This is a genomic window from Brachybacterium vulturis, from assembly GCF_043641765.1.
GTDB classification, from domain to species: Bacteria; Actinomycetota; Actinomycetes; order Actinomycetales; family Dermabacteraceae; genus Brachybacterium; species Brachybacterium vulturis_A.
Genome location: NZ_JBHZRO010000010.1, coordinates 1 through 115,343, shown reverse-complemented (window position 1 = coordinate 115,343; position 115,343 = coordinate 1). Strand labels below are relative to the sequence as shown.

Below are 115,343 nucleotides of genomic sequence, written 5' to 3'. Positions count from 1 at the left end.
CTTCGTACCCGCTCTCGGCGAGGAAGCGGGCCTCGATGCCGCGCCCGCACCCCAGGTCGATCGCAGTGCGTCGCGAGACCTCGCCGGCCCGGCCCGCGGCGTCGACCGCGGCAATGGCCAGCGGCCGCACGGACCGCTCCGCCTGCGCGGCGTTGTATCCGGAGAAGTCACGCTCGGCGCTGCTGTGCTGCATGGCACCGAGCCTACGGGGACGTGGTGCCGGGGCACGGGTGCGGGTCCGCTGTCGCGGCCGTCCTGCCGAATCGGTGCGCGCCGGTCTCAGCCGGCGGTGGCGACGCGCGCCCCGATCAGCTCCTCGGAGAGGTCGCCGGTGACGCCGGCGCGGTGGACCTGACGGCCGCGGCCCAGCATGAACACCAGGAACGCGAGCCATGCGGCGGTGCCGATCGCGATCCGCACCGCCGGCGGCAGGGAGCTGGGCGTCACGAAAGCCTCGATGAACCCGGAGAGCAACAGCACGGGCACGAGCCCGATCGCAACCGTGACCAGGGCTCGGGCCGCCGCGGACAGCGCCCACAGGCGGGGCGGCGGGCCGGGTCGCACCCAGGCCCAGAAGGTGCGCAGGCCCGCACCCGCGCCCACCAGCACCACGGTGATCTCGAGCAGACCGTGCGGGAGGATGAAGACGAAGAACGTCCCGAGGCCGTCGTGGGCACCCATCACCCCGGCGGACAGACCGACGTTCAGCCCGTTCTGCACCAGCATCACCACCGGCCAGAACCCGGTGACGCCGAAGACCACCGCCTGCACCGTGATCCAGGCGTTGTTGGTCCACACCTGGGCGGCGAAGCCCGAGGCCTCACCCTGGAAGTAGTAGCTGACGAAGTCGCGCTGGACCAGCATACGCTGCTGCGCCTCGGGGATCACCAGCTCCCGCGCGGTCGTATCCAGTCCGAAGTACAGCCCGCTCGCCACGGCGGAGAGCAGGAAGATGCCGGCCGCGAGCACCACCGCCCAGCGTGCCTGGTACAGCGCCGCGGGCAGGTCCTCCCAGAAGAAGGTGCGGGCGTGCTTCCACAGCGGGGTCCGGGCGCCGGTGATCCGCAGCCGAGCCCGGTGCACGAGCAGCGAGAGCCGGGAGACCAGCGCCGGATCCGGGTTGGTGGAGCGGACGGTGGACAGGTGGGTGGAGGTCTCCTGGTAGAGGGAGAGCAGCTCGTCGACGCCGGCCGCGTCGAGGGTGCGGCTGCGGGTCAGGTCCCGGAGGCGGTCCCACTGCGGTCGGTGCACGGCGATGAAGGCGTCGGTGTCCACGTCCTCAGCGTAGGGTCCGCCGCGGTCCCGGACCGCCGACGAAAGTCGCACCCGGCGGCGTCGGAAGCCGACGCTCGACGCTGACGGGAGGGCCGCCGCGGTGCCAGGATGGGGTCATGGCACCCCCGAGCACCACCGCGGCGGCCCCCGCGGCCTCCTCCCCCGGCGCTCGTGACGCGCTGATCACCGGGGACGCGGTGATGCTGGACCTGCGTGCCGCCTCCTTCGCCGTCCGCATGCTCTCCGCCCTGATCGACGGCGTGCTCCAGCTGGTGCTGCTGGTCGGGGGCACGATCGGGATGGTGTGGGCCGCCGCCCGGGCGGAGCTGGACGACGGCTTGATCGCCGCGGGGATCCTGACCATGTCGGTTCTCGCCTACGTCGGCTATCCGGTGCTGTGCGAGCTGCTGCTGCGCGGCCGGTCGGTGGGGCGGTGGGTGATGGGCACCCGGGTGGTGCGGGACGACGGCGGCCCGGTGCACGTGCGCCAGAGCCTGATCCGTGCGGTGATGGCGATGTTCGAGATCTGGTCGACCTCCGGCGCCGTGGCACTGACCTGCGCCGTGATCGATCGCCGGTCCCGCCGGATCGGCGACCTCCTGGCCGGGACCATGGTGATCCAGGAGCGCATGCGCGACCTGACCCCCCAGCGGGTCGAGGTCCCGGCCTCGCTGCGCGACTGGGTGCTGGACGCGGACGTCGGCCGCCTGCCGCTCACCCTGCTGCAGGACATCCGCTCCTTCCTGCCCCGTGCCGCGACCGTCAACGCCGAGTCCCGGCGCCAGCTGTCCCGTGACCTGCTGCGCCGCACCCTGCCGCACGTGGCCCCGGCTCCCCCGCCCGGCACCGATCCCGAGGAGTTCCTCGCCGCGGTGATCGCCGAGCGGTCACGACGGGACGAGGTGCGGCTGCGCCGCGAGCAGGAGCGGCAGCGGGAGCTGTCCGCCGAGGTCCGCGCGGTGCGGTTCACCGGCTGAGCCCGGCGGCGGCTCACTCCGCGGCCGGGACCTCCTGGCGGCCTGCGATGAGCACCGGGATGCCGCCCTCGACCGGGTGGACGCGGGCGCAGTGCACGCACTGCAGCGCCTGCTCGACGTCCCGCAGCTCGTCGCCGCAGTCCGGGCAGCGCAGGATCGATCGCACCCATCCGGGGACATCCGCGCCGCTGGCGCCGGCAGGCAGCTCGCGGACGGGGGTCGCGGCGGTCGCCGGCACCTCGGCGTGAGCGATCGCGAGGATCTCGTCGCGGATCCGGATCATCGTCGCCTCCTGCTCCGCCTCGACGTTCAGGCGCAGCAGCGGCTCGGTGTGCGAGGAGCGCAGGGAGAACCACCAGCGATCCGGGGCCGGGAGGTCCTCGCCCCAGTGCCGGGCGGTGAGTCCGTCCAGATCGTCGGTCTGCACGCCGGGCCACGCGCCGACGTGCGTGCGCACCCGTTCACGCGCGGCCCGGGCATCCGCCACCGTCAGGTTGAGCTCACCGCTGGCGACGTACGGGGAATGGGCCGCGACCAGCGCGGACACCGTGCCGTCGGACCCGGTGAGCGCGGCCAGCACGTGCAGTGCCGCGAGCATGCCGGAATCGGCGAAGAAGAAGTCGCGGAAGTAGAAGTGCGCGGAATGCTCCCCGCCGAACACGGCATCGTGCTCGGCCATGATCGCCTTGATGACGGCATGGCCGACGGGCGTGCGCACGTGCTCGCCGCCGGCCTCGTGGACGGTCTCGGCGACGTGGCGGGAGGAGACCAGGTTCGCGACCACCACCGGGCGCTCCTGGCCGGCGGCCCGGGCGCGCGCGATCTCCCGCTGGGCGATCAGGGCGGTGATCGCCGACGGCGGCACCGGCGTCCCGTGCTCGTCCAGGACCACGCACCGGTCGGCATCGCCGTCGAAGGCGATCCCGATGTCAGCCCCCTCCCGCACCACGGCCGCCTGCAGGTCCCGGAGGTTCTCCGGACGCAGCGGATCGGCCGGGTGGTGCGGGAAGCTGCCGTCGAGCGCGAAATGGAGGTCGATGAGGTCGACCTGTGCGAGCGCGCCGAGGACGGCGGGCGCGGTGTGCCCGGCCATGCCGTTGCCCGCGTCGACGACCACGCGCACCCTGCGCTGCGCGGGCAGCGATACCAGGGCGTGCAGCGCGGCGGCGTAGTCCGCCAGGGTGTCGATCCCCTCGGCCCGGCCCTCCCCGCTGGTCGGGATCTCGCCGGCGTCGAGATAGGCCTCGGCGGCGCGGCGGATCTCCTCGAGTCCGGAGTCACGGCCCACCGGGCGCGCTCCCGGCAGGCACAGCTTGAAGCCGTTGTCCCCGGGCGGATTGTGGGAGGCGGTGACCATGACGCCGGCGGCCTGGTGCTGGCCCGAGGCGCAGTAGAGCTGATCGGTCGAGGACAGGCCGGCATCGGCGACGATCGCGCCGCGGCGCACCGCCCCCTCGATCACGGCCCGGGACAGCTCCGGGGAGCTCAGGCGCATGTCATGGGCGACGATCAGCGCAGGGGCGTCCAACTGATCGGTGAAGGCCGCGCCGAAGGCTCGCGCGATCTCGGCCGTGAGCGTCTCCCCGGCTCGCCCGCGCACATCGTTGGCCAGGACGATGCCGGAGAGGTCGTGGCGTCCGCGCCCGGGCGCGGACTGCGACGGGCGCGGCTCAGTCATGGGGGCTCCTGAGGACGTGGAGGTGGCGGGCGGAGGTCTTCTCCTCCTGTGCAGGGGGCCGGGGATCGCCGGAGGACCGCGGGGTCCGGGACGGTGCGGACCGCGGGGCCGTCGCCTGCTCCGGCGCCGGGTGCCGGGTCACCGCATCGGCGATCGCGACCAGGTCGTCGCTGGCCTCGGCGCCCCCGGCGACGCGCAGCAGCTCCCAGCCGCGGGGCGCGGTCATCCGGGAGGCGTGCTCCCGGCAGAGGTCGTAGGCGTGCGGCTCGCTGAGGCGCGACAGGGGACCCAGCACCGCGGTGGAGTCCTCGTACACGAAGGTCAGCGAGCTGACAGCGGGCCTGGAGCAGGCGGTCCGGGAGCATTCTCGAGCAGGCACGCCCTGCAGTCTACGCAGCTGGCGCGGGAGCCGTCCGACGGGGCGCCCGGCGATCCCGGCCGGGAACGCCCGGATCGCGGTCCGGATCGCTGGAGGGGCAGGGGCCGATAGAGTGCGTCCATGGATGTCCAGCCGCTGCACCCCGGTGCACCCGGCCCCCGTCCGGGCCCCCGCCGCCGAGATCGTCGCGGACGGGGACGACGATTCGATCTGATCCCGCCCCATCTGCCCGGCTACCGCAGCCGCCGGGAGCGATTCGACGAGCTGGTGGCCGATGCCGGTGCCGCGCTCGCCGAACGGTTCCCCCGCCGTCTCGCGCATCTGCAGGTGCTGGTCGAGGAGGTGCCGTCGGCCGATCCTGCCCCCTGGGAGGAGCCGACGGTGCTGCTGGGGCGTGTGATCCCGCCCTCCCGGGAGCATCCCGCGCGGGTGATCGTCTTCCGGCGGCCGCTGCAGACCCGCTGCGAGGGCGAGGACGAGCTGGAAGCGCTGGTGCGACAGGTGCTGTCCGAGCAGATCGGATCGCTGCTCGGCATCGCCCCCGAGGACGTGGACCCCGAGGCGTGGTCGGTCTGACGGTCTGCCGCCCACCCGCCCTGCCGAACCGGTCACGGGTCAGTGGGACAACCGCACCGTGACGGGGTCCTGACCGCCGCGCGCCGGCAGCACGGGGAGGGAGGAGAGCAGCACGGCATCGGTGCCGTCGCTCTCTCGCTGGGACCAGCTCGCGTGCACGGCGCCGGGCACCTCGGGCACGACGGTGACCCCGGCAGCGCGCTCCTCGCCGATCTGCAGCTGCTCGGAGGTCAGCGAGACCGTCGCGTCCGCGGAGACGTCGAGGCTCAGCGGCTCGCCGGCGGAGCCGTCGGCCGCCATCGGGATCACGGTCACCGCGGAGTCCCGGGAACCGATCAGCGTCAGCTGCCCGGCCGAGGCCTGCGTGGGCAGACTGCTCAGGGCGTGGGAGCCGATCGCCGGCGCCGGGGAGACCAGGGCGAAGTCGACGGGTGCGCCGATGGTGTCCCCGGGCAGGTCCGCGCCGGTGAGCTCGCTGCGGGTGACGGCGGTGACCGGGGACTCGGACCGGGCGATCACGGCGTAGGTGCCGTCCGCCAGACCCTCCAGCGAAGTGCTCACCACCGTGCCGGCGGGCAGGTCGATCGTCTCCGGCGCTGCCGCCTCGACCGGCCCCTGCGGGCCGATCACCTCGACGGACGCCGTGGTGGCGCTGCCCTGGGGGTTCGCGAGCACCAGGGTGGGCGCGGTGTCGGCGACCTCCACCCCGGGCATCATCAGCTCGGTCCCGGCGGCGGGCAGCGGGGCGAGGATCTCGGCGCCGCCCGGGGTGAGGCCGTCCCGCTCGGTGCTCTGGACGTGCATGGACAGGGGAGCCCCGAGCACGGAGACGCCCACCCCGACCGCGGCCTGTCCCGGGGCCACGGACTCCAGCAGGATCCTCTGCTCCTGGCCGGGGGCGACGACCACCTGGCTGCGGCCCTCCATCGCGGCGGGGCCGTCCTGGGTCCACAGCTGCACCGAGGCGGTGGCCGCGCGCTCGGTCGGATTGCGCAGCACCAGCACGGCGCTGTCGCCCTCCTCGGTGGAGACTCCGAGGAAGGAGGCCTCGGTGACCGGCTCCCCGCAGCGGGTCAGCGCGAGGGAGCGGTAGTCTCCGGAGCCGGTCAGCGTGCTCTGGACGGTGTCGGCGACCGGGCGGCCGCCGTCGGAGGTCGCGGAGGTCACGTGCGGGGCATCCTGCACGCCCGTCACGCCCAGGACGGAGGCCCCCAGATCCTGGGAGGCGGGCTCATCGCCGAGCACGGTGCCGTCTGCCGCCTCCGCCACGATGGAGGGGGCGCGGACGGAGCCGTCGTCCTCCTGCAGGGTCCGCGAGGCGCTGACGCGGCCGAACAGCAGCGAGGACGCGGGTTCCACGGACACCGTGCGCAGCGAGACCGCAGGGTTGGGCGGGGTGAGGGCGAGGTCCTCGTCCGGTCCCGCGTCCAGCAGCTCTTCGGGCAGCTCCAGCGGGCCCTGGCACCAGCGGGTGCTCGCCCCCGGCTGCGACTGCGCGACGGCATGCTCCACGGTCTGCGGTGCCGGTGGCGGGGTGACGGCCACGGCGCCGACGGCGAGCGCGAGCGGTATCAGCGCGGCCAGGGCGAGCAGCGGTCGGCTCCCGCCACGGCGCGCCGACGGTTCCGCGAGAGGGTCGCGGGGCTCCTCGGGGGCGGTGCTCTCAGCCATACATCTCCTCCACCGAGCGTGAACGGACCCGCCACGGGATCGAGATCAGGGCGGTCAGGGCGACGACGGCGTAGAGGAGCAGCTGCCAGAGCAGCCGCAGCGGCTGCTCCCGGTGCACGTCCACCTCGCCCTCCGCTCCGGGCGGCAGCGCGAATCCCTGTGCCCAGCCGTCGACCTCGACGGGTTCCAGCTCGACCTCGTCGAGCGTCGCCCGCCACCGGGTGTCGAAGCGCTCGGCGAGGACCACGGTGCGTGCCGCCTCGTCGGCGGGGACCGCGCCCTCCGCGTCGATGGCCCCGCTGTCCAGAGGGGTCGGGGCCTCGCCGCCGCGGACGACCGCCCGGGGAGCGGCGCCGATGACGCGCCACATGCCGCCGCGGGACCCCTCGGTGACCTTCTCCAGCTCGGTGGAGCTGTCGAGGGTCCCCATCAGCTCCGCCTGCTCGTCGAGGTCGCCGCGCACCACCACGTAGGAGACGGCGAGCTGCGAGAGGGTCGCCCGTTCTCCGTCGTCCCCGCCCGCAGCCGCGGTGGAGAGCGCTCCCGCCACCGCCTCCCGCAGCGCCGCGGAGGCGGGATCGGCGTCCACCGGCCCGCCCGCGGTGACGGTGTCCACGTCCCGGGCGTCGGTGATCACCGCGTGCTGGATCACGGAGTCGCCGCCGTGGACGACCAGCCGCGCCTCGACCGAGCCGTCCGGCAGCTGGGCGAGCAGCAGCACCCGGGAGCGGGCGTCGGTGAGGCCCTGGTCCGCGGCGGCTGCGGGGACCGCGCCGCTCTCGGCCCGGTCCACCCGGAGCTGACCGGGCAGCAGCAGCGTCCAGCCGGTCACCGAGACCAGGCAGGCCGCGGCGACCAGGGTGCCGAGGGCGGCGGTGAGGATCCGGCGGAGACGCCGGTCGTGCTCCTCGCGTCGGGCGAGGGCGTCGAAGGTCGCGGCGGCCCCGACGGCCAGTGCCAGCAGGATGACGCTGAGCAGGGTGTGCGGCGACGGGGTGACGAGACGGCCGTCGCTCACGGCCACCCAGGTGCTGCGGGACACGAGCACGGCCAGCACGCCGAGAGCGGCCAGCAGCAGGCTGAAGCGACCCGCCCGCCCCGCAGCAGCGGGAAGCAGCGGGGCGATCAGCGCGGCGAGGACCACGGGCGCGACGGGCAGCAGCGGCAGGAGCATGGCGGCGGTCGCCCCCACCAGTGGAGTGAGCACCTCCTGCACGCCGGGGGCGACCGGCCACAGGGTGAGCAGGTCCGTGGTCGTCGCGGTGGCCGTCGTGGCGGGCACCCCGGCGACGGCGAGCACCGTCTCGGGGTGCCCGATGTAGGTCGGCAGGTACGGTCCGTGCAGGGCCAGGGAGGGAAGCAGCACCCAGAGCAGTCGGCGCCGGCGGCCCGGCACCGCCACGGCGATCAGCACCAGCGCCGCCGCTGTGAGCACGACCAGGACCGGCTGCACTGCACCGATCACCAGCAGCACCAGCCCGGCGGCCGCCGCCGCGGACACGCTGGCCTGGGAGACCTTGTGGGGCAGGCCGATCGCCCGACCGATCGCGAGCGCGAGCAGCGGGAGCAGCAGGTGGACCAGCAGCAGCGGCCAGGCGCCGCTGGTGAGAGCGGCCAGCACGGACGGCGCGAGCGCCCAGACGCTCGCGATCACCAGGCGCGGCCCCACCGCGCGGGTCAGCGCTCCGGAGGCCCACCAGGCCAGCAGTGCGCTGGCGGGCACGGCGGCGAACAGCAGGCTCTCGACGAGCAGGTTCCCACCGAGGGGCAGATGGCCGAGCAGCCGGACCAGGGCATCCGCAGGACCGCGCTCCCCCAGACCGCCGGGGATCCAGCTCGACCATGCCGCGTCCCAGAGGTCCCTGCGGCTCTCGGGGATCGGGAGCAGTCCGGGGCCGACGAGGTCCCCGCGGCCGAAGAGCCCGCGCAGGGTGAACAGGCCGACCACGGTCGCGGCCAGTGCCACGGCCACCGTCCAGACGATGTGGCGCCCGTAGTCGGCGTCGTCGAGGCCGTGGCGCGTCCCGGCGATCCCCCAGGTGGTACGGCGGATCTGCCGTCGCCGGTCGTCATCGGCGACGAGGCGGGTCCAGGTGTCCTCGACCCCGCGCCGCATCCCCTCCCCGCGCGGCAGATAGAGCGGGGCGAGGCGTCCGCGCGGCACCCGCGCACGGTGACGTTCGCGCAGGCCCCGGGACAGCACCCGTCGTGCCCGGGGCAGCACCGCCGCCGCGGCGCGCAGCTCCATCAGGGCGGTGCGGGGGGCGGAGGCGGCGGCCGCAGCGGCCATCCGCAGCGCGGTCGCCAGCGGGAGGAGCAGCAGGGACAGCAGGGCGTGCGGGAGGGAACGCTGCTTGAGCAGCGAGAGGTGCTGCCCTGTGCGCTGCTCCTGGAGGCGTTCGAGCAGAGGCCTGGAGGGGTACGGGTGCAGGACCCGGGCGGCGGACTGCACCGCCACCCGCTCCCCGGCGCGCCAGATGCGACGGCACAGGTCGATCTCGGCCCAGGGGGCGGGCAGGTCCGGGTCGAGGCCGCCGACCTCCCGCAGCGTCTGCTCTCGCACCAGCATTCCCGGCAGCGGGACCGCGAGCACGTCGTGGCGCCAGTCCGACTGTCCCTGGTCGATCTCGCCGGGCTCGACCCCGGTGATGATCCGTCCCCCGTGGGTGAGGGTGAGGCCGACGTCCACGAGCGCATCGGCGCCCTGGACGCTGAGCTGCTCCGCGCCCTCGGGATCTCCCGGAGCGGTGTGCCGCACCCGCTTGGTGCCCACCGCGGCGGTGTTCGGGGACACCTCGACGATCTCCAGCTGGTGCGCGAGGGCGTCGGGCGCCGGCGGGGCGCCGTCCACCACGAACCAGAGCCAGGACTCACCGGCGGTGCCGTCGGTCGTGCCGACCCGGCGGCCCGAGCGGTAGCGCTGCCGGCGCAGGCGCAGGGGCACCTTGGCGAGGTCCTCCGCCTGCTGGGTCCGTTCCCGTTCGACGGCGACGCTGTCGACCTCGCGCGCACGGCGTCCACCGGCGCTCGGCGCTGCGGCCGCTTCGCGCGCCTCGGTGTCCGACGTCGACGACGGGGCGGGGGTGTCCTCCGGGTCCTCGAGGGTCTCGAGGATCTCCCGGACCGCCCCGGCCCGGCTCACGGCGGCGGAGATCGGCAGGACCCGGTGCACGCTCCCGGCGGCGCGGTCCGCCTCGATCCCCTCGCGCACGTCCTCGGGGAGGTCGGAGGGGGCGACGACCATGACCCGGTCCGGCCGACGGGTCTGCGCCGTCAGCGCCGCGCGGAGCGCTTCATGGGTCGACGCCGTGGTCGTCCCGTCCAACAGGACGACCGCAGTGATGTGACGGTCGCTCACCGGGGAAGGATGTCAGACCACCCGGCGCTTGAGCTTGCGGCGCTCGCGCTCGGAGAGGCCGCCCCAGATCCCGAAGCGCTCGTCGTTCTCGAGGGCGTACTCCAGGCACTCGGCGCGCACCTCGCAGGAGACGCACACCTTCTTGGCCTCGCGGGTGGAGCCGCCCTTCTCGGGGAAGAACGCCTCCGGATCGGTCTGCGCGCACAGCGCGCGCTCCTGCCAGGTCAGCTCGGCGTCGTCGGAGTCCTGCCCGGTGACGTCGAGCAGGGACAGCTCTGCACGCGCATCATCGTCGACACGGTTCTCGTCCATCGCCACCGCTCCTTCCACTCCTGCATTGACCACCGATGCGTTGACCACCGAAGGCTCGTCGGGCCTAAAGTACACCGGTGTAGTTATGGTCCGTCAAGCGGCGTCGGCGCGTCGCCTTGCATCTCACCTTCGAGCCCACGCCCCGGGAGGCCCTCGTGCCCACTGCTCCGCCCCCTTCGCAGGTCGCCCCATCCTCCCCCGCACACCCCCCGCGGGACGAGCTCCAGGTGCTGCCCGTCACCGGTCTGGGCGAGACCCGCGAGGGGGACGACCTGGCCGCCCAGCTGGGCGCGGCGCTGCGGCCCCTCGCGCCGCAGGACGGCGATGTGCTGTGCCTGTCGACGAAGGTCGTCTCCAAGGCCCTCGGCCTGCGCATCGCCCCTGCACAGCGCGAGCAGGCCATCGCGGACGCCGCGGTGCGCACGGTCGCCCGCCGCCTGCACACCCAGGTGGTGACCTCGGTGGTGCAGATCCCCTCGGGCCCGGTGATGGCGGCCGCCGGCGTGGACTCCTCCAACGCCCCGGACGGGCCGCTGCTGCTGCCCGAGGATCCCGACGCCTGCGCGCAGGAGCTGCGTGCGGCCCTGGTCACCGCGCTCGGCGTGGATCTCGGAGTGCTGCTGACCGACACCTCCTCCCGGATCTGGCGGGTCGGGGTGGGAGATATCGCCCTCGGGGCGGCCGGGGTCGCCGCGCTGCAGGATCTGCGCGGCGGCGCGGATGCGGACGGCCGCCCCCTGACCGTCACGGTCCGGAACCTCGCCGACGAGCTGGCGGCCGCCGCGGACCTGGTCAAGGGCAAGGCCAGCGGGGTGCCCGCCGCGCTGGTGCGGGGAGTGCCCGGCGCCACGGCGCAGGACGTCCCGGCCCGTGACCTCTCACGGACGGGGGAGGACGACTGGTTCCGGCGCCCCAGCCTCGAGTCGGTGTGGGTCGCGCTCGGGCTGGCCCCCGCACAAGAGCCGATCGCCCGCATGTCCCCCGAACCGGCGGCGGAGCGGATCGAACGGGCGCTGGCGGTCGCTGCTGTGCCCCGTCGGGGTCAGGAGCCGTCGACCGCGTCCGTGCGAGCGCTCCGCCCGGACGGGTCGGCTCCGCATATCGTGGTGGAGGCCGCCGATGCCTCCGGGGCCGCACTGATCCACGCCGCGACCCTCGCCGAGCGGGTCCGCACCGCACTGGGGGCGGAGTCCCTCGGCACCCCGCTGCCGGAGATCACGGTCGAGATCTCCGTCCCCGACCACCTCCAGGAGCCCTCATGAGCACTTCCGCCGCCCCCTCACCGCAGACCGCTGCGCAGCTCCTGCGCGCCCTCGAGCAGACGGGCGCGCGCCCCGCGCTGGCCTGGTACGGAGAGGCCGCACGGATCGAGCTGTCCGGTCACGTGCTGGCGAACTGGATGATCAAGTCGATCGGGCACCTGCACGACGAGATCGACCTCGCCCCCGGGGACGAGGTGGTGCTCGACCTCCCGCCGCACTGGAAGCGGCTGGCACTGGCGCTGGCGTCCTGGGCGCTCGGCGCCGCGGTGACGGTGCTCGAGCGCGAGGCGGAGCCCTCCGGCGAGGTCCCGCCCGCTCCCGAGCAGCCGCGGGTGGTGGTCACGGACCGGCCGGATTCATCGCTGGCCGACTCCGCGGACGAGGTGCTCGCCCTCGACGCCGTCTCGCTGGCGCCCCGCTTCAGCGCGGAGCTGCCCCCGCTGGCCCACGACTGGCTGGCCGAGGTGCGCGGCAGCTCCGACCGGCTCGGCGTCGCCCTGCCGGCGTGGAGCGGCCCCGCCCCGCGGCCCGACGCCCCCGCATCGAGCGACCCCGCCGCTCCCCCTCGCCTGCTGGTGGACGGGGACGGGCTCCGCGCGCTCCCCCCGGTGCTGGCAGCGCTGATCGCCGGCGGCGGGATCGTCGGTCCCTCCGCCATGGTCACCGAGCGCCAGGCGCAGGAGGAGGCCGTCACCGCGCGCGGCTGAGCACGGCGCGCACGAGCCGCGGTGTCGGCGCCGTCGGGCCTCAGCCGGCGCGCAGGGTCGCGACGGCCTCGGTGGGGTCGCCGTCGAAGATCGCCCGACCCTTGCGCAGGACCACGATCCGGGTGCACAGCTTCTCGAGCATCTCCAGCTCGTGGGAGACCACGATCATGGTGCGCCCGGCCTGCTGGAGCTCCCGGATGCGCTCGAGGCACTTGCGCTGGAACGGCTCGTCGCCGACGGAGAGGATCTCGTCGACCAGGAAGATGTCCGGTTCGGTGTGCACGGCCACGGCGAAGGCCAGGCGCAGGAACATGCCTGAGCTGTAGTACTTCACGTCGGTGTCGATGAACTCCTCGATCTCGCTGAAGGCGACGATCTCGTCGAACCTCGCATCGATCTGCTCCCGGGTCATGCCGAGGATGGCCCCGTTGAGGTAGACGTTCTCGCGCCCGGAGAGGTCGGGGTGGAAGCCGGCACCCACCTCGATCAGCCCCGCGACGCGGCCGCGCAGCAGCACCCGTCCCCGGTCCGGATAGAGCACTCCGGAGACGGTCTTCAGCAGCGTCGACTTCCCCGAGCCGTTGAAGCCGATCAGTCCCACGGTCTCCCCCGCGTTCACGGTGAGGTGCACGTCCTCCAGCGCCAGGAAGCTGTCCGCGAGCTGCTTGCGCTGCAGCGCCGAGAACACCAGCTCCTTGAGCGAGTGATCGTGGCGCAGCGAGAACTGCTTGGTGACGTGCTCGATGCGGACCATCTCGCGGTCGGTGGGGACCGCGGCGGTCTCCGGGACGGATTCGATGTTCGGGCTCATGGCACGGCTCCTCTCACAGCTCCTGGGCGAAGCGTCGCTTGGAGCGCTCGAACAGGACGGTGCCGAGCAGGAAGGTGAGCCCGGCGATCAGCAGCCCGGCCCACCACAGGCCGAAGGGCTCGCCCGGGCCCGCGAGCGAGGGATCCGCGGCGACGCCCTGGACCACCGGCGGGGTATAGCGCCAGAACGCGACATGGAACAGCTCCACCACGATGGTCAGCGGGTTCAGCTGGTACAGCCACCACCAGATCGTCCCACCGATCACCTCCTCGACCATCGAGATCCGGTACAGCACCGGCGAGAGCCAGGTGGCGACCATGACGATGAGGTCCACGAAGTTCTCGACGTCGCGGAAGGCCGCATTCAGCGCCGCGGTGACCATGCCCAGCCCCATCGTGAACATCACCAGGATCACCAGGCCCATCCCGAAGGCGAGCGCCGAGGTCGCCGAGGGCAGCCAGCCGAACAGCAGCGCCCCCACCAGCAGCACCAGCAGCTGAGGCAGGAAGTGCACCAGCGCCACGATCATGCTCGCCCAGGGGAACAGCTCGCTGGGCAGGTAGATCTTGGAGACCAGCGCCTGGTTGCCGGTGATCGAGCGGGTGGCGTTGCCGAACACCTCGCCGAAGAGGTTCACCACCACGATGCCGCTGAACAGGTACACCGCGTAGGCAGGGGTGTCCCGGTTCAGCTGCAGGAACACGCCGAGGGCGATGTAGAAGACGAGGAACTGCACGGCCGGCTTCACATAGCTCCACAGCATGCCCAGGGCGCTGCCGCGATAGCGCACCCTCAGCTCCTTGCGCACCAGCAGACGCAGCAGGAAGCGTTCCCGGAGCGGATTCAGCCAGCCCGCATCCTGACCGGGGGCGCGCCAGCCCTCGGCCTGCTCCGCACGGCTGGGCAGCCGCGCCGAGGCTCCGCCGCCGTCGCTCACGCCGCGCTGCCTCCGCCGTCGGACGTCGGGGAGGCCTCCTGCTGCGGGGCCCGATCCGGTGCCGGGTTCTCGGCAAAGGTCTGCTCCCAGGCGTCGAAGGAGGTGATGCGCGCCGAGGCATCCCGGTAGCGCTCGCGCAGCGCGTTCCAGCCGCGGTGCAGCGCCACATGGGCCGAGAGCGCCTCGGCGAGCATCTCGCGCACCTGTCGCGGGTCACGCTTGTACCAGGAGACCTGGGTGCCCTCCGCGTTGGAGACCAGAGCACTGTCATAGGCGGACAGCCGCCACCACTTCGCGTCCAGGTGCGGGATCGCCGCCTGCGGGTTCTCCGCGGCCTGGGGTGCGGTGGGCTTCAGCAGCTGCTTGGCGAGGACCTTCACCGTCCATGCCGGGAGCATCAGGCGGCGCGGCTGGGTGAACGGGCGACCCTTCCGCGGCGGCTTGTCGATCTGGACCGGCGGGTACAGGTCCTGGTCCTTCCTGGAGACCGCGTCGTCGAACCCTGCGGCCATCGCCCGGATCTCGGGCAGCTTGGTGCCGATCGCGGGGTGCAGGGCGTCGGGACCCTCGAGCACATCCTTCTGGGCCAGCAACCGGCCCGCCTCGGTGAAGTACTGCATGGAGATCAGGTGCTTGACGTCCATGAACTGCGATTCCCTGACCACCCGGCCGCCGCGGGCGTACGGGGAATGCAGCAGAGCGGTGATGATCCGGTTGCGCTCGTGGAAATAGGCCTGCCAGCCCACCAGGTCGTCCTTGTCCACCCAGCTCATGTGCCACACGCCGGCGCCGGGCAGGGAGACCGTGGGGTAGCCGGCCTGCTTCGCCCGCAGGCCGTACTCGGCGTCATCCCACTTGATGAACACCGGCAGGCTCAGCCCGATGGCGCGCACCGTCTCCGTGGGGATCAGGCAGCTCCACCAGCCGTTGTAGTCGACATCCGCGCGGCGGTGCAGCCACGGGGTCGAGCGCAGCGGCTCGGCGGCGAAGTCGTGCCCCGTCCTCCCCTCCGGGACGGCGACCGCCGGTTGGATGCGCCACGGATCGACGACCTCGCCGAAGGTGTGCAGCACCGAGCGGTTGTTGAGGTCGAACATGTGGGCGCCGACGAGGGTCGGACGGCTCGCGAAGTCCGCGAAGGTCACCATCCGGATCAGGGACTCCGGCTCGATCACGATGTCGTCGTCGCAGTTGATGACGTAGGTGGAGGTGCCTGCGGTGGCGGCCTCGTACATGCCGCGGGAGAACCCGCCGGAGCCGCCGATGTTGCCCTGCTCGATGATCTGCAGCTGCGCATCGAGGGCCTTCTGCAGCGGGGCGAGCTCCTCGGCATGGTCGTGCAGGCGGTCCGCGCCCTGGTCGACGACGTACATGACGTCCAGGAGAGCACGCAGGTCCGGGTCCTCGGCGACGGTGCGGATGTTCTCCAGGCAGTACTCGACCTTGTTCATCGTGGTCATCGAGATGGAGAAGCTGCCCTCGGTGCGGGCGAGGTCGGCATCGGCGGTCCATTCGGCGCCGAGGACCGTGAGGTCCTCGTCGCCGGCATAGGCATCGAACCAGTACCACCCGCCGTCCCCGAACGCGGTCAGCGGGAGGTCGAAGACCTCCTCGGCCACGCCGGAGACGTTCCGGGACTCCTGTCGCTGCAGGGAGCCGCGGGCGGTGGAGCGCATCACGACCAGGTGACCGGCCCCGGAGGTGCGGACCGTCAGGCGCACGGCGCGCACCGGGGTCCAGCGGCGCCAGTAGCTCGCCGGGAAGGCGTTGAAGTAGGTGCCGAAGGAGCGCATGCTCCGCGCAGGGACGCCCACCGAGTGCCGCTCGTTGAGCTCGCTGACGTCGACCTGGGCCTGGGCCTGGGCGGAACGCTCAACGGCCCGTCCCTCCGGTTCGACCCGGCGGGCGGGCTCGGAACCGCCGCCGAGGCCGAGCGCGCTGCCGGTGGCGCCCGAGCGGGCATCGGCGGCCTCGATGTACAGCGGGACGACGTCCGGGGAGGACTCGTGGGGAAGGATCAGGCGCTGCAGCAGCCGCTGCGGAGCGCCCTCGGCCGGAGCCGCGGACTCACGGGGGGTCGCAGTGGCAGGGGTGGCGTTCATGAGGCTCCTCGTCGGCGATCAGCGGATGTCCCGCGGGCAGGGCGGGGCGCTCGGGTCACGCGCGCAGCAGATCGGGCAGCTTGTTGTCGGCCATGGTCAGGGCGGAGCCGATGGCCATGTGCATGTCCAGGTACTGATAGGTGCCGAGCCTGCCCCCGAACAGGGTGCGCGGCTCGGCGTCGGCCAGCTTCCGGTAGGCCAGCACCCGTTCGCGGTCGCGGCCGGAGTTGATCGGGTAGTACGGCTCGTCCCCGGGTTCGGCGAAGCGGGAGTACTCGCGCTGGATGACGGTGCGGTCGGCGGGGTAGTGAGTGCGCTCGGGGTGGAAGTGGCGGGGTTCGATGATGCGCGTGTACGGGATCTCGGCGTCGGCGTAGTTCATCACCGAGGTGCCCTGGAAGTCGCCGACCTCATGATGCTCGGTCTCCAGATCGATGGTGCGCCAGCCCAGCTCCCCGAGCTGGAAGTCGAAATAGCGGTCCATCGGTCCGGTGTAGACGACAGGGATGTTCCCCCGGACGGCGTGCTTGTTCAGCGGCTGCGAGGTGTCGAAGTAGTCGGTCTCCAGCTGCACGTCGATGTTCGGATGATCCGCCATCCGCTCGAGCCAGGCGGTGTAGCCGTCCTTCGGCAGTCCCTCGTAGGTGTCGTTGAAGTACCGGTTGTTGTACGTGTAGCGCACCGGCAGCCGCGAGATGATCGAGGCGGGCAGGTCCTTGGGATCGGTCTGCCACTGCTTGCCGGTGTAGTTCTTGATGAACGCCTCGTACAGCGGGCGGCCGATCAGCGAGATGCCCTTGTCGTTGAGGTTCTCGGGATCCTTGCCGGCGAACTCCCCGGCCTGCTCCGCGATCAGGGCGCGGGCCTGATCGGGGGTGTGCGCCGAGCGGAAGAACTGGTTGACGGTGCCGAGGTTGATCGGCATCGGGAACACCTCGCCCTGATGGGTCGTGAACACCTTGTGCTGGTAGCCGGTGAACTCGGTGAAGCGGTTCACGTACTCCCATACCCGGACGTTCGAGGTGTGGAAGAGATGCGCACCGTACTTGTGGACCTCGATGCCCGTCTGTTCATCGGCCTCGGAGTAGGCGTTGCCGCCCACGTGCGGCCGACGGTCGATGATGGTCACCTTCGCGCCGTGCTCGGCGACCGCGCGCTCGGCGATGGTCAGACCGAACAGGCCGGAGCCGACGATCAGGAGATCAGGAGTCGACACGAATGATCCTTTCGAAGCATGCGGACGGTCCACCGGGGACCTGGTCACAGTAACCGAACGGGAGGGACGCCCGGGCCGACGGACACGAGGCACGAGATGATGTGTCCGCCCTCATGCCGTCGCCGGGCCGGTCTCGCTGCGCTCCACGAAGCGGCGGTAGCCGAGCCGGCGGGCCCAGCCGGGGACGAAGCGATAGGTCGCGCGCAGCACGATGTTGCGCAGGAAGCCCCCGGGAGTGACGACCCGGTCCAGCAGCATCCGGCGCTGCAGCCGGACGTCGCTGGCGAACAGGCGCCACCCGCCGCGCCGGGCGAACAGCTCCTCGTCGACGCGGTAGTCCACCAGCACCTGAGGCAGATTCCCCATCCGGGCACCGCCGAGCATCATCCGCTCCCACAGCCAGTAGTCCTCGAGCAGCGCGAGATCCCGGTAGCCGCCCACCGCGAGCGCCACCGAGCGCCGCAGCACCACCGTGGGGTGATGGAAGGGGCTGTGGTGGGGCAGGTACCGCACGATCTGCTCGTGCTGCAGCGGCCGGGTGCGCAGGGGCCCCGTGCCGGGCGGCACCTGGTCGCTGAACTCCCGCATCGAGGAGCCCAGCAGGTCCAGGCCCTCCTCGTCCATCCGCGGGATCTGCAGCGCGAATCGCTCGGGGCGGCAGATGTCGTCCGCATCGGCCCGTGCCACGAGGTCGTGCGGGCTGGACTCGAGGCCGTCCTGGAGCGCGGCGGCGACGCCGCGATGGTCGTCGTGGCGCAGCACCAGCGCGGGACCGAACTCTGCCTGCTCGACCCTGTCGACCACCGCCTCGAGCACCGCCGGCAGCGGGCCGTCCACGGTGAGGATCAGCAGATCGGGACGGTGCTGCTGCTCCAGCGTGGCGGTGCGCAGCGCGAGCTCGAGGCGGTCGGGCAGGTCGCGCCGCCACAGCGGCATGAGCACGGTGAACGCAGGCAGCCGCGCCGCCGTCGTGGGCGAGGGGTCCGCGGAGGTCACCGTCCGGCCACCCGTTCGATCGCCCGGACGTCTGCGGCGGCCTCGCCGTCGGCGGCGAGGACGACGTCCGAGGGTCGCGGCCCGCGCCGCAGGGCCGCGAGCAGCCCGCGCAGACCGACGGAGACCAGGCCACCGCGATGCCGCAGCAGCAGCCGCAGCCAGCCGAGCCCCGTCGCGCCGCCGTGCACGAGCTTCTCGGCCGGGCTGAAGGAGGAGGTGCGCAGCAGGGCCCAGAGCCGGTTGCGCACGTCGTAGAAGAAGCGGGCCCCGGGCCCGGACTGGGCGTTGCCGAAGGCGACCGTGCGATGCTCGACGATCGACGCCGGCACCTGGAGTCCGCGCCCCTCGCGCAGCAGGCGACCGGTGTGCTCGAAGTCGTCCGACCAGATGAAGTAGTCCGCGTACGGCAGTCCCAGCCGGCGCACGTCCTGACCGTTCAGCAGCGCCGAGACGTAGCTGGCGGTGCGGATCGGTCGTCCCCCGGCCTGCGCGGCGTCGCGCTTCTCCTGGGAGCTCGCGCCCAGCCGTGTGCGCTGGGTGTTCATCGGGTGATCGCGGCCGTCGGTCCACACCGCCCGGGAGCTGAGCACGCTGAGCCGCACGGGAGAGGCTTCCAGGGCGCGCAGCAGCGCGCACAGCGCCCCCGGCCGCGGGACGGTGTCGTCGTCCATCACCCACACCCAGTCGGCGTCGTGGCGCACCAGGGCACGGGCGATGCCGGCCGCGAACCCGCCCGCCCCGCCGACGTTGCGCCGCAGATGGACGACGTCCGCCGCCAGGGGGTGCGCGTCCGCGACGGCGCCGCTGGCATCGGTGGAGGAGTTGTCGATCACCACCACCGCATCCGGTCGTCGCTCCTGTGCGGCGAGCCCGTCGAGGCACTGCTGCAGCAGCTCCTCACGGTTGTAGGTCACGACCACGGCCACCACGCGCTGCGCGAGCGCATCGGGGTGGGCGTCACCTCGGTCCGGCGTCCGATCGCCGGTGGGTGCGGAATGAGTCACTGCGCCTCCTGCTGCTGATCCGTGCCGCACGGGCGGCGCCTCCACAGTGTACGGAGCGGGGCGCGCTGGGGCCCTGCACCCCATGACCACGATGTGAAGGTTCTCAGGAGGTTCACCGATCGCCGCACGACATGCCGCCCTGCGCCGACGCGCCGAGCCGGGCGACGGCTACCCTGACGAGCGCGACCTGCACCCCCGGGGATCCCCGGAGCGCAGAGGTGCCGGAGGAGCCGGCACCGACCCCCAGGACCGTACGGCCCCGCGCCGGGAAGGAGACAGCAGTGAGCGCTCAGCCGCCGCCCCGCTCCCCGCGCGAAGGAGGCCCGCGCCGTCCCAGCGGCCACCGGGCCCGCGCCGGTGGCAGCGCCCGCCCCGTGCCGCGGACCCGCCCCACGGGCAGCACCCCACCGGCGGACCCGACCCCGACCCGCCCGCTGCCCCGCACCCCGGGCCCCTCCCCCGATCAGCCCGGGCCGGCATCCGGAGCCCGGCCCGATGCATACTCCCGGGGGACGTCACCCGCTCCCGGACGCCCTCCGCACCAGGGCATCGACGACGGGGGGCCGCCCCCCGGTGGTCCCGCACGGACACGCAGCTCCCGACGCCGCTCCCGCACCGCGCGCCCGCTCCGGCTGGGCGCGACCCTCGTGGCGCTGGCGCTGGTGATCGTGCTGGCCTGGGGCACCGGGCTGACGATCTGGTCGAACAGCCGCATCGACCATGTCCCGGCGCTCTCGGGTGCGGCGGACACCCCGGGGACCACCTACCTCATCGCCGGCTCCGATCGCCGCGACGGCGAGGCCGTGGACGAGGACGGGACCACCGGCGCCCGCGCCGACACGATGATGCTGCTGCACAAGGCGCCGGGCGGGAACAGTTACCTGATCTCCCTGCCCCGGGACACCCTCGTGGAGATTCCCGGCTACGGCGGGTACAAGCTCAACGCCGCCTACGCCTTCGGCGGCGCGCCGCTGCTGGTGGAGACCGTCGAGGAGTTCACCGGTCTGACCGTGGACCACTACGTCGAGATCGGCTTCGACGGGGTCTCGGACGTGGTGGGCTCGGTGGGCCACGTGAACCTGTGCATCGACCAGGACGTGGACGACGAGAAGTCCGGCCTGGTGATGACCGAGGGCTGTCACGACGTGGGAGGGGAGCAGGCGCTGGCGTTCGTGCGCGCCCGCTATTTCGATCCCACCGCCGACCTGGGTCGCCAGCAGCGTCAGCAGCAGTTCGTCGGGGCACTCATGGAACGCGCCACCTCCCCGTCGGTGATGCTGAACCCCGTCGCCCAGGTGCGCCTGGCAGGGGCCGGCTCAGGGGCGCTGACCACCAGTGAGGGCACCGGGATCATCGACGTCGGCAGGATGGCCCTGACCGCACGCGGCGCCATGAACGCGGGCAGCACGCCCACGATCCCGATCGAGGACCCGCAGTACCGCACCGAGCACTCCGGGGTCGCGATCCTCACCGATGACGAGGACATCGCCGCCTTCTTCGCCGCCGTGGGCGAGGGCTCCGCGGAGACCTCCGCGACGTGACCGTCTCCGACCGAGCCGAGCCGTAGGAAACGTGCCGCAAAAGGGCTCTATCGTTCCCTTTCCTACGCCTCGACGGCGTACGTAGCGGAGTTTTACGCCTCTGCGGCTGCGCGAGAGCGGTTCCTAGCGGAAGAGCATGTCGATGACGATGTTCACCGAGTTCAGGGCCGACTGACCCTTCGAGCGCGAGTAGTCGGTGTAGAGGATGTGCACGGGGTGCTCGGCCACCGTGAACTTGTGCCGCCCGATCTCCTCGACGATCTCGGAGGCGTGCGCCATCCGGTTCTGCTCGATCGAGATCTTCTCGCAGGCCTCCCGGCCCAGCACCCGCAGCCCGTTGTGGGCGTCGGTGAGCTTCACTCCGGAGGTGAGGTTCGTGTACCAGACGGCACCGCGCAGCACGAGACGCTTGAGCAGCCCGGGCTTGGTGCGGGTATCCAGGAAGCGGGAGCCGAGGACGATGTCCACGCCTTCCGCATGCAGCTTCTCGATCATGGCGGCGGCGTCGTCGACCTGATGCTGACCGTCGGAGTCGAAGGTGACGATCTGCTGCATCCGGGGGTCGCGCAGCGCGTAATCGATGCCGGTCTTCAGCGCGGCACCCTGGCCCATGTTGTAAGGGTGTCGCACGACGGCGGCGCCGGCCTCGGCGGCGATCCGTCCGGAGCCGTCCAGGCTGCCGTCGTCCACGCAGACGACCAGCGGGTATCGGGTGCGCAGGTCACGGATGACGTCACCGATGACCTCCGCCTCGTTGAACAGCGGGACCACGAACCAGGTGGTGTCGGCCCCTGGGGACGCGGGGGTGCCGTCCTCCTCGGGCGCTGCGTCGGACGTGCTCAAGGGCTCTCCTCCTGGACAGCTGGGTGGACGTGAGATCACCGACGGCGGGGGTCGCGGGATCCAGGTGCCCGAACGGCCGATGAGGATACCCTGTCACGGTGGACCGCCCCTGGTGGTCATCGACGCGCACGCGGCACCTGAGAGGTGCCCCACGAGGAGGATCACTGTGAAGACTGCTGTTGTCGCCCTGGGGAAGATCGGGCTGCCGCTGGCGGTGCAGTTCGCCGATGCCGGTCACGAGGTGATCGGGGTCGATGTCAATCCGCGCCAGGTGGAGCTGATCAACCAGGCCGTCGAGCCGTTTCCCGGGGAGGCGCATCTGCAGGAGAAGCTCTCGGAGCTGGTCCCCGCCGGGAAGCTCCGGGCGACCACGGACTACGCCGAGGCGATCCCGGGCGCGGACGCGGTGGTGATCGTGGTGCCGCTGTTCGTGGATGATGCGAGCTGGGAGCCGGACTTCGCGTGGATGGACGCCGCCACCAGGTCCCTGGCCGAGCACCTCACGCCGGGCACCCTGGTCTCCTACGAGACCACCCTGCCGGTGGGGACGCTGCGCACCCGGTTCGTGCCGATGATCGAGGAGCTCTCGGGGCTGCAGGAATCGACGGACTTCTTCGCCGTGTTCTCGCCCGAGCGGGTGCTGACCGGCCGCGTCTTCGAGGACCTGCGGAAGTATCCCAAGCTGATCGGTGCGCTGACCGAGGCCGGCGCGCAGCAGGCGCGCGAGTTCTACGAGTCCGCGCTCACCTTCGACGAGCGCCCGGACCTGCGCACGCCCAACGGAGTGTGGGACCTCGGTTCCCCCGAGGCCAGCGAGCTGGCGAAGCTGGCAGAGACCACCTACCGGGATGTGAACATCGCCCTGGCGAACGAGTTCGCGCTGTTCGCGCAGGACCATGGCATCGACGTGTACAAGGTGATCGAGGCCTCCAACTCCCAGCCGTACTCCCACATCCACCAGCCCGGGATCGCCGTGGGCGGGCACTGCATCCCGGTCTACCCGCGGCTGTACCTGTCCACCGACCGGCTCGCCGAGACGGTCCGCACCGCCCGCACCCTGAACGCCTCGGTCCCGGCGCGACTGGTCCAGCGGGCCGCGAACCTGCTCGGCTCGCTGCAGGGGCTCAAGGCCGTGGTGCTCGGGGCGTCCTACCGGGCCGGGGTGAAGGAGACCGCGTTCTCCGGGGTGTTCCCGGTGGTCGAGGCGCTGCGCGAGCACGGCGCGGAGGTCGCGGTCCACGACACGTTCTACGACGACGCCGAGCTGGCCGGCTTCGGCTGGACCCCGTACCAGGTGGGCGAGGCCGCGGACCTGGTGATCGTGCAGACCAACCATCCCGAGTACCGGGACCTGGGCAGCAAGGACGTGCCCGGGGTGAAGCTGCTCGTGGACGGCCGCAACATCACCACCGCCGAGAACTGGACCGGCACCCCCCGCCTCGTCCTCGGCGACGGCTCCGCCTCCACCCACCAGCAGACGCAGGAGGTCTGACCCGATGGACGAGCAGGAGCTGATCCTCGGGCTGGGGCCCACCCTGGTCGGGAACCGCACCTTCATCATCCAGCTGCTGCTGGTGCTGGGGATCGTGGTGATCGTCGCCTGGCTGTTCCTCAAGCGCGGCGCGAAGCAGCTCGCGGTGCGCCGCCTGCTGATCATCGCGTTCGCGGTGTTCGCCGTCCTCACCGTGCTGTTCCCGGGCATGCTCTCCCGGGTGGCGAACTTCGTCGGCGTCGGCCGTGGCGCCGATCTCCTGCTGTACGCCACCGTGCTGGTGCTGCTGGGGTTCCTCGCTCTGCAGGAGGCTCGCACCAAGGCCGCCGAGAAGCGCACCACCTATCTGGCGCGGCGGCTCGCGCTCGATGAGGCCATCCCGCCCGCCGAGTACCGTGCCGCGGCGCTCGGCCGTCAGGACGGATGACCGTCCTGGTCGCCCTCGTCCTCGCGTTCCTCCTCGTTCTCGCGGCGGCGTACCTCCCCGGGTATGTCGCCGCGAGAACATTGGGCGGCTCGCACCTGCTCTCCCTCGCGCTGGCTCCGGCGCTGGCCGCCGCGATCGCCGGGGGTGGCGCGATCCTGGCCGCCATCGTGGGGATCCGCTGGTCGCTGCTGCCCTTCCTGCTGACGGCCGCCCTGCTGGTCGCCGCCGCCGCGGGGCTGCGCCGAGCGGGAGTGTCGCTGCCGGCGACAGTGCTCGACGGTGCCCTGTCCCCACGGCGCGCGGTGCCCGGCGGCGCCGCGTGGATCGCCGGCGCCATGGCGGTCGCGCTCGTGCCGCTGGCGATCCAGGCCGGGCGCCCCGACGCCGTGCTGGAGCGCTGGGACACCCTCTACCATCTCTCGGCGCTGCAGCATGTGCGGGAGACCGGCATCGCCTCGAGCCTGCGGGTCGGCGTGATCTCCACTACGCAGGGGGATCCCAGCTACTACCCTGCCGCCTTCCACGCGCTGGCGGCCCTGGTCCCCGGCGTCCCCACTGCCACACTGCTCAATGCGACCGTGCTGGCACTGGCCGTGGTGCCCTGGATCCTCGGCATCGCGCTGCTGGCCCGCACCGTGTTCGCCGAGGTGGCGTGGGCGCCCTTCGCGGCCGCCGTCACCGCCATCCTGATCCCGGCCACCCCGCTGGACCTGTGGATCCACCTCTCTCCCATTCCCAACCTCTCCGGCTTCGCCGCGCTGCCCGGGGCGCTGGCCGCCGCGGCCGCGCTCTGGAACGCGCTGCTTCCGCGGATCTCCGCACGCCCCGCGCTGGCCGCCGCCGCGGCTGTCGGCAGCGCCGGAGCGGGCCTCGGGCTCATGCATCCGAACGTCGCGGTGACGGCGCTGATCCTGCTGGCGGTGCTGACCGTCGTGACGGCGGCGTCGCAGTGGCGACGCCGGCCGGCGCTGATCGCGGTGCCGGTGCTCGCCGTGCTGCCCGTCGTGCTGCTGTCCTTCACCCCGCTGGGCGCTCACGTGACGGGATTCGACGGCGGCCTGGAGGTCTCCTGGTGGCTGGCTCTCGGCGAGGTCCTGCTGGGGCTGCTCACGGTGTGGCCGATGGCGCTCGGCGTGGTGATCGCCGTGGTGTGGTGGCCGGGGCTGGTGACCGCGCTGGCCGCCCCGGCGCGTCGCTGGCTCCCGATCGCCTGGATCGTGATCGCGGTGATCTACCTCGATGCGGCACTGGACTCCCCCGTGAACCTCTCCGCGCTCTTCTACCGGGGGCAGGACCGTCTCTCGATGCCGCTCGCGATGCTGTCCGCCGTGCTGGTGGTGCCGGGTCTGCAGTGCTGGTCGCGGGTGCTGGGGCGGTGGCCGGCCCAGCGTGCTGCCTCCCGCAGACCCCGTGCGGTGACGGCGGGGCTGGCCGTCGCCGCCGTCCTGCTGACCCTCACCTCGGTCCCCGCCCGGAGTGACGACGCCGCCAAGAACCTTGCGGCCGACTATCCGGGCAGAGGTCGGTTCCTGCAGGCCGACGAGCGCCTGCTCTTCGAGCAGCACGTACCGCAGATGGACCCGGAGGGCACCGTCCTGGCCAGCCCCTTCTCGGGCGCGGCACACCTGTATGCCCTGTTCGGCCAGGACGTGCGGCTGCCGGTGGCCGGCATGGCCTACACCGATCTGGACCGCGACCTGATCTACGCCACCGAGGACGCCGCGACGGATCCGGCCGCCTGTCGCCTGCTGGAGGAGAACGGGATCGCCTACGTGTATCAGGAGCTGCGGCCCTACAACCGCCACAAGACCTCCGATTCGGTCAACCTCGCCGGGCCCGACCTGGGCACACTGCTGTTCAGCACGGACCATTCGCGCATGATCGAGATCGACTGCGATCCCGGGGACGGCAGCTATGACCCCGTCTGATCACCTCCCCGACGGCCCGGGGGAGGTCCGCGCCGAGACGTCTTCCGCAGTCCGCGGGAGGCGTTACGCCCCGCTGCTGGATGTGGTGCGGATCGTCGCGGTGCTCGGGGTGATCACGGTGCATGTCATCGCCGATCATCTCGACTCCGGATCGACGGTTCTGATGCACGTGCTGCGCTCGCTGCTGTCCACCGCGGTACCGGCCTTCATCATGATCTCCGGAGCGCTGAACCTGGCGCCCGCGGCGATGCGACATGGTTCGGCTCGATTCCTGGATCGGCGGCTCCGACGCCTGGTCCCGGCCACCGTGGTGTGGACCGTCTTCTACGCCGGGGTGATGGGGATCCTGCTGGCGGGCCAGCCAGTGGACTGGCGTCAGGAGGTGCAGGACCTGCTGACGGCCTCGTCGTACCCGCACCTGTACTTCCTGCCGCTGATCCTCGGTCTGACCGTGGTCACCCCGGTGATCGCCGCCTACGTGGGCGACTCAGGTCGGAGAGCGTGGATCTGCGGGGCGGTGGCGGCCGGTTGGGCGCTGATCGTGATGGCGGTGCCACAGCTCACGGCAGGGCTGCTCGAGAAGCCGCTGATGCCGCTGCAGATGGGGGTGTTCACCTATTTCCTGCCGTTCATCGGGTACTACGTGCTGGGCCGCGCCGCGTGGACGGCACCGGTGGGGCGGGTCGGCGGGCGGTGGCTGCTGCTGGCGGCGGTCCCGGTCACCACGGCGGCGACCGTATGGGCCTACATCTCCCGCGTCACGGCGGCGCCCCCGGGGAAGTTCCTGCTGCCCACCTACGTGGCGCCGACCGTGATGCTGCTGTCCCTGGCGCTGGTGATCGCCCTGATGGCCCTGGGCCGGGACTGGAGCGTCACTGCCCGCACCGAGGTACGGCTGCGGAGGATCGGCGATGCCACGTTCGGCGTCTTCCTCGTCCACTTCGCGATCCTGATGGGTCTGCGGGACCTGGGCTGGCCGGAGGGATCGGTCCTCACGGTGACGGCCCTGCTGGTGGTGGTGACGGTGGTGTCCTTCGCGATCGCCCTGCTCGGCAAGCGGGTACCCGGTCTGCGCGCGATCCTCTGAGGGAGATCTCCAGGGGCGCGGCTCAGTGCCGCAGGCCCCCCATCACCTGCTCCGCCGCCTGCTTGGCACAGCCGGCGAGGGAAGCGTTCCGCAGGGTCCAGGCGCGCAGATGCTCCGGTGCCGGAGTCCCTTCATTCCGCAGGGCCCGGTCCATGACCTCAGCCACCGCGTCGGGATCGTAGTCGCACGCCCACCCCAGGTCGTGGCCGGCGATGCGGTCGTGCGCAGCGCCCTCCCCCGCGTGGACCACCGGAGTGCCGGTCGCGGTGGCCGCGTAGATCTTCGTGGGCAGCGCGAACTCATAGCCCTGCCCCGGGGTGATCGAGGACAGACCGGCGATCGCACCCCGCAGATGAGCGGCGACCTCCGCGGGAGGGATCCGATCATGGAACTCGATGCCCTCGGTGCCCTCGGCACGCACCCGGGCCTCGAGCGCATCGCGCCCCGACCCCTCGGAGAAGAACAGCAGACGTGCCGTGGGATGGGCCGCTCGCACCCGGGTGAAGGCGTCGACGAAGATGCCCGCGCCCTGCCACTCGGAGACGGTACCGGCGTAGACGAAGTACGGGCCCTCCTGTCCGCCGTCCTCCCCTCGGTCGGTGAAGGTCCCGGTGTCGATGCCGTTACCGACCATCGTCGTACATGCCCTCTCCCCCACGAGCTGCTCGAGACGGTGCTGCACACCCGGGGAGATGGTCAGCACATGGGCAGCACGCGTCCACACGGACTTCTCCGCCCAGCGCACCGCGTGTCGCACCAGGGCCGGGACACCTTCGACGCTGTCGGTCGCATCGGACCACACGTCCGCCGCGTAGAAGGTGAAGGGCACCCGGCGGATCGCGGCGGCGACCATGCCGACCACCCCGGTGGTGGGCGGCGGCTCCAGCACGAGGGCATCCATCGGCCGCTGCAGCAGCAGCCGCAGGGCGAGGGGGACGTCGAAGCTGAGATAGGAGAGATACCCGCGCACCTGACCCTGGCGGTCGCGCTTGACCGGCCAACGCGAGACCCTCCCGGCCGCGGAGCGGACGGGGCCGGCACCGGGCACGGTCGTGGACAGGACGGTCACCTCGGCGCCGGCCTCCTCGAGCGCGCGGACCAGCGCCTCCTGTCGGAACGCGGCGGCGGCGGGCTCCGGAGCGTAGACGCGGGTGGCGACGACGACGTGCGGCGGTCGTCGGGCCCCGCGGCGCGGCGTGCGCGAGCGCTCCATCAGGCGTGCTCCGCCAGGGCGTCGATGCTGCGAGCGGCGGCGCGGCCGTCGCCGTAGTACGGGGGCCGTGCGGCCTCGGGCCGGGGCCGGGCGACGGCCCCGGGCAGCTCCCGCGGGTCGGTGACCAGACGGTTCCAGTCGTTCTCGAGCGTCTCGACCCATTCGGTCTCGGAGCGGATCGTGGAACACGGGGTGCCCAGCAGATAGGCCTCCTTCTGCAGGCCACCGGAGTCGGTGACGACGGCCGCGGCGTGCTGCACGGCGCCGATCAGATCCGGGTAGGCGACGGGCTCGCCGACGTGCACGGCGCCTCCGGCCAGCTCGATCCCGGCCTTCCTCGCGCGCGCGATCAGCCGTGGGTGCGCGAACAACGCCAAGGGGACGTCCAGCCCCTGCAGGGCGGTGATGATCGCGGCCAGTCGCTCGGGGGAGTCGGTATTGTCCGCGCGGTGGATGGTCGCGACCGCGTAGGGAGCCTCGGAGTCGATGCCCGCGGGCAGCGGGGGCGCGGTGCCGCGCACCGACTCGGCCACCCGCAGGCAGACATCGGTCATCACGTCACCGGTGACGACGGTGCGTGCGGCCAGACCCTCTGCGACGAGATGCTCGCGAGCGACCTCGGTGGGGGCCAGCAGCAGGTCGGCGGCATGGTCGGTGAGCACGCGGTTGTGCTCCTCGGGCATGCGGCGGTTGAAGGAGCGCAGCCCGGCCTCGAGGTGCGCGACCTTCAGGTGCATCTTCACCGCCGAGAGGGTGCCGGCCAGAGTGGAGTTGGTGTCGCCGTAGACCAGGGTCCAGTCCGGCTGGTGCTCCTCGAGGACCTCGTCCATCCCGGCCAGCATCGCACCGGTCTGGCGACCATGGCTGCCGGAGCCGACGGCGAGATTCACGTCAGGAGCGGGAATGCGCAGATCTGCGAAGAAGACGTCGCTCATGGTGGCGTCGTAGTGCTGGCCGGTGTGGACGATCACATGCTCGATGTCATCCCGTCGGGCGGCCGCGTCGGCCAGGGCTGCGAGCTTGACGAATTGCGGGCGCGCGCCCACGACGGACAGGATCTTCATGGAGGGATCTCTTCCTCTAGGCACCGGTGGGGCCCCGTCGGGACGGAGCGGGTCGACGGTATGGTGGGCGTGCTCCACGATAGCCAACCGCCGGCCCCGCTCGGCACACCATGGCACGGTTGAGGACGGCACGGATCGCTTCCGTGCAAGGCTCGAGAACGGAACTCGCATGACGTCAGACCAGCGCGTGGCGGACCCCCGTGTCGCCGTGCTCGTGTACAACGACTGTGCCAACGACTCCCGGGTCCTCAAGGAGTCCGTCTCCCTGCGTGAGGAGGGTTACCAGGTCCGCATCATCGCTGTGGAGCGTCGGGAACTGGGGCGTACAGCCGGTGTCGCAGCGCTGCGCGACGGTCTGCTGCTCGAGCGGGTTCCGGAGTTCGCGGTCGAGCGTCTCCTGCCTGCGCTCGCCCCGTGGTGGCGAGGACTGATCCGCGAGGGCGGTGAGACGGTGGACGAGACGGCATTCGAACGCCGGTCCTCGACGCCGGTGGCACGGAGCGGCCGCTTCTCGGGCGCTCGGACCCGCGTCCTGCGTGGCCTGCGCTCGGTGGGCGAGCGCGCCTATCGCACGATGGCGCTCGGGACGTACTGGGCGAATGCGACGCGCGCCGGTCGCCGACTCGCACCGGACGTGGTCCATGCGAACGATGCCAACACCCTGGTTCCCGCGCTGGCCATTCGCGTGCTGTCCCGCTCCCGGGTGGGCATCATCTACGACTCGCACGAGCTGTGGCGCCACCGCAACGTGCGTCCGGGGCGCCTGCTGGCACCGCTGGCCGAGCGGATCATCGAGAGCGTGGGCATCCGCCTGGTGGACGGTGTCCTCACTGTCTCGCCCTCGATCGCCGACTGGTTGCAGGCGACGTACCGCCTGGCCGAGACCCCGTCGCTGGTCCGCAACATCCCAGTGGCCGACGGCCCGCCCGATCGACGCACAGGGGTGCTCCGCGAGCGGGCAGGCCTCGGACCGCAGGACCGGGTCATCGCCTACGGCGGAAGGATCACCACGGCCCGTGGCATCGAGGAGACTCTTGCCGCGCTGCCGCATCTGGACGACCATGTCCATTTCGTCCTGCTCGGTTACGGCGAGGCGGCAGCCCTCGAGGAGGTGCGGGAACAGGCCCGCACCCTCGGCGTCGAGCATCGGGTGCATCTGGTGGGTGCCGTCCCGCCCGCAGAGGTGTCCCGTGCCCTCGCGGACGGGGACGTGGCGGTCGTCCACGTCCGACCGATCTGCCTGTCCTATCGGTTCGCGCTGCCGAACAAACTGTTCGAGTCCATCCGGGCCGGTCTCCCGATCGCCGCGGCCGACCTGCCCGACATGAGCGCCGTGGTCGAGGAGCTCGGCGTCGGCGAGGTGTTCCGCGGGTCCAGCCCGGAGGATCTCGCCGATGCGCTGCGCGCGATCCTCGAGGCGCCTCAGGCGTACCGGGCGCGCGCTGTGGCCGCTGCTCCCCTGCTGACCTGGGAGCGCGAGATCCACGGGATGACGGCGATGTACCGACGGGTGCTCCGGAACGTCTCGACGGGCACCCGATGAACGTCACCGTGGTCACCACATGGTTCCCCACCACCGTCGCCCCCTCGCGCGGCTCCTTCGTGGTGCGCGACACCCGCGCCCTCGCCCGCCATCAGGACGTGCGACTGGTCCACCTGGTGCCCCCGGGGGACGACGATGGGACCCGTCGCCTCGTCCACGAGGGCATCGAGGTGCTGCGCATCCCGATGGATCCCCGACGTCCTGACCAGGTGGTGCAGGCCGCGCGGCAGCTGCAGCAGGCTCTCCGGGGCACGGGTCTCGTGCATTCGATGGCATTCTCGGCCCTGCTCCCCCTCGCCGTGCGCCGCCCGCAGGTGCCCTGGGTCCATACCGAGCATTGGTCGGCCCTGACCACGCCCGAGACCCTGCCGACGCCGGCGCGGCTGGGCCTGCCGGCGCTGTCGCGGCTGCTGAGACTGCCCGACCGTGTCACCGCAGTCTGCGAGTTCCTGGCGCGTCCGATCCGTGCCGTGCGTGGCGACCGACCCACCGACGTGGTCCCCTGCATCGTCGAGCCGGGTCCGGTGCCGCCCCGTCGTGACCGCACCGACGGCACCCTCCGCCTGGTCTCCACCGGAGGTCTGATCCCCCGCAAGGACCCCCTGGTCGCCGTCGAGACGCTGGCGCGGCTCGTTGCGGATGGTCTGGACGTGCATCTGGAGTGGCTCGGGGACGGGCCGCTGCGTGAGCAGACCCTGGCTCGGGCCGCGCAGCTCGGGGTCTCCGAGCGCCTGGAGCTGGCGGGCACCGTCGACGGCGCCGGTGTTCGCTCAGCACTCGCCCGGGCGGACCTGTTCTTCGGCCCCACCCGCGCGGACAACTTCTTCGTCTCCGCCGCCGAGGCGATCGTCTCCGGCCGCCCGGTCGTGCTCGGTGCCACCGGCGGGCAGGGCGAGTACGTCCGACCGGAGGTCGGCGAACTGGTCGAGGTGCAGGAGGCGAGCGCTTACGCCGAGGCGATCCAGGGCCTCGATGCCCGGACCCGCGCCCTGGACGCCCGGCAGATCGCGGACACCATCGGGGACGCCTTCTCCGCCCGGACGGTCGGTGACGGGTACGCCCGCGTGCACCGTCTCGCCCGGACCGCCGACACTCTCGCCCCGGCGCAGCCGGCCGCTGCGAACGCGCCTGCCGCGGCGGACGGGGCGGACTCCCGTCCCTCTCTGCTGGTGATCTCCTTCTCGGACATCTCCCGCGACGCCCGAGTGCTCAAGCAGGTACGGATGTTCGCTGCCGGTTATCGGGTGCTCACCTGCGGTTACGGCCCTGCCCCGGAGGGATCGACCTGGCACCTGCAGATCCCCGATGATCTCAAGCAGTGGCGGCTGGACAAGGCACTGGTCCTCTCCGGCCGGTACCGCCGGGCGTACTGGGAACAGGAAGTCGTGGCGTGGGTGATGGCACAGGGCCTCCCTCGGACCGACGTGGTCCTCGCCGACGACGTCGACACCGTCCCCCTCGCCCTCTCCCTGGCCCCGCGGGGCGGCGTGCACGCCGATCTGCACGAGTACGCGCCGCGCCAGAAGGAGGACCGACCGGCCTGGCGGCTCTTCGTGGCCCCTTACCTGCGGTGGATTTGCCGCACCTACGTCACCCGTGCCGACTCGGTGACGACCATCGGTCACGGCCTGGCCCAGGAGTATCGGCGGGAGTTCGGCATCCGCGCCGAGGTGGTCACCAATGCCGCCCCCTTCCAGGGCCTCTCGCCCTCGCCGGTCGGACAGCCGCTGCGGATCGTGCATTCGGGCGGCGCGATGCCGTCGCGGCGACTGGACCTGATGATCGAGGCGATGCGCGACACCGCCCTCGACGCCACGTTGGATCTGTACCTGGTCCCGAGCGACCCCGGCTATGTGGAGCGTCTGCGCGACCAGGCCGCCCAGCTCCCTGCAGGACGCGTGAGCGTGCACGACGCCGTCCCGTACAACGAGCTCCACGCCGTGCTCAACGCGTACGACATCGGGGTGTTCGTCTGCCCTCCCACCACGTTCAACCTCGCCAACGCCCTGCCCAACAAGGTGTTCGACTTCGTGCAGGCCCGCCTGGCGCTGGTCGTCTCACCGACCCCGGAGATGCGCAGTCTGGTCGAGGACCGGGACCTCGGCGCAGTCACCGCCGGATTCGGCGCGGACGATCTGGCGGAGACGCTGCGCGGCCTGGATGCCGCTGCAGTGCAGGCCGCGAAGGCGAGCAGCGACCACCACGCCGTCGACCTGGCGGCCGAACGGCAGAGCACGGCCTGGGAGATCGCGGTGCACGCGCTCGCCGATCGGGCGGGGCACGGCAGCACCGGCTGAGCCTTGGTGCCCGCTGCCGTGTCAGCTCCCGGAACGTCGGCTGCGGAGATCGGTGGCGACCTGTTCAGCACGGGCCTGCCAGGTGTGGTCGTGGCGAGCCTGCTCGACCCGATCCGTCATGTCGACGACGGTGCGCCGGTCCTCCCGGAGCTCGACCAGGAGCCGCGCGATGGCCGATGCCGAATAGGCGACCTGACGTCCCGCGCCGATCCGCTCCACGAGCTCACCGGCGTGGGTCCCCTCCGTGGCGAGCACGGGCTTCCCGTGACCGATGTACTCGAAGAGCTTCACCGGCGCCGCGAAGTCCCGGTACCGGGCGGGCTCCACCGTGAGCAGCGTGAGATGCGCCCGGGCGAACAGCGGACGCAGTTCGTCACCCCGCGCATGGATGATCTCGATCCGCTGCGAATCCGCGAGCGGGTACTCGTGCGCCACCGCCTCCCACGATTCCCGCGGCGTGCAGAACAGCAGTCTCACCCCGTCCGTGGCATCCACTGCCCGGAACAGCTCATGCATCCGGTAGTAGTCGGACACGTTGCCGATATACAGGAGCGTCAGTTCACCGTCGGGGTCCCGACGGCTGTCATGGATCGCCGCCCCCGGAGGGAGCTCGGCGACCTGCTCCTGCCGGATCCACGGCACGAACGAGGCCATCTTGGTGGAGGGCAGGTAGACCCGGTCCAGCCCGCGGTAGGCCAGCAGCTCCGCATGGTAGAGGGTCTTCGTCCCGGTCGCGAGCAGCCGTCCGACGTCCGCCCGGTAGGCCGGGAACCGCCAGTAGACGTCACGATAGAACAGACCGGTCGGGACGCGATGGCGGCGCAGCAGGCCCAGCAGCATGAGATCCACCGCGGGATGCGTGGGCAGATGATGCGGCTCGGTGAGGAGCGTGGGCATGGTCGAGTTCTCCGCGTAGGCGAAGTCGAGCTCCAGGCCCAGCCGCAGACTCCGGCGGAGCCGGCGCAGCGCCCGTGCACGCTGCGCGCCGTGCCCGGCGATCTCGAGGACGTCGAAGCCGGCGTCCTCGAAGGCTCGGCGCATCTTCGCGGGCCGCACGCCGGAGCCCGTCTGCCTCCCGTGGATCGGGTACGGGGCGTGGAACAGCATCGCCGGCATCAGGAGCCCTCTCTCGGGCCCCGTGCCTCCACGGGTGGATCGACCAGCACCTCGCCGTCATCCTGCGGATCCGGCAGGAACCCCCCGCCCCCGGCGAGCCCGGCGAGCGCGGCCTGCTCCGCAAAGGCGGGGACGGCGGCCACGACCTCGTCGAAGCTGCCAGCCGCGGCGACCGCTCCCTCGGACATGTAGAACACGATGTCGCTGTGCTGGATGGTCGCCAGGCGATGGGCGATGGTGATGGTGGTGACGTCCTCGCCGAGGTCCCGGATCGCGTCGGTCACCGCCGCCTCGGTCTTGGTGTCCAGGGCACTGGTGGCCTCGTCGAGCACCAGCACGGTGGGCTCGGAATACATCCCGCGCGCGATTCCCATGCGCTGGCGCTGTCCGCCCGAGAGCGTGGCTCCCCGCTCTCCGAGTCGGCCGCTGATGCCCTCGGGACGGGACTCGATCACCTCGAGGAGCTGCGCCCGGTCCAGGGCGGTGCGCACCCGTTGCGCGTCGACCTGATCGGGCTCCCAGGTCAGTGCCACGTTCTCGCCGACGGAGACGTCGAACAGCGCGACCTCCTGGGGCACGTACCCGACCGAGGTGCGCCACTGCCGCAGCACGGTGGTCATGTCGGTGCCGCCGATGAGGATCCGGCCGGAGCTCGGGGTGAGCAGGCCCAGCAGCAGGTCCACGAGCGTCGACTTCCCGGCCCCGGAGGTCCCGACGACGGCCACCGAGGATCCGGCCGGGATCTGCAGGGACACTCCGTCGACCGCCGGCTCCTCCCGTCCCGGATAGGTGAAGGCGACGTCCTCGAGGACGATGTCGTGCAGCCCCGGCGCAAGGGTGCCGCTGTCCGGCTCCTCCTGCCGTGCGACGGCCTCGCGGGCGAACTCGATGTCATCGATGATGTAGTCCGCGAAGGCCGCGTTGGTCAGGATCCGGTTCTGTGTGGACTGGAAGCGGGTCAGCGAGGGCACCAGTCGGAAACCGGCCACGGCGAACAGCGCGACCGAGGCCATCGCGGTGGCGGGCGCATCGTCGGGCAGGCCCGAGAGGTAGCCGACGCCGCCGACGACCACGAAGCCGCCGACCATCCCGGCGTCCAGCACGAAGCGGGGCATCTGGTTGTAGTACTGCGCGAAGGCACGGGTGCGGGAGGCCGTCGCGCGGCGCTCGGCGACGATGTCGGCGACCTCTTCCTCGTTGCCCTTGAGCGTCAGCTCCTTCAGCGAGGCGAGGACCTCGCCCAGCAGCCGTACCACCCGCAGCGAGTTGTCGCGATTGCTCGCCCCGTTGGCGACCGCCCGCGGGGTGACCACACGGGAGAGCACCAGGGCGATCATGCCGAGATAGGCGAAGGTCGCCAGGGCGATCTTCCAGTCCACGATCACCAGGCCGATGCTGATCACGGAGATCGTGGCGAACTCCGCGACCACGGTCATCGAGGGCATCAGCACGTTCGCCACCACGGCAGCCACCCCGGAGTCGACCATCCGGATGATCTCCTGGGTCGATTTCGAGGTGCGGTCCACCCAGGAGGCGGACATGTAGGAACGGAACAGCTGCTGGCCGATCGCGACCTCGTGCTGCGCGAAGCGCTGAGTGGCGATCCGTATCGTGAGCAGGTTGAGGAAACTCTTGATGATGATCAGCCCGACGAAGGCCGCGACCATCACCATCATCTCCTCGAAGCTCTGCAGGCGCCAGCCGACGACGGGGATGGTGACGGTGGTCCCCGGCGACATCAGGGCCGGGATCACCAGCGCGATCGCGCCCAGGGCGACCACGTCCAGCAGTGCCAGCACACTCATGACGAGACCGAAGGTGACCAGGAAGCGTCGCGAGTCCCGGGGCAGTACCGAGAGGGTGCGCCGGACGATCCGGATGGTCTGCTTCATGGGGTGTTCTCCTCGGTCATCGATGCTCGCTCTCCGTGCGGGACTCGGCACCAGCGCGTCCGGTGCCCGCTCAACAGGCGAGATCCAGCTCGTACAGAGCGTACGGTCCATCCTCGGCGACCAGCGTGAGCCGGTGCGGGGAGATGTCATGGACGCCACTCCACCGTGCGGAGACCTCGGGGTTCATCGCCCGCCCGTTGTGCTCCGAGGTGTCGCGGTACAGGTGCGTGGGGCCGATCTGAGCCGCGGCCGCGCAGACCTCTGCATGCGCGTTCGCCTGCGGTTCGTCCACGCGCGGAGCGTACCGTGCCAGGAGGGCGGCCTCCGGGGTCAACGGCTGGGACATGGTCGGGAACACCGTCTCGATCCCGCCGATCGACCAGTACAGCGGTGCGCCATCCAGCGGGTCCGCGAGCACCACCGCGTCCTGCGGCAGCTCGGCGGCGGTGCGCTCGATGAACGCGCGTTCCTCCGGGGTGACGTACGGGGACAGCTGCACGCCGTAGGCCGTGTACGCGAGCGATCCCATCAGCGGCAGCCGGGACGGCGCGAGCACCCCGGCGATGACGGTGAGCACCACCAGCAGGGCACCGGTCGGGGCCAGCAGGGCATGGGCCCTGCCTCCCGCCACCCCCGACAGCGCTCGCATCCCTCGCGCGAGCAGGAGCAGCAGCAGGCACATCATCAGCGGAGCGATACGTTCACGGGCTCCGTACCACGGGTTCACCAAAGCTGCCGCGAGCGGCGAGTCGACCTGCGTGGCGATGCCCAGGACGACTGCGGCCACCACCCCGGTGGCGGCGGTGATCCCGACTGCCTCGCGGCCCCGCAGCGCGACCGCGGCACCCAGCAGGGCGAGCAACCAGACCGCCGCGACCGGCCACAGGGGGGCGCCGATCACCGGGATGCGCGGCGAGTCGACGAGGATCTCCCACAGCACCTCCCCCGGTCCCTGCGTGGACCTGGTCAAGTCCATCCCGCCCAGCACCACCTCCGAGACGAGCACGAACGACGCTGCCGCAGTCAGCGCGGCGGCCACCTGGAGCGCGCCTCGTCGATACCGGCCCTCGAGGATCCGGAGCACCCCGCCGGCCAGGAGGCGCAAGCCTGCCACCACCGCGGCCGAGAACAGCATCGAAGGGTGCGCCAGGGCGGTACCGAGGATCAGGGCGCCGTGCCCGATCACCGCTGTCGGGGCGAGCCCGCCGTGCCGCCCCTCCAGGAGTCGGAGCACCGCACCGATCGCGACGGGCAGGCAGAGGGCACCGAGGACGATCGGCCAGAGTCCCATCACCAGCCCCATCGCCGGAACGCTCAGGAAGAGCGTCGAGGCCGCCGTCGCCAGGACGGCCGGCGCCACCCCCGCGCGTCCCGCCGGAGCGAGCATCATGAGCATCGCCCCGACCGCCGAGGGGCTCGCCGCCAGCATCGCGAGCAGGAGGGCGTTCGCGGCGGGGATCGGATCCCACGGCAGCAGCGCGGCGAGGGCGTCGAAGACCACCGGGTAGTACGTGGGGGCGCCGTAGATGTCGACCAGGGCGGTGGTGAGGAACGCATCGCCGCCGTCGCGGATGGTCGCGATCGCCGAGAGGTGGAAGAAGGAGTCGTAGCTGCCGTTGAGGGTGGAGATCCCGCCCATCCGCCGCGTTGCGGCGGCCACCACTGCGAGACCTCCGAGCGCGCCGACCGCGGTGACCGCCGCGGTCCGGGGACGGTCGTCGCGATGTCGTCGGTCGGCGTCCTCGCACCGCTCCGCGAGATGGCGTCCTGCGCCCCGGCGGCGCCGGCACCGGGCGCGGCGCAGCAGGACGGCAAGGGCGCAGATGCCGGTCGTCGCCGCCAGCACGGTTCCTGCGCTCCACGGGATGCGCACGATATGGAACAGGCCCCCGAGGCCGACGACGAGCAGCACCGTGACCACCGGGGCGACGCCCCACGGCACCGGTACCCGGGCCCCGACGGCTCGCAGCAGGACGAGACCGGGGACGGCGAGCAGCGCCCACGCGGCGAGCACGGGCAGGATCCAGCTCATCGCTGCTGCTCCGCTGCGGCGACGGAGCGGACCGGAGCGCTCATGCGGCGGCAGGATCCTCGGTCAACGCCCGCTCATAGGCAGCGACCAGGATCTCGGGGTCGCGCTGTGCGAGCGCGAATCGCCGCGCCCGGTGGCTCTCCTCGACATAGCGCTCGGGGGTGGACAGCTCCAGCACGCGCTGCACGGCCGCCTGGACATCTGCCACCACCCAGCCGCTGTCGTAGAGCGTGCCGGGACCTCCGTAGTTCGCCGCGTCGGGCCAGTCCCGGATGACGGCCGGGCATCCCGCGGCCAGGCCCTCCATCACGGACTCGTGGGTCCCCTCGTGGCGCGAGGACGAGAGGATCACCCCGGATCCAGCGAGCAGGGCGGGCACGTCGTCGCGGCGGCCGAGCTGCTCGACCGCCTCGGGGCCCAGCTCCTCCAACCTGCGACGGACTCGTCGGCGATAGGTGCTGTCGGCCGAGGAGGCGGTAGGCAGCCCCGGACCGATCAGGCGCAGACGGTACCGGGGATCATGCGTCCGCAGGCGCGCGAGGACCTCGAGAGAGAACAGCACGTCCTTGACCTCACGGTGCCACCCGACCTGCACGAGCAGGTGACGATCCCGATCCGGTCCGGGCGTCGGGCCGAGCCCGCGCGCGAGCAGGTTGCCCACCTGGACCCCCTCGACGTCGGCGTAGGCGGGGACGGCACTCCGGAGCAGATTCCACACCGGCGGGGAGACATACAGCATCCGGTCGATACGCGCATGGTCGTGCAGCAGGGGGAATGGTGTGAAGGCTTCGAAGCGATGCAGGCGTGCCATCAGCGTCCGCGGCGCGCGGTCCAGCAGGGTCACCCAGGTCAGGACATGATGGCTCCACTCCACCAGTGCCACGTCCGCCCAGTCGTAGGCTTCGGCCACCTCCGGCGGCGTGGGCATCCGTCGCCCGGACACCACCAGGTCGTAGCGGCCGCGGAGGATCCGCTCCCGCTCCGGGAACCCCGGCCCGGCGAGGTCGTCGACCTCGATCTCGCGCACCTCGAAGCGGCCCGTTCCGCGCAGGGCGTCGAGGACGGGACGAATGAAGGTCCAGTTCTCCTGGGCGATCACCAGCAGGCGGGTCCGCTCCCCGCCACGCTTCCGCGGGGCCGGGCGCGCGGGCACACTCGCCGCCGGGACGGGGGTCCCCAGCAGGAGGGTCCCTGTCTCCGAGCTCCGCAACGGTTCCAGGAACGTCTCCGGGTCGGCCGCCAGCGGAGAGCCACCGGCCTGGTGCAACGAGGGATCGAAGCTGATGCGCAGCGCCTTGTCGTACCAGCGCAGACACGCCTCGGTCCGGCCTCGGGCGAGGTCACGGTCGGCGAGGGCGAGCAGCGTCTCCACGTCCCGGGGCCAGTCGGCACGGTGCGGGTCGGCCGCCAGCCGCTGCTGCGCCGAGAAGTAGGTGCCCCTGCCTCCGATGCCGCCCGGCAGACGGCGGGCGAGCCGCGAACCGACACGGATCACCCGCTCGACGAGCCGACGGGCCCGGTCACGCACCGTCGGCGGGTCCGTCCGGCCGGACCACGCGCCCCTCGCGTGCGCTCTCGAGCACGGCCTCGACGGTGCGGACGGTGTGCAGCCCCTCTCGCATGGTGACGATGTTGGAGGCGTCACCGTGGATCGCGTCGCGGAAGGCCTGGTGCTCGGTCGCCAGCGGCTCCTGACGCTGCAGCGCATAGCGGATCGAATCGCCCTCGCTGACCCCGCGGAACGAGGCCATCGACTCCCACAGGTTGATCTCCGCATCGGCGTTGGCGAAGAACGTGAGATCGGCGTTGAGGGTGTCGGCCACCAGGGCGCCCTTCTCCCCCGTCACCACGGTGATCCGCTCCTTGAAGGGAGTCAGCCAGTTCACCAGGTGGTTGGTGATCGTCTCGTCCTCGAGCGTGCCCGCGATGGAGACCATGTCCTCGTCCCTGCGGCCGGAACGCCGGGTGGAGGTCGCCGCCACGCTCGCGTACGGGGACTGCGCCACCCAGGCGGTGAGGTCCAGATCATGCGTGGCGAGGTCCTTGACCACCCCGACATCCGCGATCCGGGCCGGGAACCCGCCCTGGCGCCGGGTGACGATCTGATAGATCTCCCCCAGCTGACCGTCCGCGATGCGCCTGCGCATCTCCTGCAGCGCCGGGTTGTACCGCTCGATGTAGCCGACCGCCCCGACCAGGCCGGCCCTCTCGAAGGCGACGGTGATCTCCTCGGCCTCGCCGATATCGAAGGCCAGCGGCTTCTCCACCAGGGTGTGTACCCCGGCCTCCGCCAGCGTGATCGCCACATCCCGATGGAACTGGGTGGGCACCGCCACCACCGCATAGTCGATACCGGTCGCGATCAGCGCCTCCACATCCGGCAGCACCTCGAGCCCCGCCGCCGCGCCGTGCGGATCCCCATGGGCATCCGCGGCCGCGACCAGCTCCACCCCCTCCAGGGACTGGAGGTTGCGGGCGTGATGACGCCCCATCATCCCCAGACCGATCAGCCCGGCCCGCAGCGTCTTCGTGTCCGTCATGCTCATGCCCCCGCCTTCGCCACCGTGTTCACAGCCGCCACGATCCGTTCCCGATCCATGTCCGAGATGCTCGGATGCACCGGCAGCGACAGCACCTCGCGAGCCAGCATCTCCGTCACCGGCAGATCCACCTCGGTCCGGAACGTCTCCAGCCGGTGCACCGGGGTCGGGTAATACACCCCGCACCCCACCTGATGCTCTGCCCTCAGCGCGTCCGCGAAACCGTCCCGCTCCGCCGCCGAGGCGCCCTCGATCCGGATCGTGTACTGGTGGTAGACGTGCGTGGCACCCTCACGCACCACCGGCGTCACCACCCCGGCCAGGTTCGCATCGAAGAACTGTGCGTTCGCCTGCCGCGTCGCCGTCCACCCCGGGAGCTTGCCCAGCTGGATACGGCCGATCGCCGCATGGATGTCCGTCATCCGGTTGTTGAAGCCCGCGACCTCGTTCGCGTACTGCGTCTCCATCCCCTGGTTCCGCAGCAACCGCACCTGACGCGCGATCTCCGGGCTCGCGCAGGAGACCATCCCACCCTCGCCCGAGGTCATGTTCTTCGTCGGATAGAGCGAGAACATCCCGCCCTGCCCGAAGGTCCCCACCTGCGCGCCCTGCCAGGTCGCCCCATGCGCCTGCGCCGCATCCTCGAACACCCACAGACCATGCCGCTCCGCGATCGCCAGCAGCTGATCCATCGGCGCCGGATGCCCGTACAGATGCACCGGCTGGATCCCCACCGTCCGCTGCGTGATCGCGGCCTCGACCGCCGCCGGATCGATCGTGAACGTCTCCGGATCCACGTCCACGAACACCGGTGTCGCCCCGCAGACCGCCACCGTGTTCGCAGTCGCCGCGAAGGTGAACGAGGGCACGATCACCTCATCACCCGGCCCCAGGCTCAGCGCCAGCATCCCCAGATGCTGCCCCGAGGTGCCCGAGTTCACCGCCACCACCTCCCGGCCCCCCGCCAGCGCGCTCGAGAACTCCTGCTCGAACGCCGCCACCTCCGGCCCCTGCGCGACCATGCCCGAAGCCAGCACGCGATCCACCGCGTCCCGCTCCTCCTGCCCGATAAGCGGCTTCGCCGGCGGGATCATCGTGAGTTCGGTGTTCATTCGGCAGGACCGTCCTGTTCGTCATCGGAGTCGTCATCAGGGAGTTCGGCCGGGCGCGGTGCGTCGGCCAGGGGCGAGGAGGCGAGGAGCAGCCCGCCGGTGGAGTCGTCGGGGATGTACCACTCCCCGGTGGCGGGGCACACCCAGGCGTCGGTCCCGTCGGAGGTGGGCACCAGCTTCTCTCCGGAGCGTCCGACCCATCCCAGACGGCGCGCCGGGACCCCGGCCACCAGGGCGTGGGGCGGGACGTCCTTGACCACGGTGGCGCCGGCGGCGACCATCGCCCAGGCCCCGATGGTCACCGGTGCCACGCACACGGCGCGGGCCCCGATCGAAGCACCGGTCTCGCAGGTCACGCCGACGGGCTCCCAGTCGGAGGCGGACTTGGGGGTGAGATCGGGGTTCACCGCGCGCGGGAAGTGGTCGTTGGTGAACACGGCGGCGGGGCCGACGAAGACGCCGTCGGCCAGCGTCGCCGGCTCGTACACCAGGGCGAAGTTCTGGATCTTGCAGCCGTCCCCCAGCACCACGCCGGAGCCGATGTAGGCACCGCGACCGATGATGCAGTTCGCGCCGAGCACGGCGTCCTCGCGCACCTGCGCCAGGTGCCACACCATTGATCCGCGCCCGACCCTCGCCGCATCCGAGACCTCCGCGGAGTCCACGATGCGTACGTCTCCACGCTGGGAAGCATTCTTCATGGAGACGACACTACCGCGCGGTGCCCACCGTCATCGGGACCCGCGCCCGGCTCGATCCGCGATGCGTGGCGGCAGAGGATCCAGACGTGGGGCGGCGAGCGCCCAGTACGGGCCGACGCGATCGATCAGCAGCGCGAACAGGACTCCCGCCGCGGTGCCGAGCACCGTGATGACCGGCACCAGCATCACGTCAGCCACTGCCGTTCCCTGCAGGTGCCGGCCGAGCCAGGAGGCCGGCAGAGCCATCACCACGACGTTGATGAACAACGGATGAATGAGGTAGATCGGGAGCGTCCTGCTCCCCACGACTGCGCCCAGTATCGCCGCCGGTGGCCAGAGCGCGAGTCGTCGGAGCAGCGGGAACACGGAGGACAGGCCCAGGATCCCGGCGGCGAGGACCATCAGTCGGGACACCAGTGGGTATCCCTCCCAGCTCGGGAGGAGAACGCTCATCCCGACGAATCCGGCAGCACCGACCGCGATCATCATCGCGGGAGCGCGATCGGTGTAGCGGAAGATGTGCTTCCGCAGAGCCCATCCGGTGACGTACCAGATCGCATAGTAGGCGAACCTGTACGCCCCGCTCGCAGGGAGCGCCGGCAACCACGTCGCGTCCAGGATCAGCGCTCGCAGCGGCCCTGCGCCGATGTACAGCAGAGCCACGATGCCGAGCAGCGCGCGAGGGTGATCTCGTCCCGCCCGGACCAGCAGGAAGTACAGCGGGAGCATCAGGATGAACCAGTACGGCCCAGCGCCGGTCAGGGTCGCCATGCCCTGGGACGCCATGTAGCCCACCGGGTCCTCGGGTGAGTATCGGGGCCAGGCGGTCACCGCGAACACGGCGGACCACAGCAGGTACGGCCACCAGAGGTCGGCGATGCGGGAACGCCAGACCTTCGACCACTCACGACGGGCGGCGGAATGGGCGAACATCCCCGCGAGGAGGAAGAACAGGGGCATTCTCAGCGGCTGCAGGAATCTGCTCGCTGCGGCCCAGCGGGCTCCTGCCTCGGAGTGCTCGGCCGGGAGCAGGGCATGGCCTGCGCCGACTGCGACGTGGTACAGCACGACCAGGACGATCGTGACCCCCCGCGCGAGGTCGACCCACTCGAGTCGTCCGGTCGACATGCGAAGACCGGCGGCTGCGCTCGTCACGATCGCTCGCTGCGCAGCGCCTCCCCCTTGGCCAGCGCGACCTCACGCAGCTCCGCCTGGAAGGCGACCATCCGGGCGCGCAGGTGCTCGGCCTCGGCGTCCCCGCCGGCGGCGAGGATCCGGGCGGCGAGCAGGCCGGCGTTGCGGGCACCGCCGATGGAGACGGTCGCCACCGGCACTCCGGCGGGCATCTGCACGATCGAGAGCAGGGAGTCCATGCCGTCGAGGTGCTTCAGCGGCACCGGCACCCCGATCACCGGCAACGGGGTGAGAGAGGCGAGCATGCCCGGCAGGTGGGCGGCGCCGCCGGCTCCGGCGATCACCACCCGCAGCCCGCGCTCGGCGGCGCCGCGGCCCCAGGTGATCATGTCCTCGGGCATCCGGTGGGCGGAGACCACCTCGACTGTGCAGGCGATCCCGAACTCGGCGAGCGCCTCCTCGGCGGCCTTCATCACCGGGTGGTCGGAGTCCGAGCCCATCACGATGCCCACCCGCGGGATGGGGGTGGTGTCGGTGCCGGAGTGCTGCGTCATGATGTCCTTCGTCGTCGGGTCCGCGATCGTGAGGTCGCGCGGGGATCGTGGGGTCGCCAGCGATGCGGGAGGGCGACCGGTCAGGGGCCGGCGGGCGCTCCGGGCCCGTCGATGAGCAGCCGCTCGGCGCGATGGGCGCGGGCGAGCAAGTCCTCGGCATCGTCACCGAGCAGGGTGACGTGGCCGATCTTCCGCCCGGGCCGCACGGACTTGCCGTAGAGGTGGAGCTTCAGCTCCGGATCGGCGGCGAGCGCGGCGCCGGCGCCGGGGGCGAGGTCCTCGGCGGTGCCGCCGAGGAGGTTCACCATCACCGAGACCGGGGCGAGCGGGGTGGTCGATCCCAGCGGCAGATCGGCGACGGCGCGCAGGTGCTGTTCGAACTGGCCGGTCACGGCGCCGTCCATGGACCAGTGGCCGGTGTTGTGGGGGCGCATGGCGAGCTCGTTGACGAGCACCTCGCCGTCGGCCGTCTCGAACAGCTCCACGGCGAGCATCCCGGTGACTCCCAGGTCCTCGGCGATCGCGCGGGCGAGGCCCTGGATCCGCTGCTGGGCGGAGGCATCGAGACCGGGGGCAGGGGCGACCACCTCATAGCAGACCCCGTCCTTCTGCACGGACTGCACCACCGGGTAGGCGACGGCCTCTCCCCCGGGCCGGCGCGCGACCTGGGCGGAGAGCTCCCGGGTGAAGGGCACCAGCTCCTCCGCCAGCAGCTCTCCGTGCTGGGCGAGCCAGTCGTCCGCCTGATCGGCGCCGTCCACGATCCGCACTCCGTGCGCGTCGTAGCCGCCGCGCGGGGTCTTGATCACGAGGCGTCCGTCCGTCTCGGTGAGTGCCGCAGCGACGTCGTCGGCGGTGCCGATCCGCCACCAGCGCGGGCAGGGGTGGCCGAGCGCAGTGAGCCGTTCGCGCATGACCAGCTTGTCCTGGGCGTGGACGAGCGCCGCGGGCCCGGGGTGCACCGCCGTGGCGCCCTCCTGCTCGAGACGCTCGAGGATCGCGGTGGGCACGTGCTCGTGGTCGAAGGTGATCACCTCGACCTCGGCGGCGAGGGCGCGCACGGCCTGCTCGTCGTCGTGGCGGCCCCGGCGCACGCGAGCGGCGACGTCCGCGGCGGATTCGGACGGATCGGTGGCCAGGACGGGCGTGGTCAGACCCAGCTCGATGGCGGGGCCGAGCATCATGCGCGCCAGCTGCCCGGCTCCGATGATGCCGATGCTGCGGGCGCTGCGGGCGCCGGCAGCGACGTCGGAGGCGGCGGACGGGGCGGGGCGGGGCGGGATCTCGGGCACGGCGGCCAGTGTACGAGGTCAGCCGCGCGAGCGCGGGCGGCGCCGCACCACGGACCCCTGGGGCAGGGAGTCGAGGTCGTCCCCGCCGGAGCGAGCGCCGGCGACGCCGCTCGGGGACATGTCTGCGCGCCCGGCGCGGGGAGCCCGGCCGCCTCGCCCGGGCCGGGTCTCGCGCCCGCCCCGGTGCGGCCGCCCGGACCTGAGGTCCTCGTCGTCGCCCGGGCCGCTCTCGTCGCCGGGGGCGGAGATCAGGAACACACCGAAGGTCGCCGGCTGCTCGATGAGCAGCTCGAGCCGGCCGCCGTCGTCCTCGACCAGGGTGCGGGCCAGCGCCAGGCCGACGCCGGTGCCGCTCGAGCTGCGCCCGGAGACGGACCGCTCGAAGATCTGGGCTCCGAGCTCCGCATCGATCCCGGCGCCCTCGTCGGAGACCTCGACGACGGTCGAGTGGTCGTTGCGGCGCACCTTGACCGTGGTCCGTCCGCCGCCATGGGCGAGGGCGTTCTCGATGAGGGTGGCGACGACCTGGGTGAGCGGTCCGGTCGAGCCCCAGACCGCGGCGGAGCGCGGCACCTGCACCCGCAGCTCGCGGCCGGCCCGACGATAGGCCGGGGACCACTCCTCGCTCTGCTGGGTCAGCACGCTGCGCAGCTCCACCACCCCTGGAGTACGGCGCTGGGAGGAACGGGGGGCGTTGATGAGATCGTGGACCACCTCGGTGAGGCGGTCGATCTGTTCGAGGGAGATGCGGGCCTCCTCACGCACCCATTCCTCGGAGCTGACGGCCAGGATCTCGTCCAGCCGCATCGACAGGGCGGTCAGCGGGGTGCGCAGCTGATGGGAGGCATCGGAGGCGAGGCGGCTCTCCGCCTCGAGGCGCTCGTTGAGCATCGCGCCGGAACGGGCGAGCTCCTCGGCCACGTCGTCGATCTCGGCGATGCCCGAGGCGTGCCAGAGGCCGCGCGAGCGACCTGATCCCATCTCCTCGGCGCGCCGGCTGAGCCGAGCCAGGGGCATCGAGATGCGCTGCGCCTGCCACAGCGCCACCGAGACACCGATCGACAGCGCCGCCAGCCCGGCGACGATGATCAGCACCCAGGCGCTGGCGGTGTGGGCCCGCACGTCGGACTCCGGGATGTGCACCGAGACGGACTGCCCGAAGGCCCCGTTGGTGTTGGTCGTCACGCCGCCCTCCCCGGGCGGCTCACCGGCCGTGTACTCGGTGCCGTCGTAGCTGACCGAGACCGAGACGTTCAGATCCGTCTGCGCGTCCACGTGGCGCTGCAGCAGCGCCTCATCGATCTCGCCGCCCTCCTGGAGCCGGGTCTCCGTGTCGACCCGCACCTGGTCGAGGATCATGTTCGCCTGGTTGCTGAGCGTCTGCCGGTTCAGCTGGAGCCAGGAGTAGCCCAGCGGGATGCCGAGCATGAGCACCGCCAGCAGCACGGTGATGATGGTGGCCTGCAGCACGCGCTGCCGCACGGGTCAGCTCTCCGCGCCGGTCTCGAAGCGGAAGCCCACACCCCTCACCGTGGTGATCCGGCGCGGATCGGTGGCGTCGTCGCCGAGCTTGCGGCGCAGCCAGGAGACGTGCATGTCGAGGGTCTTGGTGGAGCCCCACCACTCCGCGCCCCACACCTCGCGCATCAGGTCGTCACGGGTGACGACGCTGCCGGATTCCCGCACCAGGACGGTGAGCAGGTCGTACTCCTTGGCGGAGAGGCTCAGCTCCTCGCCGTCGGCGTAGGCGCGGCGGGCGGCGACGTCCAGGCTCACCCCGTTGACATCGAAGCTGTCGCCGGACTCCTCCATCGCCTGGGAGCGCCGCATCAGCGCGCGGATGCGAGCCTGCAGCTCCCCGAGGCGGAAGGGCTTGGTGACGTAGTCGTCGGCACCGGCATCGAGACCCACCACCGCATCGACCTCGTCGGCCCGGGCGGTGAGGATCAGGATCGGGCATTCCAGCCCGCCCTTGCGCAGTCTCCGGGCGACCTCGAGACCATCCAGGTCGGGCAGGCCGAGATCGAGGATGACCAGGTCGATCGACTCCGCTCCGGCGGCGATCGCCAGCGCGTCCACCCCCCGGGAGGCGCGCGTGACGGTGTACCCCTCCCGGTCCAGCGCACGGGAGAGCGGTTCAGCGATGGCGGAGTCGTCCTCGACGAGAAGCAGTCGTGTCACGCGGTCCATCCTATGACGATGCCAGCAGGGTCTGGCCCGGACCGAGGTCCGGACGGGCGTGGCCCCATCATCACAGCTCGAGCGACGTCAGGGACATCTCCGAGGTCACCGGGCGCACTCACAGACCCATGTCCAGGGGCGCGGAGCGGTCGCGCCGCATCTCCCGGACATGGATCATCCCGATGCCGTGGAGCTCGACCTGCTCCCCCTCGGAGAAGGAGAAGCCGCCGGGCAGCGCCTGGTCGACCGCGGCGCTGGTGTCCGCGTCGACCACGACCACGCCGGGCCGGGCGACCGACTCCATCCGGGCGGCGAGGTTCACGATCGGCCCGAAGACGTCCCCGTAGCGGGAGAACATCGATCCCCAGGCCAGGCCCACTCTGATCGGTGGGAGGTCCGGGGATTCGGTGATCGCCTCGGCGAGGCTGATGGCGATCTGGGCGCCGTCCTCCGGCGTGTCGGCCAGGAACATGATCTCGTCACCGACCGTCTTGACCACGCGTCCGCCGCCGACGGAGATGACATCGCGGCTGAGGGACTCGAAGCGGCCCACCATGTCGGCCAGCTCGGCGCCGGGCAGGTCCTGGGCGATCCGGGTGAACTGGACCAGGTCGGCGAAGCCGATGGCGCGCTGCAGCGGGAACAGCTCGTCGGTGTCGCGGTGCAGCACCTCGCTGCCGGCGCGGGCGGCATAGGCGGCGAGCTGGCGGCGGAAGGTGAACATCACCTGCGATTCGAAGGTCTCCAGCAGCTCCGGGATGGAGTCGAGCATCTGCTGACGCGCCTGGGCGTCGTCGAGCCCGTCGGCATACTTCGCCTCATCCACCAGCGCCTCGGTGATCCACATGGCCAGGCGCCCCATATGGAAGCCCATGCCGCGGGAGATGCTGGCGAAGGCGCGCTCGCTGATCACGCCCTCCTCGACGATCGCAGCCAGATCACCGATCGCATGGGCATCCTCATCGGTGAACACCACGGTGTCCTCGTCGACCGGTGTGAAGCCGAGGGACCGCCAGTAGACGGAGGTGAGTCGCTCCGGGATGCCCTGCTGCCGGTCGAGATCGCGGCGGGAGTACTTGCGCGGCCCCTGCAGCAGGATCTTCTCCAGCGCGCCGACGCTGCGACGCACGGCCGCGAAGCGGCGATTGAGGTCGAGGATCTCCTGATCGTCCAGGGAGTCCGCCTCGGCGCCGTCCGGCGAGAGATCGGGCAGCTCCGCAGTCTCCACCGGGACAGCATCTCGCGGCGCCGGCGACTCCTGTGCCGAGGCGCCCCGCGCGGGCTCCGTGCTGTCCCGGTCTTCCATGCCTCCGGTCACGTACCGTGCTCCTCCTGCTCGATGGCCGACGCATCGCGTGTCGTGGACCGAACGGGTTCGTCCGGTCGCAGATGCCGCACATCACCGATGTCCACGGCCGTCCGGCCGCCTCCGGCGAGGTCGACCACCAGTCGACCCTGCCCGTCGATCATCCGTGCGATGCCGTGCAGAGCGGGCGGATGCGCTCCACCCGTGCCCGCCTCCCCCAGGGGGTCGACCCGCACCGCACGCCCCACTGTGAGGCAGGTCATAGCGTAGCGCGCGTGGGTGCCCGCCGAGACCCCGTCTCCCTCCGCGGACTCCAGTCGGGAGAGCTCCTGGACCAGGGCTGCCGCCAGCGCGGACTCGAGACGCTCCCGCAGCGCCTCGTCCGCGGCCCCGTCGACCCCCGGCCGCACGCCGCCGTCCCCGCGCAGCCAGGCCGCACCGGGCACGGCCCGCCCATCGACCTGCAGGACCGGCCCGCGCAGGTTCATGCCGATGCCCAGCAGGACGAGGTCCGGGCCGCGGCCCTCGACGAGGATCCCGCCGAGCTTGCGGCCGTCCGCGGTGTGCAGATCATTGGGCCATTTCAGCCCGATCCGGGCAGTCCCGTCGCCGCCCGTCCCCAGCACCTGGTCGAGGGCGGTGAGCGCCGCGACCCCGGCGGCCAGGGAGAACCATCCGCGACGGTCGGCGGCGAGCCGGCTGCGGTGAGCGACGGTGAGGGCGAGGCTCGAGCCGTCGGGACTGGCGAAGGAACGGCCGAGCCGTCCCCTCCCCCCGCTCTGGTGCCGGGCGGTGAGCGCGAAGGGCGTCCGCTGCCCGTCGGCGGCACGGCGCGCGGCCTCGTCCTGGGTGGAGGTGACCGAGTCCATGCGGAGGATCTCGAGCGGCCCTCGCGCCGCGGTGTCCATCCGTTCCCTCATGTCTCCCCCTCGTCCAGTCCCGTCGGCCCCTGCCGGGTCTCGTGCCCAGCGCTCTGCTCCGCGTCCCTGGCGGCACGCTCGGCCGCAGGACCTGCCGTCGCCGTCGGACGTGGGTAGCGTAGTATCCCGGTGACCATCCGCCGGAACAGATGGCGGCCTCGCAGGCCGCAGCAGGAGGCTCCGTGACCGACGCCCCGCGGCCGCTCACCACCGCCCAGCGACTCGAGGACCTGCGCGAGCGCGATGCCGCCGCGGTCTCCGCCGCTGATGAGATCGCGGTGCAGAAGCAGCACGCCCGTGGCAAGAAGACGGCCCGCGAACGCATCTCCGACCTGCTGGACGACGGCTCCTTCGTGGAGACCGATCGCTTCGTGCGCCACCAGGCCCGCAATTTCGGCATCGATCGCAAGCGCCCCGACGGCGACGGGATCATCACCGGCTACGGCACCGTCGACGGCCGTCAGGTCTGCGTGTACTCGCAGGACTTCACCGCCTTCGGCGGTTCGCTCGGCGAGGCCCACGGTCGCAAGATCCAGAAGATCCAGGATCTCGCCCTGAGCACGGGCGTGCCGATCATCGGCATCCTCGACGGCGGCGGCGCTCGCATCCAGGAGGGCGTGGCCTCGCTGGCCATGTTCGCCGGCATCTTCAAGCGCAACACCCGCGCCTCCGGGGTGATCCCGCAGATCTCCCTCATCATGGGGCCGGCCGCCGGTGGCGCCGTGTACTCCCCGGCGCTGACGGACATCATCGTGATGGTCGAGAAGACCTCGCACATGTTCATCACCGGCCCGGACGTGATCCGCACCGTCACCGGCGAGGACGTGGGCTTCGAGGAGCTCGGCGGGGCGCGCACCCATTCCTCCCGCTCCGGGGTCGCCCACTACATGGCTCCCGACGAGGCCGAGGCCATCGAGTACGTCAAGGACCTGCTGAGCTATCTGCCGGCCAACACGCTGAGCCCGGCGCCCTCGTTCCCGGCGCCGGTCGAGGAGGACCTCACCGCCTCGGACACCGCGCTCGACACGCTGGTGCCCGACTCGCCGAATCAGCCCTACGACATGCTCTCGGTGCTGCGCGCGACGCTCGATGACGAGGAGTTCCTCGAGGTCCAGCCGCTGTTCGCGCAGAACATCCTGGTCGGCTTCGGCCGGGTCGAGGGCTTCAGCGTCGGCATCATCGCCAACCAGCCCTCGCACCTGGCCGGCACCCTGGACATCGACGCCTCGGAGAAGGCGGCCCGCTTCGTGCGCCTGTGCGACGCCAACAACATCCCGGTGCTGACCTTCGTGGACGTGCCCGGCTTCCTGCCCGGCACCGACCAGGAGTACGGCGGCATCATCCGGCGCGGGGCGAAGCTGCTGTACGCCTACGCGGAGGCGACGGTCCCGCTGATCACCGTCATCACCCGCAAGGCCTACGGCGGCGCCTACATCGTGATGGGCTCCAAGGAGCTGGGGGCGGACATCAACCTCGCCTGGCCCACCGCACAGATCGCGGTGATGGGCTCGCAGGGCGCGGTGAACATCCTCCACCGCGGTGATCTCCAGGAGGTCACCGAGCAGGGCGGCGACGTGGCGGCCGCCCGCGCCCGGTACGAGGCCGAGTACGAGGAGCAGTTCGCCACCCCGTACACCGCGGCCGAGCGGGGCTGGATCGATGGCGTGATCCGTCCCGCAGAGACCCGGCTCGAGGTGGCTCGCGCCCTGCGCGCCCTGCGCACCAAGCGCGACACCCTGCCCACCAAGAAGCACGGAAACATCCCGCTGTGAGCGCCCAGCCGTCCCCCGGCCCCGCCGCGGAGGACGCCGACGGCGCCGAGGGCGCACCGGCCCTGCGCCCCGCCGACGTGCGTCTGGTGCAGGGCTACCTGCGCGTCGACGAGCTCGCGGCCATCGCCGTGGTGGTCTCCGCGATGAGCGTGACCAGTCGGCTCGAGGCGGAGGAGCGCCTGCTCGCCGAGGGCCGAGGCGCCGGCGCGGGGGCGTGGAACGACGTCGTGCACTGCCATCCGCGCGCCCACGGCCTGCGCTCCCGCCCCTCGCCCACCGCCTGGCAGTTCTCCGACCGCTGAGCGGGACACCGCCCGGGCGGCAGGCCGTGACCCGCCCCGGCTCGTTCCGAGGCCGCACGGGTCACGGCCTGCCGCGCACTAGACTGCCCCGCATGCCCGAGACCCCTCCTGCACCGTCGGCCGCCGCTTCCGTGCCCCGTCCCGCCAGCGCCCTGGACACCCTGGCCGACCAGTACGTCGACCTCAGCGCCCGCCTGGATCCGTTCCTCGCCACCGCCCTGGGCGTGAGCGGCCACGACGCCGAGGTGACCGACTACTCCCCCGCCGCGGTCGCCGAGCGCACCGCCGCGGCCCGCACCCTGCTCGCCCGCGCCGCCGAGGTCCCGGACCAGGACGCGGTGGACACCGTCACCCGGGCCGCGCTCACCGAACGTCTGGGCCTGGAGATCGAGCGTGCCGAGCAGCGCCTCGACATCGCCGCGGTGAACAACCTCGCCTCGCCGCTGCAGTCTCGCGATGCGCTCGACCAGATGCCCACCGACACCGCCGAGGACTGGCAGGTGATCGCCGAGCGGATGGGCGGGCTGCCGCGTTCGCTCGGCACCTGGGCAGAGTCGCTGGAGGAGGCGGCCGAGCATGGCGTGCTCTCCGCTCGGCGGCAGCTGCTGCTCGGCGCGGAGCAGGCCCGCGGCTACGCCGCCGAGGACGGCTTCTTCACCGCCTTCGCCCGGGACGCGGTGGGCTCTGGCCCGCAGCGCGAGCGGGTCGCGCAGGCCGCCCGCACCGCGGCCCAGGGCTATCTCGACCTCGCCGACCAGCTCGAGCGCCTCGCCCCTCGTGCCCCCGAGCGAGACGCTGTGGGCCGGGACGCCTATGCGCTGGCCTCCCGCACCTTCCTGGGCAGCACGATCGACATCGACGAGACCTATGCCTGGGGCATCCAGGAGCTACGCTCGGTGGTCGCCGAGCAGGAGGAGGTGGCCGCGCGGATCAACCAGCGCGCCGGCAACGGCGGTGGCGGCTCGGTCGAGGCCGCGAAGCAGGCGCTGAACGCCGATCCCTCCCGAGTGCTGCACGGCACCGAGGAGCTGCGCGCCTGGATGCAGGACCTCAGCGACCGCGCGATCGAGGACCTCGCCGGCACCCACTTCGACATCCCCGAGCCGCTGCGGCACCTGGAGTGCCGGATCGCCCGCACCGGCTCCGGCGGCATCTACTACACCGGCCCCAGCGAGGACCTGACCCGGCCGGGCCGGATGTGGTGGGACGTGCCGTCCGGCACCACGGAGTTCCACACCTGGTCGGAGACCACGACCGTCTACCACGAAGGGGTGCCCGGCCATCACCTCCAGGTGGGCACGCAGACCCTGCAGGCCAGCACCCTGAACCGGTGGCGGGCGATGATGTGCTGGGTCTCCGGACACGGAGAGGGCTGGGCGCTGTACGCCGAGCGGCTGATGGACCAGCTGGGCTACCTCGGCGATGACGGCGACCGGCTGGGCATGCTCGATGCGCAGCGGCTGCGGGCGGGCCGCGTGGTGCTGGACATCGGCCTGCACTGCGAGCTGCCCATGCCCGAGGGGCTCGCCGGATCCGCCGGCGGCGCCTGGAGCGTCGAGAAGGCCTGGGACTTCATGAGCGCCCACTGGGGCGTGACCGAGGCCGAGCAGCGCTTCGAGCTGCACCGCTACCTGGGCTGGCCGGGCCAGGCCCCCTCCTACAAGATCGGCCAGCGGGTCTGGGAGCAGCTGCGCCAGGATGCCGAGGCCGCCGGAACCCCCGTCCGCGACTTCCATCGCCGGGCGCTGGAGCTCGGCAGCCTGCCGCTGTCCGTCGTGAAGGAGGCGCTGTGACGAGCTCCCCCGCTCCCGTCGAGGGTGTGGCCGGTGCCGGCGGGCACGATCCGCTGCTGCTGCTCGCCTCCGCCTCGGCGGGTCGCCGCGCCACCCTGCGCGCGGCGCGCATCGAGCACTCTGCCCTGCCCGTCGACCTCGACGAGGGGGCTATCCTCGCCCGGGCACGCACGGCGACGGAGGCCGTCGGCGCGGGCGCTCCCGAGACTGCCCTGACCGCCGCGGACGAGGTGCTGCTGCTCGCCCGGGAGAAGGCGCTCGCGGCGACCGCCCGCAGCGACGGCGGCTACGTGGTGCTCGGCTGCGACTCGATGCTCGAGCTGGACGGCGAGGTGATCGGGAAGCCGCTGACCGCCGAGCGGGCCGTCGAGCGCTGGCGGGCGATGCGCGGCCGCGCCGGGATCCTGCACTCCGGGCACTGGCTGGTCGACGACCGGGACCCGGAGGACGGCGGCACGGGCGCCACCTTCGGCGCGACGGCGAGCTGCGAGCTGCACTTCGCCGACCTCTCCGACGAGGAGATCGGGGCCTACGTCGCCACCGGGGAACCGCTCGGCGTCGCCGGGGGCTTCACGCTCGACGGGATCGGGGGGCCCTTCATCGAGCACGTCCAGGGCGACCCCCATGCGGTGGTGGGCCTCTCCCTGCCCCTGCTGCGACGGATGCTCGGGGAGATCGGCCTGGGTGTCCACGAGCTGTGGGAGGACCCCTCCTCCGACCCCGTCGACGCCGGCCCCTCGGACCCTGCTGACCGCTGAGCCCGCGCGGTACTACACTCGACCTCTGCTGACCCCCTCGGAAGGACCCCTCGCCGATGCCCGCTCGCTCCTCCAAGCCCCGCCCCCTGTCCACGGTGCTGATCGCCAACCGTGGAGAGATCGCGGTGCGGATCGCACGGGCCTGCCGCGACGCCGGGCTCCGCTCCGTCGCGGTCTACGCCGACCCGGACCGCGATGCGCTGCACACGCAGATCGCCGACGAGGCCTACGCCCTCGGAGGCACCACCGCCGCCAGCTCCTACCTCGTGGTGGACAAGATCCTCGACATCGCCCACCGCTCGGGGGCCGACGCGATCCATCCCGGCTACGGGTTCCTCTCCGAACGCGCGGACTTCGCCCAGGCCGTCATCGATGCGGGACTGACCTGGATCGGTCCGCCGCCGGCGGCGATCGAGAAGCTCGGCGACAAGGTCTCCGCCCGTCACATCGCCCAGAAGGCCGGTGCGCCCCTGGTCGCCGGCACCAAGGACCCGGTCAAGAGCTCCGACGAGGTCGTGGACTTCGCCCGCGAGCACGGCCTGCCGATCGCCATCAAGGCGGCCTTCGGCGGCGGCGGCCGCGGCCTGAAGGTGGCCCGTGAGGAGTCCGAGGTCCGCGAGCTGTTCGATTCCGCGGTGCGCGAGGCCGTCGCCGCCTTCGGCCGCGGCGAGTGCTTCGTGGAGCGCTTCCTGGACTCCCCCCGCCACGTCGAGACCCAGTGCCTCGCGGACCGGCACGGCAACGTCCAGGTGGTCTCCACCCGCGACTGCTCGCTGCAGCGCCGCCACCAGAAGCTGGTCGAGGAGGCGCCCGCGCCCTTTCTCTCCGCCCAGCAGAACGCGCAGCTGATCAGCTCCTCGAAGGCGATCATGCGCGAGGCCGGGTACGTCGGCGCCGGCACCTGCGAGTTCCTGGTCGGCAAGGACGGCACCATCTCCTTCCTCGAGGTCAACACCCGTCTCCAGGTCGAGCATCCGGTGACGGAGGAGGTCGCCGGCGTGGACCTGGTGCGCGAGCAGCTGCGCATCGCCGCCGGCGAGTCCATCAGCACCGAGGACCCGATCTCCCGTGGCCACTCCTTCGAGTTCCGCATCAACGGCGAGGACCCGGGCCGCGGTTTCATGCCCGCTCCCGGGAAGATCCAGCGCTACGACGTGCCCTCGGGGCCGGGCGTGCGCATCGACTCCGGGGTGCGCGCGGGCGACGAGGTCTCCGGCGCCTTCGACTCGATGCTGGCCAAGCTCATCGTCACCGGCACCACCCGCCACGAGGCCCTCGAGCGCTCCCGCCGGGCTCTGGCCGAGTTCCACATCGAAGGGATCCCGACGGTCCTGCCCTTCCACCGCACGGTGGTCGAGGACCCGGCTTTCGCGCCGGAGGATCCCGAGCAGGCCTTCTCCGTGCACACCACCTGGATCGAGTCCGAGTTCGACAACGCTCTGCCGGCCGCGCCGCTGCCGAGCCAGCCCGAGGAGACCGAGGACCGTGAGGCCGTGGTGGTCGAGGTGGACGGCCGACGGGTGGAGATCAGTCTGCCCGCCTCGCTGCGCGCGCCCCAGGCCGCGGTGCGGCAGCGCCGCAAGCGCCAGCACCGGGCGGCCGGGGAGGTCGCCGGCGGCGGCAGCAGCGTCTCCGCCCCGATGCAGGGAACCATCGTCAAGGTGGTCGCCGAGGAGGGCCAGTCGGTGGCCGACGGCGATCTGCTGGTCGTCCTCGAGGCGATGAAGATGGAGCAGCCGATCACCGCGCACCGCTCCGGGATCGTCACGGGCATCAGCGCCGAGCTCGGGGCCACTGTCTCCGCCGGCGCCGTCCTCTGCTCGATCGAGGACTAGGTGCGCGACGGGATCGTCAGATTCCGAACCACTTCGCAGCCTGCGATGGTACGGAATCTGACGATCCCGGCCGGGAGCCCCGGATGCGGAGCACGGGGTACGGGACCTGGCGGGCCGGCTCAGACCTTCGGCGCGAGCACCCGCTGCCTCGCCACCTCGGCCAGGGAGCCGGTGAGCGAGGGGTAGATGGTGAAGGTGCCGGCGAGCTGCTCGGCGGTGAGCCGGTGCGCGACCGCGAGGGTGCACGGCAGGATCAGTTCACTGGCTCGCGGTGCCACCACCACGGCGCCGATCACGGTGTGGGAGCCGGGGGCCACGATGAGCTTCACGAAGCCCTCGGTGATCCCCTGCATCTTCGCGCGCGGGTTCCGGTCCAGCCCCAGCACCAGGACCTCGCCCGAGACCTCACCGTCGAGGACCTCCTGCTCGCTGACGCCGACCACGGCGATCTCCGGGCTGGTGAAGATCGCGGAGGAGACCTGGGTCGAGAGCAGTGGGGAGACGGCGTCGCCCAGTGCGTGGTGCATGGCGATCCGTCCCTGCATCGCCGCCACCGAGGCGAGCGGGTGCACCCCGCTGCAGTCCCCCGCGGCGTAGATGCCCCGCACGGAGGTGCGGGAGACGCGGTCGGTCTCGATGTGGCCGGAGTCCGCGACTCTCACCCCGGCGGTCCAAAGCCCGAGATCGGCGGTCCAGGGGATCCCCCCGATGGCCACCAGCACATGACTGCCGATGATCTCCTCACCCGTGGTGAGAGTCACCACCACCCCGTGCTCGGTGCGGCGCGCGGTGGCGGCGCGGGAGCGGGAGCGCACGGTGACGCCACGACGGGCGAAGGCGTCCTCGAGCACGTCGGCGGCGTCCGCATCGGTGCCGGGCAGCACCTTCTCCCGGGAGGAGACCAGGGTGACCTCGCTGCCCAGCGCCCGGTAGGCGCTGGCGAACTCGGCGCCGGTCACGCCGGAGCCGACCACGATGAGGTGCTCGGGCAGGCGGTCCAGCTCGTACAGCTGGGTCCAGTTCAGGATCCGCTCGCCGTCACAGGGGGCGCTGTCCAGCTCCCGGGGGCGGGCACCGACGGCCAGCAGGATCACATCGGCCTCGAGGCTCGCCACCCGCTCGCCGGCCCCGTCGAGCACCTCGACCCGGTCCGGCCCGTCCAGGCGTCCCGTCCCGTCGATGACCTGCACGCCGGCGGCGACCAGGCTCGAGCGGATGTCCGCGGACTGGGCCGTGGCGAGCTCGCGCACCCGGAGGTTCACGGCGGCGAGGTCGACGTTCAGGGAGTGGGCGGTGGGGGCGGCGCCGTTGTCGGCGTCGCGGATGCCGAGCTGCTGCGAACCGCCGACCAGGTCGAGCACGTCGGCGGTGGCGATGAGGGTCTTGGAGGGCACCACGTCGGTGAGCACCGCGGCGCCACCGATGCCGCGCTCCTCGATCAGCACGGTCTCCGCGCCGTCACGCGCGGCGGTCAGTGCGGCCTCGTACCCTCCCGGGCCGCCGCCGATGATCACCACGCGGGCGCGGTCCCCGGCGCGGGGGAGTCGATGGGGGTCCGAGGGCAGGGCTGTACTGGGATCGGTCACGCTGCCATTGTGGCAAAGACTGCACGGCACGGCACCGTTCCCGGACTACGCTCGGCCCGTCTGCGCTACCTTCGGTCCATGACTTCTTCCGTTCCCGACCCGTACCCGCTCGCCCGCGAGGCCGCCGCCGCCATCGCCGAGGCCAGCGGTGTCCCCGACCACGACCTCGCCCTGGTGCTCGGCTCGGGCTGGTCCGGCGCCGCCGATCTGCTCGGGGAGACCGTCTGGCAGGCCGACGCCACCACGATCCCCGGATTCCGACCGCCCGCGGTCGCCGGCCACGTCGGCACCCTGCGCTCGATCCGGGTGGAGGGCACCGGCGCCCGCGCCCTGGTGCTGGGCGCCCGCACGCACTTCTACGAGGGCGCCGGCGTGGACGCCACCGTCCACGGGGTGCGCACCGCCGCCGCGACCGGGGCGCGCACCATGGTGCTGACCAACGGCTGCGGCGGGATCGACCCCTCCTGGGCTCCCGGCACCCCGGTGCTGATCCGTGACCAGATCAACTTCACCGGCGCCACCCCGCTGGTCGGTGCCAACTTCGTGGATCTCACCGATCTCTACACCCCGGCGCTGCGCGCGCTCGCGCTCGAGGTCGACGCCGGCCTCGACGAGGGCGTGTACATGCAGTTCTCGGGCCCGAGCTACGAGACCCCCGCCGAGGTGCAGATGGCGAAGGTGCTCGGGGCCGATCTGGTGGGCATGTCCACCGCGCTCGAGGCGATCGCGGCCCGCGAAGCCGGGATGGACCTGCTGGGCATCTCGCTGGTGACCAACCTCGCCGCCGGCATCAGCGGGGACGCGCTGAGCCATCAGGAGGTGCTCGAGGCCGGCCGGGAGGCAGGCCCTCGGATCTCCCGCCTGCTGGCCGAGACCGTCCGCCGGATCACCGACGGCCAGCCGGCCGGGAGCACCGCGACGGGGGCCTCGGCATGAGCGTGGACAGCGCACTGCGCTCGCGCGCCGAGACCTGGCTGAGGGACGATCCCGATCCGGCGACCCGGGCAGCACTGGAGAGCCTGCTCGAGCAGGCCGCTGCCGGCAGCTCCGCGGCGCAGGACGAGCTCGCCGATGCCTTCTCCGCCGACCTGCAGTTCGGCACCGCGGGACTGCGCGGGGCGATGGCTCCCGGCCCGAACCGGATGAACCTCGCCGTGGTCTCCCGTGCCGCCCGCGGCCTGGCCGACCACCTGCGGGAGGACCTGGACCTGGACCGGCCGCGGGTGGTCATCGGCTACGACGCCCGGTACAACTCCCACGCCTTCGCCCGGCGCTCGGCGGAGATCATGGCGGCCGCCGGCTGCCAGGTGCAGCTGTTCGAACGCTGCGGCCCCACTCCCCTGGTCGCCTACGCGGTGCGGCACCTCGACGCGGACGCCGGCATCGTGGTGACCGCCTCCCACAATCCACCGGCGGACAACGGCTACAAGGTCTACCTGGGCGGTCGCGCCGCGGAGCCCGAGGGGCGCGGGGTGCAGATCGTGCCGCCGTCGGACGCGCAGATCGCGGCCCGCATCGCGGCCGTCGGCCCGGTGCGCGAGATCCCGCTCGCGGACTCCGGAGTGGAGCTGCTGGGCGAGCAGCTGCGCGAGGACTACCTCGCCGCGATCAGCGCTCTGCCGGACCCGGAGGGCCCGCGCGAGGTGCGGATCGTGCACACCGCGATGCACGGGGTGGGCACGGAGACGGCGCTGGCGGCCTTCCACCGCACCGGGTTCACCGAGGTGCACCCGGTCGCGAAGCAGGCGGATCCCGATCCCGACTTCCCCACCGTCGCCTTCCCTAATCCTGAGGAGCCCGGCGCGATCGACCTCGCACTCGAGCTCGCCCGCACCCTCGAGGCCGATGTGGTGATCGCCAACGATCCCGATGCGGATCGCTGCGCGGCGGCGGTGCTGGATCCGCACCGCGGCGACTGGCGGATGCTCACCGGTGACGAGCTGGGCGTGCTGCTGGGCGACCATCTGGTGCGTCGGCACGGCTACCGGGGTGTCCTGGCCCGCTCGATCGTCTCCAGCCGCTGGCTGGATGCGATCGCCGAGAGCGCCGGTCTGGAGGCCGCGGCCACCCTGACCGGGTTCAAGTGGATCACCCGCGCCCCGCGGATCGCCTTCGGCTATGAGGAGGCCATCGGCTACTGCGTGCTGCCGGAGGTGGTGCGCGACAAGGACGGCCTGTCTGCGGCGCTCATGGTGGCCGAGATGGCGGCACTGGCGAGGGCCGAGGGCACGACGCTGAGCGGTCGGCTCGACGAGCTCGCTGCCGAGCACGGCCTGTTCTCGACCGCGCAGCTGTCGATCCGGGTCGAGGACCTGCCCCTGATCGGCGCGATGATGGAACGACTGCGGGCGGCACCGCCCGCGGCGCTGCTGGGCTCACCGGTGGTCACGAACCAGGACCTCTCCCAGGGATCGGTGGCGACCACCGGGCTGCCGCCGACCGAGGGGATGCTGCTGCGCAGCGAGGACGACACCCGGGTGGTGGTGCGCCCCTCGGGCACCGAGCCGAAGCTGAAGTGCTACCTCGAAGTCGTCACCGACGTCCCCGCAGGAGCCACCGTCGCAGAGACGGGAGCCCTCCGGCGCCGAGCCGAGGAGCGGCTGGAGACGCTGAAGGACGAGCTGCGCCAGGTGCTCGGCGCGGACTGAGTCCCGCGGCGCCGCGCGCCGGCTCAGTACCCCGAGCCCGCACCGCCCTCGAGGATCGCCCGCGAGGATGACAGCCCCAGGCGGCTGGCGCCCGCGGCGACCATCGCCTCGGCGGCCTCGCGGGTGCGGATCCCGCCGGAGGCCTTGACGCCCAGACGGTCACCGACGGTCCTGCGCATCAGGGCGACGGCATGCTCGCTCGCGCCCCCGGCGGGGTGGAAGCCGGTGGAGGTCTTCACGAAATCGGCGCCGGCCCGCTCGGCCGCTTCGCAGACGGCGACGATCTGCTCATCGGTGAGCGCCGCGGACTCGATGATCACCTTGAGCACGGCAGGGGCCTTGGTCACGTCCCGCACCGCCCGGATCTCGTGCTCGACGGCGTCGTACTCACCGGCGCGGGCCAGGCCCACGTTCAGCACCATGTCCACCTCGTCGGCGCCCTTGTCCACCGCCTCGCGGGCCTCGAAGGCCTTGGCCTCCGGGGAGTGCTGGCCCGAGGGGAAGCCGCACACCGTCGCGACGTTGACCGTGGTCTGCACGGGGAGCATCGAGGGCGAGATGCAGACGGAGTAGGTGCCCAGCTCCTCGGCCTCGCGCAGCAGCGCGGTGACGTCCGCGACGGTGGCCTCGGGCTTGAGCAGGGTGTGGTCGATGAGGGCGGCGAGCTGGTCGCGATCGAGAGTGGTCATGGGGAGATCCTGGCAGACGCACCTGCCCCGGCGCATCCGCACCGGCCTCGATCGGGTCACGACTGCTATCACCCTCCCTCCCCAACCTGCCTACCTGTCTGATAGGTTGTGCCGGATCGATGCGTCGTGGCTCGCTGGCCGCGCGATGCGTCCCCATCCTGTCCAGGCCCCGAGGAGACCCGTCAATGCCGACGTCCACACCACCGTCGAATGCCACCGAGACCATGAGCCCGCCGCGCCTCACCACGCTCGGCGCCGATGTCGATCCCTACGTGATCGACGGCTCGCAGATCACCGAACCGCCCCGCAAGCTGGCCGGGAAGCTCCGCTTCCTGGGCCCGGGCATGATCACCTCCGCGGCCGTGGTCGGTTCCGGCGAGCTCCTCACCGCGACCGCCCTGGGCGCGCAGGTCGGGTTCATGCTGCTGTGGCTCGTGCTGGTCTCGACCTTCCTCAAGGTGTGGGTGCAGATCGAGCTGGCCCGCTGGTCGATCTCCACCGGCCGCGTGGCACTGGACGGATACAGGGACGTGCCCCCGAAGATCGCCGGCCGCGGCTGGATCTCCTGGCTGGTGCTGCTGATGTTCCTGCAGTTCTTCATCGGCCAGGCGGGCGTGATCAGCGCGTCCGCCTTCGCCTTCAGCACCCTGTTCCCGATCGGCCCGGACCCCTACTCGCTGCTCTCGATCGGCGTGTGGGTGGGGATCCTGGTGGCCATCGCGATCGCGATCCACGCCGCGAACCGGTACGCCGTCGTCGAGAACATCTCCACCGTGCTGGTGCTGCTGGTGACCGCCTTCGCGATCACCATGGTGTTCCTCCTGGGCGGCACCGAGTTCGCGTGGAGCCTCGGCGACCTCGGCGAGGGGATGCGCTTCCAGATCGCGGCCGGCGCCTTCGGCGTCGCCCTGGCGATGTTCGGCATGACCGGCGTGGGCGCCGGAGAGACCACCGCCTACACCTACTGGGTCGTCGAGAAGGGCTACGCCGCCTGGACCGGTCCGAACGACGGTTCCGAGGACTGGGTCGCCCGGGCCCGTGGCTGGATCTCGGTGATGAAGGTCGATGCCTGGGTCTCCTGGGTCATCTACACCGTCTCCACCGCCGCCTTCTACATCCTCGGCGCCGCCGTGCTCCACCCCCAGGGCCTGATCCCCGAGGGCAACGACGTCATGCTCACCATCTCCTCGATCTTCGATTCGGCCGTCGGTCGCTGGGGCGGCGCGCTGTTCCTCGTCGGGGCGGGCCTGGCCCTGTTCAAGACGATCATCGCCAATGTGCCGAGCCTCGGCCGGCAGGTGGGCCACAGCCTGGCGATCTTCGGCGCCTACGACTGGAACGATCAGCACTCGCGGATCCGCTGGCAGCGGATCATCATGATCATTCTGCCGATCGTCTGGGGAATCCTCGGCACAGCCGTCTCCTCGCCGCTGGCGCTGGTGATCATCGCGGGCATCCTCAACGCGATCTACCTCATCGGCGTCGCCGTGGCCACGCTGTACCTGTCCTCCACGCAGACGGATCCGCGGATCCGGGACGGCGCGCCCACCATCGTGCTGCTGTGGCTCTCGGCCATCGCGATCGCCTTCGTCGGCATCTATGGTCTGATCAACTCGTTCTGACCCCCTCGGCACCCGCGCCCCGGGCCCGGGACTCACCTGTCAGGAGCTGTTCCATGGAAGATCTCGACGCCACCGCCCGCAAGCACCTCTCCGCCCCCGCTGCCGAGGAGGCGCACGGCACGCTCGAGCGCGACTCCCTGGCCGATCGCGCCCGTGACGCGGTGCTGGGGCTGATCGACCAGGACGGCCTGTCAGCCGGGGACCCGCTGCCCTCGACCGGCGCTCTCGCCGAGCGCTTCGGCGTCTCCCGCACCGTGGTCCGGGAGGCGCTCAGCGCGCTGGCGGCCCTGGGCATCATCGCGGTCAGCAACGGGCGCAGCGCGACCGTCCGCCCGCTCGACTCGTCCCTGGTGCGGTTCTACCTCGCCCGCGCGATCGACGAATCCCGCAGCAACAGCTTCACCACCCTCATGGACGTCCGTGTTCCCCTCGAGGTGCGCGCCGCCCGCCGTGCCGCAGACGGCTTCGCCGGCGACGGTGCGGAGCCCCCCGGCGGGAGGCAGCGGCTGCAGGACCTGCGCACGCGGCTCGATGCCGCGCTGCAGGACTCCGTGCTGTACCCGCAGCTGGACCTGCAGCTGCATCAGCAGATCGCCCTGCTCAGCGGCAACCGCGCACTGCACGGACTGCTCGAGGCGGTGCGCGTCCCCCTGTTCCGCGCCATGCAGGACGTCCGTGCCGAGCGTGACCTGCACGGGCTGGTCGGTGCGGAGCACACCGAGCACCTGCGGATCATCGACGCGATCCTCGCCGGCGACCCCGACACCGCCGCAGCGGTGATGGAGCACCACATGCATGCGGTGGAGAGCTTCGCCACCGCCCCCTGACCGACCCGTCCCCCGCACCGAAAGGCCATCCCATGCGCGCACTCGAGATCCACGGCGTCCAGGACCTCCGCATCGTCGACCGTCCTGCTCCCGACCCCGGCCCCGACCAGGTGCAGATCCGCGTCGAATGGGGCGGCATCTGCGGCTCCGATATCGCCTACTGGCGCCGAGGGATCTCCGGCACCGCGGTGATGGCCCACCCCTTCGTGCTCGGCCATGAGGTCTCGGGCCGGGTGCAGGCCGTGGGTGAGGACGTGAGCGGGCTGGCCGAGGGCCTGCCGGTCACCGTGCACCCGGCCCGCACCACGGGTCCGTTGCCGGCGCGCCTGGCCGGCCGCGACAACCTCCACCCCCAGCTGACCTACCTCGGCTCCGCCGCCCAGGACCCCCACACCGACGGCGGCTTCGCCGAGCTGATCACGGTCGACGCCGCCCAGGTGGTGCCCCTGCCCCCGGGGCTGGACACCCGCCGCGCCGTGCTCGCCGAGCCCCTGGGGGTGGCGATGCACGCGATACGCCGGGCCGGGGACGTCCGCGGCGCGCACGTGCTGGTGGCCGGCTGCGGACCCATCGGCCTGCTGGTGATCATCGCCGCCCGGGCCGCCGGCGCCGCCCGCGTCACCGCTGTGGACCTCGCGGCCCCGGCCCGTGAGCGGGCCCTGGCGGCGGGCGCCGACGAAGCGCTCGACAGCGCGGAGGACATGGCTCCCTCCATCACCGTGGCCTTCGAGGCCTCCGGCGCCCCGGCCTCCCTGGACACGATCCTGCGCTCGATCTCGCGCGCCTCTGTGGTCGTGCAGGTGGGGAACCTCCCGCCCACCCCGATCTCGGTGTCCCTGGGACCGATCGTCTCCAAGGAGATCGACTACCGCGGCACCTACCGCTTCGTCGCCGAGATCGAGGACGCGGTGGAGCTGCTGGCCCGGGACGACCTCGCCGAGCATGTCATCAGCCACGAGCTCGCCCTCGAGGACGCCGCGGCGGCCTTCACCACCCAGGTGTCCGATCCCACCAGCAGCAAGGTCGTGCTCAGGATCGGCTGAGCGACGTACTGCGAGGAACGAGCGGTAGGAGCTCAGCCCGTCAAGCCCGAGCTGAGCGACGTACTGCGAGGAACGAGCGGTAGGAGCTCAGCCCGTCGAGTTCGGGCTGGGACCGCTCTGCCTTAGACTGGACGGTCGTGACCGAGCCCCCAACGCACTCCCGGCCCCCGCGCCGGATCGTCCTGCTGACCGGTCCCTCCGGGAGCGGCAAGGGGATGGTCGCGCGCCGCTCCGGGGTGCCCGCGCTGAATCTCGACGACTTCTACCGCGAGGGCGACGATCCCTCGTTGCCGCGCCGCTTCGGCATCCCGGACTGGGACCTGCCCGCCAGCTGGGACGAGGGCGCGGCGTTGGCCGCGCTCACCGCGCTCGCCCACGACGGCGCCGCCGAGATCCCCACCTACTCGATCGCGCGGTCCCGGCGCACCGGCACCGCTCAGCTCGCGATCGGGGACGCTCCCCTGTTCATCGCCGAGGGCATCTTCGCCGGTGAGCTGATCGCACCGCTGAGGGCGGCCGGGCTGCTCGCCGAGGCGATCGTGCTGGACCGGCCGGTGCCGGTGGTGTTCACCCTGCGGTTGCTGCGCGATCTGCGTGAGCACCGCAAGTCGGTCCCGATCCTCCTGCGGCGCGGCACGGCGCTGGCCCGCCAGCAGGAACGGGACATGGCCCGCTGGAAACGGTCCGGGCTGCGCCCCTACGGCCTGCACGCGGCGGTGCGCCGTCTGCGCGAGCTCGTCCAGCTCGCCGAGGCGGAGTCGCGCTGCCGCGCCCTGGGCGGGCCCTCGAGCCAGCTGCGGATCGCGGCGGTGTGCTTCCTCCGCGCGGCCCCCGCCGGGGCCGCTCACCGCACCGAGCTGCTGTGCGTGCGCAAGCACGGCACCGGCTCGTGGATGCAGGTGGGCGGGAAGCTGGATCCCGGGGAGACCGCCCGGGAGGCGGCGCTGCGCGAGGTCGAGGAGGAGCTGGGCGCGGTGCTGGAGGCCACGGACCTCGAGGAGCTCGGCGAGTTCGAGGCGGTGGCGGCGAACGAGCCCGGCACCGTGGTGCGCTCGAGCGTCTTCACCACCCGCGCCCCGCTGCCCTCCCCGCTGCAGGTGCGGGCCGAGCTGGCCGACCACCAGTGGATCCCGGTCACCGCGGACTCCCCACCGAGCGGCACCGGCCGATTGGCGCCGCTGATGGTCCAGCACATCCTGCCCGCGCTGCGCCGCCGCGGCTGAGCGCTGCGGCGCCGTGGCCGCCCACCGCGGCGGTCCGTGCGCTCAGGCGATGCGGTCCTTCACGATCCTGCGCTCCGGGACCGTGGTGCCGGGGGCCGCAAGGGTCCAGGACCCGGTGATCGACTCGAGTGCGCGGGGCATGCGATCGGCGGTGTCGGTGTGCAGGCGGGCGAGCACGTCCCCGGCCCTCACCTCGTCGCCGATGTGGGCCTCGATCTCGACCCCGGCGGCGGCCTGCACCGCCTCGCCGGGCCGGGAGCGGCCGGCGCCGAGCCGCCAGGCGGCCACTCCGACGCCCATCGCGTCCAGGCCGGTCACCACGCCGTCCTCGGTGGCGCGAAGCTCCTCGACATGCTGCGCGAGGGGCAGCGGGGCGTCCACGTCCCCGCCCTGGGCCGAGATCATCGCGCGCCAGGAGTCCATGGCGCGGCCATCGGCGAGCGCGGTCTCGACATCGGCGTCGCGCACCCCGGCGGCCTCGAGCATCTCCCTGGCCAGGGCGCAGGTCAGCTCGACCACGTCGGCCGGCCCGCCACCGGCGAGCACCTCGAGCGATTCGCGCACCTCGAGGCCGTTGCCGGCGGTGCGTCCCAGCGGCGCGGACATGTCGGTCAGCAGGGCCACGGTGTGCACGCCCGCATCCGTGCCGAGCTCGACCATGGTGCGGGCGAGCTCGCGAGCGTCGGCCTCGTCGCGCATGAAGGCGCCGGCACCGGTCTTGACGTCGAGCGTGAGCGCGGCGGTGCCCTCGGCGATCTTCTTGGACATGATCGAGGAGGCGATCAGCGGGATCGCCTCGACGGTGCCGGTGATGTCGCGCAGGGCGTAGAGCTTCTTGTCCGCCGGGGCGAGGCCGGAGCCGGCCGCGCAGATCACGGCACCCGCGCTCTCGAGCTGCGCCATCATCTCCGCGTTGCTGAGATCGGCGCGCCAGCCCGGGATCGCCTCGAGCTTGTCGAGGGTGCCGCCGGTGTGGCCGAGCCCGCGACCGGACAGCTGCGGGACCGCCACGCCGAAGCTCGCGACCAGCGGTGCCAGCGGCAGGGTGATCTTGTCGCCCACCCCACCGGTGGAGTGCTTGTCGGTGGTGGGCTTGGAGAGCGCGGAGAAGTCCATCCGTTCACCGCTGTCGATCATCGCGTGGGTCCAGCGTGCGATCTCGGGGCGTTCCATGCCGCGCAGGAAGATCGCCATGGCGAGGGCCGCCATCTGCTGCTCGGCGACGACGCCGCGGGTGTAGGCGTCGATCACCCAGTCGATCTGCTCTGCGGGCAGGCGGCCGCCGTCGCGCTTGGTGCGGATGACGTCGACGACGTCGAAGGGTTCGACGGCGGGGTCTGCGGGGGTGTCGGTCATGAGGTGCTCCTCGGGATCGGGTGTGGGGTGCCGGTCCCGCCGCGCTGCGGTCGGTGCCGGTGGTCTGGGGCCGGGGTGCGGCGGCTCAGGGGTGGAGGTCGGCGGGGCCGAAGGCCTGCGGCAGCACCTCGGCCATCGTGCGGGGCCCCTCGGGGGTGAGGATCAGGAGATCCGGCGCCGCGTGCTCGGAGAGCAGCTGCCGGCAGCGGCCGCAGGGCATGACCACACCGCGCTCCTCGCGGGCGAGCTGCTCACCGCCACCCACGCACACGAAACGGCGCAGGCGCCCACCACCGCCGGCGATCAGCTCGCTGATCAGCCCGCACTCGGCACACAGGGTGACGCCGTAGCCGGCGTTCTCGACGTTGCATCCGCGCACCAGACGGCCGTCCTCGGCATACCCGGCCGCCCCCACCCGGAAGCGCGAGTACGGGGTGTACGCGCGCTCGGCGATCTCGCGGGCCGCGGCGAGCAGGACCTCGAACGCGGGCTCGGTCCCGGTCACCTCATGCTGCGGCGTCTCGCTCATGCTCTGATCCCTCCTGCTCTGGCTGCGGGTCGCTGCTGCGACCGCGCGGGGCCGGTCTCACTGCTTGATGTACGGCTGGCCGTTGGCGGCCGGTACCCGTACCCGGCCCACCACACCGGCCACGGCGAACAGGGCGACGACGTACGGCAGCATCAGCAGGAAGTCGCCGGGGATGCTGACCCCTCCCTCCGCGGCGGACATGGTGCCCAGCCGCAGCTGGAGCGAGTCCGCGAAGGCGAAGGTGAGCGCCGCCAGCAGGGCGCCGATGGGGTGGTAGCGGCCCAGGATCATCGCGGCCAGGGCGATGTAGCCCTTGCCGGCGGACATCTCCTCGCCGAAGGCGACCCCGGTGCCGATGGTCAGCGTCGCACCGCCGAGGCCGGCCACGGCCGAGCCCAGCAGCACGTTCTTCCAGCGGGTGAGGTTCACCGCGATGCCGACGGTGTCCGCGGCCTTCGGGTGCTCGCCGACGGCGCGCACCCGCAGACCCCAGCGCGTGCGGAACAGGGCGATCGTCAGCAGGGCGACGATGATCCACATCAGGTAGACGAGGAGGTTCTGCTCGAACAGCGCGGCGCCGACCAGCGGGAGATCGGCCAGCACCGGGATCCGCAGCGTGGGCAGGCGCATCGGGGCGTTGAACAGCCCGGGGTTGTCGCTCATCACGGAGCCGAAGAAGAACGAGGTGAGTCCGATGGCGAGCACGTTCAGCACCACGCCGACGATGATCTGCTGGACGTGGTAGCCGACCGCGAACATGGCCAGCAGAGCACCCATGAACATGGCCACGATCGGGGCGGCCAGCAGGCCGATCCAGACGCTGCCGGTGATCGAGCCGACCAGGGTGGCGCCGAAGGCACCGAACAGCAGCTGTCCCTCGATCGCGATGTTGATGACGCCCGAGCGTTCGGAGAGCACCCCGGACAGCGCACCGAAGGCCAGCGGGACCGCGAGCACGATGGTGCCCTGCAGCAGCGTGGTCACGTCGAGGGTGCGCTGTGAGATCACCCAGGTCAGGAACGCCAGGATCCAGGCCACCGCGAACACGGCGATCAGGGTGAGGCGGACGCGGGCCGCCGGGCGGGCCACGCGGGCCTGGAGCACCCACAGCGCGGCGGAGGCGAGCAGTGCGATCACGGACAGCCCGATCGAGCCGGCCTTCGAGGGCAGGACGATCTGCTCGGGGATGAGCCCGAAGGGGTTCATGTCGCTGCCGTGGACCACGACGTACGCGGACTCGACCCCGGGGATCCCGCGCAGGCCGAACACGGCCAGTGCGAGCAGCCCCATCACGGTGGTGGTCACCGGCAGGTGCCACCAGCTCGAGGGGCGGGTGTCGTCGAGGGTCCTGGCGCTGGCGGAGCCGTCCGTGGCGACGACGGGGGTCGTGCTCATCGCTCCTCCTCCTGCTCGTCGGTGCGGTCTTCGGACGCGTCGCCTGCGGGTGCCGGCCCGTCCCCTGCCGGGTCCGGTGGGGAGGTCCCCGTGGGGTCGGCAGCGGTCGCATCGGGCGTGCCCGAGCCTGTCGCCCCCGAGCCGGTCTTGGCGGTCCCCGAGCCGGCTGCGCCGGTGGCGGCCGCGTCCGACGTGGCGGCGGCGGTCCCCGCGGCACCGGAGGCGACGGCGGCCTTCTGCTCGGCTGTGTTCCCGCGGCCGGCACCGCTTAGCCGGGTGCTCGCTCCGGGGTGATCGATGCGACGCAGACCGATCAGGGTGCGCACCAGCGGCGGAGCCGCGATGAACAGCACCACCAGCACCTGGATCACCTGCACCAGGTCCAGCGGGACGCCCTGGTTGGATTCCATGAAGCGGCCTCCGGTGGACAGGCCCGCGAACAGCAGGCCGGCCAGCACGATGCCCACCGGTCCCGAGCGGCCCAGCAGGGCCACGGTGATGGCGTCGAAGCCGATGGAGCCGGCGACGCCCTCGGTGAGCCGCTGCTCGGTCCCGAGGACGTGCACGGCGCCGGCCAGGCCCACCAGGGCGCCGGCCACGGCCAGCACCAGGAAGGCGGTGCGGGCCGGGGAGATGCCGGCGACCTGGGCGGCGCGGGGATTGGAGCCCACCGCCCGGAAGTGGAAGCCGATGGTGGAGCGGCTCATCAGCCACCACAGCACCACGGCCGCACCGGCCGCGAGGAACAGTCCCGCATGGAGGCGGAACCCGGAGCCCAGCAGCAGGGGCAGCACCGCATTGTCACCGACCGACGGTGAGGTGGGCTGGGACTGGTTGGTGCCGGTGAACGCCGCGGTCTTCAGGGCGAAGAACAGCAGGTACGTGGCGATCCAGTTCAGCATGATGGTGCTGATGACCTCGTTGGCGCCGAAGCGGGCCTTGAGGAAGCCGGCGATGCCGCCCCAGACGCCACCGGCGAGGGTGCCCGCGATCAGGCAGACCAGCAGGTGGACGACGATGGGCAGGTCGAAGGTGAAGCCCACGTAGCCGGCGGCCATCGCGCCGGCGATCAGCTGCCCGGTGCCGCCGATGTTGAACAGGCCGGCACGGAAGGAGACCGCCATCCCGGCGGAGGCGATGATCAGCGGGGTCGCGACCGTGAGCGTCTCGGTGAGCGGGCGCAGTCCTGCCGAGAGCGCGGGCAGCAGCACATAGGTGCCGCTGCCGCCGGCGTCGCGGACGCTCTGGGCCGCCCGCGTGTACCCGGGGATGTCGAAGATCGCGCCGCGGAACATGGCGCCATAGGCCTGGGTGACGGACTGCCAGATCGCGGTCAGCGCGTCGGTGGGCCGATCGACGAAGTAGACGAGGGAGGCACGCACCTCCTGATCGGCGATCACGATGAGCACGGAGCCGATCAGGAAGGCGAACACGAAGCTCATCACCACGACCAGCAGGTCGCCGCGGGCGATCTTCTGCAGGGTCCTGGACAGCGCGGACTCTGCGGTCCGCTCGGGGGGCGGCGGGGCGTCGGAGCCGTCCGCCCGGCCCGGAACGGGACCGGTCGTCTCCACGGTGCTCATCGGTTCCTCTCCTCGCGCTGGGTCCTCGCCTGTCGTCGACCGCCGGGGGACGTCATTCGATCTCTCCTTCGTCGGCGAGCTGGGAATCGGTGGTCCGGGCGCCGGAGGCGACGGCCTCCCGCGCGGCGTCGACGCTGTAGCCGGCCATCATCAGGCCGAGCACGTCCCGGTCCTCGCTCCCGGGAACGATCCCCAGGATCTTCCCGCCGTACATGACGGCGATGCGGTCCGCGAGCTGGGTGACCTCATCGAGCTCCGTGGAGACGATCACGACCGGTGTGCCCTTGTCGCGCTCGTCGAGGATGCGGCGATGCAGGAACTCGATGGAGCCCACGTCCACGCCGCGGGTGGGCTGGGAGGCGATCAGCAGGGTGAGCTCGCGGTGGAGCGCGCGCGCCATCACGACCTTCTGCTGGTTGCCGCCGGACAGGGTGGAGACCGTCGCGGCGGAGGAGCCGGTGCGGATGTCGAACTCGGGGATCAGCTGCTCCGCGTTCTCCCGGATGGGCTTCAGCCTCATCGCCAGCGCGCTGCCGAAGGGCGGGCGGTCGTGCTGATCCAGCACCAGGTTCTCGGCGACCGAGAAGTCGGCGACCAGCGCGTCGTGGGTGCGGTCCTCGGGGACGAAGCCGATGCCGGCGTCGAGCACCTGCTTCGTGGTCCGTCCCACCAGTTCCCTCCCCGCGAGCTTCGCGGAGCCGTGGACCGTCGGCTGCAGTCCCAGCAGCGCCTCGGTGAGCTCGGTCTGGCCGTTGCCCTGCACCCCGGCGATGGCGAGCACCTCGCCATGGCGCACCTCGAAGGAGACGCCGTCGAGGGTGCGCGTGCCGGCCGCGTCGATCACCCGCAGGTCCGTCACCTCGAGCGCCACCTCCCCGGGGGCGGCCTCGGCCTTGTGCTGGTTGAGCGAGACCTGGCGACCCACCATCAGTGAGGCGAGCTCGGCCTGGTCGGCCGACGGATCGGCCTCCCCCACGACCTTGCCGCGCCGGATCACGGTGATCCGGTCGGAGACGGCTTTGACCTCGCGGAGCTTGTGGGTGATGAACACGATCGAGGTGCCCTCGTCGCGCAGCTGACGCATGATCTCCATCAGCTCGTCGGTCTCCTGCGGGGTGAGCACCGCGGTGGGCTCGTCCAGCACCAGCACCTCGGCGCTGCGGCTGAGCGCCTTGATGATCTCGACGCGCTGCTGGGCGCCGACGGGCAGGTCCTCGACCAGCGCGTCGGGATCCAGATCGAAGCCGAAGCGAGCGGAGATCTCGCGCACCAGCGTCCGGGCGGCGGCGAGGTCCAGCAGACCGCCCCTGGTCGGCTCGTGCCCGAGCACCATGTTCTCGGCGACGGTGAAGACCGGGACCAGCATGAAGTGCTGGTGAACCATGCCGATACCGGCATCCATGGCGTCACCGGGGTCCGAGAAGGAGACCGGTGCCCCGTCGATGAGGATCTGCCCGCCGTCGGGACGATAGAGCCCGTACAGCACGTTCATCAGGGTCGACTTGCCGGCCCCGTTCTCGCCCAGCAGGGAGTGGATCTCCCCCGGCTGAACGACCAGGTCGATCGCGTCGTTGGCCACGAAGGTCCCGAAGGTCTTCGTGATCCCGCGCAGTTCGAGTTTCACAGCGCTCGCTTCCGTCGGTGCGGGCCGGGCATCCGGCCCAGCGGGGTTCAGACATGGGACGCGGTCCCCGCCCTCGCAGGCGGGGACCGCGCACCGGTCAGCGGCTGGTCAGGAGCCCTCGGGGGAGGCCTCGGACTCGACCGTCACGGTGCCGTCGATGATCTCCTGCTGGAGGGTCGTCAGCTCCTCGGACAGCTCGGCGGGGACATCGTCCTCGAACTCGTGGAACGGGGCCAGGCCCACACCGCCGTTCTCGAGGGTGCCGACGTACGGGGTGGCGTCGAACTCGCCACCGGCGGCGCCTGCGATGACGTCCTCGACAGCCACCGTCATCTCCTTCATCACGGAGGTGAGGATGACGGACTGGGCCTCGGCGTCGGAGGAGTTCGTCTCGAAGCCATCGGCGTCGACCCAGATCACCTTGCGGTCCTCGCCCTCCTTGGCGGAGGCGAGGGTGCCGGCGCCGACGGGGCCCGCGACCGGCATGATGATGTCGGCGCCCGCGTTGTAGAACTCGTCGGAGACGGCCTTGCCCTTGGACTGGTCCTCGAAGGTGCCCACGATGGAGCCGGCCTGGGACTCCTTGTTCCAGCCGAGCACCTCGACGTCCCCGTCATGGGTCTCGTTGTAGTGGGCGACGCCGTCGACGTAGCCGTCCATGAAGATGGTGACGGTGGGGATGTCCACGCCGCCGTAGGTGGCGACCTTGCCGGTCTCGGTCATGCCGGCGGCCAGGTAGCCGGCCAGGAACGCGGCCTCGGCGGTGTTGAACTCGAGGGGCTTGACGTTGTCGAGCTCGATCGGGTTGCCATCGGCGTCCTGGGCGGTGGAGTCGACGATCGCGAAGTCGGTGTCGGGGTGCTCCTGCGCGGCGGCGCCGGTGGCCGGGGCCAGCAGGAAGCCGACGGTGATGATCAGGTCGCAGCCCTGGGTCACCATGTTGTTGATGTTGGGGGCGAAGTCGGAGACTGTCGTGGACTCTGCAGCCTGCGTCTGGATCCCGAGGGACTCCTTCGCATTCATCAGGCCCTGGTAGCTGGACTCGTTGAAGGACTTGTCGTCCCAGCCGCCGGCGTCGGAGACCATGCAGGCCTTGTAGTCGCTCGAGGCGCCGCCGCCATCGCTGGCGCCGCCGCCGGCGGTCTCCTCGGGGGCCGAGCCGCAGGCGGCGAGGGTCAGGGCGCCGGCGCCGAGCAGGGCGAGCGCACGTGTGATGCTCTTCATGAAGGTTCCTTCGGTCAGGTGCGGGGCCGGAATCGCCCCGAGGGTTCCGTGGCGACAGCGCTGTCGCAGTGTGCTTGGGACCATATCTGCGGCCAGCACCCGCCGGGGCGCACTTCGGTCCCACTCCGTGAACCGTTATGAAATCGACGCGGATCTGACGTAAGGGAGGACGCGCACGAGCACGTCGTCATCCGGAGGCGGGCGCCGCCCTCAGCCTGGCAGCAGATCCCGCTGGACGCAGGCGGCCGCGAGCACCGAGGCACCGATCCCGATCGCCCGTTCATCGATCATCAGATCACCCATATGCAGGTCGTACGTGCGCCCTCCCGGGGTGCGGGTGCCGAGCCGGGCGAGAGCCCCGGGCACCTTCTCCAGGTACCAGGCGAAGTCCTCGCCACCCAGCGACTGCGCGGTCGGGTCGAGGTTGTCCGGGCCCAGCACTCCCTGCACGGCGGAGGCCAGCACGTCGACGCTCGAGGCGGCGTTGGACACCGGGGGCACGCCGCGGTCGTGGCTCACCCGCGCCTCCACGCCCCAGGGGCGCACGAGATCCGCGAGGATCGTCTCCAGCAGCTCCTCCGCCCGGTCCCAGGCCTCGTGGTCCAGGCAGCGCAGGGTCCCTTCCAGGGTGCCGCTGCTGGGGATCGCGTTGAAGGCCGAGCCGGCGTGGATGCTGCCCCAGGTCAGGTTCACGCCGGAGCGCGGATCCATCCGTCGGTTCAGCGCCGCCGGGAGCTGGGTGGCGATCGAGCCGAGCGCGTAGACGAGGTCCTGGGTGAGGTGGGGGCGCGAGGTGTGCCCGCCGGCGCCGCGCACCAGGACCTTCACCGGATCGGTGGCGGAGGTGATGGGGCCGGATTTCAGGCCCACGTGGCCGACGTCGACCCCCGGGTCGCAGTGCAGGGCGAGGATCGAGTCGACCCCCTCCAGCACGTCCTGGCCGATCAGCTCGAGGGCGCCGCAGGGATGCATCTCCTCAGCGGGCTGGAACACCAGCCGCACCCCGCGGCGGAGGCCGCCGGCAGCGGCGGCCCGGACCAGCGCGGTCGCCGCGCCGAGGACGGCGCTCATGTGGACGTCGTGCCCGCAGGCGTGGGAGACGCCCTCGACGGTCGAGCGGAAGGCGACGGTGCTCAGCTCGGGGATGCCGAGGGCGTCCATGTCGGCGCGCAGGGCCATCAGTCCCAGGGCGGGGTCCGCGCCGGGGATGTCGCAGATCAGGCCGGTGTGCGCCATCCGCTGCGGGCAGAGCCCGAGGCCGCGCAGCTGCTCCTCGATGAAATCGGTGGTGGCGTGCTCCTGGTGGGAGAGCTCGGGGTGGCGGTGGAGGTGCCTGCGCACCTCGCGCAGCGCGTCCTCGGACTCGGCGACGGTCCGGGCGATCAGACCCGTCGGTCCCAGCATCGAGCGCTGCTCCGCGGTTCCCAGCAGGACCTGCTGCGTCTCCTCCACCTGTGCACTCCCCTGCATCGATCCGGGACGGTCCCCCTCCGGTGCGGAGCGGGCCGACGCCCTCGCGGTGGCCGCTGCGGGCGGTCGACGTCAGCGCAGACGGCCCCGCCCGCGCTGCTCGAGGCGCGCGACGAGCACGGAGAGGTCCTGCGCCTGTGCGTCGGCGAGCACCAGCAGCGCGTCCTCGGTGTCGACGATGCTGATGCCGTCCAGCCCGACCAGGGCGATGTGGCGATCCGTGGCACCGTACACCGTGGCCCGGGAGTAGACGGCATCGACCGTGGCGCTTCCCAGCACCCGGACATCACCGCCGTCCCCGCCCCGCCCCTCGCCCTCCGACGGCGGGATCTCCGCGCTCTGCGGGACGGCCCGGCCCGGATGCTCGCGCAGCTGCCGGGCGAGTGCGGCGAAGTCCCCCACGTCATCCCAGCCGAAGCCGGCCGGCACCACGGCGACCTTGCCGTCGACGGCCAGGGGCTCGGCCAGCGCGTGGTCGATCGCGATCGCGGTCAGCCGCGGCCAGACCCGCTCGAGCACCTCCTGGTACTGGTCCGTGCCGTGCGCGGCGGCGATCTCACGGACCCCGGCCGCCAGGGAGGGGATCTGCACCGCCAGCTCGTCCAGCAGCACCGCGGCCCGCACCACGAACATCCCGGCATTCCAGAGGAAGCGGCCGGTGGCCAGGAACTGCTCGGCGCGCTCACGGTCCGGTTTCTCCACGAAACGGGTCACGGGGTGGACGCCGGGCGGGAGCGCGCCCCGCCCGCCCGCCGCGTGCCGGTCCGACCCGGCGGGACCACCGCCTGCCTCCGCCCCTTCGATATACCCGAACCCGGTGGCGGGATGGGTGGGGGTGATCCCGAGGGTCACCAGGTATCCGCCCTCCGCGGCCTCCCGGGCGAGCAGCACGGCCCGGGCGAAGGCCTCGTGGTCCTCGATCAGGTGATCGGCGGCGAAGGAGCCGATGATCGCCCCGGGCCGCTCCCGCTCCACCAGCGCGGCCGCGAGCGCGATCGCCGGCATCGAGTTGCGCGGGGACGGCTCGGCGACCACCCGGGCGGCTCCCGACCCGCCCAGCTGCTGCCGCACCGCGGCCTCGTGCGCGGCGCCGGTGACCACGATCGGTGGATGATCGGCCAGCGACGCCAGTCGCTCCACCGTGCTCTGCAGCAGGCTCCGGCCCTCGCCCGTCAGGTCCAGCAGGAACTTCGGACGCGCACGGCGTGAGAGCGGCCACAGTCGGGTCCCGGCGCCACCGGCCGGGATCACGGGCACGAAGGGATGCTGACGCATCGCCCCAGCGTAGCGAAGCGCCGACCCGATCCCCCGAAGGCCCGTCGCACCCCGTGACGACTCGCTGCGGAGCGCACAGCACAGCCCCTGCCTGGTGCTACGCTGAAGAGGCCCCTGTCGGGGGCGATGATGATGTCGCCGTGTCGTGAAATGCCCGTCCGCGGGCGGTCCACGTCGCGACCGCCGCTCGGAGCATCCCTCCGGTTCGCTGCTGGCCGCACTCCACGGCATCTCCTCACTGTTCCCGGCACCATCCCGACGCTTCTGGAGGATCTCCGTGGCTTCAGCCCAATCCGGGACGCTCTACCGTGGCGACACGACGGGCATGTGGTCCTGGGTCGCCCACCGCATCTCAGGAATGCTCATCTTCCTGTTCCTGCTCGTGCACGTCCTGGACACCGCTCTCGTCCGCGTCTCCCCCGAGGCCTACAACGAGGTGATCGGGCACTACAAGACGGTGGTGTTCGGCCTCGGCGAGGTCGGCCTCGTCGGCGCGGTCCTCTTCCATGCCCTCAACGGCCTGCGCCTGATCCTGGTGGACTTCTGGTCCCAGGGCCCCCGGCGTCAGCGCTCCCTGTTCTGGGGCGTCGTGGTCGTGTGGGTCGTCCTCATGGCCGGCTTCCTCCCTCGCCATCTCATGCACATGTTCGGAGCGTGATCTCGATGTCCACCACCTCCATCCCCGATCCGAGCACCCGCTACCGCCGTACCGCCCAGCGCGGGATCAACGCCGAGATGCTCTCGTGGATGTTCATGCGCGCCTCCGGGCTCCTGCTGGTCATCCTCGTCTTCGGCCACCTCTTCGTGAACCTGTGGCTGGGCGAGGGCGTCCAGGCCATCGACTTCGCCTTCGTCGGCGGCAAGTGGTCCTCCCCCTTCTGGCAGGTCTGGGACCTGCTGATGCTGTGGCTGGGGCTGATCCACGGCGGCAACGGCGTGCGCACGATCATCAACGACTATGCGCGCAGCGACCGCCTCCGGCTGGTCCTCAAGGGCCTGCTCTACTTCGCCGTGATCGTCACGATCATCCTGGGCACCCTGGTGATCTTCACCTTCGATGCATGCCCCACCGGCGCCGAGCCGAGCCTGCTGCCCTCCTTCTGCGAGGGCTGACACCCCGGACGGCCGGCCCGCCGGTCGCCCCACCCCACTTCCCGGTCGACCCGAAACGGAGCAGTCACCCGACATGCAGACCCATAACTACGACGTGGTGATCGTCGGCGCCGGCGGCGCCGGCATGCGCGCCGCCCTGGAATCCTCCAAGCGCGCCCGCACCGCCGTCGTCACCAAGCTCTACCCCACACGCTCCCACACCGGTGCGGCCCAGGGCGGCATGTGCGCCGCGCTGGCCAACGTCGAGGACGACAACTGGGAGTGGCACACCTACGACACCGTCAAGGGCGGTGACTACCTCGTGGACCAGGATGCGGCGGAGGTGATGGCCAAGGAGGCCATCGACGCGGTGCTCGACCTGGAGAAGATGGGACTGCCCTTCAACCGCACCCCCGAGGGCAAGATCGACCAGCGCCGCTTCGGCGGGCACACCCGCGACCACGGCGAGGCGCCGGTGCGGCGCTCCTGCTACGCGGCGGACCGCACCGGTCACATGATCCTGCAGACGCTCTACCAGAACTGCGTGAAGCAGGACGTGGAGTTCTTCAACGAGTACTACGTGCTCGATGTGCTGATGACCGGGGATCCCCGCAGTGACGGGGGCGTGCGCGCCTCCGGTGTGGTCACCTACGAGCTGGCCACCGGCGAGATCCACATCTTCCGTGCGAAGTCGGTGGTGTTCGCCTCGGGCGGCTTCGGCAAGATCTTCAAGACCACCTCGAACGCCCACACCCTCACCGGTGACGGCCCCGCCATGGCCTTCCGCCGCGGCATCCCGCTGGAGGACATGGAGTTCTTCCAGTTCCACCCCACGGGCCTGGCCGGGCTGGGCATCCTGCTCTCCGAGGCGGCCCGCGGCGAGGGTGGCATCCTGCGCAACAACGAGATGGAGCGCTTCATGGAGCGCTACGCCCCCACGCTCAAGGACCTCGCCCCCCGCGACGTGGTGGCACGTGCGATGGCGAACGAGGTGCGTGAGGGTCGCGGCGCCGGTCCCAAGAAGGACTACGTCTACCTCGACCTCACCCACCTGGAGCCCTCGCACATCGACGCGAAGCTCCCGGACATCACCGAGTTCGCCCGCACCTACCTCGGTGTGGAGCCGTACACGGACCCGATCCCGGTGTTCCCCACCGCGCACTACGGCATGGGCGGCATCCCCACCAACATCCGTGGTGAGGTGCTGCGCAACGCGACCGACGTGATCCCCGGGCTGTATGCCGCGGGCGAGACCGCCTGCGTCTCGGTGCACGGCGGCAACCGCCTGGGCACCAACTCGCTGCTGGACATCAACGTCTTCGGCCGCCGCGCCGGCATCGCCGCCGCGGAGCATGCCGACGAGGTGGATCTGCCGGAGCTGCCCGAGGGGCTCGAGGCCCCCACCGTGGAGCTGCTCCAGCGCCTGCGCGACCGGCCCGCGACCGAGGACCGCATCGCGGATATCCGCATCGCGCTGCAGGAGACGATGGACGCGAACGTCCAGGTGTTCCGTACCGACGAGACCTGCCGCACGGCCCTGGCCGATATCAAGGAGCTCAAGAAGCGCTACGAGACCGTCGCCATCCAGGACAAGGGCAGGCGCTACAACCTGGACCTGATGGAAGCGGTGGAGCTGGGCTTCCTGCTGGACCTCGCGGAGATCGTGGCGCTCGGTGCGCTCGAGCGCAGGGAGTCCCGCGGCGGCCACTTCCGGGAGGACCACGACACGCGCGATGACGTCAACTTCCTCGCGCACACCATGGCCTACCGCACCCTGCCGGGTGAGGACGGCCTCGAGGGAACCTCGGTCCGGCTGGGCACCAAGCCCGTCGTGATCACCCGTTACGAGCCGAAGGAGCGTACGTTCTGATGACTGCCGTCACTGAGAAGCCCGAGGCCGAGTCCGGCGCTGGCGAGATCCCCTCGTTCCAGGTCACGCTGCGCATCTCCCGCTTCGACCCGGACAGCGAGAAGGGGGCCCGCTGGGAGGACTTCACCGTCACGATGCACGGCACGGACCGTGTGCTGGACGCCCTCCACGAGATCAAGTGGCACCTGGACGGTTCGCTGACCTTCCGCCGTTCCTGCGCCCATGGCGTCTGCGGTTCGGACGCGATGCGGATCAACGGCCGCAACCGTCTGGCCTGCAAGACGCTGCTCAAGGACCTCGACATCAACAAGCCGATCACCGTCGAGCCCATCAAGGGCCTGCCGGTGGAGAAGGATCTGATCGTCGACATGGAGCCGTTCTTCGACTCCTACCGCGAGGTGATGCCGTTCCTGGTCGCCGGGGGGCAGGAGCCCAGCCGGGAGCGTCTGCAGTCCGCCGAGCAGCGGGAGCGCTTCGACGACACCACCAAGTGCATCCTGTGCGCCGCCTGCACCTCCTCGTGCCCGGTGTTCTGGACCGACGGGCAGTACTTCGGCCCGGCCGCGATCGTCAACGCCCACCGCTTCATCTTCGATTCGCGCGATGACGCCGGCGAGCAGCGCCTGGAGATCCTGAACTCCAAGGAGGGCGTGTGGCGCTGCCGCACCACCTTCAACTGCACCGAGGCCTGCCCCCGCGGGATCCAGGTGACCAAGGCGATCTCCGAGGTGAAGCAGGCCGTGATCACCGGCCGGGTCTGACCGCTCCGCCCGCTCGCCATGAGGCCCCGCCCGGGAAAGCTCCGGGCGGGGCCTCATGGCGAGCGGGAGCGGCGCAGCGGGGCGCGGCCGGCCTGCGGCTGCTCGCTCAGGAGTTCACGCGGATGACCTCTTCCTGGTACGGCGCGATGACCGACCGGGAGATCTGCAGATCCAGCACCAGGAACGGCCGCTCCGCGGGGTCCTCCCGGCTCCAGGTGCGCAGGCGCTCGAGGTCCTCCAGGCGACGGACCACGACGCCCTCAGCGCCGGCGGCGGCTCCATAGGCGGCGAAGTCGATCCGGTCGATCAGCATCGGCTCGGCGGCCAGGCCCTTGAGCCCGTAGAGGTTCACCTCGGCGCCGTAGGCGGCGTCGTTCCACACCACGGCCAGGCCCCGACCGCCGGCGGTCCGCACGGCGGAGTCCAGATCCGCCAGGGCCATCACGCCTCCCCCGTCGCCGGTGGTCAGCACGATGGTCGAGTCGGGATTGGCGCGGGCGGCCCCGGGCACGCTGGGCCAGCCCAGGCCGATCGACTGATAGGCGGTGCCGACCATCGCCATCCGGTGCGGTGCGGCGACCGGCCAGTACATGTTCGCCCAGGCGATGAAGTGGCCGCCGTCGGAGACGACCACGCGGTCCTCCGGAAGCAGCTCGGCCAGCCGCGCGGCTGCGGCCCGGGGGTCCAGCAGTCCGTCCTCGGCGAGCTCGGGGCCGGTGACCTGGGCGCGCAGCGCCGAGGCGTCGATGCTCTCGCGCCACGGCTGGACCGCGCTCTGCCGGGCGGGCAGCGCCGCGGTGACGGCCTCGACCGCGAGTCGCGCGTCGGCCCGCACGAATCCTCCGACCCGGGCGTTGGTGGCGGAGGCGGCGGTGTCGATCTGCCACACCGCGGTGTGCGGGGCGAACAGCTCCCCGAAACGCATCGTGAACTGGTTCAGCCCGGCTCCGACCACCACGGCGACATCGGCGGAGCGGACCAGCTCCATCGCGCCGGGGGCGCCGAAGCCGCCGGAGATCCCGATGTCGAAGCGGGCCTCGGGGAAGATGCCTCGCCCCAGCGCCGTGGTCGAGGTGACCGCGCCGGTCGCGGCCGCGAGCTCGCCGAGGGCGGGGCCCGCGCCGGCCAGCCAGGCGCCGTGCCCGGCCAGCAGCAGCGGACGCTCCACCGCAGCCAGCAGCGAGGCCAGACGCTCGATCGCGGCGCGGGTGAAGTCCGCGGTCGGGGCCAGGGGCGCGGGGTGCCCGGGGCCGGGCACCGTGGGGACCTCGCCGATCTCTCGCTGGGCGACGTCATAGGGGATCGCCAGCACCACCGGCACCCGGTACGCCAGGGCGTGCTCGATCGCGGTGACGGTGGCGGCGGCGGCGTCGATCCGGCCGACGGTGTAGGTGCGCACCCCGACGGCGGAGCTCATCGCGATCTGGTCGACGTCCCAGGGGCGGGGTCCGGAGGTGGGCTCGTCCCCCACCACGAGCACCAGCGGGATCCGGGCCTGGGCGGCCTCGGCGAGGGCGGTGAGCGTGTTGGTGAAGCCGGCGCCGTAGGTGGTGGTCGCCGCGGCGATCCGGCCGGAGGTGCGGAAGTGCGCATCGGCGGCGACCACGGCCCCGGCCTCATGGCGGACGGCGCTGAAGGTCGCGTCGGTCTCGCGCAGCAGGGCGTCGAGGAAGTAGGCGTTGCCGTTGCCCATGAGGCCGAACACCTCGTGGATGTGCTGGGCGAGGGTGCGGGCGACATGGGTGGAGACGATGGCCATGGAGGGGTCCTTCCGAGAGATATGCGAACGCGGTGCGCAGTCCGTATATGTCTCGCCCCGGGGCCGCCCGGGGGTTCGTGCCCCTTGTGAGAGCACCGGCACCAACCCCGTCGCGGGCCCGCCTGACGGAGCGAGGATAGCACCGTCGGCGGCCCGGGAGAGCCGGGCGGCGCTGCTCAGGAGTAGCTGATCACCAGGGGCGCGTGGTCGGACCAGCGGGTGTCATAGCTGGGAGCGCGGTCCACCTGTGCCCAGGCGGCGCGAGCGGCCAGCTCCGGGGTGGCCAGCTGATAGTCGATCCGCCAGCCGGAGTCGTTGTCGAAGGCCTTGCCCCGCTGGGACCACCAGGTGTACGGGCCGGGCCCGTCGCCGTACAGGGTGCGGTGCACGTCCACCCAGCCGAGCTCTCCCGTGAGCCGGTCGAGGTAGGCGCGCTCCTCGGGCAGGAACCCGGCGGACTTCCGATTGCCCTTCCAGTTCTTGATGTCCCATTCGGTGTGGGCGATGTTGATGTCCCCGGTGAGGAGGACATGACGGCCCTTTCCGCGGAGCGTCTCCAGGCGCTCCATCATCACGTCGAGGAACTCGTACTTGTCCGTCATGGTCTGCGGCTTCTCGGTGTTGCCCGAGTGCATGTAGCAGGAGATGGCGGTCATCGCGGTGCCGTCGCCGAGCGGGTCCGCGAGGTCTGCTTCGAGCCAGCGGCCGGTGTGCGCGTCCGCGTCCAGGCCGGGCAGGCCGCGGCGCACGCCGGCCAGGTCGATCCCCGCCAGCGAGGCGCGGGCGGCGATCGCGACACCGGCGCGGCCCTTGAGCTGCGAGGCCTCTCCCACGACGGTCCAGTCCTCCCCCAGCAGGCCGCCGAGCAGCTCCTCGGGCGCCCGCACCTCCTGCAGGGTGACGACGTCGGCGGGGGTGGCGGCGAGCCAGTCGCCCATTCCCTTCCGAGCGGCGGCGCGCAGGCCGTTGACGTTGACGGTGGCGACGGTGAAGCTCACGCGGGCACCTCGATCCCGGCGGCGCGCTCGGCCGCCTCGACGACATTCTTCAGCAGCAGCGCACGGGTCATCGGCCCGACGCCACCGGGGTTGGGGCTGAGCCAGCCGGCGACCTCTGCGACCGCCGGCTCCACATCTCCGACGAGTGCGGCCTTCCCGCCCGCGGGGTCCTCCCGGCGGGAGACGCCGACGTCGAACACGACCGCGCCGGGGGCGACGTCCTCGGCGCGCACCAGGTGCGCGGAGCCTGCGGCGGCGACGATCACGTCGGCGCGACGCAGGTGGGAGGGGAGGTCGGCGGTGCCGGTATGGCACAGGGTCACCGTCGCATTGTGCTCGCGACGGGTCAGCAGGGCGCCGATGGAGCGGCCCACGGTGATGCCGCGGCCGACGACCACGACGTCCTTGCCCCGGAAGTCCAGGCCGTGGCGCTCGGCCAGCTCGATCACGGCGCGCGGGGTGCAGGGCAAGGGGGTGTGGAGGGGTGCGTTGGCGTTCAGCACCAGGCGGCCGAGGTTCATCGGATGCAGTCCGTCGGCGTCCTTGACGGGGTCGATCCGCTCCAGGATCGCGTCGGTGTCGATCTGCGCGGGCAGCGGGAGCTGCACGATGTACCCGGTGCAGGACGGGTCCGCGTTCAGTGCGTCGACCAGGGCCTCGACGTCCGCCTGGGTGGCGTCGGCCGGGAGGTGCTTCTGGATCGAGGTCAGCCCGATCTGCTCGCTGTCGCGGTGCTTGCCGCGCACATACGCGGCGCTGCCGGGATCATCCCCGACCAGCACGGTCGCCAGGCCCGGGCGCTCGTGGCCGGCGTCCAGGAGCCGGGTCACGCGCTCGGTGAGCTCCTGCTTGATGGTGGTCGCGGTGGCCTTGCCGTCGAGGGTCTGGGCAGTCATGGCGCTCCTGAGGGGTGGTGGGTGCGTGGCGGGGACGGCGGTGGGGGCCGGCGCTCGTGCGCCGGGCCCCACGGCGACGCTCAGTACTGCTGCAGCTCGGGATAGAGCGGTGTCTTCTCGGCCAGGACCGCGGTGCGGGCGCGCAGCGACTCGAGGTCGGCGCCGCCGGTCAGCGCCAGCGCGATGACGTCGGCGACCTCGGTGAACTCCTCCGCGCCGAAACCCCGGGTGGCGAGGGCGGGCGTGCCGATGCGCAGGCCCGAGGTGACGCGCGGCGGGCGCGGGTCGTTGGGGACGGCGTTGCGGTTCACGGTGATGCCGACCTCGTGGAGGCGATCCTCCGCCTGCTGGCCGTCGAGCTCGCTGTCCACCAGATCCACCAGCACCAGGTGCACATCGGTGCCACCGGAGATCACCTTCACCCCGGCCTGCTGCGCATCCTCCGCCTGGAGGCGCTCGGCGAGGATCTTCGCCCCGTCCAGGGTGCGGGCCTGACGGTCCTTGAAGTCCGCGCCGGCGGCGAGCTTGAGGGCCACGGCCTTGGCGGCGATGACGTGCATCAGGGGACCGCCCTGCTGTCCGGGGAACACCGCCGAATCGATCTTCTTGGCCCACTTCTGGGTGCACAGGATCATGCCGGAGCGAGGACCGCCGATGGTCTTGTGGATGGTGGTGGAGACGACGTCCGCGTAGGGGACGGGGCTGGGGTGCAGGCCTGCGGCGACCAGACCGGCGAAGTGCGCCATGTCGACCCAGAGGATCGCACCGACCTCGTCGGCGATCTCGCGGAAGGCGGGGAAGTCCAGCTGGCGGGTGTACGCGGACCAGCCGGCGACGATCACCTTCGGCTGCTCGGCCACGGCCAGCTCCCGCACCCTGGCCATGTCGATCTGGCCGGTCTCCGCCTCGGTCTCGTAGGCGACGATGTCGTACAGGCGACCGGAGAAGTTGATCTTCATGCCGTGGGTGAGATGGCCGCCGTGGGCGAGCGAGAGGCCCATCAGCTTGTCACCGGGGCGGGCCAGGGCGTGCATGACCGCTGCGTTGGCGGAGGCACCGGAGTGGGGCTGGACGTTCGCGTGCTCGGCACCGAACAGCTCCTTGGCGCGGTCGATCGCGATCTGCTCGGCGACGTCGACCTCTTCACAGCCGCCGTAGTAGCGCCGGCCCGGATAGCCCTCGGCGTACTTGTTGGTCAGCACCGAGCCCTGGGCCTGCAGCACCGCGCGCGGCACGAAGTTCTCGCTCGCGATCATCTCCAGCGTGCGCTGCTGGCGGGCCAGCTCCTTGTCGAGGACCTGGGCGATGTCCGGGTCGAGTTCGGCGATGGACTGGTCGAGGACGTTCACAGGGCCTCCTGCAGGATCGGGGCGGGACGGCGGCGGGCACCGTCCCGACATCTTAGGACGGACACCGCTCCCGCCACGCACCGGGTCAGAGATCGAGGCCGAGGCGGACCGGTTCGGGTTCCAGGTGGATCCCGAAGCTCTCCTGGACCCGGGACTGGACGTCCTGGGCGAGGGCCACCAGATCCTCGCTGCTCGCCCCGCCGCGGTTGGTCAGCGCCAGGGAGTGCTTGCTGGAGACGGCGGCCCGCTGCCCCACCGCATGTCCCCGTTCGATGCCGGCGTGGCTGATCAGCCAGGCGGCGCTGGTCTTGACCCGGTCATCCCCGACCGGGAAGCGGGGCGCGTCCGCAGGCAGGAGCGCGGCGTCCTGCGCGGTGAGGATCGGATTGGTGAAGAAGGAGCCGGCGCTCCAGGTGTCGTGATCGCGCGCATCCAGCACCATGCCCTTGGAGCCGCGGATGGCCAGCACCGCCGCGCGCACCTCGTGCATGGGGGCCCGCTCCCCCACCTCGACCCCGAGAGCGGCGGCGAGCTGCGCGTAGCGGATCGGGGCGGAGCGATGTCCGAGGGTGTGCTGGAAGGTCACCGAGAGCACGACATAGCGTCCGGTCCCCGAGGGCGCGGCCCCGGAATAGCGGGTGCGCTTGAAGATGCTGTCGCGGTAGGCGAAGCCGCAGTCGGCGGCGAAGAAGGTGCGCACCGCGTTCTGCTCCCGGTCCCAGGTGCGCACCCGGGAGATGGTGGCGGCGACCTCCTGGCCGTAGGCACCGACGTTCTGGATGGGGGTGGCGCCGACGGAGCCGGGGATGCCCGAGAGTGCCTCGATCCCGACCATCTCGCGGGCGATCGCATAGCGCACCGCCCGATCCCAGCTCGCCCCGGCGAAGTACTCGACGATGGCACCGCCGCAGGTGGGGTCCAGCGGGGTGAGCTCGGCGGGGTCGACGGGGACGCCGTCGGGCTCCCCGGAGGCGCCCACCTCGCAGGTGGCGTCCAGCAGCGGCGGGTCCTCGGGATCCCGCAGCAGCACGACGGTCCCGGAGAAGGGTTCATCGGAGGCGACCAGGTTCGAGCCGCCGCCGAGCACCAGGAGCGGCTCCCCGGCGGCATCGGCCGCGGCGACGGCCTCGATGACCTCGTCGGCGGTGCGGGCCTCGACGAGCTTCCGGATCTCGCCGCCGATGCGCAGCGTGGTGAGGTCGGAGAATCTCATGCGGCGTCCGGGAGGGAGAGGGTGGCGCGGGCACGACCGAGCACCTTCGTCCCGTCGACCTCGGCGGTGAGGTCCACCCGGGCGGTGCCGGCCTCCGCATCGAGCGCGCCGACGACGGCGACGACCTCGAGGGTCACGAAGCCGGTGGCGGGCACCGGGATCGGGTGGGTGAACCGGGTGGTGTACGCACGCACCGCGGTGGGGTCGGCGATGGCGTCGAGCAGGCCGGTGATCGCGGTGCCCATGGTGAGCATGCCGTGGGCGATGACACCCGGAAGTCCGGCCTCGGCGGCGACGGCGTCGTTGTAGTGGATCGGGTTGAAGTCGCCGGAGGCACCGGCGTACCGCACCAGGGTGTCGCGGGTGAGCTCGTGGCGGGTGCGGGCGAGCTCCTGGCCGACGGTCAGCGCGGTCAGGTCCGCGGGGGCGGGGGTGGTGGTCATGTCTGCTCCTGGAATCGGGCGGGACGGGCGTGCGGCGGGCCGACGGGCCCGGTGCCGGTGGTCAGTCGCCGCGGACGACGATCATGCTGCGCACCGCGGCGACCTCGGCGCCGGTCGGGTCGGCGAGGTCCACGCGGGTGGTGACCATCGTGTGGCCGCCGGCGGCCCGGACCCCCTCGACGGTGAGGGTGGGGACCAGCTGGTCCCCGGCGACCACGGGCCGGTGCAGGGTGAAGGTCTCCTCGCCGTGGACGACCCGGCTGAAGTCGATCCCGGCTTCGGGGTCCTCGATGTACTGGGCCTCGGTGGCCTGCGCGAGGGAGACCAGGAAGGTGGGCGGGGCGAGGACTCCGGCATGGCCGGCGCGGCGTGCCGCGTCAGGGTCGGTGTGCAGCGGCGAGGTCGCGCCGGTGGCGCGGGCGAACTCGGCGATCTTCGCGGCCGAGACCGTATGCACGGGCCCCGCCGGGTAGGTGCGCCCGGCGAAGGCGGGATCGGGGGTGGTGGTCATGGCGTCTCCCGAGGTCGGGTCGGCCGGGGCCGACGGGTGCGGACCCCACGATCATCTCACCGCCCGGTCGACGGGGCGGCCAGGCCGGGCGGCGCCGTCCGGTGCGCGCTCCGCGCCGCGCCCCGGGCATGACGAAGGCCACCCGGGGTGATCCCGGGTGGCCTTCGTGGAAGCGTGCTGGACCTGCTCAGCGGGTCTCGCGGTGCACCGTCTGCTTGCCGCAGGTCGGGCAGAACTTCGAGAGCTCGAGCCGATCCGGGGTGTTACGGCGGTTCTTCTTGGTGATGTAGTTGCGCGCCTTGCAATCAACACAAGCCATGGTGATCTTGGGACGCACGTCAGAGCTCTTGCTCGCCACGGTTCGCCTCTTTCGTCCGGGTGGCGCGCCCGGCGGCGCACCTCGTGGGTCCCCGTGCTCGGGGGATGTGGATTCAGCACTCCGGTGGGAACCGGTGTGGTACCGAGGGCGGGGATCGAACCCGCGACCTCACGATTATGAGTCGTGCGCTCTAACCGTCTGAGCTACCCCGGCGTGACCGATGCGGCGGCCCGATCTCGAATGAGACCGGGCCGCCGCATCCATCAGAGCCCTGAAAGGGAATCGAACCCTTGACCTTCTCCTTACCATGGAGACGCTCTGCCGACTGAGCTATCAGGGCAACCCGGTGAACTTTACCCATCTCCTCGCCCGGAGGCAATTCGGGGACTGGTCCCGGTGCTTCGGATCACATGGACCCTCCGCCGTGGCAGATGAGGGATTCGAACCCCCGTAGGCAATGCCAGCTGATTTACAGTCAGCTCCCTTTGGCCGCTCGGGTAATCTGCCGTGACTGCTCCCGTTGCCCATGCGACCTGGATCGCGTGGCCGCCGGAAGCGGACCTGGACCAGCATACCGGCGCTGCGCCGCCGATGCGAACCGGGAGCAGCCCTCCGGCGCATGAAGAGCGTCACAGCTGCTCCGGGTGCTCGTGGACAATGAGGTGGCGGCCCGTCCGGGCGGCCGCACGAAGGAAGGACCCACCGTGGCAGATTCATCGTTCGACATCGTCAGCAAGCTCGATCGTCAGGAGATCGACAACGCTGTCAACCAGGCAGTGAAGGAGGTCGGCCAGCGCTACGACTTCCGGAACACCGGAGCATCACTCACCCTCAGCGGGGACGAGATCGTGATGACCGCCAACGCGGAGGAGCGGGTGCTGGCCGTGCTCGACGTGCTGCAGTCCAAGCTCATCCGCCGGGGCATCTCGCTCAAGGCGCTCGACGTGGGCGAGCCGACGCAGTCCGGCAAGGACATGCGACTGGTGGCAGCGCTCAAGGAGGGCATCAGCGCCGAGGACGCCAAGAAGATCTCGAAGCTGATCCGCGACGAGGGGCCCAAGGCCGTCAAGGCCCGGATCGAGGGCGACGAGCTGCGGGTCTCCTCCAAGAGCCGGGATGATCTGCAGTCCGTCATCGCCCTGCTCAAGGGCAAGGACCTCGACGTCGCGCTCCAGTTCGTCAACTACCGCTGAGGCCGGCTGCCTCCGCCGACATCGACTGCACGAGCCGTGACGAGCCGTCCGGCGTCGGCGTGCAGGAAGGTCCCGCACCCAGCACGGGTGCGGGACCTTCCGCGGACCGGACGAAGAACCGGGAACCGGGAACCGGGAACTCAGCCCTGGTTCGAGGTGGTGTCCTGCTGCTCAGCGTGGGCCTCCAGCGCCTTGCCCTTCTCCTGGAGCCCGTTGACCAGGTTCGCCACCGGACCACCCATGAAGGTGTTCCACTCCTCGCGGTACGTGTCGTAGTCCGCACCGACCCACTCCACACCGTTCACGATCGGGGTCATGTCCCCGACGATCTCCATGATCTTCTGACCGGTCTCGGAGATCGACATCGCGATCTCGCGACCCTCTTCCGGATTCATACCCTTGAAAGCCATGACCTACCCCTTTCGCCCCGCACCGGGGCCGCATACTGCACAAGAAAAGAAACTGAACCGCTGACGGTCAGGACGACGAGGCGGCACGCTGCTTCGCCGCGTTCTGCCTGCCCCGCTCCGCGAGCTCGGTGCAGCCCTGCCTCACCCTCTGCGCGAGCTCCTGCATCGTCCCGGTGAACTCACCGACGAACCGGTCCCGGTCCTCACCGGTCCAGTCGAAACCCTCGACCCGACCCGCAACCTCCGTGAACGCGGCCATCGCGTCCTCGCCGGCCTGCTCGATCTGCTGGCTCATCTGCTCGACGGCCTCCGGATTCATGCCCTTCTTCATGGTGTCCTCCATGTCGTAGTGAAAACTGTCCCCACCCACCGGGGAGGACCTCCGCGGCCACTGACCGCCTGCTCGCCCTGTTCCCCAGGTGATGACACCACCCTAGAGCCCCCGTGCTCCCCTGGCGATGGGGACAACTCCCCATGCTCCTCCCCATCTGCGGTGTCAGGCATCTTCCGAGGTCAGGGCAGGGATCACGGTTCTTCGGCGCTGTGGACAACCACCAGCCGCCGGCTCCGCCCGAGGCCCTTGGGACAGCCCTGGGGCCCACCCCCGGGCGATGGGGACGACTCCCCGTCCGGGACTCCCCACGCCCGGCTCATGCCACCGGCCCCGTCCCCCTGAGCGGGGGCCGGGGCCGGGACGGGTGCTCGGTGCTGGAGGCACGCGGCGGGATGCTCAGTCGAGCGTGACGCGCAGCGAATCCTGGATGGTGCGGACGGTCTCGATCTCGTCATCGGCGCTCTCGGCCCCGCAGCTGCCCACGAGCTCCAGGACGTCGGTGGCCACCCCGCCGCGGTCGATGACCGCGTAGCGCGCAGCCTGGACCACCGTGGGACGCCCGGGCTGGGTGTATCCGTACTCGCTGGCGATCCAGGTGGCGCCGTCCACCTCGATCTCGCCGGTGCCGAGCTCCTCGAGCTCCGGCAGCGCTGCCTTGCGCTGGTCGAGGCCGGCTCGGGCGGCCTCGAGGGTGAACTCCGGACCGAACCTCTGCACGGTGACCACAACGTTCGCCCGGAACGCCCCCTCCACCCGGGGCTGGGCGACCGCGACCTGGACCCCGGGGACCGTCAGCGTCTCCCAGTCGTCCGGCACCTCGACGGTGATCCGTGGCGGTCCGGGGAAGTCCGCGCTCGGGTATTCGATGCTCTTCGCCATGGATCTGCTCCGTTCGTCCCACCTCTGACGACGGTCAACATATCAGGCATCTTCCAGGCATGACGACGGCCCGAGCGGGGTGTCCGCCCGGGCCTCGCCCTGCTCGCCGGTGCCGGAGCGGCTCCCCTCAGTGGGACGAGGTGGCCTCCTGCTCGGACGCGTGGCGGTCGGCCGATCGTCCCAGCTCGCTCACCGAGTTCATGATCTGCTGCAGTGCAGGCACCATCTCGCTCTGCCACTGGCCGCGGAAACGATCGGCATCGGGCCCGGTCCAGTCCACATCCCCGAGGCCGCTGGTCAGCTCCTGCTCGATCCTGGTGATCTCCTCGGCCGCATCGTGCAGCTGAGCCGACATCCGCCGGACCTCTTCGACGTTCATACCCTTCGTCGCGTTCACGGTTCGGGTTCCCCTTCCTGATGACTCGCACCCGCGCCCCGCTGAGGTGCACCGGTTGATGACGTGGTCGACAGCACTCACTGTAGAGCGCTCCGTGGACGCGGACCATGGGGAGGAGTCCCCATGGGGACGGAGGTGCCCAGCGGAGTCCCCCCGCCGCACGGGACGCCGCCGACTCGGTCCTGCCGCGACCCGACACCCCCCGCCCTCAGCCGGTTGTGACCTGTGCGACCTGCAGTTTCAACGCGCGGCCGCTGTGCACGAGGAATCCGCGGCCCGGGGGGAAGTCCGCGCGACGGATCCTCCCCAGCCCGGTCCCGAGCAGGGAGCCGCCGTCCATGTCGCTCGGCTGCAGCAGGAGACCGCGCCGGCCCGCCTTGAAGGGCTGGGCGAGCACATAAGCCTGCGACCACGAGGCCGATTCGTTCTCACCGACCACGAACTGACCCTCACGGGTGCTCGCCCGGATCAGCTTGTCCAGGTCGTTCTCGACCCCGCTGCCGGTGAAGTCCGCGACGCCGTCGATGAACAGGGCGAGCTTGCCCTCCCCCACGGTCCCGGACTCGATGGTCCGGCGCAGCTGTCCCGCGAGCTCGCGGACCGTCTCCGGATCCGACGCCTCGACGTCCCAGACCGGCAGCCCGGTCAAGGGCGTCCGCCGTGAGGAGAAGCGGACCAGGCGCATCGGCTCCTCCATCGCCTTCAGGCCGGTCGCGATGGTGAGCATCGCGGTGGTGCGGCCCGAGCCCATCGGGCCGGTGACCATGAAGGCGCCCCGCGGCTCGAAGGTGAGCTCGGCCAGGGTCTCGTCGGCCAGGCCCAGCACCGGCATGCCGCCGACGGTCGGACGCAGGGAGGCCAGCTCCACCCGCTCGGGCAGACGCTTGATCTCCGGGGCCTCCGGCACCCCGGCCCGGCGCATCGCCTCGGCGAGCCTGGCGACCTCGCGGGACTGGAGCGCGACGTTGGCATCGCCGCCGTGCACGGCGACCTGCACCTCGTGGCCGTCCTGGATGGCGCGCCCGGGCGGGGAGCCGCCGTCCAGGACGTCCTTGGGCTCGCCGAAGGAGACGTAGTCGTCGTCGCTCGCCATGCGATGGATCAGGCGGCGCTGGATCGAGGAGCCCAGCGAGGTCGGGATCGCGTTGGGGCGGTCGCCGGTCACGATCACGTGCACGCCCACCTGGCGACCGTCGGTCGCGATCTGGACGAAGGTCGTGAACCACTTCGAGAGGCTCGAGTAATCGTAGGCCTCGCGGAAGGCGGCCATGCCGTCGACCAGCAACAGGATGCGAGGGGTGTCCGGCTTCTCGGCCAGCTCGCGGTACTCGGTCACCGATCCGGCTCGGAGCTTCGCGAACGCCTTCGACCTCTCGTCGATCATCTGGCGCAGGGTCCGCAGCAGGCGGATCACCCGCTCCTCGTCGTCCCCCGCGACGATCGTGCCCACGTGCGGGAGCTCCTCGAGCATCGTCAGTCCGGAGGCGCCGAAGTCGAGGCCGTAGACGTGCACGGGCCCGCCGCGGACCGTGGAGGCGGCGGAGATCGCCAGGGTGCGCAGCGTGGTGGACTTGCCGGAGCCCCCGGTGCCGTAGACGGCCATGTTGCCGTCCCGGTCCGGGAAGTACGAGGTCGTCGGCTGGGCCTGCTCCTCGGGGACGTCCATCACCCCCAGCAGCAGCTCCTCGTCGGTGCGTCGGCTGGGCAGCCGGGAGAGGTCGTAGGCCTCGGCCAGCTCGGACAGCCAGGGCTTCCTCGGTGCCGGCACCCCGGCGCTCTCCGCCGCCGCCACGACGGTGGAGACCACGCGGGAGATGTCGTGGGGGCCGGGGTCCTCGACCTCCGGGGTGGGCGGGGCGGGGAGGTCCCACTGCTCGCCGGTGCCGAAATCCTTCTCGACGATGTCGATCCGGGCCCGTTCGGGTTCGTCGGTGGTCCAGCCGCCGGCGTAGCCGGACTGGAAGGTGGCGATGCGTCCGGGGCCGGTCTTGGCGGCACCGCGGCCCGGGATGCCGGGGTCGAAGTGCGCGGCCATCTTGTCCCCCAGGATGTCCTTGGAGTCGGCCTCGTCGGCCATGCGCAGCGCGATGCGGAGGTTGGTGTTGGCGCGCAGGTTGTCCTTGATGACGCCGGCGGGTCGCTGGGTGGCGAGGATCAGGTGCAGTCCCAGGGAGCGGCCTCGGGCCGCGACGTCCACGACGCCGTCGACGAATTCAGGGATCTCCTTGGCCAGCGCCGCGAACTCATCGACGATGATGATCAGGCTGGGCGGCGCCTCGGGATCACCGGTGCGCTCCAGGGAGACCAGGTCCTTCGCCTTCTTCCGGTTCAGCAGATGCTCGCGGTGGTGCAGCTCCGCGCGCAGCGAGGTGAGCGCACGCCGCACCAGATGCTGGGAGAGGTCGGTGACCAGGCCGACGGTGTGCGGCAGCGCGACGGCATCGGCGAAGGCGGCGCCGCCCTTGTAGTCCACGAACAGGAACGTCACCCGGTCGGGGCTGTGGGCCGTGGCCATGCCCAGCACCCAGGCCTGGAGGAACTCGGACTTGCCGGCACCGGTGGTGCCGCCCACCAGCGCATGCGGGCCGTTGGTGCGCAGGTCGAGGTGGAAGGCGTCCTGACCGTTGTGGCCGACCAGCCCGCGCAGGTTCGCATCGTGCTTGCGCCGCTGCGGCGTCGAGCCGTCGCGCGGGGTGAGGGAGTTGTTCTCCTTCCACCGCTCGATGATGTAGTTCGGGTCCTCGGCCATCGCCATGCCGCCGAGCGTGAGGTAGGAGATCGAGCGGGGCAGATCGGAGTCGTCGTCGATGGGCACCCCGGCGTCGACCACCGGAGACAGGTGGCGGGCCACGCCGGAGGCGACCTCGACGGACACGGTCTCGACCGTGACCGGGTAGAACCGCTCCCCCAGGCGCACGTGACCGGCGCTCGCCCCCTCCACCGCCTCCTCGACGGAGACGTAGGTGCGACAGGCGGCCGGCAGCGCCGCGACGTTGGATGCGGACCAGATCACGTGGACGCCGACGTCCGGTCCGCGCTCGGCGAGGCGCACCAGTCGGGCGCGGTCCACCGGGGCGTCGTCCTCGATGATGACCACGAGGTGCGGCGTGACCGGCTCCGGCGGTAGGTCGGGCTCCGCCTCGATCTCGGTGGTCATCGGTGTGCGCAGCTGCGGCGGGGCGTCCCCGGCCCGCTGCTCTATGAGCTCCTCGATGCGGGAGAGGAGGGAGGTTCCGCGCCCCGGGGTGTCGGCGAGGTGGTCACCGGGCAGCGGTGAGTGGGGGCTCGAGGTGTGCGGGAGCCACTTCAGCCACTGCCACAGCTCGCGGCTGGAGCGGGAGGTGATCGCCGCGATCGCGACCTCCGCCGGCGAGTGGAGGGCGAAGAGCTGGGTGACGATGCCGCGGGCCACTCCGTCGGCCTCGTCGCCGCCGCCGGCCACCCCGATGCTGCCGGCGTCGCGGAGCTGCGCCGCCACCGGCACCCCGGCGATCAGCCGGTACTCCTCGTTCATGTCGTCGAGCATGTCGTAGTACTTGGTGATCGCGTCGTTCTCGCCCGGCATCTCGATGCCCACCCGCGACTCGGCGATGCCCAGGCCCAGCCGCACCGTGCCGAAGGCATTGTGCTCGGGTCGATGGGTCCACAGCAGTCGGCCCAGTCGGAACGCCGCGTCGACCGTGTCCGCCGCCGAGGGGGTCTCCACCAGGCGCACCGCGCGCTCGAGATCCTGCGCGGCCGTGACCCGCCGCTTGAGGGAGGCCAGGCCCTCCTCGAAGTTCTCGATCTGCTGCTCGAGCATCTTCTTCTGCTGGAACTTGCGGTTCAGGTACCCGGCTGTGGCCATCATCGGCATCATGAACACGAACATCAGCGAGTACGGGCTGCGGGTCATCGCGAACATGAAGCCGCCCATGAGGAGGGGGGCGAACAACATGAAGATCGGGAAGAACTGCGGCTGCGGCTCCTTGGGCGGGGTGGGTGCCTTCAGCGGCCGGTAGGGGAAGCGGGGCACCACGCGCGGGGAGCGGTTGAACTCCACCACCGGTGAGCTCGGAGCGGTGCCGCCGAGTCGATGCAGAGTGATCACGGAGAACGTGGTCTGGCCGATCAGCACCGTGTCCGAGGGACCGATCACTGCTCGCTGCACCTGCTCACCGCCGAGCACGACGCCGTTGGAGGACTGCAGGTCCACGATCTCGATCGAGTCTCCGACATTGATGCGGGCATGGCGCTTGGAGAGCATCGGATCGGCGATCCGGATGTCCAGATCCCCCTCGCGGCCCACGACGCTCGAGCCGGACGGCAGCGGGAACTCCCGCCCCGCCTCGGGCCCGGAGAGCACCCGCAGCAGCGCGACCGCCGCTCCGCGGGACTCCGAACGGGTGGCGTACTCCGTCGAGGAGCGGGCGATGGAGACGACGCTGCCGGAGCGCAGACCGGCCTGGATCAGATCGATCTCGCGGTCCAGCGAGCGCACGCCCTTCGCGCCCGGGCCGGCGCCGGGGTCCTGCACCTGGAGGGTCAGCCCTTCCGGCGCCTCGAGGTCGCTGCGCAGCGGATCGGCCAGGTACAGCGCACTCGCGACGTCCGCGACCGTCGCCGTGGCATCGGCTGTGACCTCCAGATCGGTCAGCCGATCCTCGGGCCTGCGCAGCGTGAGCTTGATGCGCATCGGTGTCCCTCCCCCTGGCGGGCCCCTCGGCCGCCTGCTGGGACGCCCCCACCGGGGCGACCCGTTCCGTCAGTGTTCGTGGTGGTCCTGGATATCCGGCCGTCCGCGAGGGAGGGCCGACGCCTCAGTCGTCGTCCGTCTGCCCGGCCTGCTCCAGCAGCGGCAGGTCCTCGGAGGTGACCAGCCGTGAGAACACCGCGTGCTCGACCAGGCGGGCGCGGCGGTTGCTGGCGAGCTTGCCGGGGCCGCCCCGCAGGCCGCGCACCCCGAGCCGGTCGAGCTTGTCGCAGACGTTGTCCAGCTTCCGGTTGAACTTCGTCAGCTGCCAGCCGAGCCGCTGCGAGGCCTGGGCCGAGGTCGGCACCGAGCTCATCCCGGACCCCTCCCGGACCAGCATCGGTTCGGCGAGCGCGAGGATCAGCAGCTTCTGGCTCGGGGTCAGCTGCACCGACCCCATGGTGGTCTCCCCCACCGGATCATCCGGGCCGGCGATCCGTGCGAACTCCGGGGAGTCCGCATGCACCGAGAGGTCATAGGTGGTGGGACCGGCCGTGAACACCACCTTGGTCACATCGAAGACCAGCGGGATCCGGGCTCCCGGTGCGAGCCACGCCTGCATCGACCCGGAGCCGTCGGTGATCGTCGCGGACAGACGCGATCCGATGTTGACCAGCCACCACATCGACTCGACCCGGACGATGGTGAGGAAGCGCCGATGGAGGAACGGGTTGTCCTCGTCGACGGTGAGGTCGGCCTCCCGGCCGATGGTCAGCTCCTCCACGTCCTCGACGCGCCACCACTGCCCGCAGAACTCGACCGAAATCGTCGACGCCATGGTCAGCCGTCCCCTCTGTCATCTCTGTCGTCGCTCATGGATGCACGGTACCTGTCACCCGGTGGACAGACACTGCTCCACCGGTGCACTGGCCAGCCCGTTCGGGTTGATCGTCCGCACCTCGACGCACGGCCCCGGCAGCTGCGGAGGGATCGGCAGGGCGATCGAATTGCGCCCGTGGACCTCTTGCCAGAGGCCGAACTCGTCCGCGTAGTTCTCCGGCATGTCCTTCCACCGGACCCGGTAGTGGTCCTCCTGGGTGACGCCTTCGGGCGGCTCCCAGGTGACTCTGACCATCCCGGTCTCGGTGCCTGCGCCAGGAGTGATGACCTGGAGTTCGATGGCCGTCGGTTCCCCGGGAGGATCCGGCTTCGAGGTCGCGACGTTGATGTCGGTGGTCGCGATCGGGGTCGGCTCGGGCACCAGGACGTGGCGCACCCCGAGGCTCGCGCCCACCCCGATCACCACGACGAGCAGCGCCGCCAGGGTGACGAAGGGCCATACCGGGGTCCTCGGCTTCTCCTCGCGCGGCTCCTCACCGGCACCGACGCCCGCGTGGGGCGGGGTGGTGGAGGGGGAGCCGAGGGCGACCGGGCGCAGCATGGTCGACTCCACCGCCCCCGGGTCACCGCCGGTGCCGTTCGGCCCCCCGGGGCGCGAGGCGTGGCCCGGGCCGGCGGGGGATCCCACAGCGGGGGCGATACCCGCATAGGGGTCCAGCGGCCGCCTCGTGCCCGGTCCGGTGACGCCCGCGGACTCCGGGTCGACGGTCGCGACCTTCCGGATCCGCGTGTGCATGTCGAGCTCGTCGTCCTCGTCGCTGTGCGCGGCTGCGGTGACGCGGTCGTCGAGCACGTCCATCTGCGTCACGGGCAGCGAGAGCGAGAGCTCCACCTGCTGCAGGCTCCGACCGAACGCCAGTGCGGTGTCGTAGCGTCCGACCTGCTCCTTCGCCATGGCGACCGAGAGCACCCGGTTCAGCTCCGCGGGCACGTCGGGCCGCTCCAGCGGCTGCAGCGGCTGGCTCTCGATGCGCTGGATGAGGTCGGAGGCGGTGTTGCGCTGTCCGCGCCGCTCGAAGGGGGTCTGTCCCGCCAGGAGCGAATAGACGGTCGCGGCCAGCGAGAACACGTCGGAGCGCACGTCCGCGCGGGGCGGATCGGCGAAGAACTCCGGCGGTGACCACGGGATGGACATCCCCTGCGAGTCCTCGATGTCGTCCCCCTGCCCGGTGGCGATGGAGATGCCGAAGTCGGTCAGCGCGGGTCGGTTGTAGTCCGTGACCAGAATGTTCGCGGGCTTGATATCACGGTGGAGGATCCCGGCGCGGTGGGCGGTCTCGACCGCGCCGGCGATCTGCACCCCGACCCGCAGTGCCTCGGCGACGGTGATCCGCTCCCGGCGGAAGCGGAGTCCGTAGTTCGGGCGCGGGCAGTACTCCATGACGATGTACGGCCGGTGGTCGTCGGAGACCTCGGCCTGATGGATCGTGACGATCGACGGATGGGTCGACATCTGGGCCATGACGTTGGCCTCGGCGTCGAACAGGCGCCGCACCGACTCGTCGAGCACAGTGGACAGCAGCACCTTGATCGCCACGCGCCGCTGCGGGCGCAACTGGCGATACAGGAACACGTCGGCGAAACCCCCGGAACCCAGCAGCTGCTCGTACTCGTAGCCGGGCAGCCGGGGCGGTCGCGACGGGGGTCTCGAACTCATACCCTCTCTCCGAACGTCAGCTGCACGCCGTCCCCGAGGTCCAGAAGATCCCCGTCGTAGAGGACCACTCCGTCCCGGGGCCGCAGGCGCACCGGCTCGAAGCCCGCCCGATGCAGGGTGGTGCCGTTGGTGGTCCCGAGGTCGAGCGCCACCACGTGCCAGCCCTCCAGCCGCAGTTCGAGATGCGAGCGGGAGATGTCCTGCTGCGGACTCGGCACGGTGACGAGCTGCGGCACGTCGTTCGCGCTGACCCGGGAGGCCCGGGGCCGGCGGCCGACGATCGCGGTGCGGTCCAGCACGAACCGCGCGCCTCCCGAGATCATCACCACGCCCAGCGGCGGCCGGGCGACGGTGCGGGTCGCGCCCTGCAGAGGTGCCCCGCAGGTGCGGCAGGCCGCCCGTTCAGGAGAGTTCGGGTGGCCGTGGGCGCAGACGAGGCCGGGCAGCGCGACGGCACTGCCGGCGGTCGGGCCCGAGCTCTCCGTCGGCGGGACCGGAGCCTGCCGGGGCGGCGGAGCAGCGGCACCGGGCTGTGTCGGGCGCGGCGGGTTCGGCGAGCCCCCGAACCGGCCCGGCACCGGATCCGGTGCCGGCATCGATGGCGGTGTCGGCGACGGACGGGAGCCCGTGTCCGGGGCGGGCGGCCGCTCTGCCATGTGGACCTGCGGGTACGCGGGCTCGGGTGCCGATGGCGCGACGGCTCGTCGCGCTGCGGTCTGGGCGATCTCCGGGGCGGTGCGACCCACTCCGGGGACCCAGTCGATGAACTCGCTGGGGGCGGAGTCGGGCTCCGGTTCCGGGGCGGGCGCGACCACGGCCTCGGGACCGGGGTCCGGGCGCGGCGCGGACGCCTCCGGGCTCGCCTCCGCGAGCTCCGGCCCGGTCGCCGCGCTCTCCGCACCTTCATCGCCGTCCTCGTCGCCGGCCCGCCGGACCGCTGCATCCTCGATGCGACGGAAGACGGTCTTGCCGAAGAGGTCGTCGTACGCCCCGGTGTTCTCGAGCTCGCTCCCGGCCGGCGCCGACGTGGAGGCACGGGGCGCCGGGTGCTGGCGCGGCGCGGGGGCGCGGCGCGGCGCGGGGGTGGGGCGGTCCTCCCGTTCGTTTTCCGCGTCCACCGGTGCGACCTGCGTGTCCGGGGAGACGAACTCCGCTGCTGCGGAGCGCCGGGCTCGCTGGGTGTCGCCGGCCTCCGGCGGCACGGGGGTCGGGACCGTGACCGGAGGTCCGGGAGCCGGAGCTGCGGGAGGCATCTCCTCCGCAGCGCTGCGGCGCGTGCGGTCGAACAGGGAGGAGCTCACGAGGCGGCGTCTGCGGGAGGCCGACGGCGGTGCCGGGTCCGCGCCGGTCGATGCGCCGGTCGATGCGCCGGCGGCGGGAGCATCAGACGTCGCCGCAGCCGGGGTCTGTGCGGAGGTGCTCGCTGCGGCAGGGGCCGCCGCCCGCGATGCCGAGGAGCCGCCTGCGAAGAGACCGTCGAACATGTTCGGCGCCGAGGACTCGGGGGTGGGGGCGGTGCTGCCGGCGGCGGGAGCGGTCGCGCCGGCACCGCTGCCGGATGCTGTCGAGGACGCTGCCGCGGGGGTGCCGGCGGCCGGTCCAGCCGCCGCCGATGCGGCAGTGCTGGCCGGCGCCGGGGCGGGGCGCTCGGCGCGGCGCTTCGTCACCTCCGGGTCCTCGATCGAGCGTCCGTCCTTCGTCACCTGTTCGGCGAGGGCGGCCCGTGCGCTCTCCTCCAGCTCGGCGGGATCGACCGTCACGTGCACGAATCCCCGCACCGGAACGATCCCCGCCTCCAGGCGGGGAGCGCCGAGTCCGTCCTCGAGCGGGAGCTCCCCGAAGGCCGTCCGGCGGACGCCCTCGAGGGTGCGCAGCACGAACGGCTCGTCGTCGGAGCCGGCGATCTGCTGGGCGCCCTCTTCGGTGTACACGGCGATGGGCGTCTTCCCCTTCACGCCGAAGACGCCGCGCGGACCGTCGTGGAAGCCGAACAGGAGCGCCGTCAGCCTGTCGGCGCTCCCGAGCTCGCCGACGTCCACCAATCGGTCCAGGAAGTCCTCCGGGGCGGGTCTCTCGCCCAGCACCGTCCAGGCCGCCTCGATGACCTGCTTGCGCAGACCGGGGACGAGCACCACCCAGGCGTTCTCCCGCAGCACCAGCGTGGCAGGCCCCTGCTTGGTCCAGGTCCCCGCGCCGAGCAGTGTCGTGTCCTCGCCGTCGCTCGTCCCGCTCATCGCCCGGTGCCGTCCTCGGTGATCCCGCGCGGGAGGGTGTCCTCATCGACCTCGAGATCGGCGCTGTCGGGTGAGGCGGATCCGTGGCCCGCCGTGTCCTCGGCGGCCAGGGACTGGCCCACCACCTCGACCGCTTCGACCACGACGACGCTGACGTTGTCGTGCCCGCCGGCGTCGAGCGCGCGGCTCACCAGGTCCCCGCAGACGGTGCGCACATCCGCAGGGCTGCGCAGCATCCGTTCGATGGCGGCGTCGTCCACCTCTCCGGTCAGGCCGTCGGAGCAGATGAGCATCCGATCACCGGCCTCGGCGGGGATCAGCCAGTAGTCGGGATCGGATTCGGGTCCGGCGCCGAGGGCGCGGGTGACCATGTGCCGGTACGGATGCACCTTGGCCTGCTCCGCCGAGATCTCTCCGCGGTCCATCAGCTCCTGGACCACCGAATGGTCGACGCTGACCTGTTCGAAGATCTCCCCGGACAGGCGGTACACGCGGGAGTCACCGAGGTTGAGCACGACCCAGTAGCCGATCCCGTCCAGGACCATCGTGGCGACGGCCGAGACCGTGGTGCCGGCGCCGAGCGTCGATTCCCCGCTGAGATCGCCGATCCGCTCCGCGGCCGAGCGGAGCGCCTCTCCCAGCTGCTCGACGGTCACGTTCTCCTGCAGCGTGAGCGTCTCGAACTCCTCCACGACGATGGCGCTGGCCACCTCGCCCGCGTTGTGCCCACCCATCCCGTCGGCGACCAGGAAGATCGGCGGGACCTCGAGGATGCTGTCCTCATTGGTGGCCCGCACGTGCCCCACATGCGTGGCAGCCGAGGAGACGACGCGGATCGTGCCGTGGAGATCCGGGTCCGACAGGGAGCGGTCGATCACTGCATCCTCTCCACGGTCACGGTCCGATCACCCAGCGTCACCTGTGCCCCGGGGGGCAGGACCGTCGGGGAGTCCGGCACCAGGTTCTCGCGGGAGCCGTCCGCGCGCAGGATGCTCGAGCCGTTCGTCGAGCCGAGGTCGGTCACGGTCACGTCCTCGCCGGTGCCGTCGATGCGCAGGTGCGTCTTGGAGACCGAGCGGGTGTCGTCCTTCATCACGAACAGCACCTCGTCGCCGGGCGCGGCCGGATTGCGCCCGATGACGACAGCCTTCTCGACGATGCGCTCACCACCGTCATCAGTGGTCAGGCGAAGCTGCGCGACCGGGGGCAGCTGCACCGCGGAGATGCGGGTCTGCTCGAGGTCGCCCAGCGGATCGTCCGCCACGGTGAGACGGGTCTGCTCGTCGACGCCGTGGTCCTCGACGTCCCAGGCATCGCCGGTGAGGTCGCTCGGGGGGTATTCGGTCCCCGGGCCGTGGGGGGCTGGCACGGCCTGCTCCGGCTGGGGCATGTGCGGCGCCCATCCCTGCGCGTCACCGCTGGGCGAGGCCGCCGGGGCGGACGGCGGCTGGCCCCAGGACGGCTGCGGCGGCGGGATCGGGTCGATCGGCGGCGGCGCCCAGCCGCCATCGGCGGGCTGCTGCGATGCGGCAGGCTCCGGCGCCGGCGGCGACGACCACGGAGCGCTCGTCATCGGAGCGTCGGCGGCCGAGGGAGCGGAGCCGCCCGAGAGGTGCGGTGCGTACGGACTCGGCGCTCCCTGCTGCTGCGCATCGCCCCAGCCGGCGGTCTCCGGCTGCGCAGGTGCGGACTGCGCGGAGTCCTTCCACGCCGCCCCGGGCTCGGCGAGCAGGTTCTCATGCGTGGACACCGCCACGGACGGGGCACCGAGGTAGTGCTCGGCCCCCGCCCGCTCGAAGTCGTCAGGACGCGGCTTCATCGGATTGCGACCGGTCCTGATATCCACCACGGTGGAGTCCACGGCCCGATCGTGGAAGCCGCGCAGATGCCGCTTCGGATCCAGGAAGATCGACAGCGCCATGACCGGTGGGACCAGCCCGTACAGCACCCAGCGGCCCGCGGAGCGCAGGAACCCCAGGGGTCCCCCCGCTGTCGTCCGGGTGAGACGCAGGCCGAGGCTCAGCTTGCCCAGTGTGAAGCCCTTGGCGCCGACCAGCCAGATCATCAGCAGCGCGTACGCCAGCGGGAGTGCGACGCCCACCCCGATCAGGACCAGCGACAGCGTGCCGGCGGTCCCCGAGGCGATCATGAGCGAGACACCGACGATCAGCGGGACCACCATCAGGGTGCTGAGCACGGCGTCGATCAGGGCGGCGAGGAGGCGCTTGAGCGGCGATGCCGGGGAGCAGCCGTCCAACGGCGGCGCCATCTCGGGCCCGGTCGAGGATGCACGGGGCGCCGCGACCGGGGAGCCCGGACCGCTGGGAGCGCCCGAGGCGTACCCGGGACCGTTGTGCTGCATCGGAGGCTGCGTGACCATCACCTGATCGTACTGTTCCCGGCTGCGGAGCGTCGTGGCGCTCGGGCTCTTCGGTGCGAGGGCATCGCGTGTGATGAGTTCGACGCCCTCGTCCTGCGGGGCCGCCCCGTCCTCGCGCCCGAGATCCCGCGATCGCTGCGCGGGCGCCTGCGACCAGGCACCGGGGGCGTCGGTGGCACGGCGCTCATAGGGCGAGGCCTGGTAGCGCGCGCCGCACTCGCCGCAGATCACCGCCCCGTCGGAGAGCAGCGTGCCGCAGGTGCTGCAGTATCGCGTCCGGCCCATCAGGCACGACCCTTCTTCGATGACGTCCGTCTCGTCGCGGTACCGCTCAGCGAGGAGCGTCGACGACGCATCGCCTCGGAGCGGCGCACCGCCTTGTCCCGGGCCCGGGCCCGGGCCCGGATCCGCTTCTTCGCGCTGCGGCGATCCGCGGACCGCCGGCGGAAGGAACGCAGCGACAGCGCCGCGAGCAGCCGCCTGTGCCACGCCACCGCAGCGGACATGCTGCGCCGCGCCGCCATGACCCGGGCCCAGTACTCCTCGGCCGCCGCCTCCGGGAGATCATCCGGCCCGAACGCGGCACGATCGGCACGGACCGCGAGGCTCGCCGCACCCATCGTCGGGAGGTCAGCATCCAGGCGGGCGGCCATCTCCGTCCTGGTCGACAAGGGATCCGGGGCGCGCCCCATATCGGCCAGCAGATCGAGGATCTCCTGCCAGCCGCCGTCGATCCGGGCCGGCGGCGTGCCCCGCGTGCGACGTCGTCCTCGGCGCATCCCCTTGGCGACGATCACGGCGAGCGCCGCGAACAGGAGCACCACGACCGGGATCAGCCCGACCCCGACGTACACCACCCACGGGGTGGGCTCGGGGAGGTCCTCCTCCTCCTCGTCGGAGTCCTGGCTCATCGCGCCGGGCGGAGGGCTCGGCGGCTCGGCGGGCGGAGGCGGCGGCTGGGCGACCTGTGGAAGCGGCTTCTCCACCTCCTTGGGCTCGGGCTGGGTCGGGTCCTCGTCCTCATCGGGCGCGGGGTCGAAGCGCACCCAGCCGATGCCCTCGAAGGACACCTCGACCCAGGCGGTGACATCGTCACCGGTGATCGTGACGGTCCCCTCCTGGCCCTCGGGGACCTCGAAGCCCATCACCACGCGGGCGGGGATGTCGATCGAGCGGGCCAGGACCGCGAGCAGGGCGGCGTACTGCTCCTCGTCGCCGATCCGTCCCAGCGGCTGGGCGTCGGGGGCGTCCTTGTCGAAGCCGACCTCCTCCATCATCGCCAGCAGGCGACTGGCACCGTGGCCGGACATCGAGGCGGTGTCCTCCTCGAGCCCGTGCGAGTAGTAGGCGTCGGTCTTCACCGCGCGCGAGAGGTTCTGGAACCGTGCGAAATCGGATTCGGAGTTCGCCGACCATTCCTCGGCGTACTGCACGAAGGCATCGACCGGTGCGTTGTCCGGCAGGGCGAGGTCGGAGAACGTCGCCGTGCGCTGCTGCTCGGCCGTGAGCTCGGTGTACGGCTCGTAGAAGAGCTCGTAGGTGTCCCCCGCCCGCACTCCGCGAGAGTTGACCAGGGTCTGCGAACGCTGGTTCAGGTAGAGGTTCTCGGCGGTGATGCTCGAGCGTTCCGGGGACATGTCCTCGAGGTCGATGCGGTGGGTGCGCGTGCCGACCGTGGGCATCCACACCCCGGTGTAATCGCCGATGGTCACCATCGAGGTCTGCTCGGCCGCGCTGCCCTCGTGCAGGTCGACCCCCGAGGCGGTGCGCAGGAACGTGCCCGAGTCGCTGCCCGTGTCGGTGCTGCTGGCGACGTTGTAGACCTGCAGGTCCCACTGGTCCATGGTGGCGAGGCGGATGTGCTCCCCGCCGCTCATGCCCGAGACGGTGAACAGCTCCGCGTCCCGCTGGTCCTTGAGGTATCCGCGGAACTCCGACAGCGGCGAGACGTACTCGCGCGGGTCGAAGGGCGGAGCGATGTGGTCGCGGACCGCGTAGCGGATCGTTCCCGAGGGCGGTTCCAGCAGGGAGTGCGCGGCGACGGCACCGCCGCCGGCGAGCGCCATGACCACCGCTCCCCCGATCACACGACGACGCAGCACGGGGTTCTGCCAGGAGCCGGGACGCACCGTGTCGGAGATGATGGTCGACTGCGCATCGGCGAGCCGGGCTCCCTCGAACCTCCAGGTCAGCCACGCCACCGAGATGATCGCGTAGAGCACGCCCCGCAGCACCGGCGAGACGGCCTGGTGGGTGCCGAAGGCGATCGAGACCCCGAGCAGCGCGAGCGGGAACAGCCAGGCGATCAGGTAGCGCCGGTGGCGCATCACCGCGCTCATCCCCAGCAGCGTCAGCAGCAGCACGCTGATCCACACCACGGCGAGCACGCCCTGGGCGACGCCCACCGGCGGCGCCACGGTCAGCACCGACTTCCAGCTCGTCACGGGTGCCGCGAGCAGCTCCCACAGCGCACCGGGGCTGGGGATGATCCCCCAGATCGCTCGCGTCGGCGCCGCGAACATCGGCCCGAACAGGAAGTGGACCAGCAGCACCAGCGGGGTGATCCGCAGCGGACCCCAGCGCCAGCGCGCACCGATGAGGGCGATCAGGGTGCCGAACACCAGCGCCATGATCCCGGTCAGCAGGTATTGGATCCCGCCGTAGACGTGGTGGAAGCCCAGCATGGCGAGGACGAACAGTGCGGCGAGCGCCGTGATGTCCAGGGCACGACGGCCGTGGGAGACGGTCGAGAAGTAGCTGGGCGGGCGCTGGTCCGCGGCTCTCGTGCTGCTCATCGACCCACCGCCCGCAGCGCCTTGGCCAGGGTGTCGAGGGAGCCCAGGGTCACCACGTCGAGTCCACCGATCGCGGACCGCGTCACCTCTGCTCCGTCGACGCAGCGGATCGCGACGGCCATCACTCCGATCGGCAGCTGGTGGGCGGCGGAGTTCAGCTCCCGTGCCGTGGTGTGCGAGCCGACGACCATCATCACCGCGGAGGCATTGGGGGCGAGGTCCGCGGCCTTCTGGCCGAGCTCGTGGAAGGGGACCCGCTCCTTGAGCTGCTCGACGACGGTGTAATCGTCCATCAGCTGCCGCAGGGTCCGGGTGCTCTGGCGCTCATCGAGCGTGAAGGGGGTCAGCTCCTTCTCCTCGCGGAAGGTCTGTCCCGAGATCGAGGCCGCGGTGGAGACCGCGAGCTCGAACTCGTCGACGCTGGCGAAGTGCTCGGCGAGGTTGTCCAGCGCCACCACCACGTGGGAGCGTCGGGTCTCCTCGAACTGGCGCACCATGAGCTTGCCGGTGCGGGCGGTGGTGCGCCAATGGACGTGGCGCCGGTCATCGCCGGGTGCGTAGTCGCGCAGGGCGTGGAAGGCGATGTCGGAGCTCGAGAGGTCCGAGGAGGGGGTGCCCTCGAGGTCGCGCAGGAAGCCGCTGGCCGCCTCGTCGAGCCGCACGGTGCGGGGGTGGACGAACAGCTCCTGCTCCTTCGCCCAGGTGACCTGGCGTCGCATCAGCGAGAGCGGGTCGTCGCGCACGGAGCGCACCGGGCCGACGACCAGGACGGCGCGTCGTGTGGTGGGCACGGCGAACAGCTCCTCGTGCTCGGCGTCCGCCGCCAGCCTCGGCACCATGAACTGTGCGGTCGCGGAGCCGACGGCGAGCTCGATGCGCGAGGGCAGGATCGTGCGCTGGGTGGGGTTGGCGACCTCGACCCGCCCGACCGCACGGGTGCCCACCACCACGCGATGGGTCTGCAGGTCGAGGGTGACTTTGTAGGACGCCTTGCCCAGCACGAACAGCGCCGCGATCACCAGTGGCACCGTGAGCGCGAAGGCGATCACGTTCAGCTCGGTGACGTGCAGGGCGAGACCGGCGACCCAGCAGGCGACGGTGACGGCGAGGACCGCCCACCCGATGGGTGAGACCACGTCGAGCACGGGATGGAGGCGTCGCAGCCACAGTTCTACCGCGCGATCGCGCAGACCGGCCAGCCCGGTGCTGGAGGCGCCGTCGGGCGCCGGGCCCTGACCGCTCGCCGCGCCAGGGGCGGAGGGCGTGCTGCCGGAGGACCGGTCGCTCCGGGCCTGGTGGCGCCGCCGACGGGAGGCCGCCCGGGCATCCGCCGTGGCGGCGCCGCGGCGCTTCTTGGCCTCGGCCTTCGCCGCCTTCGCATCGGCGGTGTCGGTGGGGAGACTGTGCGGGGAGCTCATGCCGTCTGCTGTCGCGCCTGGGGCGGTGCCACCTCGCTGAGGATCTTGGTCATGACGGTCCTGGCGGTGGTGCCCGCGAACTCGGCCTCGGGGTCGAGCACGAAACGATGCAGCCAGACCGGCTCGACCAGGTGCTTGACGTCGTCGGGGATGACGTAATGGCGTCCGTTGACCGCAGCCCACACCTTCACCGCTCGCATCAGGGCGAGCGCGCCGCGGATGGACACCCCGACCCGTACCTCGGGAGCCAGGCGGGTCTCCTCCATCAGCCGGGAGACGTATTCGAGCACCGCCGGATCGACGTGCACGGTGGAGGCCAGCTCCGTCATGTCGTTGACGGCCTGCAAGGAGATCCTCGGGGTCAGCTGGCTGCTGCGGTCGCGCAGCGCGGAGCCCTGGAGGATCTGCACGCTCGAGGCGTGGTCGGGGTAGCCGATCGAGGTCTTCATCAAGAAGCGGTCCAGCTGGGCCTCGGGGAGGCGGTAGGTGCCGGCCTGCTCGATCGGGTTCTGGGTGGCGATCACCATGAACGGGTTGCCGACCTCATGGGTGACGCCGTCGACGGTGACCCGCCCCTCCTCCATCACCTCGAGCATCGCCGACTGGGTCTTGGGCGAGGCACGGTTGATCTCGTCGGCGAGCACGACGTTGGCGAAGACCGGGCCCTTGTGGAACTCGAAGGACTTGGTGTTCTGGTCGTAGATGGTCACACCGGTGACGTCGGAGGGCAGCAGGTCCGGGGTGAACTGGATACGGGTGCTGGTGCCCTGGACGGTCGCGGCGATCGAACGGGCCAAGGAGGTCTTGCCGGTGCCGGGGGCGTCCTCGAGCAGCACGTGACCGGGAGCCATCATCGATGTCAGCACCAGGCGCACCACCTCGTTCTTGCCGAGGACCGCCTGACCCACGCTCTGGACGAGCTTGTCGAAGGTCTCGGCGAACCAGTGGGCCTGTTCGGGGGTCATGCTCATGCGGGGAGTCTGCTTTCGGTGGGAGGAGCTCGGTGCGGTGTCCGTCAGGACGCGATCGGGTGCGGAGGGGCCTCGCCTCACGGACTGTAATAGGAGCCGACGTGAGTACCGTCGATGGTGACCCGGTTCGGGTTTCCCGTCGCCGGCCAGTACCCGTACCAGCGGACGGGAGTCGTCACCCTGCCATCGGCATTGGCGGTGAGGTCGAAGTTCGCCCAGCTGTCGTCGCCATCATTCGCATAGTTGACGTTGTACGTCTTGCCGGGCTCCATGTTCTCGAAGGTGATCGTGAAATAGGTGCAGCGGTTCGAGAGGCATTCGGGCTCGCCGTTCGCACTCCCCTTCGCGTCCCAGTCGGGTTCGCCGGCGGCAACTCTGGGCTTCGGCGGGGTGTACGTCTGCGCACTCCGGGTCCTGTCCACGGTCCCGGAGGTCATGGTCGTCTTCCCTCCATCAGCCGTCGTCGGGCGGGTCACGACCCGCGCCCGGATCCGGACCTTCCCGCCGGACTTCACCTGGTACGTCTTCGAGAACGAGGTGCCTGCGTCCTGCCAGTCGCCGCCGTTGATGCGGACCTGGAGCGTCTTGTTCCCCGCGCCGCCATCGCCGTTCGCAGAGGCCTTCACGGTCACCGGGCAGCTCTTCCCGTCGGTGCACTTGCCGTTCGCGGTGGAGACCGAGGGATTCGCGGGGCTCGTGTAGGGCGTGACGTCATTGGACCTCGTGGACAGATCGCTCACGCCGCCGTCGGCCTCGAAGCCGTTGCGGGCCTCGACGGTGAACCGGTAGCTCGTCCCGTTCTTCAGGCCGGAGAGGGCGACGCTGGTCGTGGACGCATCGACCGTCTTGGACCCGCCGTTCCAGCGCACCACGTACTTGGTGATCGTGGTGCCGTTGCCATTCGCCTCATTCCACTGGACCGTCGCCCTCCCGTTCGGGCCCTTGCCCTCGCCCTCGCTGGGCATGGTGGCGGAGACCCCGGTCGGAGCAGAGGGCTTCGACCAGGGAGTGACCGCGTTCGAGGATCCCGAGGTCCCGCCGCGGCCCACGGAGTTCACGCCCGTATAGGTGAAGCTGTGGGCCGAGTTCTCATCCATCTCGAGGAACGTGGTCGAGGTCTTCGACGCATCGACCGTCTGGGACGCTCCGGACGAGGCGGTGACGATGTACTGCGTGATCGGCTCGCCGTTGGCCTCGTCCTTGGTGATCGCGGGCCAGGTCACGGTGATACCACCGCCACGCGGATCGTTGACCCGTTCCGCGGTCGGGGTGCCGGCCGGCACCTTCGGCTTTCCGGCCGGATGTTCCGCCCGAGACCACTGGGACCAGTCGGAGGGCTGCTCGGCGAGGTTGCTGGCCCGGATCCGGAAGCGGTAGTCCACACCGTTGACCAGGCCGGGGAACACGGTCTGGGTGGTCCCGCCGGAGACCTCCTGCGGGGCCCTGACCTCCTGCGTGGCGGTGTTCTGCAGCTGGACCTCGTAGGTCTGGATCGCGGAGCCGCGGTTGACCGGCGGGGTCCAGGTGACCGTCAGCTGCTCGTCCCCGCGCTGCACCGACGGCGCCGCCGGCTGCTCGGGCCGCACATCCGGTCGTGCCACCGCGGAGGGTACCGACGGATCCGACGGGCCGACGTCGTTGGTCGCGACCACCTGGAAGGTGTACTCGGTATCGTTCGTCAGTCCCGTGAGGGTGCACGATGTGGAGGCGCACTCCTGCGTCACCGCAGGACCGCTCGCGGAGGAGACGGTGTATCCCGTGATCGGGGCACCGTTGTCCACCCCGGCGTTGAAGGTCAGCTCCACGAATCCGTCGCCGACCTCCCCGATCCGCGGCGCCGCGGGCGGCTCCGGATGCCCGCGCACGGTCACCCGCACCTCACCGGAGACCTCCCGCTCCGGATCCTCGGTGTCATCCAGAACCGTGTACTGGGCGGTGAGAATGCCGTGGAAGTCCTCGGCCGGAGTGATCGTGATCTGGTCCCCGGTCGGGGAGACCTCTCCCTCGCCGGAGACCAGTGACGCACTGGTCAGGGTCCGGTCGCCGCCCGGGAAGGGGTTCGAGTCGTTGGCGAGCACATCGACCTTCTCGGTCCGGCCCGCGTCGATCGCCACGTCGTCCAGGGTGGTGGAGATCTCGGGGCGCTGCGATCCGCCGACGGTGAGCTGGACGGTGGCCGGGACGGCGGGGTTGGTGCCGTCGGAGACGCTGACCGGCACCTCGAGCGTGCCGCCTTTGGTGGCCTTCGAGGTCGCGGTCGCCGTCAGCGTCGATCCCTCGAGCCCGACCGTGACCTCCGGGGTCGCCTCGAACTCACCCAGGGCATAGTCCAGGGTCTCGCCCTCCGGATCCTCGGCGCCCTCGGAGAGGTCGACGGCGGTGGCGGGACCGCCCTGCTCGACCATGAGCTGCGCGCCCTGGAAGGTCGGCGGGAGGTTCGTCTCCTCGGGCGCGACCTCGACGGGGATCGCGAGGGTCGCCGTGGCTGCCGAAGGGTCTCCGACGGCGCCGTCGGTGACCTCGACGGTGATCGTGTCGTTGCCGGAGAAGCCCTCGGCCGGGCGATAGACCAGTGTGGTTTCGTCCTGGACCAGCTGGCTGCCGTCGCTGTGCTGCGCGGAGACCAGACCGGGGTCGGTGATCTGCACGGACTCCGCGCCGGGACGGACCCGCACGTTGTTGGGGTCAGCGAGGTCGATGCTCCCTTCGGAGCCGGCCTGGACCCTCAGCGGCGGGCCCACCCAGACCGGGGCCTGCTTCGCGGTGCCGGGGACCCAGATGTAGCCGGCCGATTCCAGATCGTCGATGTCGGTGATGAGGTAGCGGATCCGCTGCTGTTCCTCCTGCGGCACGATCCGGATGGTCCCGTCCTCACGCAGCTCTGCCCCGTCGGAGGTGCCGTCGAGCTCGAGCTCGAGGTCGTTGGTGCTGCCGTCGGGATCCGAGTCGTTGGCCAGCACGTCGACATCGATGAACTGCGTCTCCGGATCCATGACGTCCGCCGCTTTGACGAAATCGTCCCGGGCCACCGGTGAACGCAGCGGTGCGTTGCTCGCCACCTTGATGGTGGCGGTCGCGGAGCTCTTCAGCTGACCGTCCGTCGCGGAGTACAGCACCGTATGGGTGCCGGACTCCGAGGGGGTGACGACGGTGAGGTAGCCGTCCTCCTCCCCCTCGCCGGGCGGGATCTCCTTGATCTCGGTCATCGCCTCGACATCACTGCGGACGATCCCGAGATGGTCGCCCTCGGGGTCGGTGTCGTTGTCGAGCACCGGGATCTGCACCTCGCGGTCGGGGCGCACCTCCACGACGTCATCGACCGCATAGGGGGCCTGGTTCGCCTCGTTCGGCGCGGCCACCCCCACCAGCACTTCTGCGATCCCGATCGCACCGTGGCGGTCCATCACCTGGTAACGGAACTGATCGGTGCCGCGTGAGTCGTCGTAGGGCAGGTATTCGATCCATTCCCCGTTCGCGCTGACGATCTCACCGAGCTCGGGCATCGGGCTGGCGATCCCGGTGAGCATCACCGAGTCGCCATCGGGGTCGATGCCGGTCGTGGACACCGGGATCCGCACCGAGGTCCCGGCCACGGTCCGAGCGGTGAGGTTCTTGGGCTGGGGGGCGGTGTTCTCCGCGTCCCGGGGCACGATCGTGATGTACGCCAGTGCGGAGCCGGTCCGGCCCGTCTCGTCGACCACCTGGTACTGTACGACCGCTTCGCCGCTGGCGTCGTCATCGGCACGGAACCGGAGCTGGTCCTGGTTCGGTTCGGTGTGGCCGAGATCCTCGGCACGGGAGGTCCCCATCTCGCTGCCGAGGTGCATATCGGAGCCGGTGGGCGAGATGTCGTTCGCGATCACGTCGATGTTGACCATGTCCCCGGCGCGCACCACCGCCCGGTCCGGCACCGCCTCGGGATTCGCGAACTGGGTGTCGGTGCTGACGACCATCACCCGGATCGTGCCGGTGGTGGTCCCCGAGGAGTTCGCGACCTCGTAGGAGACCGGGACCGGTTCGTCGGTGACCGTCGCCCCGGGCTCCGCCTCCACCCGGACGAGGTGGTGGTTCACGACGGTGGCCTTCAGCCCGCTCCCGGCGGGGACATCGATCGAGTTGACGACGAGCACGCCTCCGGTGGGGTCGACGTCGTTCTCCAGCGGATCCAGCAGCGTGTCGGCGCCGGTGGTGACGGTGCCCATGTCATCGACCGCGACGGGCTTCAGCTCATCCGTCGTGGGCTCGACGACGTCCACCCGCACCAGGCCGAGCGACGCGGTGCTGGCGCCGCTCGCTGCGACCGTGTACTCGAGGTAGTAGGTGCCCGGGGTGCTCCCGGTGATCTCGATGGTCCCGGCCTCCAGCGCAGGCTCGGCCTCCAGCCCCTCGGTCTCGCTCACGCTGAGCAGTTCGAGGTTTCCCCCATTGGGGTTGAGATCGTTGACCAGCGGCTTGATGGTGGTGCTGCGGCCGGCGACGACGCTGGCATGATCCGCCGTGGTGATCGGCGCGAGGTCCGACTCGGTCACGGACTCGATCTCGACGATGCCCTCCGCGGCGAGGCCGTTCTCGTCGCGGAAGGTGAGCTGGATCTGTTTGGTGCCCGGGGCCAGGCCGGCGTCGTTGAAGGTGATCAGCCCATCAGGGCGGAAGGTGACCAGGTCCTCGGGCGGGACGGTGGCATTGGCGAGATAGAACGCGTCGCCGTCGGGATCCTCCCAGTACGGCAGGATGTTGAAGCTGATCTCCTCACCCGAGCGGACCTGCACCTTCGTGATGGTCTTCTCGGCAGGCTCCGGCGGCGAGTTCTCGCCCTCCGCCCGCACCTCGAGGTTCACCCTCGCGGTGTCCGTGCCGCCCCGGCCATCATCGGCCTGGTAGGTGAAGGTGCCGGTGCCGGTGGCGTCGGCGGCGACCTCGATCTGCAGCTGGGTGCCGCCGCGGATCGGGGAGACGGTGCCGATGCTCGGCTGGTCGCCCTGCACTCCGACGGTGAGGATGTCTCCGTCGGGATCGGTGTCGTTCTTCGTCACCGGCAGCACGATGCTCTTGCCGGGCCGCACGCCGAAGGTGTCCTCGTTCGCCGTCGGCGCCCGGTTCTCCTCGTCCCGCTCAGCGGCGGTGTTGGTGATCGTGGTGGTGAGGGTCTCCTTCTCCTTCTCCTCCTCCTGGCTGGTCTGGATGTCCTGGTTGATCACCCAGTTCTCCACCAGCTGCATGCTGTCCATGATCTCCCAGGACAGGCCGAACTTCTGGTCGTTCAGGACCACCAGATCCTGATTGACGCGCAGGGAGAGGTCTGCCGCACTGTCCGCCTGCGGGATGGTCTCCGCGACGGGGTCCTGGCCGTCACAGGCGCGGACGTAGCGCTTCGAGCCGCCCCAGGCTCCGTACGCGCAGCCGTCGACCTGGGCCGGCTTCACGACGTCGGTGCCGGTCCCACCGGCATCGATCTGCAGTGCCGTGCCGCCGTCGAACGGGATGCTGAACAGCGCGTCGACCGTGGAGACGACGAACGTGTCCGCGGCGGGCCCGGACTGCTGCAGCTGCGCCTTCTCCAGGGAGGCGACCCCGTAGTCGGCGAGGCTGTACTCGTCGCCCTCGGTGCCCACGCGCAGCAGCTGGTTCTCACGGTCGAGGATCACCGGCCGGTTCCCGACGGCGGAGAGCTGAATCGCCTCGGTCCTCTGCGAGACTCCGGGAACCTCGATCGGGTCCTCTGCCGTGGTGTCGCGGGTGTCCGACGCCCAGGGGTAGGTCAGCAGATTTGACCCATCCAGGACGAAGACCACGCCGTCATCCGAGACGGCGACCGGCCGCTGGCGGTTCCCGGCCTCGAGCACGGGTTCCACGGATCCGGGGCTGAAGGCCGCGGCCTGCTCCGGCGACACGATCCAGACGCGCCCGTCCGGAGCGGCCATCACGATGCGGTCTCCCCCGATCTTGACGGTCGTGCCTGCCGGCAGCTCGACCAGGCCGTTGCGGGTGACCGATGCCGTGTTGATCGGCGTGAACCCCCGGGGCCCGGTCTCCAGCACGGTGTATCCGGACTGGATGATGTCGAGGTCCTGGCCGGTCGACGACAGCCGTGCGTCGAGCTCCCCGGCGTCGACGTTCAACCGGCCGAGCAGGCCGAGCTGTTCATTGGCGACCCAGACGCCACCGTTGGAGACCTCCACGTCGGAGGAGGTCAGTCCTGGATAGCGGATCGCGAAGCCCGTCAGCACCAGCGCCACCACCGCCAGCACGGCCGAGGAGACGACGGTCAGTCGTCTCCCCGCGCGCCGTTTCGATACAGCGGTGTCGGACATGCTCATACCCCCAGGGCCTGTTCGATTCGTGGCACGGGCGCTGCCGACCTCGCTGCGTCTGCCGTCAGACGCACCCCCGAGGTCGGATCAGCCGCTTCCGGGACCTTGTACAGGGTACTCGCAGGGCGCTCAGGGCACCACGAGTCCCGGATCACGAATCCGTGAAGCCAGCGCCCGGCGCCGCGCCGTCGCTGAGGCTCGTCTGCAGTTCAGCGGCTCCGGCGCACCAGGGTGGTGGTGAAGCCCTCCAGCGCGTCCCTGACGTCCCCTGCAGGCAGTTCCGCCAGGATCGCGATCGCTTCGTCCGCTGTACGACCTGCGAGCTGCCTGGTCTCCTCGAGCGCGGGGTCCGCACGCAGCAGTGCGACCAGCTCGGCGAGGGAGGAGTCCGAGCTCAGGTCACCGTCGAGGCGCTCGACGATCTCGACGCTGCGCGCATCCGGGTGCTCCGCGGCCCGGCGCCGCACCAGGAGCGTCGGCATCGTGGGAACACCCTCGCGCAGATCGATGCCGGGTGTCTTGCCACTGGTGGCGGCGTCGCTCTCGAGGTCCAGCACATCGTCGGCGAGCTGGAACGCGACCCCGACCTTCTCCCCGTAGCGGCGCATCACCTCCGCTGTCCCCTCCGGGGCGCCGGACAGCATCGCACCGAGGCCACCGGCGAGGGCGAGCAGCGAGGCGGTCTTGTCCGAGAGGACGGAGATGTAGTGCGCGAAGGGATCGTCGCCCGCCTTGGGGCCGACCGTCTCGTGAAGCTGACCCAGGCAGAGCCGCTCGAAGGTCTCCGAATGGAGCCGCACCGCCGCGGAGCCGATCCGGGCACTGAGCCCGCTCGCCCGAGCGAACAGGAAGTCGCCGGTGAGGATGGCGACGTTGTTCCCCCACAGGGCGTGGGCGCTGTCGGTGCCGCGCCGGGTGGGAGCGGAGTCCATGACGTCGTCGTGATACAGGCTCGCCAGGTGCGTCAGCTCGACCAGGACCGCCGCGTCCTGGACGCCCTCGGCATCGAGGTCGCCCAGGGACGCGGCGAGCAGCACCAGCATGGGCCGGACGCGCTTGCCCCCGGCGTCCATCAGGTGCCGGCCCGTCCACCGCATCATGTCGTCGGAGATCGACACGGAGTCGCGCAGGTGATGCTCGATGGCGCCGAGACGCTCGAGGATGCGGTTCGCGAGGTCCTCGTCGATGTCGGGTACGCCCGGCAGCGTGGACGGCATGGCTCTCCTGGAACTCAGCGGGGCACCAAGGAGGTGCACCCAGGCTTAGATTGCGTACAGCACGAGGCGGCGGACCGCTCCGGGATCCTCCGGCACCGGCTCGCACGGCGCGACGGATCCGACAGCTGAGTCTACCGGGAGGCGATCGCATCACGATGGGCCGGAGGGCCCGAGGTGAGCGGAACGACGCACCGCGTACACCGCCGTCCGCTCAGCACGGTGCGCGGACTCGCGCAGGGCGCCGTTCTCGGGCATGAAAAAAGGGAGTGGAGGAGGCGAACACCCCGCAGGGGTTCCAGCACTCCTCCACTCCCAGTGAAGATGTCCGGCGGCG

At 71.5% G+C, this 115,343-nt stretch carries 90 protein-coding genes and 3 tRNA genes (1 of these 93 running past the window's edge); 27 read left to right on the top strand and 66 right to left on the bottom strand.

What is annotated here, in order from left to right:
* Together ACHUEU_RS09740 and ACHUEU_RS09735 are read right to left on the bottom strand one after the other, a co-directional pair.
* Positions 1 to 193, bottom strand: partial view of a methyltransferase gene (locus tag ACHUEU_RS09740; RefSeq protein WP_394215806.1) — the beginning only. The gene continues 407 nt to the left of window position 1, outside the view; only the first 193 of its 600 coding nucleotides appear in the window; it begins with the start codon at positions 191 to 193; its stop codon lies off the left edge, out of view.
* An 86-nt stretch (positions 194 to 279) separates the two neighbouring features.
* Positions 280 to 1,275: a stage II sporulation protein M gene (locus ACHUEU_RS09735; RefSeq protein WP_394215804.1), complete on the bottom strand. Its 996-nt coding sequence runs from the start codon at positions 1,273 to 1,275 to the stop codon at positions 280 to 282.
* Between the two features lie 116 nt (positions 1,276 to 1,391).
* Between ACHUEU_RS09735 and ACHUEU_RS09730 the strand changes: the two genes are divergently transcribed.
* Entirely contained in the window at positions 1,392 to 2,252 is an 861-nt protein-coding gene (locus ACHUEU_RS09730; RefSeq protein ID WP_394215802.1) for an RDD family protein, read from the top strand.
* Positions 2,253 to 2,265: 13 nt separating this feature from the next.
* On the opposite strand, the gene ACHUEU_RS09725 is transcribed toward ACHUEU_RS09730, so the two are convergent.
* Complete coding sequence (locus ACHUEU_RS09725; RefSeq protein ID WP_394215800.1) at positions 2,266 to 3,930, bottom strand: phosphomannomutase/phosphoglucomutase; 1,665 nt, start codon at positions 3,928 to 3,930, stop codon at positions 2,266 to 2,268.
* Positions 3,923 to 4,309 (bottom strand): DUF3499 domain-containing protein, encoded by a 387-nt coding sequence (locus tag ACHUEU_RS09720; protein ID WP_394215798.1) that lies wholly within the window; start codon positions 4,307 to 4,309, stop codon positions 3,923 to 3,925. Before ACHUEU_RS09720 ends, ACHUEU_RS09725 begins: the two co-directional genes overlap by 8 nt.
* Positions 4,310 to 4,429: 120 nt before the next feature.
* Here ACHUEU_RS09720 and ACHUEU_RS09715 point away from each other — a divergent pair, with 120 nt between their 5' ends.
* On the top strand, positions 4,430 to 4,885 hold the full coding sequence (locus ACHUEU_RS09715) for a metallopeptidase family protein (protein WP_394215796.1): 456 nt from the start codon (positions 4,430 to 4,432) through the stop codon (positions 4,883 to 4,885).
* A 39-nt stretch (positions 4,886 to 4,924) separates the two neighbouring features.
* On the opposite strand, the gene ACHUEU_RS09710 is transcribed toward ACHUEU_RS09715, so the two are convergent.
* Genes ACHUEU_RS09710 through ACHUEU_RS09700 form a run of 3 tightly spaced genes read right to left on the bottom strand, consistent with a single transcriptional unit; the run spans position 4,925 to position 10,226 of the window.
* Positions 4,925 to 6,556 (bottom strand): DUF5719 family protein, encoded by a 1,632-nt coding sequence (locus ACHUEU_RS09710; RefSeq protein ID WP_394215794.1) that lies wholly within the window; start codon positions 6,554 to 6,556, stop codon positions 4,925 to 4,927.
* A complete protein-coding gene (locus ACHUEU_RS09705) occupies positions 6,549 to 9,914 on the bottom strand; it encodes a glycosyltransferase family 2 protein (RefSeq protein WP_394215792.1) in 3,366 nt (1,121 codons plus the stop codon). The genes ACHUEU_RS09710 and ACHUEU_RS09705 overlap by 8 nt, the downstream gene beginning before the upstream one ends.
* 12 nt (positions 9,915 to 9,926) lie before the next feature.
* Positions 9,927 to 10,226, bottom strand: a complete 300-nt coding sequence (locus ACHUEU_RS09700; protein ID WP_394215790.1) for a WhiB family transcriptional regulator — start codon at positions 10,224 to 10,226, stop codon at positions 9,927 to 9,929.
* A 227-nt stretch (positions 10,227 to 10,453) separates the two neighbouring features.
* On the opposite strand from ACHUEU_RS09700, the gene ACHUEU_RS09695 reads away from it, so the two are divergent.
* Both ACHUEU_RS09695 and ACHUEU_RS09690 read left to right on the top strand, forming a co-directional pair.
* Complete coding sequence (locus tag ACHUEU_RS09695; RefSeq protein ID WP_394215788.1) at positions 10,454 to 11,488, top strand: coenzyme F420-0:L-glutamate ligase; 1,035 nt, start codon at positions 10,454 to 10,456, stop codon at positions 11,486 to 11,488.
* On the top strand, positions 11,485 to 12,195 hold the full coding sequence (locus tag ACHUEU_RS09690) for a TIGR03089 family protein (protein ID WP_394215786.1): 711 nt from the start codon (positions 11,485 to 11,487) through the stop codon (positions 12,193 to 12,195). Before ACHUEU_RS09695 ends, ACHUEU_RS09690 begins: the two co-directional genes overlap by 4 nt.
* A 40-nt stretch (positions 12,196 to 12,235) precedes the next feature.
* Here ACHUEU_RS09690 and ACHUEU_RS09685 read toward each other — a convergent pair whose 3' ends face one another.
* The 6 genes from ACHUEU_RS09685 to ACHUEU_RS09660 form a co-directional block, all read right to left on the bottom strand.
* On the bottom strand, positions 12,236 to 13,006 hold the full coding sequence (locus ACHUEU_RS09685) for an ABC transporter ATP-binding protein (protein ID WP_394215784.1): 771 nt from the start codon (positions 13,004 to 13,006) through the stop codon (positions 12,236 to 12,238).
* Positions 13,007 to 13,019: 13 nt separating this feature from the next.
* Positions 13,020 to 13,943, bottom strand: coding sequence for an ABC transporter permease (locus ACHUEU_RS09680; protein WP_394215782.1), 924 nt, complete (start codon positions 13,941 to 13,943; stop codon positions 13,020 to 13,022).
* Positions 13,940 to 16,045 carry a glycosyltransferase gene (locus tag ACHUEU_RS09675; protein WP_394215780.1) on the bottom strand — a complete coding sequence of 702 codons (2,106 nt, stop codon included), beginning with the start codon at positions 16,043 to 16,045 and terminating at the stop codon, positions 13,940 to 13,942. The genes ACHUEU_RS09680 and ACHUEU_RS09675 overlap by 4 nt, the downstream gene beginning before the upstream one ends.
* A gap of 55 nt (positions 16,046 to 16,100) precedes the next feature.
* Positions 16,101 to 17,261 (bottom strand): UDP-galactopyranose mutase, encoded by a 1,161-nt coding sequence (gene glf, locus ACHUEU_RS09670; protein ID WP_394215778.1) that lies wholly within the window; start codon positions 17,259 to 17,261, stop codon positions 16,101 to 16,103.
* 111 nt (positions 17,262 to 17,372) lie between these two features.
* Positions 17,373 to 18,257 carry a glycosyltransferase gene (locus ACHUEU_RS09665; RefSeq protein ID WP_394215776.1) on the bottom strand — a complete coding sequence of 295 codons (885 nt, stop codon included), beginning with the start codon at positions 18,255 to 18,257 and terminating at the stop codon, positions 17,373 to 17,375.
* Entirely contained in the window at positions 18,254 to 19,261 is a 1,008-nt protein-coding gene (locus ACHUEU_RS09660; protein ID WP_394215774.1) for a glycosyltransferase, read from the bottom strand. The genes ACHUEU_RS09665 and ACHUEU_RS09660 overlap by 4 nt, the downstream gene beginning before the upstream one ends.
* Positions 19,262 to 19,542: 281 nt before the next feature.
* Between ACHUEU_RS09660 and ACHUEU_RS09655 the strand changes: the two genes are divergently transcribed.
* Positions 19,543 to 20,802: an LCP family protein gene (locus tag ACHUEU_RS09655; RefSeq protein WP_394215772.1), complete on the top strand. Its 1,260-nt coding sequence runs from the start codon at positions 19,543 to 19,545 to the stop codon at positions 20,800 to 20,802.
* 123 nt (positions 20,803 to 20,925) lie between these two features.
* Here ACHUEU_RS09655 and ACHUEU_RS09650 read toward each other — a convergent pair whose 3' ends face one another.
* Positions 20,926 to 21,645 (bottom strand): glycosyltransferase family 2 protein, encoded by a 720-nt coding sequence (locus tag ACHUEU_RS09650; RefSeq protein WP_394215771.1) that lies wholly within the window; start codon positions 21,643 to 21,645, stop codon positions 20,926 to 20,928.
* Positions 21,646 to 21,811: 166 nt separating this feature from the next.
* On the opposite strand from ACHUEU_RS09650, the gene ACHUEU_RS09645 reads away from it, so the two are divergent.
* From ACHUEU_RS09645 to ACHUEU_RS09630, 4 genes are read left to right on the top strand one after another with little or no spacing between them, the layout of a single operon-like run.
* Positions 21,812 to 23,137, top strand: coding sequence for a nucleotide sugar dehydrogenase (locus tag ACHUEU_RS09645; RefSeq protein WP_394215769.1), 1,326 nt, complete (start codon positions 21,812 to 21,814; stop codon positions 23,135 to 23,137).
* A 4-nt stretch (positions 23,138 to 23,141) separates the two neighbouring features.
* Positions 23,142 to 23,564, top strand: coding sequence for a DUF2304 domain-containing protein (locus ACHUEU_RS09640; protein ID WP_394215767.1), 423 nt, complete (start codon positions 23,142 to 23,144; stop codon positions 23,562 to 23,564).
* Positions 23,561 to 25,492: a DUF6541 family protein gene (locus tag ACHUEU_RS09635; RefSeq protein ID WP_394215765.1), complete on the top strand. Its 1,932-nt coding sequence runs from the start codon at positions 23,561 to 23,563 to the stop codon at positions 25,490 to 25,492. Before ACHUEU_RS09640 ends, ACHUEU_RS09635 begins: the two co-directional genes overlap by 4 nt.
* On the top strand, positions 25,479 to 26,579 hold the full coding sequence (locus ACHUEU_RS09630) for an acyltransferase (protein ID WP_394215763.1): 1,101 nt from the start codon (positions 25,479 to 25,481) through the stop codon (positions 26,577 to 26,579). Before ACHUEU_RS09635 ends, ACHUEU_RS09630 begins: the two co-directional genes overlap by 14 nt.
* A gap of 22 nt (positions 26,580 to 26,601) precedes the next feature.
* Here the strand turns inward: ACHUEU_RS09630 and ACHUEU_RS09625 are convergent, their stop codons facing one another.
* Together ACHUEU_RS09625 and wecB are read right to left on the bottom strand one after the other, a co-directional pair.
* Entirely contained in the window at positions 26,602 to 27,792 is a 1,191-nt protein-coding gene (locus ACHUEU_RS09625) for a glycosyltransferase family 4 protein (RefSeq protein ID WP_394215761.1), read from the bottom strand.
* Entirely contained in the window at positions 27,792 to 28,856 is a 1,065-nt protein-coding gene (gene wecB / locus ACHUEU_RS09620; protein ID WP_394215759.1) for a non-hydrolyzing UDP-N-acetylglucosamine 2-epimerase, read from the bottom strand. Before wecB ends, ACHUEU_RS09625 begins: the two co-directional genes overlap by 1 nt.
* A gap of 169 nt (positions 28,857 to 29,025) precedes the next feature.
* Between wecB and ACHUEU_RS09615 the strand changes: the two genes are divergently transcribed.
* Together ACHUEU_RS09615 and ACHUEU_RS09610 are read left to right on the top strand one after the other, a co-directional pair.
* Positions 29,026 to 30,399: a glycosyltransferase gene (locus ACHUEU_RS09615; RefSeq protein ID WP_394215757.1), complete on the top strand. Its 1,374-nt coding sequence runs from the start codon at positions 29,026 to 29,028 to the stop codon at positions 30,397 to 30,399.
* A complete protein-coding gene (locus ACHUEU_RS09610) occupies positions 30,396 to 32,696 on the top strand; it encodes a glycosyltransferase (protein WP_394215755.1) in 2,301 nt (766 codons plus the stop codon). The genes ACHUEU_RS09615 and ACHUEU_RS09610 overlap by 4 nt, the downstream gene beginning before the upstream one ends.
* A gap of 21 nt (positions 32,697 to 32,717) precedes the next feature.
* Here the strand turns inward: ACHUEU_RS09610 and ACHUEU_RS09605 are convergent, their stop codons facing one another.
* The 14 genes from ACHUEU_RS09605 to ACHUEU_RS09540 form a co-directional block, all read right to left on the bottom strand.
* On the bottom strand, positions 32,718 to 33,812 hold the full coding sequence (locus ACHUEU_RS09605; protein ID WP_394215753.1) for a glycosyltransferase: 1,095 nt from the start codon (positions 33,810 to 33,812) through the stop codon (positions 32,718 to 32,720).
* Positions 33,812 to 35,704: an ABC transporter ATP-binding protein gene (locus ACHUEU_RS09600; RefSeq protein WP_394215751.1), complete on the bottom strand. Its 1,893-nt coding sequence runs from the start codon at positions 35,702 to 35,704 to the stop codon at positions 33,812 to 33,814. The genes ACHUEU_RS09605 and ACHUEU_RS09600 overlap by 1 nt, the downstream gene beginning before the upstream one ends.
* A gap of 70 nt (positions 35,705 to 35,774) precedes the next feature.
* Complete coding sequence (locus ACHUEU_RS09595; RefSeq protein WP_394215749.1) at positions 35,775 to 37,736, bottom strand: DUF6541 family protein; 1,962 nt, start codon at positions 37,734 to 37,736, stop codon at positions 35,775 to 35,777.
* Between the two features lie 40 nt (positions 37,737 to 37,776).
* On the bottom strand, positions 37,777 to 39,264 hold the full coding sequence (locus tag ACHUEU_RS09590) for a glycosyltransferase (protein WP_394215747.1): 1,488 nt from the start codon (positions 39,262 to 39,264) through the stop codon (positions 37,777 to 37,779).
* The gene (locus ACHUEU_RS09585; RefSeq protein ID WP_394215745.1) at positions 39,257 to 40,282 is read right to left on the bottom strand and encodes a Gfo/Idh/MocA family protein; all 1,026 of its coding nucleotides are present in this window, start codon (positions 40,280 to 40,282) and stop codon (positions 39,257 to 39,259) included. The genes ACHUEU_RS09590 and ACHUEU_RS09585 overlap by 8 nt, the downstream gene beginning before the upstream one ends.
* Positions 40,279 to 41,388, bottom strand: coding sequence for a DegT/DnrJ/EryC1/StrS family aminotransferase (locus ACHUEU_RS09580; protein ID WP_394215743.1), 1,110 nt, complete (start codon positions 41,386 to 41,388; stop codon positions 40,279 to 40,281). The genes ACHUEU_RS09585 and ACHUEU_RS09580 overlap by 4 nt, the downstream gene beginning before the upstream one ends.
* On the bottom strand, positions 41,385 to 42,089 hold the full coding sequence (locus ACHUEU_RS09575) for an acyltransferase (RefSeq protein ID WP_394215741.1): 705 nt from the start codon (positions 42,087 to 42,089) through the stop codon (positions 41,385 to 41,387). The genes ACHUEU_RS09580 and ACHUEU_RS09575 overlap by 4 nt, the downstream gene beginning before the upstream one ends.
* A 30-nt stretch (positions 42,090 to 42,119) precedes the next feature.
* The gene (locus tag ACHUEU_RS09570) at positions 42,120 to 43,217 is read right to left on the bottom strand and encodes an acyltransferase family protein (protein ID WP_394215739.1); all 1,098 of its coding nucleotides are present in this window, start codon (positions 43,215 to 43,217) and stop codon (positions 42,120 to 42,122) included.
* A gap of 23 nt (positions 43,218 to 43,240) precedes the next feature.
* Positions 43,241 to 43,777, bottom strand: a complete 537-nt coding sequence (purE, locus tag ACHUEU_RS09565) for a 5-(carboxyamino)imidazole ribonucleotide mutase (protein ID WP_394215737.1) — start codon at positions 43,775 to 43,777, stop codon at positions 43,241 to 43,243.
* Positions 43,778 to 43,857: 80 nt separating this feature from the next.
* Positions 43,858 to 45,069 (bottom strand): 5-(carboxyamino)imidazole ribonucleotide synthase, encoded by a 1,212-nt coding sequence (locus tag ACHUEU_RS09560; protein ID WP_394215735.1) that lies wholly within the window; start codon positions 45,067 to 45,069, stop codon positions 43,858 to 43,860.
* Positions 45,070 to 45,087: 18 nt separating this feature from the next.
* Complete coding sequence (locus ACHUEU_RS09555; RefSeq protein ID WP_394215733.1) at positions 45,088 to 46,551, bottom strand: ATP-binding protein; 1,464 nt, start codon at positions 46,549 to 46,551, stop codon at positions 45,088 to 45,090.
* A gap of 3 nt (positions 46,552 to 46,554) precedes the next feature.
* Complete coding sequence (locus tag ACHUEU_RS09550) at positions 46,555 to 47,250, bottom strand: response regulator transcription factor (protein ID WP_394215731.1); 696 nt, start codon at positions 47,248 to 47,250, stop codon at positions 46,555 to 46,557.
* Positions 47,251 to 47,368: 118 nt separating this feature from the next.
* Complete coding sequence (locus ACHUEU_RS09545) at positions 47,369 to 48,478, bottom strand: adenylate/guanylate cyclase domain-containing protein (RefSeq protein WP_394215729.1); 1,110 nt, start codon at positions 48,476 to 48,478, stop codon at positions 47,369 to 47,371.
* An 86-nt stretch (positions 48,479 to 48,564) separates the two neighbouring features.
* Positions 48,565 to 49,476, bottom strand: a complete 912-nt coding sequence (locus tag ACHUEU_RS09540; protein WP_394215727.1) for a biotin--[acetyl-CoA-carboxylase] ligase — start codon at positions 49,474 to 49,476, stop codon at positions 48,565 to 48,567.
* Between the two features lie 182 nt (positions 49,477 to 49,658).
* Between ACHUEU_RS09540 and ACHUEU_RS09535 the strand changes: the two genes are divergently transcribed.
* The 5 genes from ACHUEU_RS09535 (at position 49,659) to ACHUEU_RS09515 (ending at position 55,936) form a co-directional block, all read left to right on the top strand.
* Positions 49,659 to 51,248: an acyl-CoA carboxylase subunit beta gene (locus tag ACHUEU_RS09535; RefSeq protein WP_394215725.1), complete on the top strand. Its 1,590-nt coding sequence runs from the start codon at positions 49,659 to 49,661 to the stop codon at positions 51,246 to 51,248.
* The gene (locus ACHUEU_RS09530; protein ID WP_394215723.1) at positions 51,245 to 51,550 is read left to right on the top strand and encodes a hypothetical protein; all 306 of its coding nucleotides are present in this window, start codon (positions 51,245 to 51,247) and stop codon (positions 51,548 to 51,550) included. Before ACHUEU_RS09535 ends, ACHUEU_RS09530 begins: the two co-directional genes overlap by 4 nt.
* 92 nt (positions 51,551 to 51,642) lie before the next feature.
* Entirely contained in the window at positions 51,643 to 53,343 is a 1,701-nt protein-coding gene (locus tag ACHUEU_RS09525; RefSeq protein ID WP_394215721.1) for a DUF885 domain-containing protein, read from the top strand.
* The gene (locus ACHUEU_RS09520) at positions 53,340 to 54,101 is read left to right on the top strand and encodes a Maf family protein (protein ID WP_394215719.1); all 762 of its coding nucleotides are present in this window, start codon (positions 53,340 to 53,342) and stop codon (positions 54,099 to 54,101) included. Before ACHUEU_RS09525 ends, ACHUEU_RS09520 begins: the two co-directional genes overlap by 4 nt.
* A 56-nt stretch (positions 54,102 to 54,157) precedes the next feature.
* Entirely contained in the window at positions 54,158 to 55,936 is a 1,779-nt protein-coding gene (locus ACHUEU_RS09515) for an acetyl/propionyl/methylcrotonyl-CoA carboxylase subunit alpha (RefSeq protein WP_394215717.1), read from the top strand.
* A 119-nt stretch (positions 55,937 to 56,055) separates the two neighbouring features.
* On the opposite strand, the gene ACHUEU_RS09510 is transcribed toward ACHUEU_RS09515, so the two are convergent.
* Complete coding sequence (locus ACHUEU_RS09510) at positions 56,056 to 57,522, bottom strand: NAD(P)H-quinone dehydrogenase (protein WP_394215715.1); 1,467 nt, start codon at positions 57,520 to 57,522, stop codon at positions 56,056 to 56,058.
* Between the two features lie 78 nt (positions 57,523 to 57,600).
* Here ACHUEU_RS09510 and ACHUEU_RS09505 point away from each other — a divergent pair, with 78 nt between their 5' ends.
* Positions 57,601 to 58,458: a purine-nucleoside phosphorylase gene (locus tag ACHUEU_RS09505; RefSeq protein WP_394215713.1), complete on the top strand. Its 858-nt coding sequence runs from the start codon at positions 57,601 to 57,603 to the stop codon at positions 58,456 to 58,458.
* A complete protein-coding gene (locus ACHUEU_RS09500) occupies positions 58,455 to 60,170 on the top strand; it encodes a phospho-sugar mutase (protein ID WP_394215711.1) in 1,716 nt (571 codons plus the stop codon). Before ACHUEU_RS09505 ends, ACHUEU_RS09500 begins: the two co-directional genes overlap by 4 nt.
* A 23-nt stretch (positions 60,171 to 60,193) precedes the next feature.
* On the opposite strand, the gene deoC is transcribed toward ACHUEU_RS09500, so the two are convergent.
* A complete protein-coding gene (gene deoC, locus ACHUEU_RS09495; protein WP_394215709.1) occupies positions 60,194 to 60,859 on the bottom strand; it encodes a deoxyribose-phosphate aldolase in 666 nt (221 codons plus the stop codon).
* A gap of 185 nt (positions 60,860 to 61,044) precedes the next feature.
* Between deoC and ACHUEU_RS09490 the strand changes: the two genes are divergently transcribed.
* The 4 genes from ACHUEU_RS09490 to ACHUEU_RS09475 all read left to right on the top strand — a co-directional run bounded on the left by ACHUEU_RS09490 (position 61,045) and on the right by ACHUEU_RS09475 (position 65,574).
* A complete protein-coding gene (locus ACHUEU_RS09490) occupies positions 61,045 to 62,481 on the top strand; it encodes an Nramp family divalent metal transporter (protein ID WP_394215707.1) in 1,437 nt (478 codons plus the stop codon).
* Between the two features lie 53 nt (positions 62,482 to 62,534).
* Complete coding sequence (locus ACHUEU_RS09485) at positions 62,535 to 63,308, top strand: FadR/GntR family transcriptional regulator (RefSeq protein ID WP_394215705.1); 774 nt, start codon at positions 62,535 to 62,537, stop codon at positions 63,306 to 63,308.
* A gap of 32 nt (positions 63,309 to 63,340) precedes the next feature.
* Complete coding sequence (locus ACHUEU_RS09480) at positions 63,341 to 64,351, top strand: L-idonate 5-dehydrogenase (RefSeq protein WP_394215704.1); 1,011 nt, start codon at positions 63,341 to 63,343, stop codon at positions 64,349 to 64,351.
* Between the two features lie 137 nt (positions 64,352 to 64,488).
* Complete coding sequence (locus tag ACHUEU_RS09475; protein WP_394215702.1) at positions 64,489 to 65,574, top strand: NUDIX domain-containing protein; 1,086 nt, start codon at positions 64,489 to 64,491, stop codon at positions 65,572 to 65,574.
* A gap of 42 nt (positions 65,575 to 65,616) precedes the next feature.
* On the opposite strand, the gene ACHUEU_RS09470 is transcribed toward ACHUEU_RS09475, so the two are convergent.
* The 8 genes from ACHUEU_RS09470 to ACHUEU_RS09435 all read right to left on the bottom strand — a co-directional run bounded on the left by ACHUEU_RS09470 (position 65,617) and on the right by ACHUEU_RS09435 (position 76,030).
* Positions 65,617 to 66,930: a thymidine phosphorylase gene (locus tag ACHUEU_RS09470; protein WP_394215701.1), complete on the bottom strand. Its 1,314-nt coding sequence runs from the start codon at positions 66,928 to 66,930 to the stop codon at positions 65,617 to 65,619.
* 85 nt (positions 66,931 to 67,015) lie between these two features.
* Positions 67,016 to 67,459 carry a cytidine deaminase gene (locus tag ACHUEU_RS09465; RefSeq protein WP_394215700.1) on the bottom strand — a complete coding sequence of 148 codons (444 nt, stop codon included), beginning with the start codon at positions 67,457 to 67,459 and terminating at the stop codon, positions 67,016 to 67,018.
* A 57-nt stretch (positions 67,460 to 67,516) separates the two neighbouring features.
* The gene (locus tag ACHUEU_RS09460) at positions 67,517 to 68,854 is read right to left on the bottom strand and encodes an ABC transporter permease (RefSeq protein ID WP_394215699.1); all 1,338 of its coding nucleotides are present in this window, start codon (positions 68,852 to 68,854) and stop codon (positions 67,517 to 67,519) included.
* A complete protein-coding gene (locus ACHUEU_RS09455; RefSeq protein ID WP_394215697.1) occupies positions 68,851 to 70,437 on the bottom strand; it encodes an ABC transporter permease in 1,587 nt (528 codons plus the stop codon). The genes ACHUEU_RS09460 and ACHUEU_RS09455 overlap by 4 nt, the downstream gene beginning before the upstream one ends.
* A gap of 52 nt (positions 70,438 to 70,489) precedes the next feature.
* On the bottom strand, positions 70,490 to 72,061 hold the full coding sequence (locus ACHUEU_RS09450) for an ABC transporter ATP-binding protein (protein ID WP_394215695.1): 1,572 nt from the start codon (positions 72,059 to 72,061) through the stop codon (positions 70,490 to 70,492).
* Between the two features lie 108 nt (positions 72,062 to 72,169).
* Positions 72,170 to 73,285 (bottom strand): BMP family lipoprotein, encoded by a 1,116-nt coding sequence (locus tag ACHUEU_RS09445; protein ID WP_394215693.1) that lies wholly within the window; start codon positions 73,283 to 73,285, stop codon positions 72,170 to 72,172.
* Between the two features lie 210 nt (positions 73,286 to 73,495).
* Complete coding sequence (locus tag ACHUEU_RS09440; protein ID WP_394215692.1) at positions 73,496 to 74,737, bottom strand: M20 family metallopeptidase; 1,242 nt, start codon at positions 74,735 to 74,737, stop codon at positions 73,496 to 73,498.
* Between the two features lie 90 nt (positions 74,738 to 74,827).
* Complete coding sequence (locus ACHUEU_RS09435) at positions 74,828 to 76,030, bottom strand: mannose-1-phosphate guanylyltransferase (RefSeq protein ID WP_394215690.1); 1,203 nt, start codon at positions 76,028 to 76,030, stop codon at positions 74,828 to 74,830.
* 277 nt (positions 76,031 to 76,307) lie between these two features.
* On the opposite strand from ACHUEU_RS09435, the gene sdhC reads away from it, so the two are divergent.
* The 4 genes from sdhC (at position 76,308) to ACHUEU_RS09415 (ending at position 79,753) form a co-directional block, all read left to right on the top strand.
* Complete coding sequence (sdhC, locus tag ACHUEU_RS09430) at positions 76,308 to 76,688, top strand: succinate dehydrogenase, cytochrome b556 subunit (protein ID WP_394215689.1); 381 nt, start codon at positions 76,308 to 76,310, stop codon at positions 76,686 to 76,688.
* Positions 76,689 to 76,693: 5 nt separating this feature from the next.
* Entirely contained in the window at positions 76,694 to 77,143 is a 450-nt protein-coding gene (locus ACHUEU_RS09425; RefSeq protein WP_394215687.1) for a succinate dehydrogenase hydrophobic membrane anchor subunit, read from the top strand.
* A 73-nt stretch (positions 77,144 to 77,216) separates the two neighbouring features.
* A complete protein-coding gene (gene sdhA, locus ACHUEU_RS09420; RefSeq protein ID WP_394215686.1) occupies positions 77,217 to 78,992 on the top strand; it encodes a succinate dehydrogenase flavoprotein subunit in 1,776 nt (591 codons plus the stop codon).
* The gene (locus tag ACHUEU_RS09415) at positions 78,992 to 79,753 is read left to right on the top strand and encodes a succinate dehydrogenase iron-sulfur subunit (protein WP_394215685.1); all 762 of its coding nucleotides are present in this window, start codon (positions 78,992 to 78,994) and stop codon (positions 79,751 to 79,753) included. Before sdhA ends, ACHUEU_RS09415 begins: the two co-directional genes overlap by 1 nt.
* 106 nt (positions 79,754 to 79,859) lie before the next feature.
* Here ACHUEU_RS09415 and ACHUEU_RS09410 read toward each other — a convergent pair whose 3' ends face one another.
* The 11 genes from ACHUEU_RS09410 to ACHUEU_RS09360 form a co-directional block, all read right to left on the bottom strand.
* Complete coding sequence (locus tag ACHUEU_RS09410) at positions 79,860 to 81,512, bottom strand: thiamine pyrophosphate-binding protein (RefSeq protein WP_394215683.1); 1,653 nt, start codon at positions 81,510 to 81,512, stop codon at positions 79,860 to 79,862.
* A gap of 176 nt (positions 81,513 to 81,688) precedes the next feature.
* Positions 81,689 to 82,510, bottom strand: coding sequence for an exodeoxyribonuclease III (locus tag ACHUEU_RS09405; protein WP_394215681.1), 822 nt, complete (start codon positions 82,508 to 82,510; stop codon positions 81,689 to 81,691).
* Entirely contained in the window at positions 82,507 to 83,406 is a 900-nt protein-coding gene (locus tag ACHUEU_RS09400; RefSeq protein WP_394215680.1) for a bifunctional methylenetetrahydrofolate dehydrogenase/methenyltetrahydrofolate cyclohydrolase, read from the bottom strand. Before ACHUEU_RS09400 ends, ACHUEU_RS09405 begins: the two co-directional genes overlap by 4 nt.
* Positions 83,407 to 83,486: 80 nt before the next feature.
* Positions 83,487 to 84,755, bottom strand: a complete 1,269-nt coding sequence (locus ACHUEU_RS09395; RefSeq protein ID WP_394215678.1) for a serine hydroxymethyltransferase — start codon at positions 84,753 to 84,755, stop codon at positions 83,487 to 83,489.
* Positions 84,756 to 84,840: 85 nt separating this feature from the next.
* The gene (locus tag ACHUEU_RS09390) at positions 84,841 to 85,968 is read right to left on the bottom strand and encodes a UDP-N-acetylmuramate dehydrogenase (protein WP_394215676.1); all 1,128 of its coding nucleotides are present in this window, start codon (positions 85,966 to 85,968) and stop codon (positions 84,841 to 84,843) included.
* The gene (locus ACHUEU_RS09385) at positions 85,965 to 86,411 is read right to left on the bottom strand and encodes a MaoC/PaaZ C-terminal domain-containing protein (protein ID WP_394215674.1); all 447 of its coding nucleotides are present in this window, start codon (positions 86,409 to 86,411) and stop codon (positions 85,965 to 85,967) included. The genes ACHUEU_RS09390 and ACHUEU_RS09385 overlap by 4 nt, the downstream gene beginning before the upstream one ends.
* A gap of 61 nt (positions 86,412 to 86,472) precedes the next feature.
* A complete protein-coding gene (locus tag ACHUEU_RS09380; RefSeq protein WP_394215673.1) occupies positions 86,473 to 86,922 on the bottom strand; it encodes an FAS1-like dehydratase domain-containing protein in 450 nt (149 codons plus the stop codon).
* A gap of 187 nt (positions 86,923 to 87,109) precedes the next feature.
* Entirely contained in the window at positions 87,110 to 87,280 is a 171-nt protein-coding gene (gene rpmG, locus ACHUEU_RS09375; RefSeq protein WP_184324414.1) for a 50S ribosomal protein L33, read from the bottom strand.
* A 97-nt stretch (positions 87,281 to 87,377) separates the two neighbouring features.
* Positions 87,378 to 87,454: transfer RNA gene (locus tag ACHUEU_RS09370), tRNA-Met, on the bottom strand.
* 54 nt (positions 87,455 to 87,508) lie between these two features.
* Positions 87,509 to 87,581, bottom strand: a tRNA-Thr gene (locus ACHUEU_RS09365).
* Between the two features lie 85 nt (positions 87,582 to 87,666).
* A tRNA-Tyr gene (locus ACHUEU_RS09360) sits at positions 87,667 to 87,748 on the bottom strand.
* A gap of 197 nt (positions 87,749 to 87,945) precedes the next feature.
* Between ACHUEU_RS09360 and ACHUEU_RS09355 the strand changes: the two genes are divergently transcribed.
* Entirely contained in the window at positions 87,946 to 88,434 is a 489-nt protein-coding gene (locus ACHUEU_RS09355) for a YajQ family cyclic di-GMP-binding protein (RefSeq protein ID WP_394215672.1), read from the top strand.
* A gap of 140 nt (positions 88,435 to 88,574) precedes the next feature.
* On the opposite strand, the gene ACHUEU_RS09350 is transcribed toward ACHUEU_RS09355, so the two are convergent.
* The 15 genes from ACHUEU_RS09350 to ACHUEU_RS09280 all read right to left on the bottom strand — a co-directional run bounded on the left by ACHUEU_RS09350 (position 88,575) and on the right by ACHUEU_RS09280 (position 115,009).
* Entirely contained in the window at positions 88,575 to 88,844 is a 270-nt protein-coding gene (locus ACHUEU_RS09350; protein WP_394215671.1) for a hypothetical protein, read from the bottom strand.
* Between the two features lie 67 nt (positions 88,845 to 88,911).
* Positions 88,912 to 89,175, bottom strand: coding sequence for a hypothetical protein (locus tag ACHUEU_RS09345; RefSeq protein WP_394215670.1), 264 nt, complete (start codon positions 89,173 to 89,175; stop codon positions 88,912 to 88,914).
* Between the two features lie 399 nt (positions 89,176 to 89,574).
* The gene (locus ACHUEU_RS09340) at positions 89,575 to 90,057 is read right to left on the bottom strand and encodes a hypothetical protein (protein ID WP_394215668.1); all 483 of its coding nucleotides are present in this window, start codon (positions 90,055 to 90,057) and stop codon (positions 89,575 to 89,577) included.
* Positions 90,058 to 90,184: 127 nt separating this feature from the next.
* On the bottom strand, positions 90,185 to 90,454 hold the full coding sequence (locus ACHUEU_RS09335; protein WP_394215666.1) for a WXG100 family type VII secretion target: 270 nt from the start codon (positions 90,452 to 90,454) through the stop codon (positions 90,185 to 90,187).
* Positions 90,455 to 90,662: 208 nt separating this feature from the next.
* Positions 90,663 to 95,129, bottom strand: a complete 4,467-nt coding sequence (locus tag ACHUEU_RS09330; RefSeq protein ID WP_394215665.1) for an FtsK/SpoIIIE domain-containing protein — start codon at positions 95,127 to 95,129, stop codon at positions 90,663 to 90,665.
* A 124-nt stretch (positions 95,130 to 95,253) separates the two neighbouring features.
* Positions 95,254 to 95,964 carry an FHA domain-containing protein gene (locus ACHUEU_RS09325; protein ID WP_394215664.1) on the bottom strand — a complete coding sequence of 237 codons (711 nt, stop codon included), beginning with the start codon at positions 95,962 to 95,964 and terminating at the stop codon, positions 95,254 to 95,256.
* A 54-nt stretch (positions 95,965 to 96,018) separates the two neighbouring features.
* Positions 96,019 to 97,683: a serine/threonine-protein kinase gene (locus ACHUEU_RS09320; RefSeq protein ID WP_394215663.1), complete on the bottom strand. Its 1,665-nt coding sequence runs from the start codon at positions 97,681 to 97,683 to the stop codon at positions 96,019 to 96,021.
* Positions 97,680 to 99,917, bottom strand: coding sequence for an FHA domain-containing protein (locus ACHUEU_RS09315; protein ID WP_394215662.1), 2,238 nt, complete (start codon positions 99,915 to 99,917; stop codon positions 97,680 to 97,682). Before ACHUEU_RS09315 ends, ACHUEU_RS09320 begins: the two co-directional genes overlap by 4 nt.
* Positions 99,914 to 100,795, bottom strand: a complete 882-nt coding sequence (locus ACHUEU_RS09310; RefSeq protein ID WP_394215661.1) for a PP2C family protein-serine/threonine phosphatase — start codon at positions 100,793 to 100,795, stop codon at positions 99,914 to 99,916. The genes ACHUEU_RS09315 and ACHUEU_RS09310 overlap by 4 nt, the downstream gene beginning before the upstream one ends.
* The gene (locus tag ACHUEU_RS09305) at positions 100,792 to 102,582 is read right to left on the bottom strand and encodes an RDD family protein (RefSeq protein ID WP_394215660.1); all 1,791 of its coding nucleotides are present in this window, start codon (positions 102,580 to 102,582) and stop codon (positions 100,792 to 100,794) included. The genes ACHUEU_RS09310 and ACHUEU_RS09305 overlap by 4 nt, the downstream gene beginning before the upstream one ends.
* Entirely contained in the window at positions 102,582 to 105,092 is a 2,511-nt protein-coding gene (locus ACHUEU_RS09300) for a transglutaminase domain-containing protein (protein WP_394215659.1), read from the bottom strand. Before ACHUEU_RS09300 ends, ACHUEU_RS09305 begins: the two co-directional genes overlap by 1 nt.
* Positions 105,089 to 106,510, bottom strand: a complete 1,422-nt coding sequence (locus ACHUEU_RS09295) for a DUF58 domain-containing protein (protein ID WP_394215658.1) — start codon at positions 106,508 to 106,510, stop codon at positions 105,089 to 105,091. The genes ACHUEU_RS09300 and ACHUEU_RS09295 overlap by 4 nt, the downstream gene beginning before the upstream one ends.
* The gene (locus tag ACHUEU_RS09290) at positions 106,507 to 107,481 is read right to left on the bottom strand and encodes an AAA family ATPase (protein WP_394215657.1); all 975 of its coding nucleotides are present in this window, start codon (positions 107,479 to 107,481) and stop codon (positions 106,507 to 106,509) included. Before ACHUEU_RS09290 ends, ACHUEU_RS09295 begins: the two co-directional genes overlap by 4 nt.
* 77 nt (positions 107,482 to 107,558) lie before the next feature.
* Positions 107,559 to 113,798, bottom strand: coding sequence for an Ig-like domain-containing protein (locus tag ACHUEU_RS09285; protein WP_394215656.1), 6,240 nt, complete (start codon positions 113,796 to 113,798; stop codon positions 107,559 to 107,561).
* Positions 113,799 to 114,001: 203 nt separating this feature from the next.
* Positions 114,002 to 115,009: a polyprenyl synthetase family protein gene (locus ACHUEU_RS09280; protein ID WP_394215655.1), complete on the bottom strand. Its 1,008-nt coding sequence runs from the start codon at positions 115,007 to 115,009 to the stop codon at positions 114,002 to 114,004.
* Positions 115,010 to 115,343 lie beyond the last annotated feature (334 nt).

Bases quoted from the DNA above. Each gene is read 5' to 3' on its own strand.
- ACHUEU_RS09730 (WP_394215802.1), top strand. From the start codon at position 1,392: ATGGCACCCCCGAGCACCACCGCGGCGGCCCCCGCGGCCTCCTCCCCC.
- ACHUEU_RS09725 (WP_394215800.1), bottom strand. From the start codon at position 3,930: ATGACTGAGCCGCGCCCGTCGCAGTCCGCGCCCGGGCGCGGACGCCAC.
- ACHUEU_RS09715 (WP_394215796.1), top strand. From the start codon at position 4,430: ATGGATGTCCAGCCGCTGCACCCCGGTGCACCCGGCCCCCGTCCGGGC.
- ACHUEU_RS09710 (WP_394215794.1), bottom strand. From the start codon at position 6,556: ATGGCTGAGAGCACCGCCCCCGAGGAGCCCCGCGACCCTCTCGCGGAA.
- ACHUEU_RS09700 (WP_394215790.1), bottom strand. From the start codon at position 10,226: ATGGACGAGAACCGTGTCGACGATGATGCGCGTGCAGAGCTGTCCCTG.
- ACHUEU_RS09690 (WP_394215786.1), top strand. From the start codon at position 11,485: ATGAGCACTTCCGCCGCCCCCTCACCGCAGACCGCTGCGCAGCTCCTG.
- ACHUEU_RS09685 (WP_394215784.1), bottom strand. From the start codon at position 13,006: ATGAGCCCGAACATCGAATCCGTCCCGGAGACCGCCGCGGTCCCCACC.
- ACHUEU_RS09675 (WP_394215780.1), bottom strand. From the start codon at position 16,045: ATGAACGCCACCCCTGCCACTGCGACCCCCCGTGAGTCCGCGGCTCCG.
- ACHUEU_RS09640 (WP_394215767.1), top strand. From the start codon at position 23,142: ATGGACGAGCAGGAGCTGATCCTCGGGCTGGGGCCCACCCTGGTCGGG.
- ACHUEU_RS09635 (WP_394215765.1), top strand. From the start codon at position 23,561: ATGACCGTCCTGGTCGCCCTCGTCCTCGCGTTCCTCCTCGTTCTCGCG.
- ACHUEU_RS09630 (WP_394215763.1), top strand. From the start codon at position 25,479: ATGACCCCGTCTGATCACCTCCCCGACGGCCCGGGGGAGGTCCGCGCC.
- ACHUEU_RS09625 (WP_394215761.1), bottom strand. From the start codon at position 27,792: ATGGAGCGCTCGCGCACGCCGCGCCGCGGGGCCCGACGACCGCCGCAC.
- wecB (WP_394215759.1), bottom strand. From the start codon at position 28,856: ATGAAGATCCTGTCCGTCGTGGGCGCGCGCCCGCAATTCGTCAAGCTC.
- ACHUEU_RS09615 (WP_394215757.1), top strand. From the start codon at position 29,026: ATGACGTCAGACCAGCGCGTGGCGGACCCCCGTGTCGCCGTGCTCGTG.
- ACHUEU_RS09610 (WP_394215755.1), top strand. From the start codon at position 30,396: ATGAACGTCACCGTGGTCACCACATGGTTCCCCACCACCGTCGCCCCC.
- ACHUEU_RS09605 (WP_394215753.1), bottom strand. From the start codon at position 33,812: ATGCCGGCGATGCTGTTCCACGCCCCGTACCCGATCCACGGGAGGCAG.
- ACHUEU_RS09600 (WP_394215751.1), bottom strand. From the start codon at position 35,704: ATGAAGCAGACCATCCGGATCGTCCGGCGCACCCTCTCGGTACTGCCC.
- ACHUEU_RS09595 (WP_394215749.1), bottom strand. From the start codon at position 37,736: ATGAGCTGGATCCTGCCCGTGCTCGCCGCGTGGGCGCTGCTCGCCGTC.
- ACHUEU_RS09585 (WP_394215745.1), bottom strand. From the start codon at position 40,282: ATGAGCATGACGGACACGAAGACGCTGCGGGCCGGGCTGATCGGTCTG.
- ACHUEU_RS09580 (WP_394215743.1), bottom strand. From the start codon at position 41,388: ATGAACACCGAACTCACGATGATCCCGCCGGCGAAGCCGCTTATCGGG.
- ACHUEU_RS09575 (WP_394215741.1), bottom strand. From the start codon at position 42,089: ATGAAGAATGCTTCCCAGCGTGGAGACGTACGCATCGTGGACTCCGCG.
- ACHUEU_RS09570 (WP_394215739.1), bottom strand. From the start codon at position 43,217: ATGTCGACCGGACGACTCGAGTGGGTCGACCTCGCGCGGGGGGTCACG.
- purE (WP_394215737.1), bottom strand. From the start codon at position 43,777: ATGACGCAGCACTCCGGCACCGACACCACCCCCATCCCGCGGGTGGGC.
- ACHUEU_RS09540 (WP_394215727.1), bottom strand. From the start codon at position 49,476: ATGAGGGAACGGATGGACACCGCGGCGCGAGGGCCGCTCGAGATCCTC.
- ACHUEU_RS09525 (WP_394215721.1), top strand. From the start codon at position 51,643: ATGCCCGAGACCCCTCCTGCACCGTCGGCCGCCGCTTCCGTGCCCCGT.
- ACHUEU_RS09515 (WP_394215717.1), top strand. From the start codon at position 54,158: ATGCCCGCTCGCTCCTCCAAGCCCCGCCCCCTGTCCACGGTGCTGATC.
- ACHUEU_RS09505 (WP_394215713.1), top strand. From the start codon at position 57,601: ATGACTTCTTCCGTTCCCGACCCGTACCCGCTCGCCCGCGAGGCCGCC.
- ACHUEU_RS09500 (WP_394215711.1), top strand. From the start codon at position 58,455: ATGAGCGTGGACAGCGCACTGCGCTCGCGCGCCGAGACCTGGCTGAGG.
- deoC (WP_394215709.1), bottom strand. From the start codon at position 60,859: ATGACCACTCTCGATCGCGACCAGCTCGCCGCCCTCATCGACCACACC.
- ACHUEU_RS09490 (WP_394215707.1), top strand. From the start codon at position 61,045: ATGCCGACGTCCACACCACCGTCGAATGCCACCGAGACCATGAGCCCG.
- ACHUEU_RS09485 (WP_394215705.1), top strand. From the start codon at position 62,535: ATGGAAGATCTCGACGCCACCGCCCGCAAGCACCTCTCCGCCCCCGCT.
- ACHUEU_RS09480 (WP_394215704.1), top strand. From the start codon at position 63,341: ATGCGCGCACTCGAGATCCACGGCGTCCAGGACCTCCGCATCGTCGAC.
- ACHUEU_RS09470 (WP_394215701.1), bottom strand. From the start codon at position 66,930: ATGACCGACACCCCCGCAGACCCCGCCGTCGAACCCTTCGACGTCGTC.
- ACHUEU_RS09465 (WP_394215700.1), bottom strand. From the start codon at position 67,459: ATGAGCGAGACGCCGCAGCATGAGGTGACCGGGACCGAGCCCGCGTTC.
- ACHUEU_RS09460 (WP_394215699.1), bottom strand. From the start codon at position 68,854: ATGAGCACGACCCCCGTCGTCGCCACGGACGGCTCCGCCAGCGCCAGG.
- ACHUEU_RS09455 (WP_394215697.1), bottom strand. From the start codon at position 70,437: ATGAGCACCGTGGAGACGACCGGTCCCGTTCCGGGCCGGGCGGACGGC.
- ACHUEU_RS09445 (WP_394215693.1), bottom strand. From the start codon at position 73,285: ATGAAGAGCATCACACGTGCGCTCGCCCTGCTCGGCGCCGGCGCCCTG.
- ACHUEU_RS09435 (WP_394215690.1), bottom strand. From the start codon at position 76,030: ATGCGTCAGCATCCCTTCGTGCCCGTGATCCCGGCCGGTGGCGCCGGG.
- ACHUEU_RS09425 (WP_394215687.1), top strand. From the start codon at position 76,694: ATGTCCACCACCTCCATCCCCGATCCGAGCACCCGCTACCGCCGTACC.
- sdhA (WP_394215686.1), top strand. From the start codon at position 77,217: ATGCAGACCCATAACTACGACGTGGTGATCGTCGGCGCCGGCGGCGCC.
- ACHUEU_RS09415 (WP_394215685.1), top strand. From the start codon at position 78,992: ATGACTGCCGTCACTGAGAAGCCCGAGGCCGAGTCCGGCGCTGGCGAG.
- ACHUEU_RS09410 (WP_394215683.1), bottom strand. From the start codon at position 81,512: ATGGCCATCGTCTCCACCCATGTCGCCCGCACCCTCGCCCAGCACATC.
- ACHUEU_RS09400 (WP_394215680.1), bottom strand. From the start codon at position 83,406: ATGACTGCCCAGACCCTCGACGGCAAGGCCACCGCGACCACCATCAAG.
- ACHUEU_RS09390 (WP_394215676.1), bottom strand. From the start codon at position 85,968: ATGAGATTCTCCGACCTCACCACGCTGCGCATCGGCGGCGAGATCCGG.
- ACHUEU_RS09385 (WP_394215674.1), bottom strand. From the start codon at position 86,411: ATGACCACCACCCCCGCCCCCGCGGACCTGACCGCGCTGACCGTCGGC.
- ACHUEU_RS09380 (WP_394215673.1), bottom strand. From the start codon at position 86,922: ATGACCACCACCCCCGATCCCGCCTTCGCCGGGCGCACCTACCCGGCG.
- ACHUEU_RS09350 (WP_394215671.1), bottom strand. From the start codon at position 88,844: ATGGCTTTCAAGGGTATGAATCCGGAAGAGGGTCGCGAGATCGCGATG.
- ACHUEU_RS09345 (WP_394215670.1), bottom strand. From the start codon at position 89,175: ATGAAGAAGGGCATGAATCCGGAGGCCGTCGAGCAGATGAGCCAGCAG.
- ACHUEU_RS09340 (WP_394215668.1), bottom strand. From the start codon at position 90,057: ATGGCGAAGAGCATCGAATACCCGAGCGCGGACTTCCCCGGACCGCCA.
- ACHUEU_RS09330 (WP_394215665.1), bottom strand. From the start codon at position 95,129: ATGCGCATCAAGCTCACGCTGCGCAGGCCCGAGGATCGGCTGACCGAT.
- ACHUEU_RS09325 (WP_394215664.1), bottom strand. From the start codon at position 95,964: ATGGCGTCGACGATTTCGGTCGAGTTCTGCGGGCAGTGGTGGCGCGTC.
- ACHUEU_RS09320 (WP_394215663.1), bottom strand. From the start codon at position 97,683: ATGAGTTCGAGACCCCCGTCGCGACCGCCCCGGCTGCCCGGCTACGAG.
- ACHUEU_RS09315 (WP_394215662.1), bottom strand. From the start codon at position 99,917: ATGAGCGGGACGAGCGACGGCGAGGACACGACACTGCTCGGCGCGGGG.
- ACHUEU_RS09305 (WP_394215660.1), bottom strand. From the start codon at position 102,582: ATGGGCCGGACGCGATACTGCAGCACCTGCGGCACGCTGCTCTCCGAC.
- ACHUEU_RS09300 (WP_394215659.1), bottom strand. From the start codon at position 105,092: ATGAGCAGCACGAGAGCCGCGGACCAGCGCCCGCCCAGCTACTTCTCG.
- ACHUEU_RS09295 (WP_394215658.1), bottom strand. From the start codon at position 106,510: ATGAGCTCCCCGCACAGTCTCCCCACCGACACCGCCGATGCGAAGGCG.
- ACHUEU_RS09290 (WP_394215657.1), bottom strand. From the start codon at position 107,481: ATGAGCATGACCCCCGAACAGGCCCACTGGTTCGCCGAGACCTTCGAC.
- ACHUEU_RS09285 (WP_394215656.1), bottom strand. From the start codon at position 113,798: ATGAGCATGTCCGACACCGCTGTATCGAAACGGCGCGCGGGGAGACGA.
- ACHUEU_RS09280 (WP_394215655.1), bottom strand. From the start codon at position 115,009: ATGCCGTCCACGCTGCCGGGCGTACCCGACATCGACGAGGACCTCGCG.